The organism is Planococcus sp. ISL-110 (assembly GCF_018613575.1).
Classification (GTDB): Bacteria; Bacillota; Bacilli; order Bacillales_A; family Planococcaceae; genus Planococcus.
On sequence record NZ_JAGGPX010000018.1, the window covers coordinates 57329 to 142385 of the forward strand.

Consider the following 85057-nt stretch of genomic DNA (forward strand, 5'->3'; position numbering starts at 1 on the left):
GGGTCATCCTAGCCGCATTGCTGGCTTTTTTCTTGCCTGAAGCATTTATCGGGTTTGGTGCATATATTACGATTCTTCTCGGTGTCGTCATGTTCGGAATGGGCTTGACGCTCAAGCCTGTGGATTTCAAAATCATCTTTAAGAGTCCACTTCCGGTTGTCATCGGCGTTGCGGCGCAGTTTTTGGTCATGCCGTTTGCCGCATTTGGCATCGCTTATTTGTTGAAGCTGCCACCTGAACTGGCAGCGGGCCTTGTGCTCCTGGGCTGCGTTCCAGGAGGCACAGCCTCAAATGTCATGGTCTATCTTGCAAAAGGAAACCTAGCGTTGTCTGTTGCGATGACGTCGTTATCGACCTTGATGGCACCAATCATGACGCCGCTTTTGTTACTGCTGCTGGCGGGCCAATGGCTTCCGGTAAATCCGCTGTCAATGTTCCTGTCCATTATTCAAGTGATCATCATTCCGATTACACTTGGCATTCTGGTGCAGCGTTTCTTCCCGAAAGCGGTCGCTAAAAGCATTTCAGTTGTGCCGCTCATTTCTGTTGCTGCCATTTTGATCATTGTTTCAGCAGTCACAGCTGCCAATGCCCAAAATGTCATCAGTTCAGGATTCATCGTATTCTTCGCCGTGTTTTTGCATAATGGCTTTGGCTTAGTGCTTGGTTATTTGACGGCTATGGCGATGGGGCTCAATGAAACCGACCGCCGTGCCATTTCGCTCGAAGTAGGCATGCAGAATTCTGGGTTGGGTGTTGCATTAGCAACTGCCCATTTCAGCCCGCTTGCCGCATTACCGAGTGTCTGGGGAGCCATTTGGCATAATATTTCCGGACCAATCCTCGCGACAATCTGGTCGAAAAAGCCATCGGTTAAGAGCAAAGAAACTAAGATGGAACGAGCTTCTGAAGTGAAACCTTGGAAAGCTTAAGTTAAATTAAATGAACCATTTTCAAATATATGAGGTGAAGGTGAGAACCATCACTTCAACCATCGCTTCGGCCGCTTTGGGTAGAGCAAAGACGAATGCTCCTGCGCAAGCTCGTCGCAAATGAGGTCCCAGGAATGCCTGGTCCCTCATTGGCTCCCGCGATAAGCCAGGGAAGAACGCCTGTCTTATCGCTCCGCCTAGCCCGTGGACGCGCCGGCGCTGAGAGATCTACTTAATAAAATAACCTGCCGTCCATCCAATGGGCGGTATTTCTTGTGGTTACTTGGTTTTTATATAATTTTTTTAGCCCTTAACAGGTTAAATTGTTAAAAGTCTAGGGACTGAAAGTGGGGGGAGAATTGTTGCTCTTATTTTTTTGTTCACGGAACAGCCGTTACGTGTTTAATCATTCTCTGGAGAAATGGAATAGCCTGTTTGAAGAGACGAGCAACGGCTTAACCTATCCTGCGTGTTCTGCACAACTGAAGAAGGAGTTCCGCTAATTAGATCACAACGTTTTTCATTCCGCCAATTAAAGAGATTAAAGAGCTGTACCAAGTGGTATACTAATGAAAATCAGCATACCTTCCGATATATTAGTCGCCATCAGACGATAGAGAAGCATTTGTTTCTATTGTAAGCTGTTTTTATTAATGCATTCATTTGAAGCTTTGAACAAGAATCACCACCGTCTGATCTCGGTAGGGTGTGAAGTAGTTAAGAGTATACTCCAGGAAAGGGTGGGTTTTATGGTAGAAAAAACAACAGAAGAAAAACCGAAACGCAATTTAAAACCGCTTTACATTTTTTTAGCTTTTGCCATTTTAATTATCATTGTTTTACTGCCAACGCCGGGAGATTTATCAGTCGTCGGGCAAAGAACGATTGCCATTTTAGCATTTGCAGTCGTTTTATGGATGACAGAAGCGGTTCCGTATCCAGTCAGTGCTGCCATGATTATCGGACTTATGGCTCTATTATTGGGTCTTTCTCCAAACCCAGAAATTCCAGGGGAACTGCTCGGAACGAGAGAGGCGCTCAGTCTGGCATTGTCGGGTTTCAGTAATTCGGCAGTGGCGCTTGTCGCTGCCGCCTTGTTCTTGGCAGCTGCCATGCAAGCGACGAATTTGCATAAGCGTCTGGCGTTGTGGATTTTATCGAAAGTCGGTACAAAAACGGGAGCCATCGTCTTTGGTGCCATTCTTGTTTCAATAGTACTGGCATTTTTCGTGCCGAGCGCCACAGCACGTGCCGGCGCAGTCGTACCGATTCTGCTTGGCATGGTTGCGGCATTCGGATTGCCTGTCAATAGCCGCCTCGCAGCACTATTGGTCATCACTGCGGTCCAATCGGTATCCATCTGGAACGTTGGAATCAAAACAGGGGCTGCACAGAACCTGGTAGCGCTTGGTTTCATGGAAAGTGAGTTCGGAGAGACTGTGTCATGGAGCGCCTGGTTCCTTTATGCGGCGCCATGGTCCATCATCATGTCGATTGTGCTGTATTTTATAATGATTAAACTGATTAAGCCAGAGACGAAAGTTATAGAAGGCGGCACCGAGTTGATTCAAAAAGACTTGAAGGAATTAGGGCATCTTAAGCCGGCTGAAATCCGGTTGATTGTCGTATCTCTGAGCTTGCTGCTTTTGTGGTCGACAGAAGAAATCTTGCATCCATTTGATACGACAACGGTCACCATCGTGGCAATCGCTGTTTTGCTGGCTCCAAAAATCGGAGTCTTTGATTGGAAGACGGTAGAAAAAATGATTCCGTGGGGCACAATCATCGTATTCGCTGTCGGAATTGCGCTCGGTTCCACTTTATTGAGCACGGGAGCGGCCCAATGGTTGTCCGATAAACTGTTTGGGGCGATGGGATTGGAAGATATGCCGCTTCTTGCGACGATCGCCTTGCTGTCATTGTTCAATATTCTCATTCACCTTGGTTTTGCGAGTGCGACGAGCTTATCATCTGCATTGATTCCTATTTTCATCGCTTTGGCCATGACTTTGCCGCTCGACGGCAATGAAATCGGCTTTGTATTGATCCAGCAATTTGTCATTTCATTCGGATTCTTGCTTCCGATCAGTGCGCCGCAAAACATGCTGGCCTACGGGACAGGAGCTTTTACCGTGAAGGACTTTTTGAAATCAGGCGTGGCATTGACCATCATCGGTTATCTGCTGATATTGCTTTTCAGCGCGACCTATTGGAAATGGATTGGATTATTGTAAGAAAAAGAAAGAGGATATTCTCCCAGTCTGTTGAAGAAAAGACTGAGGGAATATCCTCTTTTATCTATATCTGTACTGATTTTCGAATTGTGGCCGGGAACCATATTGTGAAAAAAAGGGGGGGTTAGGCTAATGGGTAAAAAAAGCAATTATGACTACTCAAAAATACCTTTCACCGGATTGGGTTTAGTATTTGGCACGGCAATTGGTGCAGCCTTAAGTCTTATCCTTACTGGTAATGTCATTTGGGCCGGGGTAGGGACTGGAGTTGGGCTGGTTGTAGGTGCAGCGATCGACAGCATGAAGAAACGGAAATAGTTTGTATGTATAAAGACCAATAGGCACTGGCTTCTAGCGCTCCATGTAGAACAGCAGAATGGAACTTCCAGGGAGGAGGCGAGAGTGTTGAAAAACCTGAATCAATTGGTATACGAATACACCAGCCAGTTGCAACACGGAGAACTGCAGGCTGCGTACAAAGGAATACTGCAGTTTATCGGCAAGTTGAGAACAGAGTTGATCAAAAAATACCCGCACGACAATATAAGCGGTATTTATCAAGGCTATCTGGACATGACGTATTTTTCATTAACACCAGAACCGCTAAAAAATAAAGGGCTGAAAATTGCCATCGTGTACTTGCACGAAAAGGGAGCTTTTGAAGTGTGGCTTTCCGCTCGGAACAGGGAGATCACAAAAGAGTATGAATCGCTCATAAGGAATAATATTTCTGATGACATGTTATTACTTTTACTAACTAAAAATGAAATCTAGGTAGGCCGGGCAGATGCAATTAGTGATTTCCCTCCTGCTGTCGGATCCGCTATAGAATCTATGAATTCTTTCGTGGGAGCCTCATGGATGCTGGTGTCTTAGGCACCTTAAAAAGTACGTAAGCCCTCCACAATTATATCCATTAGTCTATAGAGCTTTGATGGTTAGTGGAATGAAACAAGTTGGTATAGAGTACGTCACTTGGTGATAAAAATCTTAGTCCATAATCAATTTGCGGATTTTTGTGATATAGGTAAGCGATCTGTTCTATTTAGAAGTCATACGTTATCATTTAATAGGTTTTGATAATAGAGGATTATCTAAACTTATGAAATGTGTGACAAGAGGAACCGTATTATTCGAGATTTCTATAGTTTTTGTTGTCAAATTAGCTTTTTTATTTTGAATAAGGCATTACTAATTTGCTAAAGCCCAAATCTATCAGATAGCTACATAACTATTCCTTATCTATAATTGTTTATTGAATAAAGTAAGACTAAAATAAGAAGTAAGTAAATATAGAAGATACGAGGTGACGTTCATGGAAGTTAAGCTTTTTTACCGCACTCAGCGTGATTTGGCTATGGCGTTAAACAAGTTAGTAGATGCGTATTGGGAAGAAGAAATTAGAGAGCATGAACTTATTGAAGGTGTAAAGACTATGTATAAAAATAATCAAAGCAAGTTAATAAAAAATAATGAGTTTACAAAAGTAGTTCAGCAACAAAGTGGAAAAAGACGATTAGTGATTATTAAACGGATTCTGGAAATTAATTAGGATTATAGTCTTGTGTGAAAGGATAGGGTGGATGACAATGGAAATGAAGTATTCTTCGGCTCTGACTGGAGCTTCTTTTATGTTTCGAGAATTTAAAAAAGTGACCTCATTAAAGTACGAAGGATTGTCAAAAGCTGAAATACGTTCGAAAGTACTTGATGAAAATATATTTGAATACGAAAAAACCACAAGCATAAAAAGAGCAATTCCTTATGTTATCAAGAGAACAGAGGCATTAGACGCTTGGTTAAGCAGGTATGTACTGGAAGAACCTGTAGAAACAGCTAAATGTATAAATCTTTACGGAATCATGAAAACAGATCGATTATTTTTCGAATTTATGAATGAGGTAGTTAGAGAAAAATTAGAAGCTAGTGACTACACATTAGAAAAAAAAGAAATCAATATATTTTTTAGTCATAAAGCAGAACAAGACGAATTTTTAGCAAGTTGGTCTGACAGTACTGTTCAACGATTAAAACAAGCTTATCGAAAAGTCCTTGTCGAAATGGGGATTTTAAAAAATATACGAAGCGATGAATTAAATAGAATCATCATCGACGAACAAATAAAAGACCACCTCAACCGTATCGGTGACGTCCGGTATGTGCGAGCGATGGGTGAATGAGGGGGAAAGTATGGCAAATTTGAATGCAAGACTGGATGACATCATCCCAAAAATCAAAGAAGAAAAGTTTATTGATGGGCGTGGCTTAGGTAATGAAATCAGTTTCTATGTTTTTGATTATGAGCCAGAGGGTGAACTTTTCGTTAGAGATTATGTAAAACACATAAAAAAAGAGTTTAATTATGAGGGAACGAATAGACGAATCATTGAATTCGATTTGTATAAAATGCTTATCGAGATTACGAAAGAAAAACGGATTTTCGATCGCATCTTTGATATGGAAGAACGTCAAGGAAAAGATGCCTTATTTAAAGCTATGACTGCCTTTGCCAAACCGGAAGTATTTTTACAAAAAATCAAAGAGCAGCTGGGCGATCACAATGTTGTGTTTCTAACTGGGATAGGGAAAGTATACCCGTTTGTGCGTTCGCACAATATTTTAAATAACCTCCAAGAAGTATTGGATAAGACACCGGTGGTAATGTTTTTCCCAGGAACGTACGATGGTCAATCGTTGCAATTATTTAGCAAATTCAAAGACGACAATTATTATAGAGCATTTCGTTTAGTTGATTAGGGAAATACAGAAATTAGTTGATTTTAGATAAGATGAGGAGGATTTTACATGTTGTTAAAAGATATGTTTTTAAAGGATATTGAACGTGATATTCGTGGCGTTATTAAAGTCGCACAAACGAATGAAAAGGATATCTATCAAGAACTTGATGAATATGTGGTCACACAAGAGTTGCACAAACATTTCTCGAAGTTCTACGACAATTACCAAAAAGGAATTAATGGCAAGACGGATAAAATGGGTGTTTGGATTAGCGGCTTCTTCGGATCCGGTAAATCTCACTTCCTTAAAATTCTCGCATACCTTTTAGAAAATCAGCTTGTTAAAGGAAAACAACCAATCGATTTCTTTGAAGACAAAGTACAAGACGCATTAGTCTATTCCAATATGAAACGTACTGCTGATGTGGATACAGAAGTTATTTTGTTTAACATTGATTCTAAAAGTTCACTGGATAACAAATCAAAAGAAGATGCCATTTTACGCGTTTTCATGAAAGTATTTTACGAACATAGAGGCTATTATGGAGATATTCCAGGTGTAGCGGAAATGGAAAAGTATTTGGACAAGCAAGGCCTCTACGAAGCATTTAAACAAGAGTTCCACACGCTAGCAGGCGAGTCGTGGGAAGAGCGTCGTAACAGTTTCTATTTCGATGCAGACTATGTCATTGGAGCGTTAACCAAAGTGACGGATATGTCGGAAGACTCTGCACGCAACTGGTTCGAAAACGGCGTGAACAATTTTGAAATTAGCATTGAGAAATTCTCAAAAGACGTAAAAGAATACATCGATGAAAAAGGACCGAAATTCCACTTAGTATTTTTAGTCGATGAAATTGGTCAATACATAGGAGACAGTCGCAATTTAATGCTTAACTTGCAAACACTAACAGAAGATTTAGGAACACATGCGCAAGGGAAAGTGTGGATCATGGTGACATCACAAGAAAGTATTGACTCCATAGTAAAAGTTAAAGGCGATGATTTTTCTCGTATTCAAGGACGCTTTGATACAAGACTATCTTTATCTTCGATATCCGTCGATGAAGTTATTAAAAAGCGAATTTTGGAGAAGCATAAGCATGTTAACGACAAACTGAAGGTGTTATATCCTGAAAAAAGCGCCATCTTAAAAAACCTCATCAGTTTCTCAGGTAGCACAGCAGACCTTAGAGGATATGACAATGAGCAAGAATTTGCTGAAGTCTATCCGTTCATACCGTACCAATTTAAGTTATTGCAAAATGTATTTGAGCAAGTACGTAAACACGGCTCATCAGGAAAGCATTTATCTGAAGGAGAACGTTCGATGCTTTCCGCTTTTAAAGAAGCAGGACTTCGGTACAAAGATGAAGATGAGGGCTCTCTAATTCCGTTCTATGCGTTCTACGATACGATTAAAGAATTTTTAAACCCATCGATATCGAGAGTCATTGAAGGCACAACGGAGAATTCTGCGTTAAAAGATGATCAATTTAACCAGGACTTATTGAAAGTATTGTTCATGATTAAATACATTAAAGAATTGCCAGCAAACATTGATAATATCGCCACACTTATGGTTACACATATCGATGAAGACAAACTGCAGCTCAAAGAAAAAATCAAAGCTTCTTTAAGAAAGTTAATTGGACAAACCTTGATTCAAAAAAATGGCGATTACTACCTCTTCTTAACAGATGATGAACAAGATATTAACCGAGAAATTAAACAAATGAATATTGATGAAGACATCATTAAACGTGAGTTAGCGAACTACATCTTCCAAGATTTATACGAAGATAAACGGTTTAACTACGACAAAGTTTATTCTTTTGCTTTCAATCAAAAAATGGATGAAAAAAATTACGGCAATCAAACATCCAGTATCGGGTTGCACATCTTATCTCCGCTATCAGACAACTACCAAAAGTCAGATCAGGAAATGATGATGATGACTTCAGGCAGCAGTGAAATGATAATTAAACTTGGTGGTAACGAAGCATATGTTGAAGAAATAGAAGAAGCATTAAAAATAGAAGAATTTCGTAAGAAAAAGAACATTACACAGCTTCCAGAAAATATTCAAAACATCTTAAACAATAAGCAAGCCGAAGTGCGTGAAAGAAGACGAAGAGTACGCGAGCTTTTAGATGATGCGATTAAAAATGGATCTTTCTTTGTCAATGGGGACAAAATGGATAGTAAAGGTTCTTCTGTAAAAGAAAAAATCAACTTCGCGTTTAAACAGTTGGTCGATAATGTCTATACCAAATTAGGATATATAAAAGAGCATATGGAGAATGAGCGACAATTAATCGAGGTTTTAGCTTCAACCAATGATCAGCTGTCTTTAGACGATACAATCGTGACAAAGCCAAACGAATTAGCTAAACGAGAAGTCTATGAATTTATCGATATGCAAGATCAAACGCAAAGACAAAATCGCGTGAAATTGGTATATGAGCGCTTCCAAGATAAACCGTTTGGATGGAAGCAGCTGGACATTGCCGGGTTGCTTGCAGAGTTATTAAAAGAACAGCGTATTCGCATTCGATACAATGCAGAGTATTTAGAACCTGAAGTAGATACAAATAAATTAGTAACGGTCTTTGGAAAAGCGAGCGAATCAGATAAAGGACTCCTCTTTAAACGGGTGAAAGTTGACGGTGCACTCATTCAGACTGCCAAACGTGTCTGCAGAGAAGTGTTTAACACAACAGATTTAGCAGATGATGAGGATGGTCTTATTAAAGATATTCGTACACTCATTAGTAAACAAATAGACGAAATCAATTCGTATAAAGTGCGTTATGAAGGACGAAAATACCCAGGGTTGAGCTTGCTTGATAAAGGACTTGAGTACTTTACTCAATTTGATCAAAAAATTGATAACGCTACATTCTTTACCCGGTTAACAGAACTTGAAGAAGACTTGATTGATTGGGAAGAAGATGTCGTTTATGTGAAAAGTTTCTTTGACACAAATCAGAAAGAAATTTTTGATCAAGGCTTAGCTGGACTGAAGCAGTACGAAGAAAACAAAGCGTATTTGTCAGGGGCAACCGTAACAGAAGCTATGACGAGTCTCGAGTCCATTATCCAAAATCCAATTCCTTATCGAGAGATTAAAGAAATTCCAGAATTGGTCTATGAATTAGAAAAGCAAATTACTTACATCTTATCTGAGAAAAAAAATAACGCTCAAGAAAAGCTAAAAGCGGATAATGATGAGTTGTCCTTATACGCGGGACAATACGGGGTATCTAACGAAACAAAGCAGCACATCGAAGAACGTTATACCACCTTCCAAACTAATTTAGATGCATTTACCAATATTTATAAAGTCGATGCGACGATTGCCCAAAGTACGAGTTTTAAAGAGAGAAGTATCATCAACATTAAGCAAGAACTCGCTGAATGGCAACGCAAGAAAGAAGGAGAGCATCAAAGAGAACATGGCAGTAAGGTTGTTGATCCACCAACTAGCCCACCAGAAATTCATAAACAAAGCGTGAAAGTAGCAAGCTTGGTTGACATAAATACATTAAAGACAGAGCAAGACGTAGACAAGTATATTAATGCCTTGTCTCATAAATTAAAACAAATCATTAAATCAAATAAAGAAATAGAATTTATCGATTAACACAGGGGTTTCTAGCAGGCATCAGCAAGACAGATTAATTTTTGTTGATGCCTGTGATTTACATAAGGAGTGAGCGCATTGAATAAATCTGCATTAAAAAAATTCGCAACTGAATCAAGAAGAGAATTACTTGGAAAAGTAGAGCTCCAAGCTAGAAAATTAGGCATTACAGCGGAAGCAATTCAAGCAGCAAGCATAGAAAGCTCAGACGCTGTCTTTATTGAAGGCAGACAGCTTTCGGATACAGAAAGAAAACAACGAAACAAGCTCATTGCTCGAATCAATGAAATTGGTTTTTCCCGTGTAATGGATGAAACGGCATATACGTGGTTCAATCGTTTTGTCGCATTGCGTTACATGGAAGTAAATGATTACCTTCCAACAAAAGTACGTGTGCTTTCTTCGAATTCAGACAGTGCAGAACCAGACATGATGAAAGAAGCATTATCTTTAAATTTAAGTTTAGACAAAGATTATGTTTATGATTTGAAGCTGAACAACAAAACAGATGAATTATTTAAATACTTGATCAAAATGCATTGTAATGACTTAAATCGCTATATGCCGTTTATGTTTGAGAAAATTGAAGACTATTCTGAGATTCTCTTTCCAGAGGGATTACTAGGGACTGATTCATTCATTACTAATATGACAAATTTAGAACTTATACCGGAAATTAATTGGAAAAAAACGGAAGTTATTGGGTGGCTGTATCAATATTATATTGCAGAAGAAAAAGACCGGGTATTCAAAGCAAAAAACAAGTATAAAGCAGAGGAAATACCTTTTGCTACTCAACTTTTTACACCTGATTGGATTGTTCAATATATGGTACAAAATTCGCTCGGGCGTTATTGGACAGAAGCTCATCCAGAACATAGCGACTTAATAGCGCATTGGGAATTTTTCTTGAAACACGAACAAGAAGATTTTCAAGAAAAAATTGCTCCGTATGTAAACAAAGAATTAAATGTGGAAGAAATAAAATGTTTTGACCCGGCAATGGGCAGTGGGCATATTTTATTGTATATGTTTGATGTATTGTATGAGATTTACAGCAAATGTGGTTACATGGAACGGGAAATTCCTCGTCTAATCATAGAGAACAATTTGTATGGATTAGATATTGATGATCGTGCATATCAATTGGCAAGCTTTTCAGTCGTTATGAAAGCATTGCAATATAATAGACGTTTTTTGAGAAGTATCGAAAGAGAAGGATTAACTCTTAATTTGGCATCTGTTCAGGAAACGAATGGCTGGAACGACGACGATATTGCCTATATAGCAGGCGATGATTATAGTACACTATTCGGACACTTGAAAAATTTTTTCGGACAATTCACGAGTGCCAAAACTTTTGGTTCCCTAATTCAAGTAAAGGAAACAGATACAACTTATTTGGAGAAAAGACTTCAGCAAATCAATTCAACACCAGTTGAAGATATTTTTCAAGCGGAAAAGCGAGAGCGGGCATTAAATTTACTTCCACAACTCATTAAACAAACAGATATTATGAGCAAGTATTATGATATTGTCGTCATGAATCCGCCATACATGAGTTCAAGAAGTATGAACGAGGAATTATCATATTTTACAGAAAATAACTATCCTGATTCTAAATCTGATTTGTTTGCCTCTTTCATGGAAGTAGACCACTATTTAAAACAAAATAGTTTCTACGCGGCCATCAATCAGCATTCATGGATGTTTTTATCTAGCTTTGAAAAAATGCGTGAAAAAGTCATTAATAATAAATTAATTGACACAATGTTGCACTTAGGACCAAGAGCATTTGAGGAAATTGGCGGGGAAGTTGTACAATCGACAGCTTTTGTACTACGAAACATTGTAACCTCAAATATAGAAGGAACTTATTTGAGGTTGATTGAAGAAAACACAGCATGGGAGAAAAGAGAGAAAGCAATCGAGGCAGTTAAAAATCCTTCGGTTTCGTTTCGCTATTCATTTGACCAAGATAACTTCGCTAAAATACCTGGTAGTCCAATTGCCTATTGGATAAGTGAAAAAACAAGGTGGGTATTTGAGGTTGGTACACCACTATCAGATATTGCAGAGCCTAAGCAAGGTTTGTCGACTGCGGATAATAATAGGTTTTTAAGGCTATGGCAGGAAGTAGATTTTGGAAAAGTGGGGTTAGGCATTAACGAATCAAATAAAAATAGTATTTATAAATATAAATGGTTTCCCTTTAACAAAGGAGGAGGATTCAGGAAGTGGTATGGAAATAATGAGTATATTATTAATTGGGAAAATAATGGAAAAGAACTTAAGGAATTTAAAGGTTCTGTAATAAGAAATCCTGATTATTATTTTAGAGAGTGTATAACATGGTCGTTAATTAGTACCTCTTCTTTAGGCAGTCGTTATTCAGATTCTGGTTTTATTTTTGATGCAGGGGGATCTTCATTATTTACCCATTCTAATATTTATTATATTTTGGGTTTAATGACTTCAAACGTTAGCCATAATTTATTAAAAATAATTAATCCAACATTAAATATTAGCAATGGAGTAATTAGCAAGTTACCGTTTATTGATAATGTTTTAGAAAAAGAAAACATCAATAGGATTGTCAAAAGCTGTATTAGTATATCAAAAAAAGATTGGGATCAATTTGAGACCTCATGGGATTTTAAAAAACATCCATTTTTGAACTATTCTACAGCCCAAATGGAGTCAATATTTAAAGAATGGCAAGAATTTGTTGAATCTCAATTTAATAAACTTAAGTCGAACGAAGAAGAACTAAACCGTCTTTTCATTGAAACCTACCAACTGCAGGACGAGCTAACACCTGGAATAGATAAGAATAATATAACTATTCGAAAAGCAGACTTAGGACGTGATATAAAAAGTTTTATCTCTTATGCTATCGGCTGTTCATTAGGTCGCTATTCACTTGAAGAAGAAGGTTTAATCTACGCTGGTGGAGATTTTGATACGTCGCAATACAAAATATTCCCAGCAGATGAAGATAACATTATTCCAATTCTATCAGGTGCCTATTTCGGAGATGACATCGTCACAAGATTTGTCGACTTTGTTCGAGTAACATTTAGTGAGGAAACACTCGAAGAAAATCTAGACTTTATAGCAGCAGCGATTGGTCGAAAGAAAAATGAAACAGCAAGAGAAGCCTTGCGTCACTACTTCTTAAATGATTTTTATAAAGATCATGTGCAAGTGTATAAGAAGCGACCAATTTACTGGTTATTCACATCAGGTAAGGAAAAGGCATTTAACTGCTTAATTTATATGCACCGCTATGATAAAACGACGCTTTCCCGTATTCGGACGGACTATTTACACGAAGTTCAAATTCGCTTAGATGCGGAAAAGAAAGACTTACTTGATGTTATTGAAGGAGACGCTACTACGAAAGAAATTAGTAACATTAAGAAAGAACTCAAGTCACTCGACAAAAAAATTGATGAATTGAAAGCATACGACGAGCTACTTCACCATATGGCAGATATGCAAATTGAAATTGACTTAGATGATGGCGTGAAAGTAAACTATGAAAAATTTAATGGATTAGTTGCGAAAATTTGATGTTTGAATGAGAAGTAGTTTTTATTATTGAACTTACTTCTCTTTTATTCAGATGTATAGTGAAGATACAATAGTGTTTAGTGTAATTTATTTAAATCTAACAAATATAGAAATAAGGTGAGTAAATAGTGGGGATAGTAGAGTGGCAAACTGTTTTGACAGATGTTGTTTCGGGAGTTGGAGTTCTTCTAATTGGAGCTGTCGGCGGCGGGTTTGTTGGGTATTTTCGAGCGAAAAAGAAATCGTCATTAGCGATCGAAAGAAAAAATCTTATATATCAGCCACTACTGGATGAATTAGATTCAAAAATCAACTTTAAATTATATACTTTAAAGAATATAGAAACTCCTATATTAATGGACATTGTGAAAAATGACTACAAGTATGGACTAAGGGCGGAATTAGAAAAAAAGTGTAGCCGTTTATATTCGTTGATAGAACAATATAATAAGATCAGTTTAGTTACTATTGCTCATAGTAAAATCGAAGAGATTTTTATAAATGGATATGAAGAAATATTTGGAAGTATAGTTGATGGAATTAGTATACATACTGATAGGGAAGGAAATGAATGGGAAATTGAGCACCTAGTTTTGCCGGTTGAATTAATTCAAAGAAGTCAATTCGATAAAAATATTGGTAATCTTATATGTAATGAAGGAATGTATGATAGCGAAGTGTGTTTAGATGAACACAATAATGTTTTTGTTTCAACGTACAAAGAGTTAATAGACTTATACAGCTCAGTTTTATATGCAACTATAAATGGTAAAAGAAATCAATTACCTCCGTTAAAAAAAGAAATAGACATGTCGCCTGCTGAATATATAGCTGTTGAGTTTGATTTTTTTGAAATATTTAATAAAGATCCTCAAAAGTTAAAAAAGGATGAATTAAGAAAAGAAATCAAGTTAGAATCCCAAAAAATGGTAGAACACTTAAAGGAAATCATCAGAAAAATAATAGATGTTTACGAGCATGAGGAAATATAAGCCTGAAATTTTAATTTTAGAGAGTAGGTGAACGCTATGAACCTGACACAAATTGAGTCCGCGCTAGAAGATATTTTCAATGAACCGTTAAAAGACGGAGAACAACGAAAGCTTGTGTTTTGGGTGGATAAAGACGAAGAATTTACGGAGGAAATCGGTCAATTAGTATTACCAAACGTTAAAGTCCAAACCTTATCCAATCGCAATTCATTTTATATAAAGCATTTGTTGGAAGAAGAAGATCCCACTTCCTTTTATCTGATCTATACCAACTTAGAACTAGGCGTAGAAGATAACTGGTTAGCGGATACGGTGCTCTATTCCAAGACCTTTTTCGCAGATCGAATCTCGCTTATCTTAAATGAACTTCAGATGGATCCAGCTCTTAGAGCGGTTATTAAGAAATACGAACAATTTTTTAACAACAAAGAACGCTTCCGCAAATTCCAGTCATTCGCCATCGAGTCCTACTCAGAGGAAACGATTGAATTGGCAATTATGAGTGTATTGTGTAATGTGAAAACACCTGATTTTGAAGCGTTGTTAAAAGAAGTGCTAATGGATACGCTAGATGATGATGAAAACAAACTTTTATCTCAACTGGAACGATTTTTTGATTTAGATGTATTTTGGCGATATGTCGCCGATCACTATGGCTATGTGCGCAAAACAAACAATTTGAAGACCTTGTTTATTCATTTGACTGTTACAGCACTTTCACATTCTGTAAGTGATAAATACTTAACGGGTGTGAAGGACTTTATAGCCGTACGAAACAAAGCCAATGCATTGGTGTTTATTGATCATTGGATGCACCATAAAACAGATGATGTAGTCTTTGATCAGTATGCTGAAATGGTAGAACAGGAAATCCAACTGCCAAGTATTTTACAAGATATCCTGGTAGACGAGTTTAGACAGGCAGATACATTCCCGTATATCGATAAAGCCATTATCATCTATATTGCGAATAGCTTAATGGAGAAGCTTGAAGATTACGAAGAGTACACGAAGCTGATTAAATTGAGACGCGTAAAACACTATTACGAAAAGTACGCATCCATTTACGAAGCTCTTTATTACACAGTAAAAATGCATGAGTTTTATAAAGCGCATCAGCAAGGTATTCCACAAGGGCCAGCTGTTGATTTGTACAAAGCTTATCGTGATGAATATTATGTTATGGATACGTATTACCGGAAATTCTATGTGGCCTATGATGAAGAAAATAATCACGAACTAGTGAAAAAGTTAAAAGAACTCGTCGAACATTTGTATACCAATTGGTTTATGGGCGAATTGAGCTCCCATTGGTCACAATCGGTTAAGTCAGAAATGGTCGAGGAATGGTCGCTTCCAGGAGTTCAAACTCAGCAAGGGTTCTATTCGTCAACGGTTGCTCCGCATGTTCGAAAAGGTGAACGTGTCTTTGTTATTATTTCGGATGCAATGCGTTATGAGGTGGGAATGGAACTTACCGATCGATTGAATTCAGAAACGATAGGCATTTGTGAGATGCAGACAATGCTTGGCGTAGTGCCTTCTGTAACGAAGTTAGGCATGGCATCACTGTTGCCGCATCGTAATTTAGATTTTGATGAAAAAGGTCGTGTACTAGTAGATGGTAGGGATTCGGCAGGACTCGAAAATCGCAAAAAAATTATAGGGTCTTATGTGGAAGACAGTCTCGCCATACACTTCCAAGATATGCTAGCTATGAATAAAGCCGGTCGCCGAGAAACGTTTAAAGGTAAGCGGGTTGTGTATATTTATCACGACACAATTGATGCAATGGGCGATAAAGCCTCAACTGAAATTTATACGTTTAACGCAGTTGAAACAGCATTAAATCAGTTGTATGACTTGGTCAAAATGATCCGCGACGATTTAAGTGGAACTAACGTTTATATTACTGCTGATCATGGCTTTTTGTATCAGCGAGATGCATTAGAAGAAAGCGATAAAATAGGCAATGAAGTACTGGATGCGGTTGAAGTAAAACGTCGGTATGTGTTGTCGAAAGAAAAACGAGAAATTTCAGGACAGCTGGGCATCAACTTGTCTTCTGTTGTGGACAATGTAGAGCAATTGACAGCTTACGTACCAAACGGGACAATTCGCAATCGCATGCAAGGCACTGGAGTAAACTTTGTTCATGGTGGTGCAAGTCTACAAGAAGTCGTTGTTCCGTTAGTAAAATATAAAAACAAGCGAGTAGGCCAAAAAGGCTCTTATTCTCTACAAAAAGTAGATGTTAAACTAACAAGTTCGATACGTAAAATTACGAATAGTATTTTCAATTTGGACTTTTTCCAAACAGAAAAAGTGGGAGACAAGATGATTCCACGCACAGTTGTCATATGTATCGCAGATGCGGATGGAACGGTATTATCCAATGAAGAAACGATTATCGGAGATCGCACGTTTAATAACCCAGGAGATCGTACATTCAAGCTTCAATTTGTTTTGAAAAGCATTTCGTATGATCGTAACAAAACCTATTACTTGCTTGTAAAAGATCTAGAAACAGGGGTTGTGACAGAGAAAACACCATTCTCCATCAATCTAGGAATTGTCAGTGACTTTGATTTTTAATTGAGGAGGTGTAATTGTGGAAGAAAAAGTAGAGGGAACTTTGACACTAGATCTTGATAAAAAATTGAATGAAGCTTTTGCTGGCCGAGTGGTTCGTAAAGACTTAACCAAACTCATCAAAGAAGGCGCCAACGTGCCTGTTTATGTGCTTGAATATCTATTGGGGATGTATGCGGCCACAGATGACGAGCAGAGCATTCAAGAGGGCGTTGAACGTGTTAAAAAGATCCTTACAGATAATTTTGTTCGTCCCGATGAGTCGGAAAAAATCAAATCGAGAATTCGTGAATTGGGACAGTATTCGATTATTGATAAAGTGACTGTGGCTTTAAATCCAAGGATTGATACGTATGAAGCGGAGTTTTCGAACCTTGGATTAAAAGGCGTTCCGATAGCTTCTAATTTTGTAAAAGAGTTCGACAAGCTTCTTGTCGGTGGGATTTGGTGTATGGTCAAGGTTGATTATTATTACGATGAAGAAGTGAGAGCTTCGAATCCGTTTAGTGTCAGTAGTCTGCAGCCAATTCAGATGCCGAATATGGACATGAATGAGGTGTTTGAAGGACGCAAGCAGTTTACGAAGGATGAATGGATAGATGCGTTGATTCGGTCGACTGGAATGGAACCAACACAATTAGAGGACCGTGTAAAGTGGCATCTACTCTTACGACTCGTTCCTCTTGTAGAAAACAACTACAATATGTGTGAACTTGGACCTCGTGGAACAGGGAAATCACACGTATACAAAGAAATTTCACCTAACTCCATTTTAGTTTCAGGTGGGCAGTCAACTGTAGCCAATTTGTTCTACAATATGTCTACTCGAAAAGTTGGACTGGTCGGAATGTGGGATTGCGTAGCGTTTGATGAAGTAGCAGGTATTCGCTTTAAAGACAAAGATGGCATTCAAATTATGAAGGATTATATGGCTTCAGGGTCGTTTGCGAGAGGTAAAGAAGAAAAAAACGCTTCAGCCTCTATGGTGTTTGTCGGGAATATCAATCAAAGCTTAGATGTATTATTAAAAACTTCGCATTTATTTGCGCCATTCCCTGAAGAAATGGCAAACGATACGGCATTTTTCGATCGCATGCATTATTATATGCCCGGCTGGGAAATCCCCAAAATGCGACCAGACTTCTTTACCGATAAATACGGATTTATTGTAGACTATATCGCTGAATTCTTTAGAGAAATGAGAAAGCGTTCGTTTGCAGATTCAACAGATCGTTATTTTAAATTGGGTAACAACTTAAACCAACGGGATACCATAGCCGTTCGCAAAACAGTGTCAGGGATGGTAAAACTCATTTATCCAAACGGAATCTACACAAAAGAGGATATTGAGGAGATTTTGCGTTATGCATTAGAAGGGCGTCGCCGGGTCAAAGAACAATTAAAGAAAATTGGCGGCATGGAATTTTATGATGTGATGTTCTCTTATATCGACAAAGAAACGCTAGAAGAAGAGCATGTGTCTGTTCCAGAACAAGGCGGCGGAAAACTTATTCCTGAAGGCATGGGCAAACCTGGACATGTCTATGTTGTAGGGCATGGCCACTCAGGAATGATAGGCGTCTACAAACTCGAAAACCAAGTAGTCAGTGGCACTGGCAAATTTGATAAATCGGGTGTTGGTTCTTCTCGAGACACAAAAGAAAGCTTAGATACAGCATTCCGCTTCTTCACAGCTAACAGCAAGAGCATCAGTAATACCATTAGTACAAAAACAAAAGATTACTTGATGCATATTAGTGATCTTCAAGGAATTGGCCTGACCGACGAACTTGCGATTGCAGAACTAATCGGCTTATGTTCAGGAGCATTGGACAAGCCTGTTCAAGAAAGTACCGTCGTTATTGGGAATATGACCGTTGGAGGAACCATTGCAAAAGTAGAAGAATTTGCGAATGTTTTACAAGTTTGCGTCGATGCAGGGGCCAAAAAAGTGCTAATCCCTGCGTCATCGGTAATGGACTTGCAGACGGTTCCCCCTGATTTATTAGTAAAGGTGCAGCCAGTATTTTACGCAGATCCGATAGATGCGGTATTTAAGGCTCTAGGTGTGAGTTGAGGCTGTACCCAGTAACTAAAGGGTGACGAAAACTCTATCAAAAACGATGGTTTATAAGAGTCAGAGAAGAAGGCGTCAATTTTCTTCTCTGGCTCTTTTGCTTTGTCCCATAACTTTTTTCAAAATCAATCTATCATAAATGGTGTTTCACAATGATTTTGAAAAGAAATGGGGAGGCAGAAAAATGACGGATTTCAAATTGGCAATTCACCAGGACACTCTGGAGACTCAGAAACGTTACCACAACAGAAAAATTCATATTGAAAAGAAAATGGAGGAAATCCCAAAACAATATGAGGGCGATATTCGGAGATACAAGAACTATTGCTACAGCACAGCCCAGGTAATTGGCGCAGAGGCGATGCTTGATTATTTGTACATCTCACTGACTGAACAGCAAGTTAAGAAAACAACGTGGGAACGCCGGCTGGCAGCTATTAGAAAGTACTTGAGTGTCATTCATAAAATAGATCTCAAAGGACAGGCTGGTGTGACGTATGAGCTTTCAGGGATACGGAAAATGTACCAGGAAGATCAATACGCTCATTTGACACAAGTTCGAGGAAAGTCGGCCATTAATAAGAAAGAGTTAATGGATATGCTCCATCGTCTCCCGATAAGAGCTAAGGCGATTTGTCTAGTCAATCTAGTAACCGCTAACAGACCTAGCGAAATGGTGCGGTTAAAAGTAAGTGATTTTGATCTAAACAACAAATGCGTACATGTATATTTAAAAAAGCAAAAAAGATGGCATACGAAACGGCTCACGCAGGAAGTTATCCAGGCAATCGACATATACATACGCGAATACCATCTGAAACCAGATAATTACTTTGTGGGGAGGGTGTATAAGGATGGACATTATGAAAGCACAGCAATCAGTGAAATCGGGTACTATAGTTTTTTGCAGCGTTGGACGGGGCTTACCGGGTACAACTTCAGGAAAAGCCAAGTGGTAGCGATGCACGCAGCTGGTGCAGATCTATCAACTATCGCGCAACAAACGGGCCATCAATCACTGGAAACGTTAATGCAGCATTATCTTACGGTATCTGAAGGGACCATTGATAAGTATTTATAAATGCATGATTAAATGGTGTCAATTGCAAAGAGGAAGTATACAGTTTCGAGATAGGCTCTTATTAAGTAACGAATCCTTTGGCTCAAATGATGGTGTTCTATATTTTCAGGCCATGAAATCATATGTACAAAAAATAGAACTAGAGAAGATATTCTTCTATCTCTCCGGTTCTATTTTGAGTTTCTACTATTATAGATGTCTATGAATGAATTAAATCTTTACCTTTAGGATTTTCCTTAAATGTAGGAGTTAAGTCTTCGAGACCACCCAAAGCCACGAAAACTTTGTCATATGTTTCGGATTTGATATTATCAGCACCACTTTCAATTTTCGACAGCGTCGCCTGTGTAAAGGTATCTCCATGATCTTTGATCATAGCGACAACCTCTTTTTGGGTCAAACCTAGTTCAAGGCGTCTCTTGAGTATTTTTTTCCCCATAATAACAGAAATTTTATTCAAGTGTTCATTTACTTTCGGCACTTGTCTTAAGATCCCCATCACATTGTTATAATTCTTATTTGCCATTTAAACCCTCTCCTTTTTTACTCAGGTTTAAAAAATTCAACCATCATTTTTTCACTCGCACTAATTGCGTGTTCAAAGTCTCGTGAATAGGTCGCCTGCTTGATAACAGCTTTTGTGAAATAAATAGATTGGTTGCCTTTATCGTCTATTTCATAGAAAAAGATAGCTCGAAAAGCTCCTACTGGCCTCCAATTCGCTCGTGCTTCCATAAGTGGAGGATGGTTGTTCAGTTCTTTTACCACATTGACTAGTGTGATGGGATTTCCTACCGAGTTGATACCGTATAACGTACGTTTTTCTATAGGAGGAACTCCTATGTCTTTCATGTAATCAAGTAGCTGGGCTATACGAGCTGCAAGTTCGGCATAACCTTCATCTTTCATTGCTCTATCAGCAATGGAGGTGATTAAGTCTATGACTTGTTGATTGCCATGTTCATCTGCTAAGAATTCAATTTCTACCATAATTATATCACGTGGAATATAAATTTTCTAACAAATTATATTCTGTGTAATATATTCACCTCCTTTTAATTGAAATATAGAGTTATACTATACTAATAGCTCTGATAATGGAAAAGAGTTTCTTCTATTATAATAGGTTGCCTGTCTCTTCTGCGAGTGCTTTGACCAATTTATAAAAACTGGCCTTTTTCACTCCGGCTTCTTTCATGGCTTCGACTGCTGCTAACTCTTTGACTTTCCATTTTCTATAAACCTCTTTGAATTCTTCTGAAAAAAACGGTCGGTCTACCAAATTGAATGCCGTTTTGCAGAGCCTAGTCAATTCCTTCACGCTGCCATTTCCGGATGCGTTCGCGTTCTTCTTCTGCCATCCAGGAAAGAATCTGTAAAACTAAGTCTATAATAAATGTTCCCATGCTGTCTTTATATTAAGTAGTATCAAGTAACGGCATATCCACCACCACAATATCGGCTTCAATATTTTTAGTAAGATCACTTCACTCCCGGAGGATTTCTTCTTTGATCCGGCCGAACCGATTGAGTGAATGAGCATGCAATAGAAAGGCAAAGCATAAGTTTAGAAACACAACACAATAGCAATTATGTTGTGTTTTTAAATCTTATTTGAAATTAAGTATTAAATAAGAATTCAGGGACTAAATTTTAGAAAGGCAAATCGTCATCAGGAACTTCCACTTTTATTACAGATAATCTAGCATCTATATTATCCAATACAATCCTTCTCCTGAAAGGGCTTAAACCTACTAGTAGGCGGTAGAAATCAGTAATAATAGATACTTCAATTTTATGCTTAGTACTGTAGGTGTATCTACCTTGAATAAAACAATTTGTTAATTGTGAATTATCTTGAAGAATCTTTTCAAGGGAAGTTATTCTTATTAAATCAATCAGGTTGTTTAATATTTCACTATCGTCACGTATTGGATCGTATTTTAACCAATAACTCTTAATTGCAATAGAAAGTGTATCTGCAAATTTTCTATAAACTTCTTTTTCCTCATTTGTAAAATCTATCTCTCCAAAAACCCCTTTCGAAATATCTATTGAAATATCATGAAAAGATTTATATCTTTTTTTAGGGTCTATTTTAATCATTTTTTCTATAATATGCTCAAAGTTAAAATTATCTAGGCTTCTGTCGATTACGTTGGCAAGTAATTTTCCGACAAAATATATTTCACTTTGACGATTATATATACCATCATATTCGGTTTCATAAGGCAATTGAGTTACAGGCCAATTTAAAAAAACGCTTTTTGCATCTTGATCTAAACCCTCCAATTTTTTTCCGAAACCGAAATCAATAACTTTAACATTTTCATGTTTATCAATCATAATGTTTGCTGGACGAATATCTCTATGCAGAACATTATTAGATTCTAAATATTCGAAGGCAGCTATTGTTTCAATAAATATGTCTGACCATGTTTTTCCGCCAAAAGGATCTGTTTCAAATTCTTCAATTGAATCTCCTTCTATATACTCCATTTGAAGATATCCCGTCTTTTTTTGAGGGTATAGATAATAATTGTAAACTCGCACAACATTAGGATGGGATAGATTAAATAAAATTTTGATTTCATCAACAAAACGCTCATAATTTTCATCTATAAAATTTGAATCTTTTGGTACGTATTTTTTGAATGCAAAAAACATGTCCGTTGTTTCATCTTTTAATAGATGTGTATCTCCAGTACCCCCACTCCCTAAGGGTCTCACAAGGATAAATTGTTTTTTAATTGCGTCGAATTCAACTTTCTTTGCCATTTAACAGCTCTCCTTGTCGATTCAATATAAGTTGATAATAACATGAAGTAGAATCTCGAAATATGTTACTTTAAGAGATAACTTGCATTAATTAAAGGGGATTTGGCATTCAAGATGTCCTTATTCCTTTTAATATGGCAGAGGTAGATACCAAAGATCAGAATTGCGGACTGGCAATTGCTTTTGAATTTCAAGCACATTTTAGAGACCATCTATAACTGTATGAAAAGTTTCTTCTATATAAATATGTTGCTGGCTGTCTCTTCTTCGAGTGCTTTTACTAATTTGTAAAAACTAGTCTTTTTAACTCCAGCTTCTTGCATGGCTTCCACAGCTGTTAACTCCTTTGCTTTCCATTTTCTATAAACCTCTTTAAATTCTTCGGAGACAAGAACAGGGGTCCTGCCAAACTGGATGCCATTTTGTAACGCCAAGTCGATTCCTTCACGCTGGCGTTTCCGGATGCGTTCCCGTTCCTCTTCAGCCATCCACGACAGAATCTGCAAAACCAGATCCGCAATGAATGTCCCCATACTATCTTTGTATTGCGTTGTATCCAATAATGGCATATCCAGTACAACGATATCGGCTTCAATATTTTTCGTCAGGTCATTCCACTCCTGAAGAATCTCTTCTTTGTTTCGGCCAAACCGATCTAGTGAGTGGATATATAAAATGTCTCCTTTCCGGATAATCCGTTTGAGCAATTGGTAGTTCGCTCGCTCGAAATTTTTTCCACTTTGCTTGTCCAAGTATATGTCCCGTTCATTGATGCCGATTTTTCTCATGGCTTCCAATTGACGGCCTTCATTTTGATCTTTGCTGCTAACACGTATGTAGCCAAATTTGCGATTTTCCATAATTCACCTCTAAGAACGATTCTTTCCTCTCATTATACCTGAAAAGCGTTCGTAAAAGTGTCTGCAAATTCGCGAACGTTCGTAAAGTCATTTGACACGTTTACGAACGCTTTTTTTGGTCCTTTTTAGCCCTTTTTGAAGCGTTCGTAAAAGTGTACTTTTACGAACGCTTAATCGAGAGGCTAGATATCTATATAATTCGATATATTGTTTTCTGAATTATTTGACAAATAGGTTTAATTATAATAAAGTGCATCTATGTACGCTGTTGAGCAGCACCTTTCGCTTAATTTGGTTGGATACCTTGACGACGTTTTTGCACGTATATTTTCTCGCAGTAGTCTGTCATTTGTTGGTTAATCAACACGCCTGTTATCAAAAATTAAAGGTGAAAAGGAGTGGGAATTATGGATAAAGAAAAATTGTTTGAACAGTTAAAAAAAGAGATGGGTGAAGTACCTAAACCAATAGAAAACTTAGCTTCTTTGGATATGAATGTTTTGATGGGACATCTTGAAGCGCAAAAAAATGCATATGCAGGTGACAATCTGGATAGGAAAACTAAAACACTCATTGCATTGGCAGTAGGAATCGCACTAGACTCTCAAGGGTGTATTATGACCAATTTGCAGGCTGCTAAGAAAAACGGAGCTTCGACAGCAGAAATCATGGAAGTTTTTTCTGTAGCAAAATTCTCGAAATCATCTTCCGCTATGTCAGGATTTGCGACGGCCATGGAATGGCTTATTGCCAACGGTGATAATCAGTAAATTCTGAGCCTTCTCGAACAGAGGCTGAACATGCAGGTGATGCTTCAAATTTGTTTGGCAGGAAAATATTCTGGCTAATCAACACGCGTATTTTTATATAATTGTTAAGCGAAGTGAAAAAAGAATCAATGAAAGACTGTCTTTAAAACGAGAAAATACCGTAATCTTACAAAACCGAATTGGTGAATTGAATGATCGAGTAGTTGATTTAGAGAGAATGCAGTGGTTAGAAAGATGATTCACTTCAAGTTGGCAAATCAGCCGTTTATAAGAAGAGAAGCAACGGTGGTGCTTGACTGCCATAGCGATTTGAGACACATATAAAACACCTTCGAGCTGGTGCACGTTCAACAAGTAGTCAAATCGAAGGTGTTTTTTTATATTGTCCCACTTAATTATGTTGGGTTACATCTCATAAAGAAGGTGTGGAAATATGAAAAAAAAACTACTGAAACTCGAAAGGCTAAAATCCGTAAAAAAACGCATATCGAAATACTTTGCGTCCCCCGATTGGCCGTGGGAACTTATGGTGGGCTTGTTTGTTACGCTGCTTTTAATCAACTATTTTATGACTTCTTTAAAAGAGGAGGCGGGGGATAATGTGTGGAGGTTTTTGCTCATTATCCTTGTCATAAATTTATTCTGGGCAAGTATTGACGCTTTTCTCTTCATTTTTACGGCACTTCTGTACAGAGGCCATTACAATAAAAAAATCGAACACATACGTTCAGTTGACAGTGAATCGGCAATCGACTTGATACGTACAGAGTTGGAAGAAAGTATCATTTCTCTAGCGGATGAGAAAATAAAGCGGTCCGTAACGGAGGTATTGCTCAACGAATTTTCTGAGGGCAATTATGACAATTCGAAGGCCACTGCGTTTTTTGGCAACTATATACTCGGTGCTCTTTGGGTTGTTTTTTTTGTCATGCTTCCTTCTGTGGTACTTCTGCCGATATTTCTAATTACCTCGAGTGTGAACTGGGCGTTGGCTGTTTCCAATGTAATCGGCATAATCGCATTTTTTTCGTTCGGCTATAAGTTGGCGTCTTGTACGAACTGGAATAAAATTGTCACAGGCCTAATCATGGCTGTTGCAGGCTTTGCTTTGGTAGCGGTAGGGTTGCTTATCGGCGCGTGACGACGGACGTATCAGGCAGAGGCAGCTCAAGATGCTTATAAACGGCACCAACAAAAATATGGAGCAAAATCCAAAAGCACCCCCGAAACCGTGGGAATCATCCAACAGAAACTGACGGAGACGTGGTAGCCGAGACAGATTATGAATCGACTGTTCAAAGGAAAACTCAACTTTAAGACCCTCTACCGTTGGATTGACTAAGAGTTGCTTGAGGTTCCCGTAATGGTAGTTTGGAAAAATAGATTATTCCGTTTGTCAATTTAAGCTAGACAGATCTCCGCCATTCAGGTGACTCTTAAATGCCTCCAAGGGTGTGCGGTAATCCAGCGACTTCCGTGGGATGTGATTCCGCTTGTCTGCCACTGTGGAAATGAACAGTTGATCCACCTGGTTGAAGTCCATTTCCTTTGGCAGACCGTCTTTTCGAAGGAGCCCGTTGGAGTTTTCATTCAAGGCGCGCTGGGAAGGTGTTCCGGGATCCGCAAAGTAAATCGAGACATCGTGCCGGTTGCACAGCGGTTTCCAATTGGAGAATTCCTTCCCGCAATCAAACGTGATCGATTTGAACAGATATCTCGGGACCCCTTGAAACCATTGATTCAAAGCGGTTTCAATATCGCATGCCTTGCGCCCTGCAGGTTTCAAGGCGATGATCACTTTCGTCAGCCTTTCGACCAGCGTGATCACCGCGCTTTTATGGCGAGCGCCCACAATGGTGTCGCCCTCGATGTGTCCGAACTCTTCTTTGAAAGAAGGATAATCGGTTTCCCGTTCGGAAATATGCCGTTTGAACGCCTGCTTTCCGCGCCGTTCCTCGTGGCCATTGGGTTTCCGTTTGCCTTTCATCGGCAGTGTGTCAACATCAAAGACCCGATTCTTGAACATGCGATAGAGCGTACGCGCAGAACAATCAATCGCCGTCTCTGCGCGGCCGACAATGACATCTGGAGTCCAGCCCTGCGCCACCTTGTCTTGAATATAGGCAACTTGTTTCTTCGGCAAGACAATTTTTCGTCGACCGCAGCGTTTCTTGTTTTTCTTGTACTGTGTGTAAAAATCGAGCGCTGTGTGACCTGATTTCAGGAAATTGATGACATTGTAGATCGGCTGCTTGGAACGGCTCAGGCGTTCAGCTATTCTCGTTACAGGTGTATTTTGGTGGTGGTAGGATTCTATCATCACCAGTTCGTCCGTGGTAAGATGGGTGTAGGTCATTCGTGGTCACTCCTATGTTTTTCTTTGGTCGGAAAATACATTGTGAGTGTACCACGAATGGCTTTTTTACTTGTCTAGCTTAATTTTACAATCGGCGTAATTAAAAAAATTGCCAAGCAAAAGGATGCAAGGCAATTTTTTTATATAACTTTATTCCAACCGATTATTATAGATACTTTTTGATATCTTTAACCGATGGGACTTTTCCCATAACTTTAACTTCTTCATCTACAACAAGCGCCGGGGTATTCATGACACCATAAGCCATGATTTCCTGAATGTCTTCAACCTTTTCAAAACTTGCTTCGACTCCTAATTCGTTTACAGCTTCTCTTACATTTATTTCTAATTTCTTACATTTTGAACAGCCTGTGCCTAAAATTTTTATAATCATTTCTTCATTCTCCTCTGTGTAATAAATTTCTATCTGTACAAAATAACTACAGTATCGCTTCAGTTATGGACGGCATCAGATAATAATGCCAAACTTCCTGAAAGTATTCCTGACAGACAAATTTGAAACATCATCTGTATATTCAGCCTCTGGTCGAGAATGCTCAGAATTCACTCATCACCACCTTCTTCATAAATTCCAGCTGCTCTTTTTTACAAGAGTAAATAACTAAAAGTATCGAATGAGTAGCCAATTATAAGGATTCCTATCGTCACAATGACTGTGAATACGATCAGAAGCTTTGGTTTAACGACTTTGCTTAACATAATCAGTGATGGAAGGGATAATGCTGTAACAGCCATCATGAAAGCGAGCGCTGTTCCTATACCGACACCTTTTAATACTAAGGCCTCAGCAATGGGGAGGGTACCGAATATATCCGCATACATCGGGATTCCGACAAAGGTCGCCAAAGGAACAGAATACCAATTATCCTTGCCAAGCACTGCAGAAATAATGCTTTCTGGTATCCAGTTATGGATTAAAGCCCCAATCCCAACACCGATCAAAATATACAGCCATACCTTTTTAACAATATCGAGAACTTGCTCCTTCGCGATCTCTACTCTATCACGAAATTTCAACGCTTCTTGTTCAAGTTCTTTTATTTTATTGTCGAATACAAAGGGCTCTACATATTTTTCAAGCTTTGCCTTGCCTATAATTGTACCGCCGATTACAGCAAGAATGAGGCCGACTATTACATAAGCAATAGCAATTTTCCAATTAAATATACTGCCAAGTAAAATGACAGATGCCAAGTCAACAAGTGGGGAGGAGATTAGGAATGAGAATGTAACGCCTAATGGAAGCCCTGCACTTGTGAACCCAACGAAAAGCGGTATGGACGAGCACGAGCAAAAAGGGGTGATAGTCCCTAATAAAGCCCCGAGTATATTGCCTGATATGCCATTAAATCTACTTAATATTTTCCTGGTCCTTTCAGGGGGAAAGAAGCTTTGTATATAGGATATTATAAAAATCAATACAGATAAAAGTATAAAAATTTTGATAACATCATAAATGAAGAAATGAATACTGCCTCCCAGTTTCTCCTGGGTGTTAAGTCCAAAAACATTCTCCACTAATATCGTGACAAGATTAGAAAGGCCCTCCATCTTGAACAATTGATTGTTTATCCACTCAAATATAATCAAAAGATCATCTCCACATATTTTCTCTCTTTTTGTTTACCAAAAGCGATTAAAGAAAAGCATTAACTTAAATGTTTTTCTTTATCCACAAGCCTGCTCTTATCTAACAGCAGTTGAGGGTATTCATTCAGAGTATCTACAATATTCTTCACTATGTTGGCAAAAACGGCATTCTCCATCCTCAATTTGTAATAGACGAACTTTTCTTTTCTTTCATCAACGACAAGATTCGTATCACGTAGCTTTGATAAATTTTTGGATATTGTCGGTTGAGAAACGTCTAGTATTCCGCTGATTTGACAGACACAAAGTTCCTGTTGAGCCAAAAGGATTATTATTCTGAGTCTGGTTTCATCCGAAAAAATTTTATGAATATTTACTAACTCAATCATCGATTACTCCTTTCTTATTTCGAATAGTTTCATGTATTAAAAACATATGCTTATATGTGCATATGACTATGTGTATATGTATGATATTCCTTCTGATTAACTTTGTCAAGGTACCTGGAAAATAAAACTTACCGATTATGGTGTTACTGCCAGGGGAGTAATCTTTATAGCTGTCCTTCTTTTTTTGTTCGCAAAAGTGAATATTTACGAACAGTTAATTCAGAGGTTTGCGTCTCCCAACTGAATGGATTAGCTTTTTGGGCAGTTTTTTTATTACCGTAGGACAGTCCAATAGATGCAAAATTCAGATAATGATATAGTGATATGAAGAAAAAGGACTGACCGCTGATTTCTGCGGGGTCCAGGGATTGTTCCAATTTCAAAAAGGAGGCGCAGACATGGCTTTTATCCGTACCAATATCGAATTGATTGCTGCCATTGCATCAGGCATTTTAATCCTTGTTGCCTATTATTTGGAAACACAGGAACTCAGCCCGTATTACGTTGCTGCTTATCTGCTGGCATTCGGCATCGGCGGCTACGCTAAAGCGAAATACGGCATCAAGAAAAGCATTGAAAACAAAGACCTTAATGTGGAAATTTTAATGATTTTGGCCGCTGTCGGCGCATCCATTATCGGCTATTGGACAGAAGGCGCGATTTTGATCTTCATCTTTTCGCTGAGCGGCGCACTTGAAACGTATACGATGAACAAAAGCCGCAAGGAAATTTCCGCGTTGATGGACCTGCAGCCGGAAGAAGCGTGGCTGTTGAAAGACGGCAAAACGGAACGGGTGTCGGTAAAGGAATTGAATACGGGCGACATTGTCGCGGTCAAGCCGGGCGAGCGCATTCCGGTTGATGGCGAAATCCACACCGGACAGACCGCGGTCGACGAATCCGCCATCAACGGTGAATCGATTCCGGCTTCGAAATACGAACAGGACACCCTGTTTGCTGGCACCGTCAACTTGACCGGCGCCATCACGATGGTGATGACGAAGCCGAGCTCCGAAACGCTGTTCCAAAAAATCATTGAACTGGTCCAGTCTGCTGAAAGCGAGAAATCCCCTTCCCAGCAATTTATCGAGCGCTTTGAAGGATCGTATGTAAAAGTGGTGCTCGTGGTTTTCGTGCTGATGCTGTTCCTGCCTCATTATTTACTCGGATGGGATTGGATTACTACGTTCTACCGGGCGATGGTGCTGCTGACCGTGGCATCCCCCTGCGCTGTCGTCGCTTCCATCACACCGGCTACATTGGCAGCGATTTCAAATGGCGCGAAAAGCGGCATCATTTTCAAAGGGGGCATACACCTTGAGAATTTAAGCCAAGTAAAGGCGATCGCATTCGACAAAACGGGTACGCTGACACGCGGCAAGCCGGAAGTCACGGATTTTGTCATCCGTAAAGGAACAGCCCGCGAAGAAATCATGGCGAAAGTCGCCGGCATTGAATCGCAATCGAACCACCCGCTCGCAAAAGGGATTACGGATTATATTATCCAGCAAGGGGTTGAACCGCTTCACAATGTCCAAGTCGAAGACGTACCTGGGTTTGGGCTGAAGGCGTTCATCGAAGGAGAAGAATTGCTGGTCGGCAAACCGGGATTCGTCGGCGCAAGCGACGCCGAAGCTTTTGAAGGAGGCCTATTAGAAAAGCTGGCTAATCAGGGCAAGACCGTCACATTCGTGAGCGACAGCGAAGGCATTGTTGCCGCGATGGCGTTGAAGGATACGGTGCGTGAAATCGTTAAAACCACCATCCGCGACCTGAAAAATAACGGCATCCATTGCTTGATGCTGACGGGCGATAACGAAACAACTGCAAAAGTGATTGCCAGTGAAACCGGCGTCGACGATTATATCGCAGAATGCCTGCCAGGCGATAAAGTCACCCACATCAAAAACATGCTGGACAAGTACGGCAAAGTGGCCATGGTCGGAGACGGCATCAATGATGCTCCGGCACTTGCGACTTCCACAGTCGGCATCGCCATGGGAGAAGGCACGGATGTAGCCCTCGAAACAGCAGACATCATCTTGATGAAAAGTGATTTATCGCGCATCGCCTACTCGATCCGCCTGGCAAAGAAAATGCAGCGCATTATCAAACAGAACATCTATTTTTCCATCAGCGTCATTATCGTCCTGATCATCTCGAATTTCTTTCAGGCCATTACGCTGCCGCTCGGCGTGCTCGGCCATGAAGGCAGCACCATCCTGGTCATCTTGAATGGCTTGCGGATGTTGAACCGGAATGTCTGAACATATGAAAAACCCGCGAAAATTTTCAGGTTTCGCGAGCTTCAGACTGTAAACAAGCTCATTTCAATTGGGTTTTTCTGCAGTCTTTTCATTAAGGTTTCATGAAAAATGTGCAAGTTCACTTCAATCAGTTGGGAGTAGAATCTTAAATTGTCCGACTGAAGGGAGGAAAATCCAAATAGAGGAGGAAATACAATATGTCAAATAAGGTGATTTTCCAAGTAACAGGTGTATCAAACAAAATGAAATCAGAACTGAAGGTGGGTAATCATCAACTTATAATCGATGAACCACCAAATATGGGAGGGACCGATCAAGGACCTGATCCCCTTTTAACTCTTCTGGCTTCGTTGGTTGGTTGTGAAAACGTGATTGCAAACCTTGTCGCAAAAGAGCTTAAATTTGATCTGCGAGGAATCGAGTTTGATGTAAAGGGGGAATTGGATCCTCGTGGTCTTATGGGCAAAGCTGATATTCAGCCATATTTTAATCAAGTCTTCTTTCACGCAAAAGTAAAAACAGATGAAACAGATGAGCGCATCCAAGAACTAAAAGAAAAGACGGATGCACGTTGTCCTGTTTACGCCACATTTAAAGCAGCGGGAATACCAATCGATGCGAAGTGGGAAAAAGCATAACGAACATCAAAAAGAAGCTGACAGAATCAGCTTCTTTTTGATGTAGCCTAAAGGTTAAAATGACAGACGCAGTCTGAATGAATCCGACTAAATAGGTATAACAATGAAGAGTAGTATTTTTAAGGTTTACATATGACCGCTTATCGGAAGCTGCTGGTATTGCAAAGGAGAAAAGAAGGCCGTACGCAGCCTTCTTTTCTCCTTTTTTCGTTGTTGTGTAGTTACCTAATCCTTGATTGACTATAATTAGGAAAAAGGTATTGAATTCAATACAAGGAGTTGAATAACCCAATGTATCAAAAAGTAACTGTTGATAATGTAGAAGAAATTGATAAGAATTTATGTTTCTCTCTTATTAATTTCGATACGGCATACTACTGTGATTTTGATGATAGAGTTAACGTTAGAGCATTATTAAATGAGATAAAATGCGATAATCTAGTGATTGGAATAGAAACATATAATTTTTTTCTGGAAAATCTAAATTCAGTTATTGCTAATTCTCAGTACAGGATTAGAAAAATCAATAGCAGATTGTCGTATATTGAGATTTATTTGAAGAAAGAAGAGGCTGTCGAAAATCAACCCTTGCTAGATTTTTTAATGATGATTGCGGAAACCAACGATTTTGTCTTTATTGGAATAGATCCACGTGTAGGGATAGAGCTATACGATATTAAGAACCGAAAATTACAAGTAGATACAAAACGGGTAGATACCTTTATAGTTTTTAATTACGATGCAGATAGTTTAATCATATTTGAATAAGTCCTTTTTTGAGTTTACATATTGCCGGATTATCGGAAGCAGAACCACCTATTAATGAAACTGAATGATTCACTAAAGCTCAAAAAGAAGAAGTAACTCCGGTCTTTTCGATAATTAATTAAAAATCATAGCTTTCATGGTTTCGACAAAAACGCCCAACCAGTTAGCTGGTTAGGCGTTTATATTTTGATGACATTTGGTAAAAAGTCACTGTCGATAATTTTTTTCAAGCTATCGATGGTTTCTTCATAAGACACGTCTTCTGCCAGGAATGTTTTTGTATTGCGGTTATAGTCCTGCTTATAGAAATCGGTACGAATGATTTCGTTCAATGTCTTTTTTAGTTCATAGCCAGGCTGACAGGAAGCCGTGTCCCGACCATCCCTTCGAATCTCAATCACTTCAGGAATTAGCATTTTCAATCCTTCTGCATCGACGAACCCACTTCTCTCGATCATATGAAGATCATATAGGTGCCTCGAATACCGAGTGCTTTCTTTTTTTTCGAAATAATCACAGATGGCAAAGATTTTATCGAGAAACGTCCGATCAATTGTCTGCACATTCGCCGCAAAAGGTCTCATCCCGTATTTATCCATAAACCGTTCTTTTTCTGCTTCGTCCCCCTCTGCCGTTATGACAAACTTCGTGATGTAATTACTTACCCCAAGCTGTTCGAATGGAAATGGCTTATAAGCGACATTCGTTTCCACAAGGATATGAGGGGACATCTCGCTGTCACCTTCAAATGCTTTTCGATAGCCAATTTCATACTCATTGAATTCTCGGCCTGATCGGATCTGGTCCGGATTAAGCAATGAAAAGCCGAGGTCCTCAATCACAGATTCGATCGCCGCTTTCAGCTTCTTTTTTTCGCTTCTCGGCAGCTTATTGCTTTCTCCAAGCGGAACGCTGAGATCCAAGTCTTCTGAAAAACGCTTGATGACATCGTAGCATTTAGAGAGGGAAGTCCCGCCCTTAAATACAATGTCAGGGAAGCTGGAGACCAGTTGCTTCAGAAGCAACGATACGTAATAATCCTTTTCGACCTGGAAATTCTGCAGCCCATACGCTGCAGCTGCCGACCGGATCAACTCATTGAACAACTCGTTCTCTTCGTGCAATCGCATCTAATAACCCCAATTCATAAACTTTCAGTTTCGTTTTCATCGGATACACATCGAGATATTCCTTCACTTCCCGTTCATTCAATGACACGCCCTCTAGATAGGACAGGATTTTCTCTTTCGCCACTTCGAGCGGTTTTTCACTGTACTGCTCATAATTGTTCAATAGATCGAGCACTTGAAGAAGCTTGTAGTTGGATCTATTGACGTTTACTCTCGCTTTTCGGATGATGAACCGTTTTTTGTAGACGTTCACTTCCCGCTTAGCAGCGGAAGCATTATTTGTCACGATGGTCGCAACCGCTGCTGTTTGGGAAGTCAGGCCCAAAGCATTGGCGAAATTGGTGCCTGAGTTGTAACCGATGATACGATCCCGGTCCTCCAAGAATTTCTTTCGAACAACCTGATCTGTATCTAGCACAGCAGAGCCAAACATCGGTTTCTTTTTTGGAATGAAATAGATGCCGTTCTGGACTTTCGCAAGCAGCCCTTTGTCAGAAAGGCGCTTGATATACTGCCTGAGTGTACTTGGATTCAGCTTGAGCTCCTCTTTCAGTTGCTCCGTGAGAATGGGTTCATCGTATCCGTATGCATCTAATAGATATTGGTAGAGTTCCATCGGTGCTCACCTCTTTCCTATATTGTAACATATTTATAATATAAATTTCAAAAAACGTTACAATCGATATTGCTGAAACTAAAAGATGAATTTCTCTTTTTTAAAGTGATAAGGTAGCGCGTTAATAAAATAGAGGGGAAGAAATATGTCCGATTAGAACTGCATCTTTTCCTGAAAAGTTCGTAAAAGTGTACTTTTACGAACGCTTTTTTATTCGATTTAGGCTAATGGAGAGGAATTAATAAAAATGTATGGATTTGTATAGGAAAGGGTAAGCATAAGTGAAACTAGATTTTAGTATTGACTGGAGGAATTTCTATGACTTACGAATTGCCTCTTAATAAAGTTCCTGAAATTCTTGAATTGCTTTGGTTTAAAAATAATTCTTTGATAAAAACCGAATTATTCCTAGAAACTATGAGGGGGACAAAAAGATGTTGAACTTCTAGAAATAGATATTGGCCTGACTATTCAAGAAATCAACGATTTACAGGACATCTTAGTTCATTCTGCTAATTGAATTCTTGGGAATACAAGCTTATGCAGCATTACCGATATGTGATTAAAATGAAAATCGGGTATTTGGTGCATCTTCAGAAACAATTTATGCCGAAGGGTTTCAATACAACAAGCGAAATGAATACAAGAAAGCCGTTGTCGCCAGTTCACAACATTTAGGATATGGTTTTTAATTTTTATTCACCTGTATAAATTATTTGGGTATTGTGTCGCTCCCTGGGAAGCGAAAGCTCTAAACTGCTAAAGAACAGGGAATTTAGGAGTGACATTTTTATGGGAAACTATGGGGAGAATGAAAGGAGAACAATATGAGAACTGATAAAGGATTTAAAGTAAATGCAGGTGATGCCAGATTTGGAGAACACTTCAAAATGAAAGGTGTTACACTGAATAAATTAGACATCAAAATCTCCGGGGCTGACACTGAAAATGATTTAGCGGTGTTTGAGCAAACCGGGCTTACTCCAAACGGAGGACCGCCTTTGCACATTCATCCTTTTCAAGACGAATGGTTTTATGTAATTGAAGGAGAATATCTATTTCAAGTTGGTGATTACAAATATCAAATGAAATCGGGTGACACGATTTTCCTTCCAAGAAATGTGCAACATGCTTTTTTGCAGTTGACAGAAAAAGGAAAGATGTTAGTTTCTTATTTGCCAGCAGGAAAAATGGAATCATTTTTTAAGGAAACAGACAAGTGGACTTCTCCCCCGACAAAAGAAGAGATTACAAAAGTATTTGCAGACCATGATATGAAAGTTGTTGGAGCACCATTGAAAGCTGACTAACCAATGACTAAAATTAGTGCGAATCGTTTTATCGCTTTTGCAGTTCCTACTACTGTTCAATGCCAGACCAACAACATTTGAACAGCAACTTAAACTGCTACTATCCAAAAGTCTGATCAGCGGGGGGGTCTTGATATCCTGCGCCGCATCAACTATTATTGTGTCCTTCGCAATAATCCACCCTCACAGATTTGGACAAAAAAATATAAATTTATATAATTTGAGTTAACATATCGTCCCTTATCAGAAGTTGTAGTCATCAAATTAGAGAATAACCTGGTTCAACAAAATAAGAGTCCGGCAAAGCAAGCACTTTAGAAGTGCCGACATGACGGACTCTTTTTAGTCGGAGAAACCTGTTCTTCATTTCAATTAGCTTAATCGCTCTTCAGCCAGTTTATAAATCTTTTCTTTATCGCGTTTCCCAGTGGCTACAATCTGAATCACTTGGATGGTCCCCTCGGCTTCTCTGAAAATAATCCGCAGGCCCATCTTCTTGTTTTTCAGCTTGTTGCATTGCGACAAATTACCATGAAGGGATTGACCGGCTTCCATACCTCTTAACTTGATCCGGTCCAGCGCTTTATTGACGAAAATATTTTGGCTACCATCAAGCTGTTCATAATCTTCCTTTGAGTACTGTGTCCATTCAAGCAGATACAACGGTTATTCCCACCCGTCTCCTTCATCAATGACAGGGGATTCAGTAGCAATTGAACCGCGCACATCCACATCTGAGAAAGTAGAGACATTTTCTGTCCGGAGCCGTTTTTCAGCCATCAAATCAGCGAGCTGATCGTACAGTTCTTCTATTTCTTTGTTTAAGGACTCGTATTGTTTTTGGGTAAGCATCACACCGGCGACCTTTTCACGGTTGAAGACATACACGCCAGCAGCTTCTTGATCGGCCTTCTGAAAAGCTTCCATCGGTGACCGTTTGACATTCGAAATTGAAGTTGTGGGGATATCCAGTATTCTCATCGCCATTTCCATCCACTCCTTTAGGTTATATCCATTATATACTTTTTAAAAGACTTTTAAAAGACTTTTAATTCATCTATTAAAACTAGATGCACTAAGTCCGTAAAACCTTTGATAATCGTTCGCAAAAGCGTACTTTTACGAACGGTTTTATTTCCAGCAACGTTACCTGTCACCGGTATGGGAAGTGACGAACGTCTTTTTCGTCTTCTTCTTCGTCGGTATCATCGGGTTCTTCCCACAGACAGCATTCTATTACGGCACCACCTTGCTTGTGCCGGCAAGCATCGCGTTGATCCTGCTGTCGATCCGCGGCTCTTATTACGCGTTCGCGACGTACGGCACAAAAATCAACCACCGCGGCTATATTTTTATGTACGGCTTGTCCGGGCTCCTGCTGCCGGCATCGTTATCGCCGGTGCTGGCAATGTCAGAAGGCGGCTTTATCAAAATGGACGGCGAATCTCCTTACCTCGATTACCTGGCGCTGTTCACCAGCCCGTTGACTTGGAGTATCGTTGTGCTGAGCTTGGCCGCAGTGCTTTACATCTCGGCGGTATTCCTGACTTGGTACGCGAGCAAAGCCGGCGACGCGAAAGCGACGCATTTGATGCGCAAATACGCATTGGTGTGGGCGGGCCCGACGATCATCACTGCAACCGGGATCATCTATGAACTGCGCAGCCACAATACGGAACATTACGAGCGCCTGCTCGATCTATGGTGGGTTTTCGGTTTGTCGTTCCTGCTGTTTCTCGGAACGGTCTACCTGCTTTGGAAACGCCATCATTACGGCTGGGCGTTCATCTTGCTGGCCGGCCAGTTCTTCACCACCTTTTTCGCTTACGGCGTTTCCCATTACCCGTATCTGCTTTATCCGTACTTGACGATCTACGACAGTTTCACCAATGAAGCGATGGCCATTTCGCTGATCATTGCATTCATCGCAGGGCTCGGCCTCTTGCTGCCTTCGCTGTACCTGTTGTTCCGATTGTTCTTGTTCGATAAAGATTACGTCAAAGGGGAATCGGACTATCACGTATAAAGGAGGAAGCAGAGATGCAGGATTTTCTAATATTTTATGCGCCATTTCTGGTGTTCATCCTCGCGATTGGAGTCGCTTTTTGGAGTGCGTTTATTGATTCACCTACGTCCAGAAAATAGATAGTGGATCCCCCCTATAGTACAATGGGCAATTTACCGTTACCTTTAAACAGAAGTATTAAAATTCAAATAATAAAAAAATTAAAGAATGGGGAGAACATACTATGTTATTAAAATATTTTTATGATTCGAATCTAGCTCAAGCTTCATACATGGTGGGCTGCCAACAGTCCAACGAAGCAGTCATTATCGATCCTGCGAGGGACATTGCTCCATACGTGGAGGCTGCAAAGAAAGAAGGCATGAAAATCATTGGTTCATTTGAAACTCATATCCATGCTGACTTTGTGACGGGTTCCAGAGAACTCGCTTCACAGGAAGGCGCTAAAATGTATCTCTCAGATGAAGGTTCGGCTGATTGGAAATACGAAAATTTAGAGCATATACCGCATCAACTGGTAAAAGATGGGGATCAAATCAAAGTGGGTAATTTAACTTTTACCGTACTGCATACTCCTGGGCATACCCCGGAAAGCATCTCTTTCACATTAATTGACGGCGGCATCCCAGCGGAAGAGCCAATGGGCATCTTCACGGGTGATTTTGTTTTTGTTGGAGACGTGGGCCGACCTGATTTGTTGGAAAAAGCCGCGAAAATGGAAGGTACCTCAGCGGAAGGTGCGAAACAAATGTTTGAGTCCTTAAAAAAATTCAAGCAACTTCCGGATTATTTGCAATTATGGCCAGGGCACGGTGCAGGAAGTGCGTGCGGCAAAGCATTGGGTGCCGTCCCATCCTCAACAATCGGCTATGAAAAAAAATACAACTGGGCATTGCAATTTGAGGATGAGAATGAATTTTCCAAAGAGTTGTTGGATGGCCAGCCAGAACCTCCAACTTACTTTGCAGTAATGAAGCATGTGAATAAAGTAGGGCCAACACTTGTAAAAGAATTGGAGCCAGTTAAGGAAGTAAAGTCTTTGTCAGAAATAGAACGTCTTGTTGAAAAAGGGGTACAGGTCATTGATACTCGTTCAGCTACTCAGTTTTCTGAAAAGTATATTCCGGGTACTGTTAATATTCCTCTTAATTCTTCTTTCACTAATTGGGCTGGCTGGCTCGTGGATTATAAGCGTCCGCTTAGCATAATCACTGCCTCCACGGATATTGAGGGAGTGGAAAAAGCTCTGCACTCAGTTGGCATCGATCAATTATCTTCTTGTATGAATGCGCAATTGATTGAAGAATCCGAAGGAGATTTTGGTTCGTACCCATCAATTAAACCCATGGAAGCTAAACAATTATTTGACAATAATAAAGTGAATATTATTGACGTACGTAATTCCAGTGAATGGAATGAAGGCCATATTGAAGGAGCTCACCACATCTTGCTAGGTACTTTAAAAGAACATTTGGACGATATACCAACAGATAAACCAGTTTTGGTACAGTGTGGATCTGGTGTTAGATCCACAATCGGTGTCAGTGTACTGAAAAGCAACGGGTTTGATGAAGTTCTGAACTTAACAGGTGGTTATAGTCAATGGAGAAACGAAATCGAGAAGTAATCCATTGTCGATCTGTAGCTTTTACTAAATTGAAAAGATGGAGGGATTAGATTGAATACAAGTAAAGAAGTTGTCATTGTAGGTGGAGGATCCGGAGGCATCTCAGTAGCAGCTAGACTTTTGCGAATGTCTCCGAACCTGAAAAATCACATCACCATTATTGACCCAGCAAAATTCCATTATTACCAGCCTTTGTGGACATTAGTAGGAGCCGGAGTTGCTGACAAAGAGGTTACCGAGCGCACGATGGCTTCTGTCATTCCAGCAGGAGCAAAATGGCTCCAGGAGAAGGTTGTGAAGTTCTTACCAGAAGAAAACGCCGTTGAACTTGGCAATAATGAGAAGATTTCTTACGATTTCCTCGTAGTCGCTGGCGGCATTGAAATCAATTGGGACGGTGTCAAAGGTTTAAAGGATAACATCGGCAAGAACGGAGTTTGCAGCAACTACTCTTATGAACATGTAGATTACACGTGGGAAATGATTCGCACATTCAAAGGCGGAAACGCAGTCTTTACCCATCCGGCCACACCGGTAAAATGCGGTGGCGCTCCCCAAAAAATCATGTATCTGGCTGAAGATTCATTTAATCGTACAGGTGTAAGAGATAAAACCAACGTGATTTTTGGTTCTGCGAACCCAGCGATTTTCGATGTTCAAAAATACCGTGAGGCATTGGAAAAAGTGGTTGAAAGAAAGAAAATCGATACGCGATTCCGCACAAGCTTGATCGAGATTCGAGGAAAAGAAAAAGAGGCGGTATTCGAAAACTTGGATACGCATAAAAAAGAAGTGATTGCCTATGAGATGCTTCATGTAACGCCACCGATGCACTCACCTGCATTTATCCGGGAAAGCCCACTTGCGGATGCAGCAGGCTGGGTTGACGTCCATAAATATACATTGCAGCATAATCATTATGAGAACGTTTTCGGATTGGGCGATAGCAGCAACCTGCCTACTTCAAAAACGGGCGCAGCTATTCGGAAGCAAGCCCCTGTTGTGGCGAGTAATTTACTTGCGGTTATGCAGCAACAACCCCTTTCGGCCATTTATAACGGCTATAGTTCATGTCCACTAGTAACGGGCTACAATAAACTGATTCTTGCGGAGTTTGATTACGATAAACAACCGGATGAATCTATGCCATTCAATCAGGCGATCGAGCGGAGAAGCATGTATATCATGAAAAAAGATTTGCTGCCGGTTATGTATTGGGACGGCATGTTAAAAGGGACGATGTAACAGAAGAAAGGAGATTTGTTTATGACAAATTCAAACGAACAAGTAGAATCCGTTGATTCCTTGTCTTCAGCCTTGGCTGATCCGGAAGTAAAGCAATCCATCACCAATTTATTGAACCGGCTACCTGAGCTTGAAAAAGGAATCGGGTCGCTTGAAAACGTTGTTGATTTTGGTCAATCATTATTAGATGACAAACCTTTCATTGATGACATGGAAAACAAACTGGCTATTCACCAACTTGATATGGAAACCTTAAGTTCGTTGTTAATTCTGTTGGAAAAGTTACCGATACTTATTGCATCTATCAATAAGATTGAAGAGTCATTAGCCTTTGTAACAGCTATTAGCCAAGATGCTGCTTCAGTGGACTATCTAACGCATCAAGTAAATGTATATACAGAACCGGTCATAGCAGAAGGCAGAAAAGGAATGGCTTTCATTTCTACCGTTAAAATGAAGGCAGAAAAAGACAAAAAAAGGTATTCAATTTTCTCGGTTTTTAGATGGCTAAAAGATCCAGCTGTCCAAAAAGGATTTCGCTATATCAATGCTATCTTAGTAACACTAAATGAAAAAAAACCTAAGTAGGTATGATTTATTTAGTCCTCCAGTAAGGAAGATTTGGCAATTAGCTGATAAAATAATGGGCAAGACCGATTCTTTTAAGGGTCGGTCTTTCTTTAATTAGCATAAGCAAGGAGCTGTGAAGAATTATGAATGAAAAATTTAATGACAATAAATACTCTCATCAGATTTTTCAACATATTCAGGATGGCATTATTGTTATGAATGATGAGCGCTTTATCGTTCTGATGAATCCGGCTGCGGAAAATTTAACCGGGTGGAAACAGAATGCAAAAGTACCCTACTGCACTTTTTGTGAACATCGAAAGGTGTCGGATGGAGAAAATAAGTGCTACTTGATTCAAAATGATGAAGTTCCCTATTTTTTATCCGAAATGCCCACTTATCATGGGAATCAAATTAAAGTAGAAATGAGCACTGCTTTGATGTTCAATGATGAGCGTTCTGGGAAGAAAGAATATCTTTTAGTCTTGCGAGATCAAAAATTAAAAGAAAAAGAAGAAGAAGCTCGGATTGCAAAACTGATTTTGAAACAAGTAATCGATGCTCAAGAAAACGAACATAAACGGCTTGCACAAGAATTGCATGACGGCATTGGACAATCTTTGTATACGATTTCTTTAGCTCTGCAATCAATTGAGTCTAGGGTAGAAGATACAAAGCTATTGGATTACATGAACGATGTCCGAACAGAGCTTGACCATGCCATGAACGATATCAAATCCTATTCTCAACGTCTAAGACCCCAAAGCCTGGATCGTTTAGGCTTAGTGGCAAGTGTTCAAAGTCTGGCTACTTCCTTTCATACGGTACACCCTACTCTAAAAATAAATTTGGAAATAAATCAAGTGAACCGTTTGCCCTCATTAGTTGAAATCAATGTATACCGCATCATTCAAGAAGCTTTGCACAATGCCATAAAATATTCCCTCGCAAATTCTTTATGGATTAGAATGGAAGTCGAAAATGAATACTTTTTATTGTCTGTAGAAGATAATGGAGTTGGATTCGATACAGGAAATCTGACAAATGAAGGGCTTGGACTGCGTCATATGGAAGAACGAATTGAGCAATTGGACGGAGAATTCTTTTTGAGGAGCCAATTAAATAGAGGCACGCGCATTTATGTGAAAATTCCATTGAAGGATGGGGTGCAACAATGATTAGAGTTTTAGTAGTGGACGATCATATTTTGATAAGAAAAGGACTGGTCCTTTTACTGGAATCCTATTCTGACATCTCCATCATTGGAGAGGCCAGCGAGGGAGAGGAAGCCATTAGACAAGCTCTAAAAGAAGAACCGGATGTTATTTTAATGGATATCTCTATGCCGAATGGGATTGATGGCATTGTGGCTACGCAGGAGATACTAAAAAATTCGAAAGGTATCAAAATCATTTTGCTTTCTATGCATGATGAGGAAGGATATGTTCAGGAAGCTATCGAAATTGAGGCAGACGGATATATATTGAAAAATAGCCAAGGGGGCGAATTACATCATGCGATTCAGCAAGTGCACAAAGGCGAAAAATATTATAAAGTCGGGCTTCCCCCTGAGCAAATTAAGCGGCTTTTTGAAAATAGAGGCAAAAAGCAAGCTTCGGTTCTAACATTAAGAGAGCAGGAAGTACTTCGGTTGGTGGTCTACGGCTACACAAATAAACAAGTTTCGGAAAAACTATCCATCAGCCCAAAGACGGTTGAAAACCACAAAGCTAATATTATGGCAAAGCTCGAATTGAAGCAAAAATCAGAGTTGATTCAATACGCTATTGCCAATCATTATATTGATCCGCAATAGGAAGGATTAGGATAGGGGGAATCCCCCATATAAATAAACTCTGTTAAATGTAATAATTATCATGTAATAATAATTATAAGGAGTTGGATGAAATGGAAATGAAAAACCAAGAAGTCGAAACAACATCTATCCCGCGTATCGGGGAACCCGCACCGAGCTTCGAGATCGAAACAACACATGGTGTAATAAATAGCGAATCGTATAAAGGAAAATGGTTCATTCTATTTTCTCATCCATCAGATTTTACACCGGTTTGCACGACTGAGTTTATCGGATTTCAACGCATATTCCCAGAGCTTCAGGAGCTGAATACTGAATTGATTGGGTTGAGTATTGATAGTGTCCACTCTCACATTGCCTGGGTAAGAAATATTGAAGAAAAATTCCAGGTGAAAATTGAATTTCCAATTATCGCAGATCTTAACAAAGAAGTGGCAATTAAATATGGAATGCTGATGGCTGGGAATCAAAGCACAGAAGCATCAAGAGCAGTGTTTGTTGTCGATGACAAACAAGTGATTCGCGCCATCATTTACTACCCACTGAGTACGGGGAGAAACATGGATGAAATTTTACGGTTAGTAAGAGCGCTTCAAACTGCTGATGAACATGCAGTGGCAACACCTGCTGATTGGATGCCAGGAGAAAAAGTAATCGTTAAGCCGCCAAGAACGCAGCAGGAAGCTGACGAACGTGCAAACAGCAACGAGTATGAATACGTTGATTGGTATTTCAGCAAGAAAAATCTTTAATAGAGAGTGATTCGATTCTCTGTGAAAATGGTTACTATTTTAATGCGTATAAATCAAACCCTAAACGAAGCACTTTTTATGAGTGTCTTCTGTTTAGGGTTATTTTTATGAGGAATTCTATTTTACAACGATAGGTTCAATTCAAAGATAATGAAATGAAAAGCCCCTGAAATTTGCTTAGTATAAAAACTGAATTCACATCTTAGAGGGACAGAAAGTTCAATCAGGTTCCTTGGAAAGCGCCAAATTACAATACCCCATTTAAGGTATTCATGAATTATTTAGACCACTTGTCTTGAGTTGACAATTTACATATCAAAAGACCCCTTTTTTGAAATAGCTTTCGTAATGGAGCTCTTCAAAGAATAAAGACGTCTATTCAAAACCCTTTACAGGTGATGAATAGACGTCTTGGTATTCGATAGTAACGTACATACCGATTGTTGTTTAATGAAAACTGCAACGAGCAGAACCAAAAGTCCAATAATGAAAATTTAACTATTCTCATAAAAAAGTGAAGTGGGCTTGTTCATTTATTGCCGTTTCTTTATTTCCGGTGTTTCAACCGGTTTAGAAGAAAGTAATTGTGCTTCTTGTTTTTCTTTTAGTTTTAAATGTGCTTCTGTATACCGGGGGATAATTGAACCGCTGCCTAATCCTTCATTGATCATTCGGTCTATTGCATTAGAACGGTCAAGAGCTGATTGGTATGGGTCTTTCATTTTACTCCCTCCTCATTATTATTTGTGAATTCATTTGGAATTCTATAGCTATTCCTAAAATCGTTTATCCTGCTCTATTTATGCGGAATAAATTATTCTTACCAACCGGAGAAAATAAGATATTCACCTGATAAATATTACCCTTTTTTAGAGGAAAAGAAGGACCTCTTTAATTTATCATATCAAATTATTATAATATTCTGAAATATATGATGCTATTACTTTGTATACTTCTATCTCAGCTATGAAACGCGATATGATAGTTCAAATGTTTCGTAATTTCTTTGGAAGTGACAGCATGATTGGATAGGGATAAAGATAGAAGTAGGTAGACGCACTAAAAATATGAAGAAGAATGGAGCATAAACTATGGCGATAAAAAAACTGCAGGACCTACAAACATACGATGAAAAAAAGATGACAAAACAAATTGTTTTCGAAGAACAAAAAAGCCAGACCATCGTGTATAACTTTCTCCCAGGGCAAGTATTGCCCAAGCATGAGCATCCTCATAAAAATGCTTATGTGTTTGTAATTGAAGGGGAAGGAATATGTTCTCTGGATGGCATCGATTCCGCTATTCAAAGGGGGAATATCATACACTGTAATTCTCATCAAACAATCAGTATAAAAAATACAGGTGCTACATCGATGACGGTATATGTCGTACTTGCAGAAGAATAGACCAACCGTTTTTTAAAATCATAAGTCCAAGAAAAAAGCTATAGGAAATGGCCCGCTATGACGATTGGGGGTAGTCCAACCGAGGAGTAGTCGGTTGGACTTTTTTTCATTTTTAATTTAAGTCGATTTTATTTCGTGTGAATATAACTTAGAAGAAGACAATATGTATTCAACCTATTGATATCCATAGTTTACTGGAAAAGTGATTCTTTAGGCTTAAGAAGCAATCGAATTCCATTCGAATCGCTGATTCTAACGGTTCTGCAAGAAAGATTTAAACGAAAGATTAGTTAACATATGAGGGATTATCGGAAGAGAGGAAGCTCTGGCTTGAGCTTCTTTTTTTGTCTGTGAAAGTGTACTTTTACGAACGGTTTTAATAGAACCAAGAATATAAATTGAATGATACTTTTTTGTTGTGCAATCTAGTGTAATAAACAGAACTCATTTTGTGTGAGGAAACGTCTGCTGATTTCAAAATACATATATCAACATCACATACGGAAGCCGGTTGTATTCTGAACAAAAATAAGCTGCCACTGTCCAATTGATTATTGAACAGTGGCAGCTTACAAAATTTATTTTAGTTGCAGTTAGCGAAATAGAAAAAACATGTGTTATGTGCTCATCAGTAGTCTACATCACCGTAACTAATTCAACGGGACCGTGGTCGTCACAGTGTCCGTCATGAACATGGTGCAGACGGCCATTCACCAAGTAATCCATGTGGTCACCATGTGGAACGAGCTCATGGCCGCAGTCGCTGTCGTGTTTACATCCACAATTCATAGGTGCGCAAACATCCGGGTTCGTGTCGGAAACAGAAATCTTGCATTCATCCCAGTGGCCTTCATGTTTGTGATGAAGATGGCCATTGTGTACATAATCGATATGATCCTCATGCTTTATTTTCGTGTGGCCGCACGACAGATTATGTTGATGGGAATGGTGCTCATGGATATTGTGTTCGGTGCTCATAAGAAAACCTCCTTGATTTTTTGTTGTTGATAATACTATTTCCTTTTTAGCTCTCTATTAAACGCCATAATTAATGAAGTGATTCTTATAATCAAAAGCACAAAATCGATTGAGGTAAGAAAAACCTTTCTAATAGTTACTTAATGATTGACGGACGAAAGGAATTCACTTATCATACAAAACGTAATGATTACTATTTGAGTGTAAATCCGAAACTTCTTGGTTCTAAGAATCGGGTAATTACATATTTGAAAGCGGTGATTCACTTGGCGGAAAACATCAATTTATATATCCTGAGCGGATTTTTAGGCAGTGGAAAATCCACCCTATTAAAAGGTCTCGTAGAGAAGGAAAAACTGGCAGGAAAAAAAGTGGCCGTATTGATGAATGAACTTGGAGAGTTTTCGGTGGATTCGGAAATTATCGGTTCAGATCTGACCATTTTGGAAATATTGGATGGCTGCATCTGCTGCACGATGAAGGATGAACTGGAAGTGCAATTGTTGGAGCTTTACAGGAAAGAACAGCCGGATGTAATTTTTATAGAAGCAACCGGAGTCGCGCATCCAGTGGATATATTGGATGCCTGCCTGTCGCCAATCCTTGCGCCGTATATGATTGTACAGCCAATCCTCACGGTGGTGGATTCAAAAAGGTGGATGCACCGAGGGGAATTGAGCCCTCCAATCCAGAAGTTAATGGAAGAGCAAGTCAAGTATGCGGATCATATCCTCTTGAATAAAGCAGATACAGTTTCTCCGCAGGACATGGATTCCTTGCAGTTAGCCATCAAAGAACTCAACCCGACTGCGCAGCAATCGATTACGCTGTATGCGAAGACAGAGTTAATTGCCGTGGAACGTACCAGGCAGACAGCAGGAGTGCAGCACCGTGAGGCGATGCATGTTGCGAAAAATTTACGGATCCAGTCTTTAACTTATACATTCTGGAAAGAAATTGACCGGTCCGATTTTGAAGAATGGGTGGAAAAAGTATCAGCAAATTTATTTCGATTGAAAGGTTTTTTGCGATTCACTGGAGAAAATCCCACTTTTTTAATCCAGATGGCATATGGCAAACCATTCACGTTAGCTCTGCCAATTAATTTGCCGATGAATCTGGTCATTATTGGAGAGAATATAGACAAGGAACAGTTAAAAAAAGAATTGGAAGAATTGGAAAATGACGACAAAACTAAAGTTGCAAATCCAACAGTATTGAAGGAGGCTAAAAAATGATTACAATTATTGGCGCAGGCCCAGCTGGAATTGGCATGGGTGTTCTGCTCAGGCAAAGCGGTGTGGAGGATTTTGTAATCATCGAAAAAGACACAGTCGGATCGACTTTTTTTCAATGGCCAAAAGAAACGAAATTGATTACGCCTTCCTTTACCGCTCACGGATTCGGGCAATTGGATTTGAATGCAATTTTGCCAGACACTTCACCTGCGTACACATTTGGAAAAGAACACTTATCAGGAGAAGAATACGGGGATTATTTGGATTTGATTGCGGGCCATTATGATTTGCCGGTTCGTGAACACACAATGGTCCACCATATTGAAAAAAGAGGAGAGCGATATTGGATACAGACGGATGAAGAGGGTGATGGCCACTTGTCCGATTCCATTATTGTGGCTTGCGGCGAGTTCCAGTTTCCGAAACGTCCTTTCTCTGCCGGGCTGCATTATAGGGATGTGGTTTCGTGGGGAGAATTGGAAGGACCCAGAATGGTCATCGGAGGCGGGGAAAGTTCGGCGGATGCCGCCTTCCATCTGGCATCCAAAGGCGAACAGGTCGATGTCTATTATTCTGCAGATTCCTGGTTTGATACCGCCGTGGATCCGAGCCGAACGTTATCGCCTTTTACGAGAGAGCGCATAAGTTCTCCAGCCATTGCCGGGAAAATTACGCAGCATTCACAGAAAAAGGCGGTATCGGTGGAACAAGATGCCGATTTGCTGGGCTATACCGTAACTTTCGAGGATGGGACGAGTATCACAACAGAAAATGAACCGATCATCTGTACAGGATTCAGCCATGGGGCAAAGCAATTCGGAGAATTATTCGAGTGGAATGAAGAAGGCTTGCCGTTATTGACCGACAAAGACGAATCCACGATCGCCCCTTCAGTGTTCCTAATCGGTCCGAGCGTTCGCCAAGCCAAGACTATATTTTGTTTCATTTACAAGTTCCGCCAGCGTTTCGCCATTGTAGCGGAAGAACTGTTCGATCGCCATCAACTGGCGCATAATCCAGCGGTCTTTAACTCGTATAAAGCAGCTTCCATGTATTTGAGTGATTTATCCTGCTGTGAGAATGAGTGCGCGTGCTAGGAGAATTTGGATGAAAATTGTATTAGTAGGACTGGAGTCTTCCGGAAAGACCACGTTGCTCCATCGCTTATCCCCGGAAAAATACCCTTTCCAGGGATCGAATGTCAGAGGCGCCACTTCACGGATAGGTGAAGTGAAAGAGCGGCACCATCAGTACATCGATACACCGGGAGTTCGTTTGGGGAGTGAACTGGTCACAAGCAAGTATACGAAAAAAACGGCAGCGGCAGCGGATCAGCTGTGGCTGGTGGTTCGGGGGACACATTTTTTAGAAGAGTTGACGGCGCTCGAAAGCCTGTTTCCTGTTAAAGAAGTTTCGACAGTAATCATTGTTACATTTCAGGATAAAATGGATGACGGTTCCAAAGAGGTATTAATTCGCTTTAAAGAGAGCAGGGGCTTTCCACTTTGTCTCATTGATACCCGTTCGTATCATCCTGGCATTTTGGAACAATTGAGCGACAGTGCGCGCCATTGGACTGATGAGGAATTTAAAGAAATTCAGCGGTTGCCGGTGAAAAAAGCGCCGAAACCGAAAGCGCTGTTCAGCCATCCTTTCTGGGGTCCTTGTCTCGCTCTTGCAGTTTTAATGAGCGTTTACGCGCTGCCAATATTTATTGCCTACCAGGTTTCGGGAAAAGCGGAAGCTTTTGTCGATCAATATGTGTTGGCCGATTTGGAGAGTTGGGGTTCAGGCTTGCCGGAATATCTTTACATTCTGGCATTAGGGGATTATGGACTGATTTCGCTTGGCATCTACTCTTTTGTATGGGCTTTTCCTGTAGTGCTGTTATTTTCGATGACCGTAGCAATCACGGAAGAAAGCGGTTTAAAAGACTTGATCACAGATGGACTGGATTCGGCCATGCGCAGATTCGGATTAACAGGACAGGATCTCGTACCGATCATCAGCGGCTTCGGCTGCAATGTGGTGGCAATGGAAGCGACCCGCAGCTGTAATGTCTGTTCGAGGAAGAACTGCATCTCCGTCATTTCGTTCGGTTCGGCCTGCAGCTACCAAATGGGTGCCACACTGTCGGTTTTTGGCGCTTCCGGCAATATCGGGTTGATCGCGCCGTATATCGCAGCATTGATGGCGGTGTCTTTGATTCATGTGAAGATCTGGAACCGCTCAATTGCCATCCCCAAACTCCAACAGCATCAATCTTTCCTGCAAAGGCCTTCGCTGAAGACGATAAGCTATCGGACCAAACCGGTCATCCGCCAATTCCTGTTTCAAGCAATGCCGATATTCTTGCTTATTTGCCTGATAGCTTCCGGGATGGAAATGATAGGAGGCATGGCGGCGTTAAGTATGATTGCGGCACCATTTCTCGCTTTGTTCAGCTTGCCTGAGCAAGTTGCACCAGCTTTCATCGCAAGTATTTTCCGCAAGGACGGAATCTTGCTGTTGAATGGAGGATCAGGAAGCCTGCTGGAATACATTACAACGAGCCAGTTGTTTTTGGCGGTATTTTTCTGCAGTACTTTTACCGCCTGCCTTGTGACCTTGATAAAAATAGCAAAGGAACTATCGGTAAAGGATGCTCTCGCCATCGCCGGCAAACAAATGGCCACAAGCAGCGCCAGCGTTGCCGCCTTCGCATTGATTTTTTATTTTGTTTTCTAGCATCATCTTTTTCAAAAAATTATGGACCTTTTAAAAAGGCTGTCAAATTTAATTTGACAGCCATGCCGTTTCTGAAGATTTTCTTTATTCTTCAAAAACTAACGAAAGAAAGCGCTCTGTTTGCGATGACGATTCAAATAATTTCTTCGTCCAAATGTATTTTGCTTTGAAATGCCCGGTTCTGGCCAACATATTTGCCGCTATAGGCTGGTCCTTCCTGATCCAATTCAGCAAGTACGATTTGGCAAATTCTTCTTCCGGCAATCAACTCAATCGGCACTTGGTTGGCATTATAAAGTTCGAGTGTGATATTCCCTTCAAACCCGGGGTCGACCCATCCCGCATTTTGGATGAACAGCCCGAGCCTGCCGATGGAACTTCTGCCTTCAACGAAAGCCGTGACGTTTTTAGGAAGCTTGATCCATTCGAGAGTCGTGCCAAGGATAAATCCATAGGGCGGAATCAGTATTCTTTCTGTGAAAACTTCTTTATAGGTAGCTGCTTTTTCAAGCGAGAGATGGGTAACAGATGATTCGTCCAGGCTCAAAAAATGATTGCCTAAACGAAGATCCACTGAAGCCGGTTGATATTGAGCATCGGTAATAGGTGTAATTTCAAGCTCATGATCCTGCATTTTCTTCTTTATCGATTGATTGGATAGAATCATCCATCAAAACCTCCTAAGTTTTTATAGTAATAATATGCACTATAAATAGTAATAATTACGATTTATAGTGCATCTACAATCTATCACTTTGTGCAAGTTCAAACAAGGACAGCTAGAGAATAACTATTAAAAGTGCTTTGCAGCGCCACGACATAGAAAAGGGGCAGACAGATGAAGACGAGTAGCAATTTTCATTTTCAAGTTGGTGAATTTAAACTTATCGCCTTATCAGACGGAGCATTTCCAGTATCCAAAGACTTCTTTTTTGCAAATACGCCACAGGACATGATTGAGCATATTCCAGACCAATTCCATGCACCGCTGAACTTTTTGCTTATTGATACAGGAAAACAAAAAATACTGATTGATGCAGGCTTTGGTGAAGAGCATTTGCCGACAGGGGGGGGCATTTGCTGCGTCAGCTTCAACAAGAGGGGATAAAAGCAGAAGATATTCAAACCATCATCATTACGCATGGACACCTTGACCATATCGGCGGATTAAGCCGAAGGGGCAACCCGGTCTTTTCCAACGCTGAACACTTGATTACGGCTGAGGAGTGGAATTACTGGTCAGAGCGTCCGGAAACTATGGAATCGAGGACCTTGGCTCCACTAAAAGACCACATCACCTTTGTTCAATCTGGTTGCCATATTTGTCCGGGCATCTCTGTTAATCATACTCCAGGCCATACTGAAGGCCATCTCACGGTTTCTATTGAATCACAAGGCACGCGCTTGTTGGCCGCTTCCGACCCGGTCACTCTTTCACATCCTGCCTCCTATATAGCTGCCGAGCTGGACCTCGAGAAAGGCATGGAGACTCGCCAGTCCTTTTTGCAGCAAGCCTATACGCAATCAGTACAGATTTTTGCATGCCATTATCCATTTCCAGGACTCGGAGGAGTGAAGAAATCCGAAGGCCAATGGTCATGGGTGACATTGGATAATTAGAAAAGAAGGTTCAGCAGGGAAGCGGCGATGCAAATGCGTGTCCTCTGCATAAACTTTAGTGAAAGGACTGAAAAAAATGAAATTCCCCAGTAAGGCTGAACGGCTGGTTTTATTTGGATCCAAACCACCTGGTCCCAGAAATAAACCAGTGGAAAAAGAAAAGATGAAAGATTTGCAGAATCAACCGGGAAAGTATTTGTTTCCGATCCAGGCAGTTGGAGTCAGTAATGTTAAGTATCCAATCGGAATTTCTTTCAGCCTAGCTCCTGCGAAGCAGCAGACTTTGGCTACATTCAGCCTCACCGCGAGTCTGCAGAGCTCCATGAAAGGAACCAATATGAGCCGCTTCATCGAGCAGCTGGAAGAAACAAGAGTTGCAGGCGAGCTGACAGCCGATTTTGAATCGCTGACAGAATTGAGCCGAAAGCTTGCCTGGCGGTTGAAGCAGCAAGAAGTTTGCGTACGAGTCGAGTTCCCCTTATTGTTCGCAAGAAAAGGCCCGTCTACGCATTCGGAAGGCTTAAATCATGCGCAAGCCACTATGGAAGTAAATACGTTGGAATCTTCTTCACGAAAAAAAGCGATTCTCACCTGTGCTGTCACCACACTGTGCCCGTGTTCGAAGGAAATAAGCGAGTACAGTGCGCATAACCAGCGAGGCTATATCACAATGGAAATCGAGTTCAACGAACGCTATACAGAAGGGCAGGACTGGAAAGCGGACCTGCTCGAAGCAGCAGAAACGAATGCGAGCGCCCTTATCCACCCAGTGCTAAAGCGACCGGATGAAAAAATGGTGACGGAAAAGGCCTACGAAAATCCGCGGTTCGTCGAGGATATGGTGCGCTTGGTGGCAGCTGACCTTTATGAAATCGACTATATCGATCGTTTTCGTGTGGAGTGCCGAAACGAAGAATCCATCCATCTCCATGATGCCTATGCTGAATTGACAGTCGACAAAAAGGATCGATGAAATATGGGAAACTAGATCAATAAAAAATGTCCGGCAATGCTTAACATCACATCTGACAGGAGGCAAATCAAATGGGAAAATACCGGTAACAGTTTTAAGCGGCTATTTGGGAGCAGGAAAAACAACTGTCCTGAATCATATTCTTCATAACCAGGATGGCTTGAAGGTAGCGGTCATAGTCAACGACATGAGCGAAGTGAATATTGATGCACAAACCATCAAACAAGGGGGTGGGTTAAAAAGGACAGAAGAAAAACTGGTGGAACTGTCAAATGGCTGCATTTGCTGCACGTTCCGTGAAGATTTGCTGATTAAAGTTGAAAAGCTGGCAACAGAAGGAAATATCGATTACATCGTCATCGAATCCACCGGCATCAGCGAGCCTGTACCAGTCGCGCAAACTTTTTCTTACATAGATGAAGAACTCGGCATCGACCTAACACGCTTTTGCCAACTGGACACGATGGTCACAGTCGTCGATGCCAATCGATTCTGGCATGACTTCAGGTCAGGAGATAGCCTGCTCGATCGAAAAGAGGCGCTGGGCGAGGAAGATGACCGGGAAATTGCTGACTTATTATTGGACCAAATCGAGTTCTGTGATGTATTGATCGTCAATAAAAGCGATCTTGTGGAGGAAGCGGAGTTAGTCTATTTAGAAAAGGTCCTGCGCAAGCTTCAGCAAAGAACACGCTGACTATTAAGTTGACTAGGAGTTATCTATAAAAAACTTTTTAGTCTATAAATAAAAGAGCTATGATGTTATTCGTTGAACTAAACCCAAAATGAGGAGGGCACTTTTTTAAAGTGTCTACTATTTTGGGTTCAGTTCAATATTGCGTCTTTCTTTCTTTTTCGTTTGTCTAAGTGTACTTTTAAGAACACTTTTAATAGAACCAAGAATATAAATTGAATGATACTTTTTTGTTGTGCAATCTAATGTAATAGACAGAACTCATTTTGTGTGAGGAAACGTCAGCTGATTTCAAAACGCATATATCAGCATCACATACAGAAGCCGGTTGTATTTTGAACAAAAATAAGTTGCCGTTGTCCAATTGATTATGGAACAATAGCAACTTAAATAATTTTTTAAGTTACAGTTTGCGAAATAGTGAAAAAATTGTTATGTGCTCATCAGTAGTCTATTGTACCGTAACTAATTCAACAGGGCCATGGTCGTCGCAATGACCGTCGTGTAAATGATGCAGGTGTCCATTCACCAAATAATCCATATGATCACCATGTGGAACGAGCTCATGGCCGCAGTCGCTGTCATGTTTGCATCCGCAATTCATAGGTGCACAAACATCTGGATTCTTATCAGTAACGGGAATTTTGCATTCATCCCAGTGGTCTTCATGTTCGTGGTGAAGATGGCCGTTATGCACATAATCGATGTGGTCCCCGTGCTTTATTTTGGTGTGGCCACATAACAGATTATGTTGATGGGAATGGTGCTCATAAAGTAATTTCCTTTGTATTTTTTTGTTATTGTTACAATTTCCTTTTCACAATGTTTTCAAACAAAAGGATCGTGCAAACTCTTTTTAAATAATTATTTATATGAAAATGGGAACAAATAAATAAGAAGAAAATAATTACTGAAAGAACTCTTTTAATTTATTAGAAGGGCTTTTTCTATATGTTAGAAAGTACTTTATTAAAGATCGTAAAACGTTTAGTAGCAGTATTTCACCAGATTCCATTGTTAATCTCAGTATTTCAGATGTGCTCTGCATTTATGCAATAAAATCTCTAATAAATTGACGGTTGAGAAAGTTAATGATAATGTTCAAAGCGTAATCATTACTATTTGGAGGAGAGGGCTATTTGTCTGATAAATATGAGTTTTTATATTCAATTAAGATGTTAGGGTTTGAAATGAACGAGCTTTCAACTCATGTAGAAGAAAGTACATATTGTTACGAACTCCTCACAAAAAAGCTTGATGATCTTTCGAGATTTGTTGTCAGTGAAGATAATAATAAACAGTGGCAGCTGTGGGAAGGAGACACAGAAATCATGAAGTATTCAGAGAAGCTTCGAGATGCCTCATCGAATGCGATATGTACGATTGAAAAATATCATTCACTTTGTGCGTTAAGTAATAAAACAGACTTATCGGAGTATATGTCTACATTATGTGATTCTGTCAATGGACAATTGGAAGCTTTTGAATTCAATAAAGAATCAAAGATTATTTTTATCGGGTCAGGTGCATTTCCTATTTCTGCTTTAACGATTGCCAGACAAACCGATGCTGAAATAATGTGTCTTGATATAGATTTGGAAGCTGTTGAGACAGGCAAAAACATGGCAGAGCTTAGTGGGCTTGAAAAAAGGGTTTCTTTTACCAATAAAACAGTAAGTGAGTTGTCTTTTATAACAGAGGCTACACATGTCGTGATTGCTTCTCTTGTGAAGAATAAACTTGAGGTTCTAGCAGATTTAAGTTCAGTAATATCTCAAGATACAAAAGTAATTATCAGATACGGAAATGGTCTGAAATCGTTGTTTAATTATCCTCTTTATCAAGATTTATCCGATGAGTGGAACTGTATAAATATTGAGCAAAGTGAGCACTTCTACGACACCGTCATATTGAAAAAAACTAGTGCTTAATGCAGATGAAAGGAAAAAAAGAAAATATGCCTGTTAATACATCTTTAAAAAAACCTTTTGGCAACACACTTCTAGTAGGTGCAGGACCCGCCGCAATTAATATTGCTGTTCATCTCTCTATGGGATGGTGCGATAAACTGGGTCTTGTCAATCGAGCAGGTACTCATACAAATCGATTGAAAGAAAGTTTTAAAAAGAATGGAACAGTGCTTAAAGCAAGAAATCATTCTCAACTAAACCAAGATCTAAGCGGTGAGGCAAAGCTTGACTTTTTTTATGGTAATTTTCAAGAAATAGATGATTTATGGGACACACTTATTATTTGCACCCCCAGTGACACGTATATCGAAGTAATCAAGAGTCTGTGCATTAGGAAGTTAAAGAGAATAAAAACAATAGTACTCATATCTCCTGGAATAGGGTCGAATTTCCTGATTGAGCGTTTCTTTAAGTTGGAACTAAGGGATATTGATATCATCAGTTTTTCAGCATATTATGCAGCTACAAAATATGAAGCAGATGAGCGTGACGATCTTACTGTCCTGACAAAAGCGTTTAAAAAACGGATATATCTTGCTTCATCAAAAGAAAAAAGTACTCATCTAAAAGTAGTAAGTGAATTTATTGAAAGCTTAGGCGTTCAATGCGGTATCGTCTCATCACCTATCGAAGCGGAAAGTAAAAATATAACAACATATGTTCATCCAGCGCTATTTTTAGATTCCTTTGCAATGGAACAGGTATTAAGGAAAGACCTATCTTTAAAATCCATGTACAAAATTTATCCTGAAGGTCCAATCACTCAGCATAAAATTCGTATCATGGTGCGGTTATGGAAAGAAATTTCCCATGTGGTGGAACATTTCGGAGCAAAACCCATCAATCTTTTGAAGTTTTTGAATGATGATAATTACCCGGTTCATGAAAAAACTCTTTCAAGGGAAGACATTGAGCAATTCCAGACCTTTAACGAAGAAAAACAAGCATTTTTGCTGTACATACGATATTCAGCGATACTCATTGATCCCTTTTCTTCTCCAGATGAAAAGGGGAGGTATTTTGAGTTTTCTGCTGTTCCATTTAAACCTATGTCAGCAGCCAAATGTGGCAGATGGGTAATTCCCAGAATTCCACTGGAGGATTATCAAAAATTAAAAGTACTTTATGAGCTGGCTCAACTGGTTAACATTCAAATGCCACAGGCCTTGCTCTTATTGCAGACATTTGAGAGGGAAGTTAGCAGATTCAGTTTAGAAAACAATATAAGTTTCTCCAATTATCCTCCGAGAACAAATGGTGAGGCTTTCAATTTAGACGATAGTTTAAAAGATAGCAGAGAAAGCCGATGAAAAATGGTGTCTACCTAGCGATTCTATCTTCTCTCATATTCAGCGTTATGAATGCACTCGTCAAAGCGGTGAGCATGAATATTCCAGCTGCAGAAATTATGTTTTTTAGAAGCATTATTGGAACATTCATTATTTATCTTATTATGAAACATAGTCGTGTCAGATTTTCTAAAGAAGGTGTACCAATGCTATTTGTAAGAGGGCTACTCGGTGCCTTATATTTATTAGCCTATTTTTATACCATTTCAAAAATTCCGCTTGTAGATGCCAGTATTTTGGCTCATTTATCCATTGTTTTTGTCATTATATTATCTTCTGTATTCTTAAAAGAAAAAATTTCAAAAAAAACATTATATATTTTTCCTATAGTAATACTTGGAGCCGTTTTATTGATAAAGCCATTCGATTATTCATCTTATTCGATCTATGCATTGGTGGGAGTTTTAAGTGCTCTTTTTGCGGCAGGGGCTGCTACTTCAATCCGCTATTTAAGTAAACGGCATCATTCTTATGAAATTGTCTTTTATTTTTTGGCTATGGGGACGATCATATCGATTCCACTTATGTGGAACAACTTTGTGATGCCAACTACGCTTGAATTTATTTATTTGGCTTGCATAGGTGTGGTTTCTTTGCTGGGGCAGATTTTTCTTACCAAAGCATTCACACATGAAAATATTGTGGTAGTGGAAGTTTCAAGATATATAGGAATTGTATTTAATGCATTTTGGGGTTTTTTGTTCTGGGCAGAGGTGCCAGATGGCTATACCTTAGTGGGCGGCATTTTAATCATTATGGCCTGTGTTTTACTTTCGAGGAAAACGAAAAAAGAGCCCATAGTGAATACGAAATCTGTAAATGCATAATTCAGTGCAATAGGTGAATCAGGCGGAAAATATTTATATTGACTAATAGACTGCAGAAAGTTACGATTTATCTTTCAAACAGTAATAATTACGATTTAAAAAACTTATTAAAGGATGGTTAATTAAATGAAAAAGAACAAATTCAGTTTAAAAAGTCTGCTTGCTATCTGTATTGGCTTATTTATTTTAGTGGCAGCGGGTTGCTCAGGTGAAACAAGCAACTCGGATACAGAACAAGAAAATGCAGGAAAAGAAGATAAAAAGGTAACTATGATTTTCAGTTTTAAGGCTGCGGACTTAGATCCGCATACAGGATTCACTCCTATACGTGCAGGTATAACAGAAACCTTGTTGAAGTTAGATGAAGATTCGAATATAAACGGCTGGCTTGCAGAAGAGTGGGAAACGGCTGACAACGTGACATGGGAGTTCAAAATCCGCGATGGCGTGACATTCCAAGATGGAGCGGAGCTTGATGCGGCCGGAGTTAAGGCGTCGCTTGAAAGAAGTATTGCTGTCAACCCGTCTCTTGAAGGATCATTGAACATCCAATCAATGGTGGCAGACGGGCAAAACCTTACCATTATAACTACAGATCCGTATCCTGCACTACCGTCAGAATTAGTTAACCCATATACTTCTATTATTAATACGGCTGCTGAAAAAGAAATGGGTGAAGAAGCTTTTCGTGATGCACCCGTGGGGACAGGGCCTTTTAAGGTGAAGAAATTTACTTCAAATCAGGAAGTTCAAGTAGTGAAGAGTGATGACTATTGGGACGGAGACGCTAATATAAAAGAGGCAACCATTAAGTTTAATGAAGATGCAAATGTCCGAGCTCTTGCTTTGCAGTCTAAAGAAGCAGATATTGTGTACAATCTTCCGGCAGAAGGCATAGAACCAATTGAGAAAGATCAAGAACTTACTGTTGAATCAGTACCAGGTCTTCGCTCACACTTTGTATTATTCAATCAGCAAAGCCCTAAGGTTTCAGATGTGAAAGTGAGAGAGGCCTTAAATGTGTTGCTTGATCGAAAGAGTATTGCCAACGATATTTTGCTGGGCCATGCGGTTCCGGCAAATGGACCATTCAATAGTAATCTCCCTTTTGGAATAAATGACGAAGTGAAAGACTTAGATATTGAAAAAGCAAAAGAATTGCTTGGCGAGGCAGGCTATGAAGAAAATGCCGAAGGAGTTATGGAGAAAGAAGGGAAACCACTTAAACTGGAAATCATCACATATCAAGCACGCCCAGAACTTCCATTGATTGCTCAATTGTTTCAATCAGATGCTGCAAAAGCAGGTGTTGAAATAGTAATCAAAAATGTTGAAAATGCCGATACACACCTAGTGGAAAATACAGATTGGGACATGGCCACATATAGCAATAATACTTCACCGCGTGGAGATGGGAGTTACTTTTTGAATACGGCGTTTACTGAAACGGGTGCGTTGAATGTTGGGAACATCAATAGCCCGGAATTAAGTGAAGTGATTAAAGAATTGAATGCCACAACTGAGCCTGAAAAAAGAACTCAATTAACGAAAGATGCGGCAGCAATTATTAATAAAGAAGTAACCCATAGCTATGCCGTTTATCCGAATATTATTGTTGGCATGCATGATCGAATTATTGATTGGACACCTACGGCTGAGGAGTACTATATTTTAACGCATAAAATGGATGTGAAATAATTGTTTTCGATTATTAGAAAGCGGCTCTTGCAATTAGTATTTGTCGTCTTTGTTTTATCTTTATTTACATTTGGCTTAATGAAACTTGCTCCCGGTGACCCAGTTATGAAAATTTTGAATGCTGATGAAATGATGGTAACAGAGGCTGATCAAACCAAACTCCGCAGTGAGCTTGGTTTTGATCAACCTATTTATGTTCAGTACGGTCAATGGATTCTCGGGGTGTTTCAATTGGATTTAGGTAAATCTTATATGACCGGTAAACCTGTAATTAATGAGATGGCAGAACGAATGCCGATTACAGCTCAGCTTACAGCAGGTGCACTTTTAGTGATGGTGAGCATATCCGTTCCTCTGGGTATCATTTCTGCTCGGTATCCTGGAAAGTGGCCGGATCAAATTAGCAGAATCCTTGCGCTTATAGGAGCATCAATTCCAAGCTTTTGGCTTGGATTGATGCTAATTTACTTTTTTTCCTTTAAATTGCAACTACTGCCAACGACAGGTATTGGGTCTTTTTCTCACATGATTTTACCATCATTTTCTTTAGGATTTTCATTGTCGGCTGTTTATGCAAGGCTTCTCAGAGCAGGACTCCTTGAAAGCTTATCAGAAGATTATATTCAAGCAGCCCGAGCAAGAGGTGTGAAAGAAGGGCGAATTCTTTGGTTTCATGCTTTTCGAGCGGCCTTGCTTCCGGTCATCACGGTTTTTGGGTTAAGCATAGGAAGCATGCTTGGTGGAGCTGTGGTGATTGAAATCCTATTCTCATGGCCAGGACTTGGAAGTATGGTAATTGATGCCATATTCAGCCGTGATTACCCTATCATTCAAGGGTATGTCCTATTGACTGGTGTTTTCGTGGTAGTTGTGAATTTACTTGTTGACCTTTCGTACTATTGGATTGACCCGCGAATTAAGCAAAAAGAGGAGGGAACTGCTTGAAGACAGCTTATGCTTTGCTGATGAGATCTTTCTTTCCTCGATTTAAAGTGAAAAGGTACAAACCTCTGGCCTTGATAGGTTTCATTGGTCTGGCGGTCATTATTTTGCTTACAATAATCGGCCCATTTATTGTCCCGAATGATCCTTTAACGGCAAATATGGCGGAACGGCTTGCTGCCCCTAGTCTATCTTATCCTCTAGGGACAGACCATATGGGAAGATGCATTTTTTCGAGGCTGATTATTGGTTCTCAAACAACGCTTGGAATTACAGCGATAGTGGTTGCAACTGTTATTTTGATTGGTATTCCGCTTGGATTGTTGTCAGGATATATAGGAGGACGCTTTGATTCATTTATGATGCGAATGGCTGATGGCTTTATCGCTCTGCCAGAATTTATATTAGCTATTGCAATAGCTGGATTCTTAGGTCCAAGTTTATTTAATTTAATGATAGCTGTTGTTTTGGTCAAGTGGATCAGCTACACGAGAGTTGTCAGAAGCATTGTATTATCAGAGCGTGAAAAAGAATATATTTTAGCGGCAAGAGTCGGAGGAAGTTCAACATGGAAAATCATAACGAAGCATTTGCTTCCTCAAGTCATTTCGCCTGTTCTTGTCCTTGCAACGCTGGATATCGGCAAAGTAATTTTAATCATATCATCGCTGTCTTATCTCGGCCTGGGCGCTCAACCTCCTGATCCGGAATGGGGGGCAATGCTAAACGATGGCAGACCCTATTTCCAGACGATCCCCGAGTTGATGATTTATCCGGGAATGGCCATTTTCCTTGTGGTTTTATCGTGTAATTTAATTGGAGAGGGTTTAAGAGATAAACTTGATGTGAAAAGCATGTAACAAACAAAGGGAGGTGCAGAATGTCGATAGCAGTCGATCATACAAAACAAATATCCAGCACTGAGGAAATATCCATTCCCCTTTCGGTGCCTTTGCTGGAAATAAAAGATCTGTCAATTTCATTAAAAGGGTCTAAAGGGCAACAAAGAGGTAGATTAGTGAATGCGGTGAATTTGGCAATAAGACCAGGTGAAATGCTGGGTCTGGTTGGAGAAAGTGGGAGTGGGAAAAGCCTTACTGCTTCTGCTGTATTAGGGTTGCTTCATGAGTCCATGGACGTGTCAGAAGGTCAAATAATGTTTAATGATAAAGATCTCATAAGTATTTCTAAAAAGGAAATGAGAATTTTACGGGGAAAAGAAATCACATACATTTTTCAAAACTATCAGGGAAGCTTTACACCATTTATAAAAATTGGAAAACAGTTTATCGAGGCACTTCGCAGTCATGGTAAAATCACCAGAAAAGATGCTGAAAAAAAATCTCTGATGTGGCTGGAAAGGGTACGTTTACCAGCTGAGAGGATTTTTAACAGCTATCCTCACGAGCTTAGCGGAGGTCAGCTGCAACGGGCATCACTAGCCATAGCTCTCATGTTCAAGCCATCGTTGATTATTGCAGATGAACCGACAACAGCTCTTGATGTGCTGACTGGTGAAAAGATATTAGACCTTCTAGTAGAACTTCAAAAAGAACTAAATTGTGCAGTTCTCCTTATTTCTCATGATTTAAAACACGTATTGAAGAGAACAGATTCGATGGCCGTGATGTATGGTGGCCAGATTGTTGAAAAAGGCCCTACAAAAACCTTGCAGACAAATCCGACTCATCCATATACAAAATTCCTGCTGCAGGCAAGACCTGTATTGAGTCTGGAAAAGCCAGGGAAATTAGCTGTAATACCGGGGGAACCAGGACTTATCGCTAAACAGGGATGCGCATTTGCATTAAGGTGTCCAAAGGCATTTGAAAAGTGCGGAACAGTGCCCGAAATAAGGTACCAAGAGAATTCCCATGGGACAGCTTGTCATGCTGTCGATATAGAGGGGGATGAAAAAATTGCTTCAAGTTAAACAGGTTTCTAAATCCTATCAGTCAAACTCAGTTTTGACTGATGTCTCTTTTCAAATGAAGCAAGGGGAATGTCTAGGCTTGATAGGAGAAAGCGGGAGTGGGAAAAGTACAGTTGCTAAATTGATTGTAGGTCTTGAGCAGCTTGATGAAGGTCAAATTATTCTGAATGGTATCGACTTTCAAAGTCTTAAAGGGCCGAAGCTTCGAAAGGCAAGACGCCATGTTCAGATTGTTTTTCAAGATCCCATGGCATCATTAAATCCTAAGTTAAGGATATGGAAGTCCATTGTGGAGCCTCTTGAAAATTATCCGGAAGTGGTTCCTGTGTTTTTAAAGGACGTAAGAAATGATGGAAGAAAGATGGCAGGTATTCTGCTTGAAAAAGTAGGTTTACCTATAAGTTTACTAGATAGGTACCCACATCAGCTTAGTGGCGGGCAAAGACAGAGAGTCGCCATTGCAAGGGGCATTAGTCTTCAGCCAAAATTATTAGTATGTGATGAACCAACCTCAAGTCTAGACGTTTCTATTCAAGCACAAATATTAAATCTGTTAGGGGATTTAAAAAGGGAATTTGGTATGTCTTATTTGTATATTTCCCATGACATGGCGACTGTCCAATATATGTGTGAACGGATAGCTGTTTTAAAAGAAGGCGTACTGGTTGATTCATTTTTATCAGACGATCTGTTTTCAGAAACACGTCATTGCTATACAAAATTGCTTGTTGATGCGGCGTTAGAGAATTAAGAACATAATATTTTTGAAGTGTATTCAGTTGGAATGACATTCGAAGATTGGCTTGAAAAGCTGATTATCGCTCAAGGCTCTAAGTTTTGGCAATGGGAAGTTAGAAGACTAACAGGGATATAATAAATACTTTTCATGATTTTTGATGAAGCATAGCGTCCTCTGTTCATCATTAATGAGAAAGCAAAAAGACCCTTTGCCGTTTCCGGTAAGGGTCTTTCTCACGTTTACTATTCTTGCAATAATTTTTCTTCCAAGTCATCAAGCATCAGGTTTGCTGCCATAACGCCGCCAGCCGTGTTCCAGATCGTATCGCTTACTTCATAAGCTTTGCCTGCTTTCACAGCTTCAAGGTTGTTCCAGATTGGATCTTTGATCCAGGCATCTTCCGCTTGCTGGCCTTCTTTTTGTTCGTTCTGGTAAGTGAAGTAGAAGATGACGTCGCCGTCCATCTCTTCGATTCGTTCTTTTGTCACGCCTGTTGCCGCAAAGTCTTCAACATCTTGCGACTCCGGTCGGGCAAGCCCGATTTCTTCCAGGATGATACCTGAGAAAGAGTCTTTATAGTAGATGCGCACATCTTCAGGCATAAAGCGGATTATCGATACTTCAGTGTCGATTTTGTCGCCGAGTTTTTCTGTCAGCGCAGCAATGCGGTCATTAAAAGCATCGAGCACTTCTTTTCCTTTTTCTTCCTGTCCGACCGCCTGGGCATCCAATTCAAAATTAGTCTTCCAGTCGCCGCGCAGCGTTTCTTCAAAGACAGTAGGGGCGATTGCATTCAGCGCCTGGTAATGTTCTTCCTGGCGCATTTTGTTGCCGATGATCAAATCAGGCTCCAATGCAGCGATCGCTTCAAGGTTGATCTCGCTTTCCGTACCGACCACTTCTACGCCTTCCATATCGTCCGTAATGTGTTCATACCAAGGATCACCAGTCCAGGATTGGACAGCACCGACCGGTTTGACACCCACTGACAGCAGAGCTTCCGTTCCATGGTTCGTCAAAACGACAACGCGCTCAGGTTTTCCTTCAATCGTTGCAGTGCCCATCGCGTGTTCCACGGTATAGCTTTCGCCGCCTCCCGCTGATTCTGTTCCTGATGTTTTTTCTTCCGGTTCCTCGCTTCCGCAAGCGGCCAATAATAACACAAGCATCGTGAGCAGAGTGATAAGTGAATAGGTTTTCTTTAACATGTATGTTCCTCCTAGAATGATCTAATTGATAATGATTTTCACTTCCTTCAACATCTTAATATCATCGCCGGTTCGTGTCAAGGGGTTTTAAAGAATGATTGACAATGATTCTCAATGAACTTATACTTTGTAGAGAAATGATCTGTAACCAATGCGTCTAAATTATAGAAGATAAAGAATTATGGGGAGTTTGGGAGAAGGATAGCTATTATGATCAGAAATAATCGAGCCAAAGTTTTTGGGCTGATAATCGGCGTTCTGGTGATCGCTGCCCTTATCTGGTCCAGCATCGTTCTGGGATTGACGAAAGTGTCTGCCCAGATGGTCATTGATGCCATCTACCATTTTGATGGATCGAATGAGCACATCATCATCCAGGATACGCGAATCCCGCGAGCGTTCACCGCAGCAGCTGTCGGCGCGAGCCTGGCAATTGCAGGGGCTATCATGCAAGGGCTCACGAATAATCCGTTGGCGTCTCCTGGAATTCTGGGAATCAACGCAGGAGCGAGCTTTTTTGTTGTTTTCGGCATCAGCTTTCTTGGCCTGTCCTCGCTCACTGCTTTCGCTTGGCTTGCTTTTCTGGGTGCAGGTATTGCGGCTGTCGTCGTTTATGTTTTTGGATCGATGGGCAATGAGGGGCTGACACCGATTAAGATCACTCTTGCAGGCGCGGCAATTGCAGCGATGTTCTCATCGATGACGCAAGGCATCCTGACGCTTGATGAACGCGCGCTCGATCAGGTGCTGTTCTGGCTGGCCGGTTCCGTTCAAGGCAGGGATTTGGAAATCCTGTTGTCAGTGCTGCCATATTTGGCGGTGGGTTGGCTTCTTTCGTTGGCATTCGGCAAACAGATGAATGTTCTGGCGATGGGGGAAGACTTGGCGAAAGGGTTAGGGCAAAGAACTCTGCTCGTGAAAATTACGGGCGCGGTGATCACTGTGCTGCTGGCCGGCGGAGCGGTTGCCGTAGCGGGGCCCATCGGATTTGTCGGCATCATCATCCCGCATTTCGCCAGATGGCTTGTGGGCATCGATTACCGCTGGGTCATCCCATACAGCGCTTTGCTCGGCGCTATTTTGCTGCTGGTGGCTGACATCGGAGCCCGCTATATCCTGATGCCGGCAGAAGTGCCAGTGGGTGTGATGACTGCCATCGTGGGTGTCCCTTTCTTTGTCTACATTGCAAGGAGGGGAATAAGCGAATGAAACAATCACGTCCATTGCGTATAGGAAAGGCATCTTTTTTAATAGATAAGAAATCATTTTCAGTTTTAATTGTCTTGACCATAGCGACTTTTGCCATGATTGTTTTAAGTCTTGGAATCGGCCAATTGGTCATCAATCCGATTGACGTTGTTAAAGCGATTTTCGGTGCCGGCACCGACATGCATAACCTGGTGGTCCAGTCGTTCCGCATGCCGCGAATTCTGCTGGCAGTTTTCGCCGGAGCCGGCCTCGCGATGTCGGGGGCGATTCTGCAGGGCATCATTCGAAACCCACTTGCCTCACCTGACATCATCGGCATCACGGCAGGCGCTTCGTTCACCACCGTCGCCTTTCTGGCTTTTTACAGCGATCGCAGCAATACACTCGCCGTGAGCATCCACTGGCTTCCGTTAGCGTCATTTGTGGGCGCAGTGGGTATGGGCTTTCTCGTCTACGTGTTGTCCCAAAAGTACGGGCAAGTCGCGCCGATCCGATTGGTGCTGATAGGCATCGGATTAGCGGCAGGCGCCCAGGCGCTGACAACGATGATGATGATTCTCGGACCGATTTTCACTGCGTCGCGGGCGAACATCTGGATCACCGGCAGCGTCAACGGCACAAACTGGACGGAAGTCCTGACCATCATCCCGTGGATTTTCCTGCTGACAACGATTCTTTTCTTTTACTCCAGACGGCTGAACGTTCAGGAATTGGGCGATGAACTCGCAGTCAATGCCGGAAGCCTTGTCCAACGTGACCGGCTTGTGCTGCTTTTCCTTAGCAGCGCCCTTGCCGGTGGCGCAGTCGCTTTCGCAGGTGGAATCGGCTTTGTCGGGCTGATGGCCCCTCATATGGCGAGAAAGCTTGTTGGCTCTTCGTTTGGTGCATTGTTGCCGGTTTCTGCCCTATTGGGAGGCTTGATTGTGCTGGCAGCCGATCTGATTGCGCGGACAGCATTCGCGCCGCTGGAAATCCCGGCGGGCGTCTTTACTTCGGCAATCGGCGCACCATATTTCATCTATCTACTGTACCGCACCCGGAATCGCTGATTCCTGCCACTGGCCGACTTGTATAGCTTAAAGAGGAGGAAGATGTAATGGATGCATTGTCAACAAAAGGATTAACACTTGGATACGGGGAAACGAGCATCATCAAGGAGCTGGATCTGGCGATTCCAAAAGGTGAAATCACCGTCCTCATCGGCAGCAACGGCTGCGGCAAATCAACGCTGCTGCGTTCTCTTGCCCGTTTGCTGAAACCGCAGGAAGGCTCTATCGTACTTGATGGCCAGCAAATTGCAAAAATGCAGACGCGAAAAATCGCCAAGCAATTAGCGATTTTGCCTCAGACTTCAATCGCTCCGGAAGGCCTCACTGTCCTTCAATTGGTCAAGCAAGGCCGTTATCCACACCAGAATTGGCTCCAGCAATGGTCAGAGAAAGATGAAGAAGCGGTGTTCGGCGCACTCGAAGCCACAGGGCTGACGGACTTTGTGGAACGCAAAGTGGACTCATTATCCGGTGGCCAGCGCCAACGTGCCTGGATTGCAATGACACTGGCGCAGGATACGGACATCATTCTTCTGGATGAACCGACGACTTATCTTGATTTGACCCACCAAATTGATATCCTCGATTTGCTGTATGATTTGAACCAGACCAAAAACCGTACCATCGTGATGGTTCTCCACGATTTGAATCTGGCCTGCAGGTATGCGGATCATATTGTGGCAATCCACGACCAAAAAGTATACAAACAAGGAGTACCGAACGACATTATTACACCTGACTTGATGCACGCGGTCTTCGGCCTGCAATGCCAGGTGACATGCGATCCCCTATGCGGTACACCGCTATGCATCCCGTTTAGCAAAGGCAGACACTTAAAAGGTGGAGCTAACAATGTTGAGCCGATTAGCAGCTGAAGAAAACGCTTATTTGACTGGCCATTTTCGATTGTCGCTGCAGGCGGGAAGCGATGAGAAGATTTCTTTGAGCCAGCTGTGAGACCCGGAATTCCTGAGAAGCTTCCTTGAATATTTGAAACTGGAATTGGAAACGGAAAGCCAGATTGTGGCTGCTTCTCAGCTTATGAAACGTGTAGGGTATCTGGCTGTCGTGCCGCCTTTATATGCAGCGGCTGCCTATGGCAAAGAGCCGGTCACTTCCTTCAGGATATGCACATCGCCAATCGAGAAACTGATGTTGTTAAAATATATAGAAGGTTTATAGTCCATCACTTCTTTCCATAAAACAAACAGCACACGATCAGCCGTGTGCTGTTTGTTTTCGTTAGCTAGGCTGCGATGAGATGATTTCGGTATTGTACCGGAGTCATCTTTTTTAAATTCCATTGCTTGCGTGTTCCGTTGAAATGCTCCATGTAATCATCCACCAGCCCTTTCAGTTCGGCGAGACTGGTTGCTTGTCGAAAATCTAGATCATCTTTAAAGTGGCCAAAAACGATTCGGTAGGGGCGTTGTCGATGCAATTGCCCCTGCGGCCGACATTCGCTGTGCGACGGAGGATTTTCACCAAATTCTTCAATTGAAATCTGCGGACCACCTCATTGATTGCTTTATATTTTCCATTGGGGTCAGCTGCGTTTCTTCGCCTGCCTCTCGAGCGCCTCGATCTTTTTTAATAACTCATTTTCTGCTTCCTCGAGTTTTTTCTCAGCTGAGAGATCTTTTACAGAAGAGCGCCCCCGTACTATTCTTCCCACGTCGCTCTTCGAAGAAGGCGTCTTCTCCATAAAGCTTGATAGTTGTCCGCAACCGGTTCGAGGAGGTGTTCGCTTTTTTGGACCCAATAACGGTTAAATCAAATCCACTTTCACTAAAGCTCTGGGCAGGGCCTTTGCCTGTCGGGTATTCCCCTCACAGCCTGAAGTTTGAATTCTAGCGTGTATTGAATTGCTTGATCCGATACAGAAGCGACATTTGGATTCGCCTCCAAGATTCGTTGTTGGTGTTCGTTGAAAATGATTTTACTCATATAATCTTATCCCATCCAAGTTAGCTAAATTTAGTATACCGGGATCTGAAAACAGAAAAAATCCTAAATAGGGATCACTTTTTTAAAGTTTCTACCAGTTGGGGTTCAGTTCAGTCTATATATAAGCCTTTATTTTTAAATAGAATTATCTATGTCAAAAGTAATTCTCTCATTCCAAAAACACCATCTTCATTCTCAATTCCCTTCTCAATTATACTAGTTCTATTTTTCTATTTTTTATAGAGCGTAATATATAGATTTATAGCATATTTGCTTAGTATTTTAGTTGTGTTTAGTTACTTAGAGTCCTTTAAACACCTTGAGCTCTAAGCAGAGGGCTTCTAGCTATAAATAGTTGCTCTTTAGGTGTCCAAGGAACTAGTCACACTTTGTTATTGAGAATGGTTTTCAATTATCATTGACATTGATAATCATTATCATTATCATTTGAAGTGACGTTGAACCCAAAGCCAGATGAAAGGAAGATGTTTTCATGACCGTACAATACCAGATTTCAAATAAAGAACTTTTAAGCCAACAGGAGCAGCGTGAATCAAATGCTAGATCTTACCCGAGGAGAATTCCAATAGCCATTAGGGAAGCCGAGGGGATTTTTATAACGGACATGGAAGGGAAGAAGTACTACGACTGCCTAGCCGGCGCCGGGACTCTGGCACTTGGACATAATCACCCAGTCATTATTGAAGCGATAGAAAAAATCATACGTGATAAGCGTCCTTTACACACATTAGACCTAACTACTCCGGTAAAAGAGGAGTTTGTTAATGAGTTATTTTCCTCTCTGCCTGAAGAACTCAAGGGGCGGGCAAAAGTGCATTTTTGCGGACCAACCGGAGGGGATGCAATCGAAGCTGCACTTAAACTGGTCAAGACAGCTACGGGAAGACAGAGCATCCTGACTTTTCAAGGAGGATATCACGGCGCAACCCATGGCACCATGTCTATTTCAGGAAATCTTGGCCCGAAGAAGAAAGTGCAAGGGCTTGTGCCTGACACGCACTTCCTGCCATACCCATATACATACCGGTGCCCATTCGGAATAGGGGGAGAGGAGAGTCATCGTATCAGTGCGAGGTATATTGAAAATCTGCTGGACGATCCGGAAAGTGGCATTCTTCCACCGGCTGCGATGATATTTGAAACGGTCCAAGGAGAAGGCGGCTCCATCCCGGCACCGATTGAATGGCTGAAGGAGATGAGACGAATTACTAAAGAAAGAGGCATCCCGCTGATCATTGATGAGGTTCAGACAGGGATTGGACGCACAGGAAAGATGTTTTCATTTGAACATGCCGGAATCGTTCCGGATGTTTTCGTCCTTTCCAAGGCCATCGGAGGAAGCCTGCCGCTTTCCGTTGTCGTTTATGACAAAGAACTTGACCGTTGGGAACCAGGTGCTCATATCGGCACATTCAGAGGAAATCAGATGGCCATGGCAACAGGAACTGCCACCTTGCAATATATCAAGGAACATCAACTGGTGGAACATGCAAAAGAGATGGGAAAAAGACTACTTGAGTCATTGGATGGGGTTCAGAAAGAGTTCCCTGAGATCGGGGATGTCAGAGGAAGGGGCTTGATGGTTGGTGCGGAAATGGTCAACCCGGAACTGGCTCCAGCCACATCGGGAAGTCATCCTGCAGACCCGGGACTTGCAAGCCGCATTCAGCAGGAATGCCTCAAACGGGGCTTGATCCTTGAAGTCGGTGGACGCCACGGTGCAGTAGTAAGATTCTTACCACCACTCATCATCACCCGTGAGCAGCTAGATGAAGTGATCACCATCTTCAAAGAAGCTGTAGCAGCTTCGATCGTGAGGTAGTCATATGAAAAAGACAGCATTTGATTCCTTCTTTCTCCATGAGGGGAAAGAAGGGGTCGCATCTTTTAACGAAGCTGTACAAAAAGCGTCCTTGCAGCTTCAAAAAATATATGAAAACACCGACAGGCCTTTCATCGGGAATGAACCAGCGGATATTGATAAAGAAATACGTGAAGTCATGAATTTTGAAAAAGAAGGTCGGAAATTGGAGGAGGTACTGGATGAACTGGAAGAGCCGGTTCTACGGAACAGCCTCCACATCTCCCATCCGAAAAGCATGGCACATCTGCATTGCCCTCCACTGATTCCGGGGATTGTCGGTGAATTAATCATCGGCACCTTAAACCAGTCCATGGATTCATGGGATCAGAGTACGGCAGCTACATATTTGGAAGAAGGAATGATTGAATGGTTGAAGCGACAGATAGGTTACGATAATTCATCGGAAGGAGTCTTTACAAGTGGAGGAACCCAATCCAACTATATGGGACTTCTATTGGCACGGGATAACTTCTGCCACCGGCAGTGGGGACATGACGTCCAGAAAATGGGCTTGCCACAGAACTTTCAGCGATTACGGATAATTTGTTCAGAGGATGCTCATTTTACGGTGAAAAAATCAGCATCGCAGCTTGGACTGGGTGAACAGGCAGTTGTCACTGTAAAGACAGATGAGCACCATCGTATGTGTCTGCATGATTTGAAAGCCATTCTAGCTAGGCTTGATAAAGCAGGTAGTCTGCCTTTTGCACTTGTAGCAACATGCGGCACGACAGATTTTGGAAGCATAGATCCACTCATGAAGCTGGCTTCCATAGCCGAACAGCATGACCTTTGGTTCCATGTGGATGCCGCGTTTGGAGGCGGGTTGCTGCTGAGCCACTCCCATCGAGACAAACTGGATGGGTTGCAAAAGGCGGACTCCATCACCATCGACTTCCACAAACTTTTCTATCAGCCGATAAGCTGCGGTGCATTTATGGTGAAAAACCGTGAATATTTCCGTTTTATCTCGCATCATGCAGATTATCTGAATCCTGTAGAAGATGAAGAGGCAGGGATTGTAAACCTAGTAAACAAATCGACTTCCACAACAAGAAGATTTGACGCACTGAAACTCTATCTATCTATCAAAACGGTTGGAACGGACCTTTTTGGTCAGATGATTGACCATACCATGACATTGGCAAAGGATGCGGCTAGCTATATAAATAAATTGACACAGTTTGAGGTGATGAATAAAAGCCCAGAGCTGAATACGGTCATTTTCCGATACCGTCCATCAGACGGTCTGGGTATCAGCTTGAATGACCTCAACAGAGATATTCAACAGAGACTCCTATATGAAGGAAAGGGAGTCATTGCAAAAACAACGGTATCAGAGGAAACCTTCCTGAAGCTGACCCTGCTGAATCCAAGAACAACAATGAACGACATTTGTGAAATAATCGATGAAATAGATGCCCTTGCCACTCAACTATTAGAACGGAGGTTGGAGCCATGTATGATACAAAGCAACTAGCAGAGAACGCAACCATGCAAAGCTTTCTCAACTGTTATTTACGGGAAACAAGGAATTATAGGGAAGAGACGGCGTGGAACTTCCATCACCGACCGGATGGGGACAATCTGGAAAAAGTACTTGTCTCAAAGCTCACTCTTCAAGGGATGGAGCTGGTTATTCCAGTGAAGTATTGGTCGGAAACGGATCGTCATCTCTTCGCTTTTCCACTTTATTACCGAACAGTTGGAAGAGAGATTCTAAGACCGATAGATTACGTGACATTGACCTCACTTATCGTAAAGGAATTTCTATTGAATCAGAACTCCAGAGGGGCAGAAGATGAATTGATTCACCGGATCATCCTGAGCTGCCGCAATATCAGAACCTCTCTGGAAGAAAGGCTGGAAGGTGGGGATGCTTTGACACAGGCGGACTTTAACTTTATAGATGCCGAGCAATCCCTTCTTTTTGGCCATCTTCTTCATCCTACTCCCAAAAGCAAGCAGGGAATCACTGATGAAGAGGATCGAATCCATTCACCTGAGAGGAAAGGAAAGTTTGAACTTCATTATTTTGCTGTAGCTAGCTCTTTGGTATCAGAAGATTCAAGCAGGGAAATCTCCGCATCGTCCATTATTTTGGAGGAGCTTAAGAACGATCCTTGTGTAGACAGGGAATTGTTGGCAGATATTCTGAAAAAGGATAATAAAAAGCTGATACCTGTTCATCCCCTTCAGGTGAAAAAGCTGCTGGATAGTAAAGAAGTAAAAGAAAGGATAGCGAAGGGAGAATTGGCATATATAGGCCCACTTGGAAAGAAGTACATGGCCACGTCCTCCTTTCGAACGGTTTATAACAAAGACTCGAAGTATATGTTCAAGTTCTCTGTCCCAGTCAAAATCACCAATTCCTTGCGCATCAATCAGCGAAAAGAACTTGCCAGAGGGGTCGAAGTTTCCCGTCTCCTCCAAACAGAAGTCGGTGTACGTTTGCAGCAGGAGTTCCCTGATTTTCAAATACTGGAGGATCCTGCTTATATCGATTTGAAATCTGCTGAGGAATGTTCCGGTTTTGAAGTGGTCATCAGGGACAACCCATTCTATGAGAATAGCAAGCAAACAAGCCTGATAGCCGGATTATGCCAGGACCATCCATATGGAGGGAAGCCGCGGATCTATTACGTAATCGAGGAAATCGCGAAGCGTGAAAACCGCAGTATGGAGGAAGTGAGTATTGACTGGTTCCAACTCTACCTATCACTTACACTCGACCCGATGATATGGCTATTCAACACCTATGGCATCGCCCTTGAGGCCCATCAGCAAAATTCAGTCATCCAACTAGAAAATGGCTATCCTAAGACCTTCTACTACCGTGATAACCAGGGCTACTATTACAGCAAGTCCAAGTCACAAAGGCTGATGGAACTGCTGCCTGGATTGAACACACTGAGTGACACCGTATGTGAGGATGATGTGGCAGAGGAGCGGCTTCGATACTACTTCTTTTTCAACCATTTGTTTGGGCTGATCAACGGTTTTGGAGTCAGCGGTCTGGTGGAGGAAAAGGCGTTGTTGAGCGTATTGAGGGAACGTCTAAAGATTTATGAAGAGAAGATGCCGTCCAATCTGCTGAAGAGTCTGCTTTACCAGCCTGTTCTGAACTGCAAAGCGAATCTGTTGACCCGATTCCATGATATGGATGAGCTTGTTGGTCCGATGGAGGCTCAGTCTTTCTATACGTTGGTGAAGAATCCGATTGCCGAGGAGGTGGGGATTTCCCATGCTTTATGAGTGCGAGTTTTTCGACAACGGACTAGGAAAAAAGATTTCCTTTAGAAAAGTGGATTTCAATCAGGATGTGGAAATGATTCACACCTGGATGCAGGAAGAGCATATCCATCCGTTCTGGCACCTTAATACTCCGATAGAGCAGTTCCGGAACCATCTGGAAAAAGCTTTGGAGGATTCCCATCAGACTCTTTTCATTGGGTGCCTTGATGATGTACCGATGAGCTACTGGGAGTCTTACTGGGTAAAGGGAGACATTCTTGAAAAAGTGTATCATAGTTCCCCTTTTGATCAGGGAATTCACTTGCTGATCGGAGAAAGGGAATACCTCGGAAAAGGGTACGCCCTGCCGCTGTTGCAGGAAATGGTCCGTTTTCAATTTCAGCAGAAGAATACAGAAAAAGTCATGACTGAGCCGGATATCCGCAATGAAAAAATGATTTATGTGTTCAAAAAATGTGGATTCACCGCGATCTGTCCTGTGGATCTACCGGATAAAACCGGACTCCTTATGGAGTGTACACGAGAAGTGTTCGAAAAGAGGTGGAACGAGTGAACAATCAAAAAATCTATGACGTAATCGGCATTGGATTAGGTCCTTTCAATTTAGGTCTTGCTGCATTAATTGATAATGTGGCTGACATGTCAGCCATATTTTTTGAAAAGAAAAAGGAATTCAACTGGCATCCTGGCATGATGATCGAAGGGACGACATTGCAGGTCCCGTTCTTTGCCGATCTTGTCAGCATGGTTGATGTCAGAAGCAAATACAGTTTTCTTCACTATTTGCAGGTCCATAACCGTTTGTATCATTTTTACTTCCTGGAGAAATTCCATATTCCGAGAAAGGAATACAATCATTATTGCAGATGGGTATCGGAACAGTTGTCGCAATGCCGGTACGGGATGGAGGTCGAACGGGTTGCACCCATCGAACTCGGAGATGGGAAGAACGGATATGAAGTTAATATCTGGAACAAAGAGGCACTGGTCTCAGAAAAATACTATACGCGGAACCTAGTGTCAGGAATCGGCTCCGTACCGATTGTACCCCTGACATTTAGAGAAAAGCTCGGGAGCCATATTTTCCATTCATCCAAGTACTTGGAAAAAAAAGAGGTATGTAAACACGCTCGCTCTGTGACAGTTATCGGTTCCGGTCAAAGTGCTGCAGAAGTCTTTCTGGATGTTTTGAAAGATCAGGAGCAACACGGATATTCACTGAACTGGTACACCCGCTCTAAAGGCTTTTTTCCGATGGAATACTCCAAACTAGGGCTTGAGTACTTCTCTCCAGACTATACAGACTTTTTCTACAATCTGTCCCAAGAGAAAAAGGACTCCCTGTTGAAGGATCAAGCCTTGCTGTACAAGGGAATCAGTACGGAAACGATTGCCGACATCTATTGCAGCCTATATGACCGGTCGATTGGAAGCGACTATCCTCCCGTCACGCTGCAGGCGATGACTGAGGTAACAGGAATTGAGAACAGCGAATGCGGCTACGAGATTCAAGGATTCCATCATGTGAAGGAGGAGAGTTTCCATCAACAAACGGATGTTGTCATTTTAGGTACTGGTTATGAAACGGCCATTCCAACTTTTTTAAGAGAATGGAAAGATATATTGGTGACTGATGGATTGGGCCGGTTTCATATTTCAGAGGATTACCGACTCGAAACCTATGAAAATGGAAAAAGCAACATCTTCATTCAGAACGGCGAAATGCATACGCATGGTGTAGGTGCACCAGACCTCGGACTTGGTCCCCACCGGAATGCTGTCATCATCAACCAGATTGTAGGAAAAGAAGTGTATCCCGTTCATAAAAAGAACGTGTTTCAAACATTCGGAGTACAAAAAGATGCTCCAACAAAGGTGCCAGACCACCAATTTTCAAGGTAGTCCCTTATGAATTACTAAACACCATGAGTTTGAAAAAAAGCCACGTACCTAATCCCCCTTGTTGCCCGAAGTGCTAAGTGAGGAGGCTAAAGCACCGCCCTGTGGAAAGTGCACACCTGGAATGTAAGTTAACAGGAAGCTATAGAAAATACCTTTCTATTTATAAAAATTTACCCAAACCAAAAAAAGTAGGGATACCATGCAATTCAAGAGCGAATTAAAATCTGTGTTGAATAAAACCAATTGGGAAAAAGTCAACCGCAAACTCATTGCCAAAATGCTTTCCGAATACATGTACGAAGATATGATCCAACCGGAAACAATCGAACAGAACGGAAAAACCATTCAGTATTCCTTGAAAATCTCAGAGAAGAAAGCCTATCGCTATACCGCGGAAAAACGCTTTTTTGACAGTTATGATGTGAAGTGGGAAACAATCTATATTTTGCAAGAGTCAAAAAGGGAGATTGCTGACAGTGCTATCGGACTGATTGTGGACTTGCAGGAATTCATCCCGATGTCCCCGGAAACAGTAGGGCATCTAATTAAAGAACTGAACGCAACCTTGATAGCAGATGCCCACCTTCTTGAAAAGGACCCAAAATCAGCGGACGAACTGATTCATGAGGATTACGAGGTATTGGAAGGGTATATGACAGGCCACCCCTGGATTACATACAACAAGGGGCGTATCGGATTTGGTTATGACGACTATTTAAACTATGCCCCTGAAAATCAAAATGAAATCAAACTTTCCTGGATTGCTGTTCAGAAAAAAATCGCTTCTTTCCAGTCTATTGAAGGACTAAAATATGAAGAAGTCCTGAAGAATGAGTTATCTGAGGAAGAAAGAATCAATTTTGAAAACATGGTGAAAGAGCAGGGCGCAGATCCTGCCCACTATTATTTCATGCCTGTCCACGAATGGCAGTGGAAGAACATACTCATACAGAACTTCCCTAAGGAACTTGCATATAAGGAAATCATTCCTCTTGGTGAAGGCACCGATTCCTATCTGCCTCAGCAATCCATTCGCACATTTGTGAATACAACACATAAAGAGAGATACCATGTGAAACTGCCGATGAGCATTTTGAACACGCTTGTTTACCGCGGGCTTCCATCTGAACGTACCCTGATTGCTCCACAGGTGACACAACACATAAAAGGAATTGCCAATAAAGATCCATTCCTAAAGGATGTTTGTCGTGTCATCCTGCCTGGTGAAAATGCCAGCATAAATGTCGATCAGCAACACTACAAAAAAGTGAAGAAGGCGCCATATCAATACCTGGAAATGCTCGGGACGATATGGAGAGAAAGCATCTACACCTATCTGGATGAAGGGGAGAAGGCCATTACGCTAGCAGCCTTATTATATGAAGACCATAATGGAAAACCATATGTGCAGAGCTTAATGGAAGACTCGGGTCTTACAGCTGATGAGTGGATGAAAACCTTTTTCGGGGTGGTTATGGATCCATTGCTTCATTATTTATATCAATACGGAACGGTATTTTCCCCCCATGGTCAGAATACGATCGTTGTTTTGAAAGATTCTGTACCGTATCGTTTGGCCATCAAGGATTTTGTGGATGATGTGAATATTTCTGATCAAGATTTCCCGGAACTAAGAGGACTTTCAAAAAAATTCAAAGCTGTGCTACGAAGTGAGCCACCTGAAGGACTGACTCAATTTATTTTTACCGGACTTTTTATCTGCCACCTCCGTTACATGAGTAATATCCTCATAAACCATGACATTATGGAGGAAGACACGTTTTGGATGCTTCTCGCCCAGTCCATTATGAATTATCAGGAGAAGTTCCCAGAGCTAAGAGAGCGCTTTGAACTCTTTGATTTCTTCAAGCCCGAGCTGACAAAACTTTGCTTAAACCGCAACCGCATGGTGGATTACGGATACTCGGATGGAGATGGCCGTCCGCATGCATCGGAATTTGGAAAAGTGACGAATGCATTGGCATTTTACAAATCCGGCATCTACACCGGGGGATAACAGAGCCAAATAGAAAGAAGGGTGAGTTGTGAGTATTATCGTGCAAAAATTTGGTGGAACCTCTGTAAGCTCCACCTCTCATATTAAACACATCGCCTCAAAGGTGTTGGATGAAAAAAGCAAAGGGAACCAAGTCGTAGTGGTCGTTTCTGCGATGGGAGATACCACAGATTTATTAAACAGGATGGCCATAGAAATGTGTCCAAACCCAGTTAAAAGGGAAGTAGATATGCTCCTTTCCACTGGAGAACAGGTGACGATTGCACTTCTGACCCTCGCTCTTCATGAAATGGGGGCAGAAGCGATATCCTTTACCGGAGGGCAAGCAGGGATCCATACGGACTCGGTCTACGGAAATGCCAGAATTACCTCCATCAATTCACAGCGTATCACCAAAGAGTTGAATGCAGGGAAAATTGTGATAGTGGCAGGGTTTCAAGGGGTTACGGAAGAAGGAGATATCTCTACTCTTGGAAGAGGCGGTTCGGATACAACTGCTACGGCGTTGGCAGCTCGGCTTGGAGCGGAACGGTGCGATATCTATACTGACGTGGACGGTGTGTACACATCAGATCCCAGATATATAAAGAAAGCGAAAAAGATTTCCACGCTTACTTATGATGACATGCTGGATCTGGCATCAAGGGGAGCAGGCGTCTTGCATCCAAAAGCGGTCAAACATGCAAAAAACTTTGTCGTTCCATTAGTGGTACGCTCAAGTTTTACGAAAGAAAGTGGTACGCTCATCACGGGTCACACAAGACATTCCGATTCCGGTAATCCCATTGGCATTATTTTTCAAAGAAGACAAGCAGGCCTTTTCATTAACAGCTTGGAGAATATTGAGAGAACAACACTCTTAGACGCATTGGAAAAAAAACATATTTCCATTGATATGTATGAGGAAGAAAAGGAAGCATCCTTTCTTATTCATGAAAAGAATTATGCAGAGGTTTTGGAAGTTCTTTCAGAGAAAGGAATGGTTGAAGGAATGCATTTTCACGTAAAAAGGAATCTGGCAAAACTTTCTGTCATTGGAAGTAACTTGAAAACCTATCCTGTAACTAGAGAAAAGGTTTCGAAGGTACTGGTAAGAGGGGAAATTCCATTTACCTTTGTGAAAGACTCTCACAAAAGCGTATCGGTGGTACTAAAAGAGGAAAAAATGCTAAGTGCTGCTGAACTGCTCCATACTGAATTTAGCTTGGATGCTACTGTTGGAAAAAAAATAAAACAGGTGTTTGCGGTACAAGTTTAAACGATGAGAAGGCGCAGGAGATATAAAATCTTCTGTGTTTTTCTTTTGTATTGGCTAACCTTGTATTAACTAACCTGAAATTACTTGTGTAGTTGTTATAATGATTTCATTTAGTATCATTAGTTATTACAAATACTCCTTTTATAGGAGCGCGTAAATGAGGTAGGGAGACCTTTGGGTGATTGGTAAGTCAACACTAAATCAAACAACTTTTTTAAGGGCTGCGTTTCGATAAGTGACAGGATTGGTGTAGCCCAAACTGCTGTGTAGACGGACATGGTTGTACCAATTCACTCAACAAGACGTTTGCGACCATCAGTAAGGAAGTTGACAAAGAAAATTACTGGGAGAGCTTAAAGGCCGCTTTCTTAAACTTGGATTCGTATAAACGCTTTCCCTCTGATGAAGAGTTCTTCCGTGAGCTATTGGTTAAAGATATCTATAACTTCAGAAGCCGAAACTACCTGCTAAGAAAATTGACAAATAAAGATACTAAAGAAATCGTTGATATTGAAGCCTGTACTATTGAGCATATCATGCCGCAAAATAAAAATATGAGTGCTCAATGGATATAAAAAAAGACCGAGTGCTGTTACACCCGGTCAATGCAGTACATGCCGCAAAAGAGCGGTCAGCCAAATTATGAGAATGTTTATTTTAAAGAGTAATCGCCCACAATCCTGCCAGGGAAAGAGCGGTTACTTTTCTTATTGATGGTGACTGCAATGATTCCCACTACAGCCATCTTTGAAATCTTTTGATTTCGAAGATGGCTGTTTTCTTTTGTCTCAAAAGGGCGAGGAAAGGAGTTAAGAGGTATATCTTCACAGAATAGTAGGTATAATAGATTAGTGAGCATTTACAATATTCGACTATTATAGATTCAAAAACCAAAAATTTTCAAATTGAAAGGTGCGTTTACTTAATGACGATCAACATGAACTTATGGAAAGTGGAAGCAAACGGCTTGAAAGAAGTATCCAGATCAAAGCTCGACAAGGAAGACCGGTTAGAAAAATGGATCGAGCAGGATATCAGTATCCTTGACTTGGATTTATTGCTCATCGGCCGGCAAGTGGCCACGCCTTATGGCGGCAGAATTGATCTGCTAGCAATGGATTCAGAAGGCAACCTGGTGATTTTAGAACTGAAAAAAGACAAAACGCCGAGGGACGTCGTCGCGCAGGCATTGGATTATGCTTCGTGGGTGAAAGACCTTAGCTATAAAGAAATCGAGTCGATCGTTTTAAACTATTTGGACAAGAGCCTGGCCCAAGTATTTGCAGAACGGTTTTTAACGGCCTTGCCAGAAGAGCTGAACAAAGAGCACAGCATTGTCATCATGGCATCTGAACTCGATTCGTCTTCCGAAAGAATCGTCCGTTATTTGTCTTCTGAACACAACCTGAATATCAACTGCATCTTCTTTAAGTTCTTTAAAGAAGGCGAACAGGAATTCCTTGGCCGTACCTGGCTGATGGATCCGCAGGAAGTGGCTGTCAGAACCCAGTCGGAGAAAGGGGTCCCGTGGTCTGGCTTGTACTTTGTCAATGTTGGTGATGGAGAGCATCGAAGCTGGGAAGACTGCAGAAAATACGGCTTTATGAGTGCTGGGCAAGGAAAACGATACAGCAGTTCCATGAAAAAGTTAAAGCCTGGAGACCGCATCCTTGCGTACTTAAAAGGACATGGCTATGTTGGGTTCGGTGAAGTGACGTCAAGTGCAGTGATGGTAAAGGATTTTGAAATCGATGGCGAAGGTTCGTTGCTTTTAGACCAGCCATTAAAGCAGCCGAATATCGAGCAAAACAAAGAGGATGCAGAGCTGGCAGACTGGACAGTCGGCGTAAAGTGGCTGAAAGCCGTACCGAAAGAAGATGCGGTAACGATGCCGGGGATATTTGCAAACCAAAATGTCGTCTGTAAACTGAACCATCAGCCGACCATCGATTTCCTAACTCCTCATTATTCTTTATAAAGTAGTGGTAGCACCGCAGGGATAAATCTGTACTTAAAGACTTTAATGTCCACAATAAATCAGAGAATGGGTGAGATGACGATACCTACCAAAAGGATTTTACAAAGAAATTAGAAGAACTAAAAGCCGATGCGAAAGAGAATGGGGAATTGCATTTAATCGTTACTTCGAGAGATTTGTATAAAATGGTGGGTGGATATGATACCGGTAATCACCGTATGGAATCTTGCTATGGGGCAATGTATGAGGAATGAATAAGATATGTCAGAAGAAATATAGCTCTCATAAATATAGTATGCAACAGTAGTAAAACTAACACTTGTAACAAATTCTAATATCTAGAAATTAATAAGGGGAATCTTCTATGACCGAAGGATGGAAATTAAAAGAAGGATCAGCCGTCTATAGTACTGTCTCGGATGATGAGCTATGGACAGTCACCATGAAGGTGTTGTCTTCTCAGACAATGAAAACCACTTCTTATAAATATGCATTGTTGAGGGCTTTTCTTGAAAACTTATACAAAGCCAACGGTAGACTTGAATTGAGTTTTGACCAGTTGGCAGAGTCGTTTGCTAAGCTGTATTGGAATCTGGTTATTCGGAACGGCTATTCCCAAGGGCATCAGGCTCAAATTGAAAAAGATCTAAAAGATCTGCAAGTAAAATTCACTATTCCGGAAGGAGTTTCTTTTGAGGCGCTTCAGGAAAGCCATCAGGCGGAATTGGTTCAGCGGGTTGAAAACAACATCCTCAAAAAATATGTAGTCGGTGCGTTGTATGCAGATACCAATGGGCTTCTCTATGGTTTTTCCAAAAAAGATCGGAAAGTAGTTTTGACTCCGAGCAGTTATGAGTTTTTATTGAAATACCAAACCACTGTTTTTAAGTTGGCCAATTATGAGCTGGCAAAGTTTCTGCAAAAGAAAAACCCTTATTTGACTCAAGGGATCTTGCTGGATGAAATTGAAAACATTACACAGCGTGAATCGTTAAAGCAATTCCAGCAGCTGATTGTTGCGCATTCGGGCAGTTTTTGCTTTTATACAGACAAGCCTTTACTTCAAACTCATCGAACGATAGCTGTCGATCATTTTGTTCCTTGGAGTTTCGTTCACAGTGATGAGCTGTGGAATTTTGTTCTGACTTCCACTCAGTTGAATTCCCGCAAAGGCAGCAAGCTTCCGGCGGAGCCGTATTTAGAAAAATTGCATGAGCGAAATCAGCTTTTTAAGCAGAACGGCGATATTTATGTAAAGCAATACATGGAAAATTACAGTTTCCAGCAGTTTGTTAGGCTTTATGGTTATGCGGAGCTGAATGGTTTTAAAAAGGGATGGCTGCCTTGAAATGAACACCTAACAAGACCTGTTATTCGGAGTAGACTTTCAAAATAGAAATCGAAAAGAGAAGTATACATGACCACCGAAGTGAAGAAAATTGCCAATCTGATTTACAGCAGGCCATTCGAAGAACTGGACCGGATATTCAAAGCGTTCAATCCGCTAAAAGTAATACGAATGGACAGCCACGAAATCAGGCATTCCAATGTACTGGCATGGCTCTTAAATCATGAAGAGAACCACGGACTGAATTCGGTCTTTATCGAGAAATTCATCAGTAAACTGCTGATGAAGCCGGAAAATGACCGTTTTGTCAGCGATTCGGCCTTTTTCCTGAAAACCCTGTCGATGAAGTTTGATGATTGGAACGTGGAGCGGGAAAAGCTGACTAGTCAGAAAAGTTCCATTGATTTGGTGCTGTCTTCAGCAGAAAACAAAACAGCGATTGTCATTGAGAATAAATTCTATTCCTCACAATCCCCGAAACAATTGGACGATTATTTGGAGTTTGCTATGGAGGAATATAAGGGCTATACCATTATTCCGGTATTTCTGACATTATTGAATGAGGATGCGGCCAACGATCAGTATTGGGCACTGAATTATGCGGACATTGCGGACATTCTTGAGTTTATCCTGAAATTCCACAAAGAAGCGATCAGCGGGGAAGTCTTTGTTTTCCTGAGGAATTATTTGTCCATCCTGCAGGAGCGTTTTGCGCCGGACGAAGACCGTTTGGTATTGGCAGAAGCGATTTATGAAAAGCACGGACAATCGATTACTGCCCTTTATCTATTGAACAATCCAAGAACGAAGTTTATGAATCATCATCAGCAGTTCAAAGAACAGCTCAACAGCATCAGTGAGGATGAGAAGATCTGGATGGAGAAAATCTATTCCTCATCGAAAGAAACGATTGATTTTATTCATATAGAAGGTGCTCTTGTTTTGAAAAAGGCCTTCGAGAAGTTCGTCTCGGAAAATAGCAGTTTTGAGATCAAGGAGTTTCAGGCAGCGAAAAATGCGCCGAATTTCCTTTATCCGGAATGGGAAAAGTACACACCGTTCCTGGAAAAGCTGAACGACAAAGCTCCTTATTGGCTCGGCCAAGGGATGATCGTTTTTCTGCAGCGCAAAGCAAATGATAAACTAAAGCTGTATATTGAAATCGGCAATCTTGAGTTTGACCACCGCATCAAGCTTCTAGAGAAATTAGAAGAAAATGGCTATTCTATCAAGGAGTCCTCCAAATCTCCGAATTCAATGTATACCCGGATCTTTACCGATCAGGCGGAAGTTGCGGACTGGTCGAGCATTGAAAAGGTGCAGGAAGCCATACATAAGCTGATCAACAGCAAGAAATTCGAAGACAATATCTTTAAAATCAATAAAAGCGTCAGAGCTGCAGCTGAAGAGCTAGGCTATCAGATCAAAGACTCGGAAATGGCAAAAAGTTAAATTTCATTTAACAAAAGGGGTTTTATTCATGGCAATCGCAAAATACACCAAGTTCCAGCAGTACAAAGAATCTATCCAATCCATACCGTCTTCCTATACAGAAGAGTCGTTGATCCATGAGGCTTTTTTACTGGAAAGAGACGACAAGAAAAAGCTGGAGATATACTACGCACCTTTCGAGTATGTAAATGAAGGAGCGAAGGTGATCATCGTCGGTATCACACCGGGCTTGCACCAGATGAAAAAGTCCTTTTCGACGGTAATAGATGCAGTCGAGACAGAAAGCGATGATGAGGAAATTCTTCGCCAAGTAAAAAACAATTCCAGTTTTGAAGGGGCGATGCGAAAGAATTTGGTCAAGATGCTGGATGAAATTGGTGTGAACGGGCATCTGGGCTTATCCTCCAGCTTAGAGCTATTTGAAGAGGCCAGCCATCTGGTGCATACGACTTCGATTCTGGCATATCCCGTTTTCTATAACGGCAAAAACTACAGCGGGTCAACGCCAAACCTACTGAAGAACGACATATTGAAAAAATACCTTACAGAAAACTTTGCGGCTGAACTGGAGAATTTTAGTGATGCCTTGATTATTCCGTTGGGCGTTAACGTGTCGAATGCCTTGAATTACCTGGCGGATCAAGGGCTGGTTGCACCAAGTAATATCCTCTCAGGCTTCCCGCATCCTTCAGGCGGCAATGGCCATCGCCATAAACAATTTGCTGAAAATAAAGCCGCAATGGAAGAAAAGCTGAACAATCATTTTCTTCAGGTGAGAGCAGCGAAATAAGCAATCAAAATATTGATAGATAAAATGAAGAGGGCTTATTAAGGCCTTTTTGTTTGGCTCGAATACAAAGAGAAGAAGAGTGGAGCTTCTGGGCATGCACCTGAGAATACGATGGAAGCCTTTCAAAAAGGGTTTGAAATGAAGGCGGACTATATTGAAATTGATGTACAAATGACAAAAGATAGAGAGCTTGTCGTTATTCATGACACGACTGTAGATCGTACAATAAACGGAACCGGCAAAGTAGGCGAGTTAACGTTAGAGGAAATTAGGCAGTTAGATGCCAGTAGCTGGTTTAGTGAAGCCTTTGCCGGTGAGAGGGTTCCTACTTTTGAGGAAGTATTGGCTGAGTTTCATGGGAAAGTTGGTATTTTAATCGAATTGAAGGCGCCGGAACTTTATCCGGGAGTGGAAGAGAAGATTGCAGATGCTTTGGTCGAACGAAATATGACTACACCAATCCTTTAACCATAAATACATGGAAAAATCGAAAGAGCTTTTACCGAATCTCTCTCATGGCGTTCTGACAGGAGGAAGTTGGGCAGATGTAACGGAAGAACAATTAGCCCACTTTGCGGCTTACGCTGATTATTTCAATCCATCAATGAAGATTATAACAGATGAGCTGGTTACTGATGTTCATGAAGCGGTGATGGACATTTATCCATGCACTTCAAGGTCACAAGAACAAGCTTTACGGTTATTCGATTTAAATGTAGATGGAATCATTACCGATTATCCAGAGCATGTTTATGATCATCCTGTAAAAAATTCATAATTCCATAGTGGAAAGACAGGTAGAGAATTCTCTACCTGTTTTATTTAACCTCGTATGAATTTAATAACTATTTCAAATTGGCACAAGAAAGCACCCCTATTCATAAGAAGTTCCTGCAATTTCAGAACTTCTTCGAAAGTGGATCACAAAATTCGATGAAGCGCGCAAAAGCGCCTTTAAAGTACTGGACCGCCTCAGGAATAGAGGGTCATCAAAGCTTGGGGACTAGCTGTCAACACGACAACGCCGATTGAAGTGGCGCTTGAGTTGGAAAAAGCCCATCCGGACTTGAGCTTGTCTGCTACACAATATACCTTGCTTCAGCATGAACGTGCGCTTGAGCGCATGATGCCGCTGGCGCAGGAAAAAGGCGGCGGACTCGTGATCGGATCAGCATTCAATTCAGACGCATTGTTGCCTGGGAAGTAAATGAATATTATAAGTTTGTAAAAAAGGTTCCGGATAATTAGAGGCCACTGAAAAACTACAA

Annotated in this window: 76 protein-coding genes and 5 pseudogenes (1 of these 81 only partly in view); 62 read left to right on the forward strand and 19 right to left on the reverse strand. The window is 41.0% G+C overall.

Going from position 1 to position 85057, the window contains the following annotated elements; translation table 11 throughout:
* The 13 genes from J7I83_RS12830 to J7I83_RS12890 all read left to right on the forward strand — a co-directional run.
* Positions 1-932 carry the 3' portion of a bile acid:sodium symporter family protein gene (locus J7I83_RS12830; RefSeq protein WP_215101334.1) on the forward strand. Its footprint begins 52 nt before the window's first position, so the window shows 932 of its 984 coding nt (coding positions 53-984); its start codon lies off the left edge, out of view; it ends in the stop codon at positions 930-932.
* Between the two features lie 749 nt (positions 933-1681).
* Positions 1682-3166 carry a DASS family sodium-coupled anion symporter gene (locus J7I83_RS12835; RefSeq protein WP_215101336.1) on the forward strand — a complete coding sequence of 495 codons (1485 nt, stop codon included), beginning with the start codon at positions 1682-1684 and terminating at the stop codon, positions 3164-3166.
* A 132-nt stretch (positions 3167-3298) separates the two neighbouring features.
* Entirely contained in the window at positions 3299-3484 is a 186-nt protein-coding gene (locus J7I83_RS12840; RefSeq protein ID WP_215101338.1) for a hypothetical protein, read from the forward strand.
* A gap of 87 nt (positions 3485-3571) precedes the next feature.
* A complete protein-coding gene (locus J7I83_RS12845; RefSeq protein ID WP_215101340.1) occupies positions 3572-3940 on the forward strand; it encodes a DUF7000 family protein in 369 nt (122 codons plus the stop codon).
* Positions 3941-4481: 541 nt separating this feature from the next.
* On the forward strand, positions 4482-4718 hold the full coding sequence (locus J7I83_RS12850) for a TIGR04540 family protein (RefSeq protein WP_215101342.1): 237 nt from the start codon (positions 4482-4484) through the stop codon (positions 4716-4718).
* A gap of 37 nt (positions 4719-4755) precedes the next feature.
* Positions 4756-5346: a DUF1819 family protein gene (locus J7I83_RS12855; RefSeq protein WP_353048276.1), complete on the forward strand. Its 591-nt coding sequence runs from the start codon at positions 4756-4758 to the stop codon at positions 5344-5346.
* Positions 5347-5356: 10 nt separating this feature from the next.
* Entirely contained in the window at positions 5357-5923 is a 567-nt protein-coding gene (locus tag J7I83_RS12860; RefSeq protein ID WP_215101346.1) for a DUF1788 domain-containing protein, read from the forward strand.
* Positions 5924-5971: 48 nt separating this feature from the next.
* A complete protein-coding gene (gene brxC, locus J7I83_RS12865) occupies positions 5972-9550 on the forward strand; it encodes a BREX system P-loop protein BrxC (protein ID WP_215101348.1) in 3579 nt (1192 codons plus the stop codon).
* A 69-nt stretch (positions 9551-9619) separates the two neighbouring features.
* Positions 9620-13126 carry a BREX-1 system adenine-specific DNA-methyltransferase PglX gene (gene pglX / locus J7I83_RS12870; protein ID WP_353048277.1) on the forward strand — a complete coding sequence of 1169 codons (3507 nt, stop codon included), beginning with the start codon at positions 9620-9622 and terminating at the stop codon, positions 13124-13126.
* A 128-nt stretch (positions 13127-13254) separates the two neighbouring features.
* Positions 13255-14118 (forward strand): hypothetical protein, encoded by an 864-nt coding sequence (locus J7I83_RS12875; protein WP_215101352.1) that lies wholly within the window; start codon positions 13255-13257, stop codon positions 14116-14118.
* Between the two features lie 36 nt (positions 14119-14154).
* Positions 14155-16713: a BREX-1 system phosphatase PglZ type A gene (gene pglZ / locus J7I83_RS12880; RefSeq protein ID WP_215101354.1), complete on the forward strand. Its 2559-nt coding sequence runs from the start codon at positions 14155-14157 to the stop codon at positions 16711-16713.
* A gap of 16 nt (positions 16714-16729) precedes the next feature.
* Positions 16730-18787, forward strand: a complete 2058-nt coding sequence (brxL, locus tag J7I83_RS12885; protein ID WP_215101356.1) for a protease Lon-related BREX system protein BrxL — start codon at positions 16730-16732, stop codon at positions 18785-18787.
* Between the two features lie 184 nt (positions 18788-18971).
* Entirely contained in the window at positions 18972-19868 is an 897-nt protein-coding gene (locus J7I83_RS12890; protein WP_215101358.1) for a tyrosine-type recombinase/integrase, read from the forward strand.
* A gap of 199 nt (positions 19869-20067) precedes the next feature.
* Here J7I83_RS12890 and J7I83_RS12895 read toward each other — a convergent pair whose 3' ends face one another.
* The 5 genes and pseudogenes from J7I83_RS12895 to J7I83_RS12915 form a co-directional block, all read right to left on the reverse strand.
* On the reverse strand, positions 20068-20394 hold the full coding sequence (locus tag J7I83_RS12895; RefSeq protein ID WP_215101360.1) for a helix-turn-helix domain-containing protein: 327 nt from the start codon (positions 20392-20394) through the stop codon (positions 20068-20070).
* A 17-nt stretch (positions 20395-20411) separates the two neighbouring features.
* Positions 20412-20858, reverse strand: a complete 447-nt coding sequence (locus J7I83_RS12900) for a hypothetical protein (RefSeq protein WP_215101362.1) — start codon at positions 20856-20858, stop codon at positions 20412-20414.
* Positions 20859-20985: 127 nt separating this feature from the next.
* Positions 20986-21445 (reverse strand): annotated as a pseudogene (locus tag J7I83_RS12905) (recombinase family protein).
* 76 nt (positions 21446-21521) lie between these two features.
* Positions 21522-22646 (reverse strand): protein kinase family protein, encoded by a 1125-nt coding sequence (locus J7I83_RS12910; RefSeq protein WP_215101364.1) that lies wholly within the window; start codon positions 22644-22646, stop codon positions 21522-21524.
* 236 nt (positions 22647-22882) lie between these two features.
* Positions 22883-23506 carry a recombinase family protein gene (locus J7I83_RS12915; RefSeq protein ID WP_215101366.1) on the reverse strand — a complete coding sequence of 208 codons (624 nt, stop codon included), beginning with the start codon at positions 23504-23506 and terminating at the stop codon, positions 22883-22885.
* 407 nt (positions 23507-23913) lie between these two features.
* Here J7I83_RS12915 and J7I83_RS12920 point away from each other — a divergent pair, with 407 nt between their 5' ends.
* Positions 23914-24276, forward strand: a complete 363-nt coding sequence (locus tag J7I83_RS12920) for a carboxymuconolactone decarboxylase family protein (protein ID WP_215101368.1) — start codon at positions 23914-23916, stop codon at positions 24274-24276.
* A gap of 433 nt (positions 24277-24709) precedes the next feature.
* Complete coding sequence (locus J7I83_RS12925; protein ID WP_215101370.1) at positions 24710-25417, forward strand: hypothetical protein; 708 nt, start codon at positions 24710-24712, stop codon at positions 25415-25417.
* Between the two features lie 255 nt (positions 25418-25672).
* Here J7I83_RS12925 and J7I83_RS12930 read toward each other — a convergent pair whose 3' ends face one another.
* The 4 genes from J7I83_RS12930 to J7I83_RS12945 form a co-directional block, all read right to left on the reverse strand.
* Positions 25673-26632: an IS30 family transposase gene (locus J7I83_RS12930; protein WP_215101372.1), complete on the reverse strand. Its 960-nt coding sequence runs from the start codon at positions 26630-26632 to the stop codon at positions 25673-25675.
* Positions 26633-26798: 166 nt separating this feature from the next.
* On the reverse strand, positions 26799-27026 hold the full coding sequence (locus J7I83_RS12935) for a thioredoxin family protein (protein WP_215101374.1): 228 nt from the start codon (positions 27024-27026) through the stop codon (positions 26799-26801).
* A gap of 212 nt (positions 27027-27238) precedes the next feature.
* On the reverse strand, positions 27239-28243 hold the full coding sequence (locus J7I83_RS12940) for a permease (protein ID WP_251047637.1): 1005 nt from the start codon (positions 28241-28243) through the stop codon (positions 27239-27241).
* A gap of 59 nt (positions 28244-28302) precedes the next feature.
* On the reverse strand, positions 28303-28632 hold the full coding sequence (locus J7I83_RS12945; protein WP_215101376.1) for an ArsR/SmtB family transcription factor: 330 nt from the start codon (positions 28630-28632) through the stop codon (positions 28303-28305).
* A gap of 398 nt (positions 28633-29030) precedes the next feature.
* Here J7I83_RS12945 and J7I83_RS12950 point away from each other — a divergent pair, with 398 nt between their 5' ends.
* The 3 genes from J7I83_RS12950 (at position 29031) to J7I83_RS12960 (ending at position 32305) form a co-directional block, all read left to right on the forward strand.
* Positions 29031-30899, forward strand: coding sequence for a heavy metal translocating P-type ATPase (locus J7I83_RS12950; protein WP_215101378.1), 1869 nt, complete (start codon positions 29031-29033; stop codon positions 30897-30899).
* Positions 30900-31096: 197 nt separating this feature from the next.
* The gene (locus J7I83_RS12955; protein WP_215101380.1) at positions 31097-31537 is read left to right on the forward strand and encodes an OsmC family protein; all 441 of its coding nucleotides are present in this window, start codon (positions 31097-31099) and stop codon (positions 31535-31537) included.
* Between the two features lie 291 nt (positions 31538-31828).
* Positions 31829-32305 carry a hypothetical protein gene (locus J7I83_RS12960; RefSeq protein WP_215101382.1) on the forward strand — a complete coding sequence of 159 codons (477 nt, stop codon included), beginning with the start codon at positions 31829-31831 and terminating at the stop codon, positions 32303-32305.
* Positions 32306-32484: 179 nt separating this feature from the next.
* On the opposite strand, the gene J7I83_RS12965 is transcribed toward J7I83_RS12960, so the two are convergent.
* Complete coding sequence (locus tag J7I83_RS12965) at positions 32485-33435, reverse strand: nucleotidyl transferase AbiEii/AbiGii toxin family protein (RefSeq protein ID WP_215101384.1); 951 nt, start codon at positions 33433-33435, stop codon at positions 32485-32487.
* A complete protein-coding gene (locus J7I83_RS12970; protein WP_215101386.1) occupies positions 33401-34051 on the reverse strand; it encodes a DUF6088 family protein in 651 nt (216 codons plus the stop codon). Before J7I83_RS12970 ends, J7I83_RS12965 begins: the two co-directional genes overlap by 35 nt.
* Before the next feature lie 318 nt (positions 34052-34369).
* Between J7I83_RS12970 and J7I83_RS18010 the strand changes: the two genes are divergently transcribed.
* Both J7I83_RS18010 and J7I83_RS12975 read left to right on the forward strand, forming a co-directional pair.
* A complete protein-coding gene (locus J7I83_RS18010) occupies positions 34370-34492 on the forward strand; it encodes a hypothetical protein (protein ID WP_285228700.1) in 123 nt (40 codons plus the stop codon).
* A 386-nt stretch (positions 34493-34878) separates the two neighbouring features.
* A complete protein-coding gene (locus J7I83_RS12975; RefSeq protein ID WP_215101389.1) occupies positions 34879-35361 on the forward strand; it encodes a cupin domain-containing protein in 483 nt (160 codons plus the stop codon).
* A gap of 372 nt (positions 35362-35733) precedes the next feature.
* Here J7I83_RS12975 and J7I83_RS12980 read toward each other — a convergent pair whose 3' ends face one another.
* A complete protein-coding gene (locus tag J7I83_RS12980; RefSeq protein ID WP_215101391.1) occupies positions 35734-36024 on the reverse strand; it encodes an addiction module toxin RelE in 291 nt (96 codons plus the stop codon).
* Positions 36025-36027: 3 nt separating this feature from the next.
* Positions 36028-36348 carry a hypothetical protein gene (locus tag J7I83_RS12985; RefSeq protein ID WP_215101393.1) on the reverse strand — a complete coding sequence of 107 codons (321 nt, stop codon included), beginning with the start codon at positions 36346-36348 and terminating at the stop codon, positions 36028-36030.
* Positions 36349-36502: 154 nt separating this feature from the next.
* Between J7I83_RS12985 and J7I83_RS12990 the strand changes: the two are divergent.
* From J7I83_RS12990 to J7I83_RS13020, 8 genes and pseudogenes are all read left to right on the forward strand, one after another.
* Positions 36503-37387, forward strand: a pseudogene (locus tag J7I83_RS12990) (cytochrome d ubiquinol oxidase subunit II); the annotation flags it as partial.
* A 14-nt stretch (positions 37388-37401) separates the two neighbouring features.
* Complete coding sequence (cydS, locus tag J7I83_RS18215) at positions 37402-37506, forward strand: cytochrome bd oxidase small subunit CydS family protein (RefSeq protein WP_483313459.1); 105 nt, start codon at positions 37402-37404, stop codon at positions 37504-37506.
* Positions 37507-37610: 104 nt separating this feature from the next.
* On the forward strand, positions 37611-39014 hold the full coding sequence (locus J7I83_RS12995) for an MBL fold metallo-hydrolase (protein ID WP_215101395.1): 1404 nt from the start codon (positions 37611-37613) through the stop codon (positions 39012-39014).
* A 51-nt stretch (positions 39015-39065) separates the two neighbouring features.
* Positions 39066-40259: an NAD(P)/FAD-dependent oxidoreductase gene (locus J7I83_RS13000; RefSeq protein WP_215101397.1), complete on the forward strand. Its 1194-nt coding sequence runs from the start codon at positions 39066-39068 to the stop codon at positions 40257-40259.
* Positions 40260-40280: 21 nt separating this feature from the next.
* On the forward strand, positions 40281-40847 hold the full coding sequence (locus tag J7I83_RS13005; protein ID WP_215101399.1) for a hypothetical protein: 567 nt from the start codon (positions 40281-40283) through the stop codon (positions 40845-40847).
* Positions 40848-40972: 125 nt separating this feature from the next.
* A complete protein-coding gene (locus tag J7I83_RS13010; RefSeq protein ID WP_215101401.1) occupies positions 40973-42007 on the forward strand; it encodes a PAS domain-containing sensor histidine kinase in 1035 nt (344 codons plus the stop codon).
* Positions 42004-42645 (forward strand): response regulator transcription factor, encoded by a 642-nt coding sequence (locus J7I83_RS13015; RefSeq protein ID WP_215101404.1) that lies wholly within the window; start codon positions 42004-42006, stop codon positions 42643-42645. Before J7I83_RS13010 ends, J7I83_RS13015 begins: the two co-directional genes overlap by 4 nt.
* Positions 42646-42743: 98 nt before the next feature.
* Positions 42744-43397 (forward strand): peroxiredoxin, encoded by a 654-nt coding sequence (locus tag J7I83_RS13020; RefSeq protein ID WP_483313461.1) that lies wholly within the window; start codon positions 42744-42746, stop codon positions 43395-43397.
* 533 nt (positions 43398-43930) lie between these two features.
* Here the strand turns inward: J7I83_RS13020 and J7I83_RS13025 are convergent.
* Positions 43931-44119, reverse strand: a complete 189-nt coding sequence (locus J7I83_RS13025) for a hypothetical protein (protein WP_215101408.1) — start codon at positions 44117-44119, stop codon at positions 43931-43933.
* A 369-nt stretch (positions 44120-44488) separates the two neighbouring features.
* Between J7I83_RS13025 and J7I83_RS13030 the strand changes: the two genes are divergently transcribed.
* From J7I83_RS13030 to J7I83_RS13050, 5 genes are all read left to right on the forward strand, one after another.
* Positions 44489-44803, forward strand: a complete 315-nt coding sequence (locus J7I83_RS13030; RefSeq protein ID WP_215101410.1) for a cupin domain-containing protein — start codon at positions 44489-44491, stop codon at positions 44801-44803.
* 687 nt (positions 44804-45490) lie between these two features.
* The gene (locus tag J7I83_RS13035) at positions 45491-45811 is read left to right on the forward strand and encodes a hypothetical protein (protein WP_215101412.1); all 321 of its coding nucleotides are present in this window, start codon (positions 45491-45493) and stop codon (positions 45809-45811) included.
* A gap of 113 nt (positions 45812-45924) precedes the next feature.
* On the forward strand, positions 45925-47019 hold the full coding sequence (locus J7I83_RS13040) for a CobW family GTP-binding protein (protein WP_215101414.1): 1095 nt from the start codon (positions 45925-45927) through the stop codon (positions 47017-47019).
* Positions 47016-48116: an NAD(P)/FAD-dependent oxidoreductase gene (locus J7I83_RS13045; RefSeq protein WP_215101416.1), complete on the forward strand. Its 1101-nt coding sequence runs from the start codon at positions 47016-47018 to the stop codon at positions 48114-48116. The genes J7I83_RS13040 and J7I83_RS13045 overlap by 4 nt, the downstream gene beginning before the upstream one ends.
* A gap of 10 nt (positions 48117-48126) precedes the next feature.
* Complete coding sequence (locus J7I83_RS13050; RefSeq protein ID WP_215101418.1) at positions 48127-49746, forward strand: nucleoside recognition domain-containing protein; 1620 nt, start codon at positions 48127-48129, stop codon at positions 49744-49746.
* A gap of 133 nt (positions 49747-49879) precedes the next feature.
* Here J7I83_RS13050 and dcd read toward each other — a convergent pair whose 3' ends face one another.
* Positions 49880-50413 carry a dCTP deaminase gene (gene dcd / locus J7I83_RS13055; RefSeq protein WP_215101420.1) on the reverse strand — a complete coding sequence of 178 codons (534 nt, stop codon included), beginning with the start codon at positions 50411-50413 and terminating at the stop codon, positions 49880-49882.
* A gap of 171 nt (positions 50414-50584) precedes the next feature.
* On the opposite strand from dcd, the gene J7I83_RS13060 reads away from it, so the two are divergent.
* From J7I83_RS13060 to J7I83_RS13115, 12 genes and pseudogenes are all read left to right on the forward strand, one after another.
* The gene (locus tag J7I83_RS13060; RefSeq protein ID WP_215101422.1) at positions 50585-50854 is read left to right on the forward strand and encodes an MBL fold metallo-hydrolase; all 270 of its coding nucleotides are present in this window, start codon (positions 50585-50587) and stop codon (positions 50852-50854) included.
* Positions 50824-51366, forward strand: coding sequence for an MBL fold metallo-hydrolase (locus tag J7I83_RS13065; protein WP_215101424.1), 543 nt, complete (start codon positions 50824-50826; stop codon positions 51364-51366). Before J7I83_RS13060 ends, J7I83_RS13065 begins: the two co-directional genes overlap by 31 nt.
* Before the next feature lie 163 nt (positions 51367-51529).
* On the forward strand, positions 51530-52339 hold the full coding sequence (gene folE2 / locus J7I83_RS13070) for a GTP cyclohydrolase FolE2 (RefSeq protein WP_353048279.1): 810 nt from the start codon (positions 51530-51532) through the stop codon (positions 52337-52339).
* A gap of 52 nt (positions 52340-52391) precedes the next feature.
* Positions 52392-53033, forward strand: a pseudogene (locus tag J7I83_RS13075) (GTP-binding protein); the annotation flags it as partial.
* Between the two features lie 1139 nt (positions 53034-54172).
* Complete coding sequence (locus J7I83_RS13080; RefSeq protein WP_215101428.1) at positions 54173-54964, forward strand: nicotianamine synthase family protein; 792 nt, start codon at positions 54173-54175, stop codon at positions 54962-54964.
* Between the two features lie 5 nt (positions 54965-54969).
* Complete coding sequence (locus J7I83_RS13085; protein ID WP_215101430.1) at positions 54970-56313, forward strand: opine metallophore biosynthesis dehydrogenase; 1344 nt, start codon at positions 54970-54972, stop codon at positions 56311-56313.
* Positions 56310-57179, forward strand: a complete 870-nt coding sequence (locus J7I83_RS13090) for a DMT family transporter (protein WP_215101432.1) — start codon at positions 56310-56312, stop codon at positions 57177-57179. The genes J7I83_RS13085 and J7I83_RS13090 overlap by 4 nt, the downstream gene beginning before the upstream one ends.
* Positions 57180-57305: 126 nt before the next feature.
* A complete protein-coding gene (nikA, locus tag J7I83_RS13095) occupies positions 57306-58877 on the forward strand; it encodes a nickel ABC transporter substrate-binding protein (protein ID WP_215101434.1) in 1572 nt (523 codons plus the stop codon).
* A complete protein-coding gene (gene nikB, locus J7I83_RS13100; RefSeq protein ID WP_251047638.1) occupies positions 58878-59822 on the forward strand; it encodes a nickel ABC transporter permease in 945 nt (314 codons plus the stop codon). It abuts the gene before it with no gap.
* Positions 59823-59842: 20 nt separating this feature from the next.
* Positions 59843-60679 carry a nickel transporter permease gene (gene nikC, locus J7I83_RS13105; RefSeq protein WP_215101483.1) on the forward strand — a complete coding sequence of 279 codons (837 nt, stop codon included), beginning with the start codon at positions 59843-59845 and terminating at the stop codon, positions 60677-60679.
* 20 nt (positions 60680-60699) lie between these two features.
* Positions 60700-61752, forward strand: a complete 1053-nt coding sequence (locus J7I83_RS13110; RefSeq protein WP_251047640.1) for an ABC transporter ATP-binding protein — start codon at positions 60700-60702, stop codon at positions 61750-61752.
* Positions 61730-62503 carry an ABC transporter ATP-binding protein gene (locus tag J7I83_RS13115; RefSeq protein WP_215101436.1) on the forward strand — a complete coding sequence of 258 codons (774 nt, stop codon included), beginning with the start codon at positions 61730-61732 and terminating at the stop codon, positions 62501-62503. The genes J7I83_RS13110 and J7I83_RS13115 overlap by 23 nt, the downstream gene beginning before the upstream one ends.
* Before the next feature lie 230 nt (positions 62504-62733).
* Here the strand turns inward: J7I83_RS13115 and J7I83_RS13120 are convergent, their stop codons facing one another.
* The gene (locus J7I83_RS13120; protein ID WP_215101438.1) at positions 62734-63699 is read right to left on the reverse strand and encodes an ABC transporter substrate-binding protein; all 966 of its coding nucleotides are present in this window, start codon (positions 63697-63699) and stop codon (positions 62734-62736) included.
* 207 nt (positions 63700-63906) lie between these two features.
* On the opposite strand from J7I83_RS13120, the gene J7I83_RS13125 reads away from it, so the two are divergent.
* Genes J7I83_RS13125 through J7I83_RS13135 form a run of 3 tightly spaced genes read left to right on the forward strand, consistent with a single transcriptional unit; the run spans position 63907 to position 66832 of the window.
* Positions 63907-64908, forward strand: coding sequence for a FecCD family ABC transporter permease (locus J7I83_RS13125; protein ID WP_215101485.1), 1002 nt, complete (start codon positions 63907-63909; stop codon positions 64906-64908).
* A complete protein-coding gene (locus tag J7I83_RS13130) occupies positions 64905-65957 on the forward strand; it encodes a FecCD family ABC transporter permease (protein ID WP_215101440.1) in 1053 nt (350 codons plus the stop codon). Before J7I83_RS13125 ends, J7I83_RS13130 begins: the two co-directional genes overlap by 4 nt.
* 47 nt (positions 65958-66004) lie before the next feature.
* Entirely contained in the window at positions 66005-66832 is an 828-nt protein-coding gene (locus tag J7I83_RS13135; RefSeq protein ID WP_215101442.1) for an ABC transporter ATP-binding protein, read from the forward strand.
* A 219-nt stretch (positions 66833-67051) separates the two neighbouring features.
* Here J7I83_RS13135 and J7I83_RS13140 read toward each other — a convergent pair whose 3' ends face one another.
* Positions 67052-67261: a hypothetical protein gene (locus J7I83_RS13140; protein ID WP_215101487.1), complete on the reverse strand. Its 210-nt coding sequence runs from the start codon at positions 67259-67261 to the stop codon at positions 67052-67054.
* Positions 67204-67904, reverse strand: a pseudogene (locus tag J7I83_RS13145) (IS3 family transposase). The gene J7I83_RS13140 and the pseudogene J7I83_RS13145 overlap by 58 nt, the downstream one beginning before the upstream one ends.
* Before the next feature lie 493 nt (positions 67905-68397).
* Between J7I83_RS13145 and J7I83_RS13150 the strand changes: the two are divergent.
* The 7 genes from J7I83_RS13150 (at position 68398) to J7I83_RS13180 (ending at position 78221) form a co-directional block, all read left to right on the forward strand.
* Positions 68398-69747, forward strand: coding sequence for an aspartate aminotransferase family protein (locus J7I83_RS13150; RefSeq protein WP_215101444.1), 1350 nt, complete (start codon positions 68398-68400; stop codon positions 69745-69747).
* A gap of 4 nt (positions 69748-69751) precedes the next feature.
* Positions 69752-71269: a pyridoxal phosphate-dependent decarboxylase family protein gene (locus J7I83_RS13155; RefSeq protein ID WP_215101446.1), complete on the forward strand. Its 1518-nt coding sequence runs from the start codon at positions 69752-69754 to the stop codon at positions 71267-71269.
* Positions 71248-73044: an IucA/IucC family protein gene (locus J7I83_RS13160; RefSeq protein WP_215101448.1), complete on the forward strand. Its 1797-nt coding sequence runs from the start codon at positions 71248-71250 to the stop codon at positions 73042-73044. The genes J7I83_RS13155 and J7I83_RS13160 overlap by 22 nt, the downstream gene beginning before the upstream one ends.
* Complete coding sequence (locus tag J7I83_RS13165) at positions 73034-73597, forward strand: GNAT family N-acetyltransferase (RefSeq protein ID WP_215101450.1); 564 nt, start codon at positions 73034-73036, stop codon at positions 73595-73597. Before J7I83_RS13160 ends, J7I83_RS13165 begins: the two co-directional genes overlap by 11 nt.
* On the forward strand, positions 73585-74946 hold the full coding sequence (locus J7I83_RS13170) for a lysine N(6)-hydroxylase/L-ornithine N(5)-oxygenase family protein (RefSeq protein WP_483313460.1): 1362 nt from the start codon (positions 73585-73587) through the stop codon (positions 74944-74946). Before J7I83_RS13165 ends, J7I83_RS13170 begins: the two co-directional genes overlap by 13 nt.
* Before the next feature lie 199 nt (positions 74947-75145).
* Positions 75146-76963: an IucA/IucC family protein gene (locus J7I83_RS13175; protein WP_215101454.1), complete on the forward strand. Its 1818-nt coding sequence runs from the start codon at positions 75146-75148 to the stop codon at positions 76961-76963.
* Positions 76964-76991: 28 nt separating this feature from the next.
* Positions 76992-78221, forward strand: coding sequence for an aspartate kinase (locus J7I83_RS13180; RefSeq protein WP_215101456.1), 1230 nt, complete (start codon positions 76992-76994; stop codon positions 78219-78221).
* Between the two features lie 201 nt (positions 78222-78422).
* Here J7I83_RS13180 and J7I83_RS18140 read toward each other — a convergent pair whose 3' ends face one another.
* Positions 78423-78515, reverse strand: a complete 93-nt coding sequence (locus tag J7I83_RS18140) for an IS3 family transposase (RefSeq protein ID WP_353048280.1) — start codon at positions 78513-78515, stop codon at positions 78423-78425.
* An 80-nt stretch (positions 78516-78595) separates the two neighbouring features.
* Between J7I83_RS18140 and J7I83_RS17875 the strand changes: the two genes are divergently transcribed.
* From J7I83_RS17875 to J7I83_RS18145, 7 genes and pseudogenes are all read left to right on the forward strand, one after another.
* A complete protein-coding gene (locus tag J7I83_RS17875) occupies positions 78596-78796 on the forward strand; it encodes a GmrSD restriction endonuclease domain-containing protein (protein ID WP_285228701.1) in 201 nt (66 codons plus the stop codon).
* Positions 78797-79146: 350 nt separating this feature from the next.
* Positions 79147-80199: an endonuclease NucS domain-containing protein gene (locus tag J7I83_RS13190; protein WP_215101458.1), complete on the forward strand. Its 1053-nt coding sequence runs from the start codon at positions 79147-79149 to the stop codon at positions 80197-80199.
* 364 nt (positions 80200-80563) lie between these two features.
* A complete protein-coding gene (locus tag J7I83_RS13195) occupies positions 80564-81547 on the forward strand; it encodes an HNH endonuclease domain-containing protein (protein ID WP_215101460.1) in 984 nt (327 codons plus the stop codon).
* Positions 81548-81616: 69 nt separating this feature from the next.
* Positions 81617-82999 (forward strand): PDDEXK-like family protein, encoded by a 1383-nt coding sequence (locus J7I83_RS13200; protein ID WP_215101462.1) that lies wholly within the window; start codon positions 81617-81619, stop codon positions 82997-82999.
* 28 nt (positions 83000-83027) lie between these two features.
* Positions 83028-83789, forward strand: coding sequence for a hypothetical protein (locus J7I83_RS13205; RefSeq protein WP_215101463.1), 762 nt, complete (start codon positions 83028-83030; stop codon positions 83787-83789).
* A gap of 81 nt (positions 83790-83870) precedes the next feature.
* A pseudogene (locus J7I83_RS13210) lies at positions 83871-84567 on the forward strand (glycerophosphodiester phosphodiesterase); the annotation flags it as partial.
* A 267-nt stretch (positions 84568-84834) separates the two neighbouring features.
* A complete protein-coding gene (locus J7I83_RS18145) occupies positions 84835-84996 on the forward strand; it encodes a hypothetical protein (protein WP_215101464.1) in 162 nt (53 codons plus the stop codon).
* Positions 84997-85057 lie beyond the last annotated feature (61 nt).

Bases quoted from the DNA above. Each gene is read 5' to 3' on its own strand.
- J7I83_RS13020 (WP_483313461.1), top strand. From the start codon at position 42,744: ATGAAAAACCAAGAAGTCGAAACAACATCTATCCCGCGTATCGGGGAA.
- J7I83_RS13130 (WP_215101440.1), top strand. From the start codon at position 64,905: ATGAAACAATCACGTCCATTGCGTATAGGAAAGGCATCTTTTTTAATA.
- J7I83_RS13010 (WP_215101401.1), top strand. From the start codon at position 40,973: ATGAATGAAAAATTTAATGACAATAAATACTCTCATCAGATTTTTCAA.
- J7I83_RS13160 (WP_215101448.1), top strand. From the start codon at position 71,248: ATGTATGATACAAAGCAACTAGCAGAGAACGCAACCATGCAAAGCTTT.
- J7I83_RS13040 (WP_215101414.1), top strand. From the start codon at position 45,925: ATGATTGACGGACGAAAGGAATTCACTTATCATACAAAACGTAATGAT.
- J7I83_RS12850 (WP_215101342.1), top strand. From the start codon at position 4,482: ATGGAAGTTAAGCTTTTTTACCGCACTCAGCGTGATTTGGCTATGGCG.
- J7I83_RS12860 (WP_215101346.1), top strand. From the start codon at position 5,357: ATGGCAAATTTGAATGCAAGACTGGATGACATCATCCCAAAAATCAAA.
- J7I83_RS13035 (WP_215101412.1), top strand. From the start codon at position 45,491: ATGAACATGGTGCAGACGGCCATTCACCAAGTAATCCATGTGGTCACC.
- J7I83_RS13195 (WP_215101460.1), top strand. From the start codon at position 80,564: ATGACCGAAGGATGGAAATTAAAAGAAGGATCAGCCGTCTATAGTACT.
- J7I83_RS13120 (WP_215101438.1), bottom strand. From the start codon at position 63,699: ATGTTAAAGAAAACCTATTCACTTATCACTCTGCTCACGATGCTTGTG.
- J7I83_RS13025 (WP_215101408.1), bottom strand. From the start codon at position 44,119: ATGAAAGACCCATACCAATCAGCTCTTGACCGTTCTAATGCAATAGAC.
- J7I83_RS13060 (WP_215101422.1), top strand. From the start codon at position 50,585: ATGAAGACGAGTAGCAATTTTCATTTTCAAGTTGGTGAATTTAAACTT.
- J7I83_RS13150 (WP_215101444.1), top strand. From the start codon at position 68,398: ATGACCGTACAATACCAGATTTCAAATAAAGAACTTTTAAGCCAACAG.
- J7I83_RS18010 (WP_285228700.1), top strand. From the start codon at position 34,370: ATGACTTACGAATTGCCTCTTAATAAAGTTCCTGAAATTCTTGAATTG.
- dcd (WP_215101420.1), bottom strand. From the start codon at position 50,413: ATGATTCTATCCAATCAATCGATAAAGAAGAAAATGCAGGATCATGAG.
- J7I83_RS13110 (WP_251047640.1), top strand. From the start codon at position 60,700: ATGTCGATAGCAGTCGATCATACAAAACAAATATCCAGCACTGAGGAA.
- J7I83_RS13015 (WP_215101404.1), top strand. From the start codon at position 42,004: ATGATTAGAGTTTTAGTAGTGGACGATCATATTTTGATAAGAAAAGGA.
- J7I83_RS12915 (WP_215101366.1), bottom strand. From the start codon at position 23,506: ATGGAAAATCGCAAATTTGGCTACATACGTGTTAGCAGCAAAGATCAA.
- J7I83_RS12950 (WP_215101378.1), top strand. From the start codon at position 29,031: ATGGCTTTTATCCGTACCAATATCGAATTGATTGCTGCCATTGCATCA.
- brxC (WP_215101348.1), top strand. From the start codon at position 5,972: ATGTTGTTAAAAGATATGTTTTTAAAGGATATTGAACGTGATATTCGT.
- J7I83_RS13045 (WP_215101416.1), top strand. From the start codon at position 47,016: ATGATTACAATTATTGGCGCAGGCCCAGCTGGAATTGGCATGGGTGTT.
- nikA (WP_215101434.1), top strand. From the start codon at position 57,306: ATGAAAAAGAACAAATTCAGTTTAAAAAGTCTGCTTGCTATCTGTATT.
- cydS (WP_483313459.1), top strand. From the start codon at position 37,402: ATGCAGGATTTTCTAATATTTTATGCGCCATTTCTGGTGTTCATCCTC.
- J7I83_RS13200 (WP_215101462.1), top strand. From the start codon at position 81,617: ATGACCACCGAAGTGAAGAAAATTGCCAATCTGATTTACAGCAGGCCA.
- J7I83_RS13090 (WP_215101432.1), top strand. From the start codon at position 56,310: ATGAAAAATGGTGTCTACCTAGCGATTCTATCTTCTCTCATATTCAGC.
- J7I83_RS13165 (WP_215101450.1), top strand. From the start codon at position 73,034: ATGCTTTATGAGTGCGAGTTTTTCGACAACGGACTAGGAAAAAAGATT.
- J7I83_RS13005 (WP_215101399.1), top strand. From the start codon at position 40,281: ATGACAAATTCAAACGAACAAGTAGAATCCGTTGATTCCTTGTCTTCA.
- J7I83_RS13085 (WP_215101430.1), top strand. From the start codon at position 54,970: ATGAAAGGAAAAAAAGAAAATATGCCTGTTAATACATCTTTAAAAAAA.
- J7I83_RS12840 (WP_215101338.1), top strand. From the start codon at position 3,299: ATGGGTAAAAAAAGCAATTATGACTACTCAAAAATACCTTTCACCGGA.
- J7I83_RS12925 (WP_215101370.1), top strand. From the start codon at position 24,710: ATGAAAAAAAAACTACTGAAACTCGAAAGGCTAAAATCCGTAAAAAAA.
- J7I83_RS13175 (WP_215101454.1), top strand. From the start codon at position 75,146: ATGCAATTCAAGAGCGAATTAAAATCTGTGTTGAATAAAACCAATTGG.
- J7I83_RS12920 (WP_215101368.1), top strand. From the start codon at position 23,914: ATGGATAAAGAAAAATTGTTTGAACAGTTAAAAAAAGAGATGGGTGAA.
- pglZ (WP_215101354.1), top strand. From the start codon at position 14,155: ATGAACCTGACACAAATTGAGTCCGCGCTAGAAGATATTTTCAATGAA.
- J7I83_RS12895 (WP_215101360.1), bottom strand. From the start codon at position 20,394: ATGGCAAATAAGAATTATAACAATGTGATGGGGATCTTAAGACAAGTG.
- J7I83_RS13140 (WP_215101487.1), bottom strand. From the start codon at position 67,261: ATGGAATTTAAAAAAGATGACTCCGGTACAATACCGAAATCATCTCAT.
- J7I83_RS12900 (WP_215101362.1), bottom strand. From the start codon at position 20,858: ATGGTAGAAATTGAATTCTTAGCAGATGAACATGGCAATCAACAAGTC.
- J7I83_RS12985 (WP_215101393.1), bottom strand. From the start codon at position 36,348: ATGGCGATGAGAATACTGGATATCCCCACAACTTCAATTTCGAATGTC.
- folE2 (WP_353048279.1), top strand. From the start codon at position 51,530: ATGAAAGATTTGCAGAATCAACCGGGAAAGTATTTGTTTCCGATCCAG.
- J7I83_RS12930 (WP_215101372.1), bottom strand. From the start codon at position 26,632: ATGACCTACACCCATCTTACCACGGACGAACTGGTGATGATAGAATCC.
- J7I83_RS13050 (WP_215101418.1), top strand. From the start codon at position 48,127: ATGAAAATTGTATTAGTAGGACTGGAGTCTTCCGGAAAGACCACGTTG.
- J7I83_RS12995 (WP_215101395.1), top strand. From the start codon at position 37,611: ATGTTATTAAAATATTTTTATGATTCGAATCTAGCTCAAGCTTCATAC.
- J7I83_RS12970 (WP_215101386.1), bottom strand. From the start codon at position 34,051: ATGGAACTCTACCAATATCTATTAGATGCATACGGATACGATGAACCC.
- J7I83_RS13155 (WP_215101446.1), top strand. From the start codon at position 69,752: ATGAAAAAGACAGCATTTGATTCCTTCTTTCTCCATGAGGGGAAAGAA.
- J7I83_RS13205 (WP_215101463.1), top strand. From the start codon at position 83,028: ATGGCAATCGCAAAATACACCAAGTTCCAGCAGTACAAAGAATCTATC.
- J7I83_RS12835 (WP_215101336.1), top strand. From the start codon at position 1,682: ATGGTAGAAAAAACAACAGAAGAAAAACCGAAACGCAATTTAAAACCG.
- J7I83_RS12955 (WP_215101380.1), top strand. From the start codon at position 31,097: ATGTCAAATAAGGTGATTTTCCAAGTAACAGGTGTATCAAACAAAATG.
- J7I83_RS12960 (WP_215101382.1), top strand. From the start codon at position 31,829: ATGTATCAAAAAGTAACTGTTGATAATGTAGAAGAAATTGATAAGAAT.
- J7I83_RS12935 (WP_215101374.1), bottom strand. From the start codon at position 27,026: ATGATTATAAAAATTTTAGGCACAGGCTGTTCAAAATGTAAGAAATTA.
- nikC (WP_215101483.1), top strand. From the start codon at position 59,843: ATGAGATCTTTCTTTCCTCGATTTAAAGTGAAAAGGTACAAACCTCTG.
- J7I83_RS13030 (WP_215101410.1), top strand. From the start codon at position 44,489: ATGGCGATAAAAAAACTGCAGGACCTACAAACATACGATGAAAAAAAG.
- J7I83_RS13190 (WP_215101458.1), top strand. From the start codon at position 79,147: ATGACGATCAACATGAACTTATGGAAAGTGGAAGCAAACGGCTTGAAA.
- J7I83_RS12855 (WP_353048276.1), top strand. From the start codon at position 4,756: ATGGAAATGAAGTATTCTTCGGCTCTGACTGGAGCTTCTTTTATGTTT.
- J7I83_RS12910 (WP_215101364.1), bottom strand. From the start codon at position 22,646: ATGGCAAAGAAAGTTGAATTCGACGCAATTAAAAAACAATTTATCCTT.
- J7I83_RS12890 (WP_215101358.1), top strand. From the start codon at position 18,972: ATGACGGATTTCAAATTGGCAATTCACCAGGACACTCTGGAGACTCAG.
- J7I83_RS12975 (WP_215101389.1), top strand. From the start codon at position 34,879: ATGAGAACTGATAAAGGATTTAAAGTAAATGCAGGTGATGCCAGATTT.
- J7I83_RS12945 (WP_215101376.1), bottom strand. From the start codon at position 28,632: ATGATTGAGTTAGTAAATATTCATAAAATTTTTTCGGATGAAACCAGA.
- J7I83_RS12965 (WP_215101384.1), bottom strand. From the start codon at position 33,435: ATGCGATTGCACGAAGAGAACGAGTTGTTCAATGAGTTGATCCGGTCG.
- J7I83_RS13115 (WP_215101436.1), top strand. From the start codon at position 61,730: ATGAAAAAATTGCTTCAAGTTAAACAGGTTTCTAAATCCTATCAGTCA.
- J7I83_RS13135 (WP_215101442.1), top strand. From the start codon at position 66,005: ATGGATGCATTGTCAACAAAAGGATTAACACTTGGATACGGGGAAACG.